Annotated in this window: 110 protein-coding genes, 3 tRNA genes, 1 other RNA gene and 3 pseudogenes (2 of these 117 running past the window's edge); 55 read left to right on the top strand and 62 right to left on the bottom strand. The window is 68.2% G+C overall.

Annotation, left to right across the window (positions count from 1 at the left end; all coding sequences use genetic code 11):
• Positions 1 to 242 carry the end of an ArsA family ATPase gene (locus P6281_RS01985; protein ID WP_008263342.1) on the top strand. 889 nt of this gene lie to the left of the window's left edge, so the window shows 242 of its 1,131 coding nt (coding positions 890-1,131); its start codon lies beyond the left edge, outside the window; the stop codon is at positions 240 to 242.
• 12 nt (positions 243 to 254) lie between these two features.
• Here the strand turns inward: P6281_RS01985 and P6281_RS01980 are convergent, their stop codons facing one another.
• Complete coding sequence (locus tag P6281_RS01980; RefSeq protein ID WP_008263340.1) at positions 255 to 605, bottom strand: WhiB family transcriptional regulator; 351 nt, start codon at positions 603 to 605, stop codon at positions 255 to 257.
• Between the two features lie 352 nt (positions 606 to 957).
• Here P6281_RS01980 and ponA2 point away from each other — a divergent pair, with 352 nt between their 5' ends.
• From ponA2 to P6281_RS01955, 5 genes are all read left to right on the top strand, one after another.
• Entirely contained in the window at positions 958 to 3,390 is a 2,433-nt protein-coding gene (gene ponA2 / locus P6281_RS01975) for a transglycosylase/D,D-transpeptidase PonA2 (RefSeq protein ID WP_008263338.1), read from the top strand.
• A 63-nt stretch (positions 3,391 to 3,453) separates the two neighbouring features.
• Positions 3,454 to 4,413: a metallophosphoesterase gene (locus P6281_RS01970; protein ID WP_008263336.1), complete on the top strand. Its 960-nt coding sequence runs from the start codon at positions 3,454 to 3,456 to the stop codon at positions 4,411 to 4,413.
• Positions 4,410 to 5,516: a PLP-dependent cysteine synthase family protein gene (locus P6281_RS01965; protein WP_014381696.1), complete on the top strand. Its 1,107-nt coding sequence runs from the start codon at positions 4,410 to 4,412 to the stop codon at positions 5,514 to 5,516. Before P6281_RS01970 ends, P6281_RS01965 begins: the two co-directional genes overlap by 4 nt.
• Positions 5,517 to 5,577: 61 nt before the next feature.
• Positions 5,578 to 5,654 (top strand) — tRNA-Pro (locus P6281_RS01960).
• A 201-nt stretch (positions 5,655 to 5,855) separates the two neighbouring features.
• Positions 5,856 to 6,545: a GAF and ANTAR domain-containing protein gene (locus P6281_RS01955; RefSeq protein ID WP_009954787.1), complete on the top strand. Its 690-nt coding sequence runs from the start codon at positions 5,856 to 5,858 to the stop codon at positions 6,543 to 6,545.
• A gap of 45 nt (positions 6,546 to 6,590) precedes the next feature.
• On the opposite strand, the gene P6281_RS01950 is transcribed toward P6281_RS01955, so the two are convergent.
• Positions 6,591 to 7,175, bottom strand: coding sequence for a restriction endonuclease (locus P6281_RS01950; RefSeq protein ID WP_095562413.1), 585 nt, complete (start codon positions 7,173 to 7,175; stop codon positions 6,591 to 6,593).
• A gap of 120 nt (positions 7,176 to 7,295) precedes the next feature.
• Positions 7,296 to 7,598: a DUF4193 domain-containing protein gene (locus P6281_RS01945; RefSeq protein WP_014378938.1), complete on the bottom strand. Its 303-nt coding sequence runs from the start codon at positions 7,596 to 7,598 to the stop codon at positions 7,296 to 7,298.
• Positions 7,599 to 7,919: 321 nt separating this feature from the next.
• Here P6281_RS01945 and P6281_RS01940 point away from each other — a divergent pair, with 321 nt between their 5' ends.
• Positions 7,920 to 8,612 (top strand): HAD family hydrolase, encoded by a 693-nt coding sequence (locus P6281_RS01940; RefSeq protein WP_201408587.1) that lies wholly within the window; start codon positions 7,920 to 7,922, stop codon positions 8,610 to 8,612.
• Here the strand turns inward: P6281_RS01940 and P6281_RS01935 are convergent, their stop codons facing one another.
• A complete protein-coding gene (locus tag P6281_RS01935; RefSeq protein ID WP_201408588.1) occupies positions 8,613 to 9,113 on the bottom strand; it encodes a DUF6328 family protein in 501 nt (166 codons plus the stop codon). It lies immediately after the preceding gene.
• Between the two features lie 20 nt (positions 9,114 to 9,133).
• On the bottom strand, positions 9,134 to 9,502 hold the full coding sequence (locus P6281_RS01930) for an STAS domain-containing protein (protein WP_008263316.1): 369 nt from the start codon (positions 9,500 to 9,502) through the stop codon (positions 9,134 to 9,136).
• A 179-nt stretch (positions 9,503 to 9,681) separates the two neighbouring features.
• Here P6281_RS01930 and P6281_RS01925 point away from each other — a divergent pair, with 179 nt between their 5' ends.
• The 6 genes from P6281_RS01925 (at position 9,682) to P6281_RS01900 (ending at position 15,308) form a co-directional block, all read left to right on the top strand.
• On the top strand, positions 9,682 to 10,584 hold the full coding sequence (locus P6281_RS01925; protein ID WP_009954780.1) for an STAS domain-containing protein: 903 nt from the start codon (positions 9,682 to 9,684) through the stop codon (positions 10,582 to 10,584).
• A gap of 22 nt (positions 10,585 to 10,606) precedes the next feature.
• On the top strand, positions 10,607 to 10,996 hold the full coding sequence (locus tag P6281_RS01920) for an STAS domain-containing protein (RefSeq protein WP_324738595.1): 390 nt from the start codon (positions 10,607 to 10,609) through the stop codon (positions 10,994 to 10,996).
• On the top strand, positions 10,986 to 11,396 hold the full coding sequence (locus P6281_RS01915; RefSeq protein ID WP_014378935.1) for an anti-sigma regulatory factor: 411 nt from the start codon (positions 10,986 to 10,988) through the stop codon (positions 11,394 to 11,396). The genes P6281_RS01920 and P6281_RS01915 overlap by 11 nt, the downstream gene beginning before the upstream one ends.
• Positions 11,389 to 12,015 carry a SpoIIE family protein phosphatase gene (locus tag P6281_RS01910; RefSeq protein WP_041784760.1) on the top strand — a complete coding sequence of 209 codons (627 nt, stop codon included), beginning with the start codon at positions 11,389 to 11,391 and terminating at the stop codon, positions 12,013 to 12,015. The genes P6281_RS01915 and P6281_RS01910 overlap by 8 nt, the downstream gene beginning before the upstream one ends.
• On the top strand, positions 12,012 to 14,228 hold the full coding sequence (locus tag P6281_RS01905; RefSeq protein ID WP_014383696.1) for a SpoIIE family protein phosphatase: 2,217 nt from the start codon (positions 12,012 to 12,014) through the stop codon (positions 14,226 to 14,228). Before P6281_RS01910 ends, P6281_RS01905 begins: the two co-directional genes overlap by 4 nt.
• Positions 14,229 to 14,306: 78 nt before the next feature.
• A complete protein-coding gene (locus tag P6281_RS01900) occupies positions 14,307 to 15,308 on the top strand; it encodes an iron-containing redox enzyme family protein (RefSeq protein ID WP_008263299.1) in 1,002 nt (333 codons plus the stop codon).
• Here P6281_RS01900 and P6281_RS01895 read toward each other — a convergent pair.
• From P6281_RS01895 to P6281_RS01870, 6 genes are all read right to left on the bottom strand, one after another.
• Positions 15,256 to 15,504, bottom strand: a complete 249-nt coding sequence (locus P6281_RS01895; RefSeq protein WP_080587974.1) for a CDGSH iron-sulfur domain-containing protein — start codon at positions 15,502 to 15,504, stop codon at positions 15,256 to 15,258. The two genes, P6281_RS01900 and P6281_RS01895, sit on opposite strands and share 53 nt — an antisense overlap.
• Positions 15,501 to 16,190: a HemK2/MTQ2 family protein methyltransferase gene (locus P6281_RS01890; protein ID WP_324738594.1), complete on the bottom strand. Its 690-nt coding sequence runs from the start codon at positions 16,188 to 16,190 to the stop codon at positions 15,501 to 15,503. The genes P6281_RS01895 and P6281_RS01890 overlap by 4 nt, the downstream gene beginning before the upstream one ends.
• A 105-nt stretch (positions 16,191 to 16,295) precedes the next feature.
• A complete protein-coding gene (locus P6281_RS01885) occupies positions 16,296 to 16,850 on the bottom strand; it encodes a type 1 glutamine amidotransferase domain-containing protein (RefSeq protein WP_008263296.1) in 555 nt (184 codons plus the stop codon).
• 38 nt (positions 16,851 to 16,888) lie between these two features.
• Positions 16,889 to 17,263: a hypothetical protein gene (locus P6281_RS01880; protein WP_014383693.1), complete on the bottom strand. Its 375-nt coding sequence runs from the start codon at positions 17,261 to 17,263 to the stop codon at positions 16,889 to 16,891.
• Positions 17,264 to 17,277: 14 nt separating this feature from the next.
• A complete protein-coding gene (locus P6281_RS01875) occupies positions 17,278 to 18,264 on the bottom strand; it encodes an LLM class F420-dependent oxidoreductase (RefSeq protein ID WP_008263293.1) in 987 nt (328 codons plus the stop codon).
• Positions 18,265 to 18,320: 56 nt separating this feature from the next.
• A complete protein-coding gene (locus tag P6281_RS01870) occupies positions 18,321 to 18,785 on the bottom strand; it encodes a GatB/YqeY domain-containing protein (RefSeq protein WP_324738593.1) in 465 nt (154 codons plus the stop codon).
• 153 nt (positions 18,786 to 18,938) lie between these two features.
• On the opposite strand from P6281_RS01870, the gene P6281_RS01865 reads away from it, so the two are divergent.
• The 5 genes from P6281_RS01865 to P6281_RS01845 are packed head-to-tail and all read left to right on the top strand — an operon-like array spanning position 18,939 to position 24,260.
• The gene (locus tag P6281_RS01865; RefSeq protein ID WP_014378928.1) at positions 18,939 to 20,129 is read left to right on the top strand and encodes a hypothetical protein; all 1,191 of its coding nucleotides are present in this window, start codon (positions 18,939 to 18,941) and stop codon (positions 20,127 to 20,129) included.
• Between the two features lie 24 nt (positions 20,130 to 20,153).
• On the top strand, positions 20,154 to 20,807 hold the full coding sequence (locus P6281_RS01860; RefSeq protein ID WP_009954769.1) for a DUF4129 domain-containing protein: 654 nt from the start codon (positions 20,154 to 20,156) through the stop codon (positions 20,805 to 20,807).
• A complete protein-coding gene (locus tag P6281_RS01855) occupies positions 20,807 to 21,946 on the top strand; it encodes a DUF4350 domain-containing protein (protein ID WP_014378927.1) in 1,140 nt (379 codons plus the stop codon). Before P6281_RS01860 ends, P6281_RS01855 begins: the two co-directional genes overlap by 1 nt.
• Positions 21,943 to 22,938 (top strand): AAA family ATPase, encoded by a 996-nt coding sequence (locus P6281_RS01850; RefSeq protein WP_008263288.1) that lies wholly within the window; start codon positions 21,943 to 21,945, stop codon positions 22,936 to 22,938. The genes P6281_RS01855 and P6281_RS01850 overlap by 4 nt, the downstream gene beginning before the upstream one ends.
• Positions 22,938 to 24,260: a DUF58 domain-containing protein gene (locus P6281_RS01845; protein ID WP_324738592.1), complete on the top strand. Its 1,323-nt coding sequence runs from the start codon at positions 22,938 to 22,940 to the stop codon at positions 24,258 to 24,260. Before P6281_RS01850 ends, P6281_RS01845 begins: the two co-directional genes overlap by 1 nt.
• Before the next feature lie 72 nt (positions 24,261 to 24,332).
• Here the strand turns inward: P6281_RS01845 and P6281_RS01840 are convergent, their stop codons facing one another.
• Positions 24,333 to 25,325, bottom strand: a complete 993-nt coding sequence (locus P6281_RS01840) for a stage II sporulation protein M (protein ID WP_014378925.1) — start codon at positions 25,323 to 25,325, stop codon at positions 24,333 to 24,335.
• Positions 25,326 to 25,416: 91 nt separating this feature from the next.
• Between P6281_RS01840 and P6281_RS01835 the strand changes: the two genes are divergently transcribed.
• Positions 25,417 to 26,289 carry an RDD family protein gene (locus P6281_RS01835; RefSeq protein WP_014383692.1) on the top strand — a complete coding sequence of 291 codons (873 nt, stop codon included), beginning with the start codon at positions 25,417 to 25,419 and terminating at the stop codon, positions 26,287 to 26,289.
• Between the two features lie 10 nt (positions 26,290 to 26,299).
• Here the strand turns inward: P6281_RS01835 and P6281_RS01830 are convergent, their stop codons facing one another.
• On the bottom strand, positions 26,300 to 26,689 hold the full coding sequence (locus P6281_RS01830; protein WP_008263284.1) for a hypothetical protein: 390 nt from the start codon (positions 26,687 to 26,689) through the stop codon (positions 26,300 to 26,302).
• Positions 26,690 to 26,887: 198 nt separating this feature from the next.
• On the opposite strand from P6281_RS01830, the gene P6281_RS01825 reads away from it, so the two are divergent.
• Positions 26,888 to 27,607 (top strand): PadR family transcriptional regulator, encoded by a 720-nt coding sequence (locus P6281_RS01825; RefSeq protein ID WP_008263283.1) that lies wholly within the window; start codon positions 26,888 to 26,890, stop codon positions 27,605 to 27,607.
• A 32-nt stretch (positions 27,608 to 27,639) separates the two neighbouring features.
• Here the strand turns inward: P6281_RS01825 and glpK are convergent, their stop codons facing one another.
• A complete protein-coding gene (gene glpK, locus P6281_RS01820) occupies positions 27,640 to 29,166 on the bottom strand; it encodes a glycerol kinase GlpK (protein WP_014378923.1) in 1,527 nt (508 codons plus the stop codon).
• A gap of 135 nt (positions 29,167 to 29,301) precedes the next feature.
• Between glpK and P6281_RS01815 the strand changes: the two genes are divergently transcribed.
• Together P6281_RS01815 and P6281_RS01810 are read left to right on the top strand one after the other, a co-directional pair.
• Positions 29,302 to 30,774, top strand: a complete 1,473-nt coding sequence (locus P6281_RS01815) for a glutamate--cysteine ligase (RefSeq protein WP_324738591.1) — start codon at positions 29,302 to 29,304, stop codon at positions 30,772 to 30,774.
• A 10-nt stretch (positions 30,775 to 30,784) separates the two neighbouring features.
• Positions 30,785 to 31,465 carry a class I SAM-dependent methyltransferase gene (locus P6281_RS01810; RefSeq protein ID WP_014383691.1) on the top strand — a complete coding sequence of 227 codons (681 nt, stop codon included), beginning with the start codon at positions 30,785 to 30,787 and terminating at the stop codon, positions 31,463 to 31,465.
• Here P6281_RS01810 and egtE read toward each other — a convergent pair.
• From egtE to P6281_RS01755, 11 genes are all read right to left on the bottom strand, one after another.
• Entirely contained in the window at positions 31,462 to 32,568 is a 1,107-nt protein-coding gene (egtE, locus tag P6281_RS01805) for an ergothioneine biosynthesis PLP-dependent enzyme EgtE (protein WP_232065644.1), read from the bottom strand. The two genes, P6281_RS01810 and egtE, sit on opposite strands and share 4 nt — an antisense overlap.
• A 47-nt stretch (positions 32,569 to 32,615) precedes the next feature.
• Entirely contained in the window at positions 32,616 to 33,581 is a 966-nt protein-coding gene (gene egtD, locus P6281_RS01800) for an L-histidine N(alpha)-methyltransferase (protein WP_008263276.1), read from the bottom strand.
• A complete protein-coding gene (egtC, locus tag P6281_RS01795; RefSeq protein WP_008263273.1) occupies positions 33,581 to 34,291 on the bottom strand; it encodes an ergothioneine biosynthesis protein EgtC in 711 nt (236 codons plus the stop codon). Before egtC ends, egtD begins: the two co-directional genes overlap by 1 nt.
• Positions 34,291 to 35,595, bottom strand: coding sequence for an ergothioneine biosynthesis protein EgtB (gene egtB / locus P6281_RS01790; RefSeq protein WP_071196532.1), 1,305 nt, complete (start codon positions 35,593 to 35,595; stop codon positions 34,291 to 34,293). Before egtB ends, egtC begins: the two co-directional genes overlap by 1 nt.
• Before the next feature lie 2 nt (positions 35,596 to 35,597).
• Entirely contained in the window at positions 35,598 to 36,899 is a 1,302-nt protein-coding gene (egtA, locus tag P6281_RS01785) for an ergothioneine biosynthesis glutamate--cysteine ligase EgtA (protein WP_008263269.1), read from the bottom strand.
• A gap of 179 nt (positions 36,900 to 37,078) precedes the next feature.
• A complete protein-coding gene (locus tag P6281_RS01780; protein WP_008263267.1) occupies positions 37,079 to 37,741 on the bottom strand; it encodes a sensor domain-containing protein in 663 nt (220 codons plus the stop codon).
• Positions 37,742 to 37,823: 82 nt separating this feature from the next.
• Complete coding sequence (locus P6281_RS01775) at positions 37,824 to 38,339, bottom strand: hypothetical protein (RefSeq protein WP_008263266.1); 516 nt, start codon at positions 38,337 to 38,339, stop codon at positions 37,824 to 37,826.
• A gap of 118 nt (positions 38,340 to 38,457) precedes the next feature.
• Entirely contained in the window at positions 38,458 to 38,883 is a 426-nt protein-coding gene (locus P6281_RS01770) for a hypothetical protein (protein ID WP_008263265.1), read from the bottom strand.
• A gap of 120 nt (positions 38,884 to 39,003) precedes the next feature.
• On the bottom strand, positions 39,004 to 40,134 hold the full coding sequence (locus P6281_RS01765) for a DUF4185 domain-containing protein (RefSeq protein ID WP_036429778.1): 1,131 nt from the start codon (positions 40,132 to 40,134) through the stop codon (positions 39,004 to 39,006).
• Between the two features lie 8 nt (positions 40,135 to 40,142).
• Positions 40,143 to 41,177, bottom strand: a complete 1,035-nt coding sequence (locus P6281_RS01760; RefSeq protein ID WP_014383687.1) for an aspartate-semialdehyde dehydrogenase — start codon at positions 41,175 to 41,177, stop codon at positions 40,143 to 40,145.
• Positions 41,178 to 42,443: an aspartate kinase gene (locus P6281_RS01755; RefSeq protein ID WP_008263260.1), complete on the bottom strand. Its 1,266-nt coding sequence runs from the start codon at positions 42,441 to 42,443 to the stop codon at positions 41,178 to 41,180. It abuts the gene before it with no gap.
• A gap of 247 nt (positions 42,444 to 42,690) precedes the next feature.
• Between P6281_RS01755 and leuA the strand changes: the two genes are divergently transcribed.
• Positions 42,691 to 44,649, top strand: coding sequence for a 2-isopropylmalate synthase (gene leuA, locus P6281_RS01750; RefSeq protein WP_263650247.1), 1,959 nt, complete (start codon positions 42,691 to 42,693; stop codon positions 44,647 to 44,649).
• 16 nt (positions 44,650 to 44,665) lie between these two features.
• Here the strand turns inward: leuA and P6281_RS01745 are convergent, their stop codons facing one another.
• Positions 44,666 to 45,658: a DEDDh family exonuclease gene (locus tag P6281_RS01745; RefSeq protein ID WP_008263256.1), complete on the bottom strand. Its 993-nt coding sequence runs from the start codon at positions 45,656 to 45,658 to the stop codon at positions 44,666 to 44,668.
• Positions 45,659 to 45,768: 110 nt separating this feature from the next.
• On the opposite strand from P6281_RS01745, the gene P6281_RS01740 reads away from it, so the two are divergent.
• From P6281_RS01740 to P6281_RS01730, 3 genes are read left to right on the top strand one after another with little or no spacing between them, the layout of a single operon-like run.
• Positions 45,769 to 46,998: a Mur ligase family protein gene (locus tag P6281_RS01740; protein ID WP_014383685.1), complete on the top strand. Its 1,230-nt coding sequence runs from the start codon at positions 45,769 to 45,771 to the stop codon at positions 46,996 to 46,998.
• Positions 46,991 to 47,698 (top strand): type 1 glutamine amidotransferase, encoded by a 708-nt coding sequence (locus tag P6281_RS01735; protein ID WP_008263251.1) that lies wholly within the window; start codon positions 46,991 to 46,993, stop codon positions 47,696 to 47,698. Before P6281_RS01740 ends, P6281_RS01735 begins: the two co-directional genes overlap by 8 nt.
• Before the next feature lie 12 nt (positions 47,699 to 47,710).
• A complete protein-coding gene (locus P6281_RS01730) occupies positions 47,711 to 48,133 on the top strand; it encodes a hypothetical protein (RefSeq protein WP_008263248.1) in 423 nt (140 codons plus the stop codon).
• A 6-nt stretch (positions 48,134 to 48,139) separates the two neighbouring features.
• Here the strand turns inward: P6281_RS01730 and recR are convergent, their stop codons facing one another.
• Together recR and P6281_RS01720 are read right to left on the bottom strand one after the other, a co-directional pair.
• The gene (recR, locus tag P6281_RS01725; protein ID WP_008263246.1) at positions 48,140 to 48,751 is read right to left on the bottom strand and encodes a recombination mediator RecR; all 612 of its coding nucleotides are present in this window, start codon (positions 48,749 to 48,751) and stop codon (positions 48,140 to 48,142) included.
• A 13-nt stretch (positions 48,752 to 48,764) separates the two neighbouring features.
• A complete protein-coding gene (locus P6281_RS01720; protein ID WP_026071056.1) occupies positions 48,765 to 49,109 on the bottom strand; it encodes a YbaB/EbfC family nucleoid-associated protein in 345 nt (114 codons plus the stop codon).
• 98 nt (positions 49,110 to 49,207) lie between these two features.
• On the opposite strand from P6281_RS01720, the gene P6281_RS01715 reads away from it, so the two are divergent.
• Positions 49,208 to 49,969, top strand: a complete 762-nt coding sequence (locus P6281_RS01715; RefSeq protein ID WP_009952026.1) for an Rv3717 family N-acetylmuramoyl-L-alanine amidase — start codon at positions 49,208 to 49,210, stop codon at positions 49,967 to 49,969.
• Between the two features lie 14 nt (positions 49,970 to 49,983).
• Here the strand turns inward: P6281_RS01715 and P6281_RS01710 are convergent, their stop codons facing one another.
• Positions 49,984 to 50,421, bottom strand: coding sequence for an SRPBCC family protein (locus P6281_RS01710; RefSeq protein WP_008263240.1), 438 nt, complete (start codon positions 50,419 to 50,421; stop codon positions 49,984 to 49,986).
• A gap of 81 nt (positions 50,422 to 50,502) precedes the next feature.
• Between P6281_RS01710 and P6281_RS01705 the strand changes: the two genes are divergently transcribed.
• Entirely contained in the window at positions 50,503 to 51,894 is a 1,392-nt protein-coding gene (locus tag P6281_RS01705) for an FAD-binding oxidoreductase (protein WP_008263238.1), read from the top strand.
• On the top strand, positions 51,891 to 53,201 hold the full coding sequence (locus P6281_RS01700) for a class I SAM-dependent methyltransferase (protein WP_020188345.1): 1,311 nt from the start codon (positions 51,891 to 51,893) through the stop codon (positions 53,199 to 53,201). Before P6281_RS01705 ends, P6281_RS01700 begins: the two co-directional genes overlap by 4 nt.
• An 11-nt stretch (positions 53,202 to 53,212) precedes the next feature.
• On the opposite strand, the gene P6281_RS01695 is transcribed toward P6281_RS01700, so the two are convergent.
• From P6281_RS01695 to ffs, 3 genes are all read right to left on the bottom strand, one after another.
• Positions 53,213 to 55,060 carry a DNA polymerase III subunits gamma/tau gene (locus P6281_RS01695; RefSeq protein WP_008263232.1) on the bottom strand — a complete coding sequence of 616 codons (1,848 nt, stop codon included), beginning with the start codon at positions 55,058 to 55,060 and terminating at the stop codon, positions 53,213 to 53,215.
• A gap of 57 nt (positions 55,061 to 55,117) precedes the next feature.
• Positions 55,118 to 56,401: an aminotransferase class I/II-fold pyridoxal phosphate-dependent enzyme gene (locus P6281_RS01690; protein WP_029383892.1), complete on the bottom strand. Its 1,284-nt coding sequence runs from the start codon at positions 56,399 to 56,401 to the stop codon at positions 55,118 to 55,120.
• A gap of 140 nt (positions 56,402 to 56,541) precedes the next feature.
• Positions 56,542 to 56,638: signal recognition particle sRNA small type (gene ffs, locus P6281_RS01685), an RNA gene on the bottom strand.
• Positions 56,639 to 56,702: 64 nt separating this feature from the next.
• Here ffs and P6281_RS01680 point away from each other — a divergent pair.
• The 3 genes from P6281_RS01680 (at position 56,703) to P6281_RS01670 (ending at position 58,868) form a co-directional block, all read left to right on the top strand.
• Positions 56,703 to 56,791, top strand: a tRNA-Ser gene (locus P6281_RS01680).
• Between the two features lie 89 nt (positions 56,792 to 56,880).
• A complete protein-coding gene (locus P6281_RS01675; protein WP_008263229.1) occupies positions 56,881 to 57,711 on the top strand; it encodes a hypothetical protein in 831 nt (276 codons plus the stop codon).
• Between the two features lie 95 nt (positions 57,712 to 57,806).
• Entirely contained in the window at positions 57,807 to 58,868 is a 1,062-nt protein-coding gene (locus P6281_RS01670; RefSeq protein ID WP_036429769.1) for an NAD(P)H-dependent amine dehydrogenase family protein, read from the top strand.
• Here P6281_RS01670 and P6281_RS01665 read toward each other — a convergent pair.
• On the bottom strand, positions 58,863 to 60,140 hold the full coding sequence (locus P6281_RS01665; protein ID WP_008263225.1) for a serine hydrolase domain-containing protein: 1,278 nt from the start codon (positions 60,138 to 60,140) through the stop codon (positions 58,863 to 58,865). The genes P6281_RS01670 and P6281_RS01665 overlap by 6 nt on opposite strands.
• A 39-nt stretch (positions 60,141 to 60,179) precedes the next feature.
• Positions 60,180 to 60,338, bottom strand: coding sequence for a hypothetical protein (locus P6281_RS01660; RefSeq protein WP_014710822.1), 159 nt, complete (start codon positions 60,336 to 60,338; stop codon positions 60,180 to 60,182).
• Positions 60,339 to 60,399: 61 nt separating this feature from the next.
• Here P6281_RS01660 and P6281_RS01655 point away from each other — a divergent pair, with 61 nt between their 5' ends.
• The 3 genes from P6281_RS01655 to P6281_RS01645 are packed head-to-tail and all read left to right on the top strand — an operon-like array spanning position 60,400 to position 62,282.
• Positions 60,400 to 60,573 carry a CsbD family protein gene (locus tag P6281_RS01655; protein ID WP_008263222.1) on the top strand — a complete coding sequence of 58 codons (174 nt, stop codon included), beginning with the start codon at positions 60,400 to 60,402 and terminating at the stop codon, positions 60,571 to 60,573.
• Entirely contained in the window at positions 60,573 to 61,289 is a 717-nt protein-coding gene (locus tag P6281_RS01650) for a cutinase family protein (RefSeq protein WP_008263220.1), read from the top strand. The genes P6281_RS01655 and P6281_RS01650 overlap by 1 nt, the downstream gene beginning before the upstream one ends.
• 6 nt (positions 61,290 to 61,295) lie before the next feature.
• A complete protein-coding gene (locus tag P6281_RS01645) occupies positions 61,296 to 62,282 on the top strand; it encodes an SDR family NAD(P)-dependent oxidoreductase (RefSeq protein ID WP_008263218.1) in 987 nt (328 codons plus the stop codon).
• 22 nt (positions 62,283 to 62,304) lie between these two features.
• Here the strand turns inward: P6281_RS01645 and P6281_RS01640 are convergent, their stop codons facing one another.
• On the bottom strand, positions 62,305 to 62,691 hold the full coding sequence (locus tag P6281_RS01640) for a PPOX class F420-dependent oxidoreductase (RefSeq protein WP_008263216.1): 387 nt from the start codon (positions 62,689 to 62,691) through the stop codon (positions 62,305 to 62,307).
• 114 nt (positions 62,692 to 62,805) lie between these two features.
• Between P6281_RS01640 and P6281_RS01635 the strand changes: the two genes are divergently transcribed.
• Positions 62,806 to 63,390 carry a TetR/AcrR family transcriptional regulator gene (locus P6281_RS01635; protein WP_008263214.1) on the top strand — a complete coding sequence of 195 codons (585 nt, stop codon included), beginning with the start codon at positions 62,806 to 62,808 and terminating at the stop codon, positions 63,388 to 63,390.
• A gap of 6 nt (positions 63,391 to 63,396) precedes the next feature.
• On the opposite strand, the gene P6281_RS01630 is transcribed toward P6281_RS01635, so the two are convergent.
• Positions 63,397 to 64,599, bottom strand: coding sequence for a cytochrome P450 (locus P6281_RS01630; protein WP_008263209.1), 1,203 nt, complete (start codon positions 64,597 to 64,599; stop codon positions 63,397 to 63,399).
• 123 nt (positions 64,600 to 64,722) lie between these two features.
• Here P6281_RS01630 and P6281_RS01625 point away from each other — a divergent pair, with 123 nt between their 5' ends.
• A complete protein-coding gene (locus P6281_RS01625; RefSeq protein ID WP_008263207.1) occupies positions 64,723 to 65,358 on the top strand; it encodes a cysteine hydrolase family protein in 636 nt (211 codons plus the stop codon).
• On the opposite strand, the gene P6281_RS01620 is transcribed toward P6281_RS01625, so the two are convergent.
• A complete protein-coding gene (locus P6281_RS01620) occupies positions 65,355 to 67,346 on the bottom strand; it encodes a glycoside hydrolase family 172 protein (protein ID WP_014383678.1) in 1,992 nt (663 codons plus the stop codon). The genes P6281_RS01625 and P6281_RS01620 overlap by 4 nt on opposite strands.
• Before the next feature lie 1,026 nt (positions 67,347 to 68,372).
• Positions 68,373 to 69,404: a non-homologous end-joining DNA ligase gene (gene ligD / locus P6281_RS01615; protein ID WP_324738590.1), complete on the bottom strand. Its 1,032-nt coding sequence runs from the start codon at positions 69,402 to 69,404 to the stop codon at positions 68,373 to 68,375.
• A gap of 26 nt (positions 69,405 to 69,430) precedes the next feature.
• Between ligD and P6281_RS01610 the strand changes: the two genes are divergently transcribed.
• Positions 69,431 to 70,501, top strand: coding sequence for an ATP-dependent DNA ligase (locus tag P6281_RS01610; protein WP_008263203.1), 1,071 nt, complete (start codon positions 69,431 to 69,433; stop codon positions 70,499 to 70,501).
• Positions 70,502 to 70,722: 221 nt separating this feature from the next.
• On the opposite strand, the gene P6281_RS01605 is transcribed toward P6281_RS01610, so the two are convergent.
• The 4 genes and pseudogenes from P6281_RS01605 to P6281_RS01590 form a co-directional block, all read right to left on the bottom strand.
• On the bottom strand, positions 70,723 to 71,184 hold the full coding sequence (locus tag P6281_RS01605) for a DUF2834 domain-containing protein (RefSeq protein WP_324738589.1): 462 nt from the start codon (positions 71,182 to 71,184) through the stop codon (positions 70,723 to 70,725).
• Positions 71,185 to 71,496: 312 nt separating this feature from the next.
• Positions 71,497 to 71,706 (bottom strand): annotated as a pseudogene (locus tag P6281_RS01600) (hypothetical protein); the annotation flags it as partial.
• A 58-nt stretch (positions 71,707 to 71,764) separates the two neighbouring features.
• Positions 71,765 to 72,962: pseudogene (locus tag P6281_RS01595) on the bottom strand (IS256 family transposase).
• A gap of 130 nt (positions 72,963 to 73,092) precedes the next feature.
• Positions 73,093 to 74,142 (bottom strand): annotated as a pseudogene (locus tag P6281_RS01590) (DUF222 domain-containing protein); the annotation flags it as partial.
• Positions 74,143 to 74,301: 159 nt separating this feature from the next.
• On the opposite strand from P6281_RS01590, the gene P6281_RS01585 reads away from it, so the two are divergent.
• A complete protein-coding gene (locus P6281_RS01585) occupies positions 74,302 to 74,667 on the top strand; it encodes a hypothetical protein (RefSeq protein ID WP_009956696.1) in 366 nt (121 codons plus the stop codon).
• Positions 74,668 to 74,683: 16 nt separating this feature from the next.
• Here the strand turns inward: P6281_RS01585 and P6281_RS01580 are convergent, their stop codons facing one another.
• The 5 genes from P6281_RS01580 to P6281_RS01560 form a co-directional block, all read right to left on the bottom strand.
• Entirely contained in the window at positions 74,684 to 75,919 is a 1,236-nt protein-coding gene (locus P6281_RS01580) for a cytochrome P450 (RefSeq protein WP_202349655.1), read from the bottom strand.
• A gap of 42 nt (positions 75,920 to 75,961) precedes the next feature.
• Positions 75,962 to 76,867, bottom strand: a complete 906-nt coding sequence (locus P6281_RS01575) for a haloalkane dehalogenase (protein WP_202349654.1) — start codon at positions 76,865 to 76,867, stop codon at positions 75,962 to 75,964.
• Between the two features lies 1 nt (position 76,868).
• Positions 76,869 to 77,354, bottom strand: coding sequence for an NUDIX domain-containing protein (locus P6281_RS01570; RefSeq protein ID WP_014381661.1), 486 nt, complete (start codon positions 77,352 to 77,354; stop codon positions 76,869 to 76,871).
• A gap of 6 nt (positions 77,355 to 77,360) precedes the next feature.
• Positions 77,361 to 78,716 carry a WS/DGAT/MGAT family O-acyltransferase gene (locus P6281_RS01565; protein ID WP_202349653.1) on the bottom strand — a complete coding sequence of 452 codons (1,356 nt, stop codon included), beginning with the start codon at positions 78,714 to 78,716 and terminating at the stop codon, positions 77,361 to 77,363.
• Between the two features lie 162 nt (positions 78,717 to 78,878).
• Positions 78,879 to 79,736: an SDR family NAD(P)-dependent oxidoreductase gene (locus P6281_RS01560; protein WP_043955575.1), complete on the bottom strand. Its 858-nt coding sequence runs from the start codon at positions 79,734 to 79,736 to the stop codon at positions 78,879 to 78,881.
• A gap of 114 nt (positions 79,737 to 79,850) precedes the next feature.
• Here P6281_RS01560 and P6281_RS01555 point away from each other — a divergent pair, with 114 nt between their 5' ends.
• The 4 genes from P6281_RS01555 to P6281_RS01540 are packed head-to-tail and all read left to right on the top strand — an operon-like array spanning position 79,851 to position 82,799.
• Positions 79,851 to 80,936 (top strand): NAD(P)H-dependent amine dehydrogenase family protein, encoded by a 1,086-nt coding sequence (locus P6281_RS01555; protein ID WP_036458098.1) that lies wholly within the window; start codon positions 79,851 to 79,853, stop codon positions 80,934 to 80,936.
• Positions 80,933 to 81,424: a VOC family protein gene (locus P6281_RS01550; protein ID WP_014381658.1), complete on the top strand. Its 492-nt coding sequence runs from the start codon at positions 80,933 to 80,935 to the stop codon at positions 81,422 to 81,424. Before P6281_RS01555 ends, P6281_RS01550 begins: the two co-directional genes overlap by 4 nt.
• On the top strand, positions 81,421 to 82,194 hold the full coding sequence (locus tag P6281_RS01545) for an SDR family NAD(P)-dependent oxidoreductase (RefSeq protein WP_014381657.1): 774 nt from the start codon (positions 81,421 to 81,423) through the stop codon (positions 82,192 to 82,194). Before P6281_RS01550 ends, P6281_RS01545 begins: the two co-directional genes overlap by 4 nt.
• Complete coding sequence (locus P6281_RS01540) at positions 82,191 to 82,799, top strand: TetR/AcrR family transcriptional regulator (protein ID WP_009956709.1); 609 nt, start codon at positions 82,191 to 82,193, stop codon at positions 82,797 to 82,799. The genes P6281_RS01545 and P6281_RS01540 overlap by 4 nt, the downstream gene beginning before the upstream one ends.
• A gap of 4 nt (positions 82,800 to 82,803) precedes the next feature.
• On the opposite strand, the gene P6281_RS01535 is transcribed toward P6281_RS01540, so the two are convergent.
• Positions 82,804 to 83,793 carry a D-2-hydroxyacid dehydrogenase family protein gene (locus tag P6281_RS01535; RefSeq protein ID WP_009956710.1) on the bottom strand — a complete coding sequence of 330 codons (990 nt, stop codon included), beginning with the start codon at positions 83,791 to 83,793 and terminating at the stop codon, positions 82,804 to 82,806.
• A gap of 54 nt (positions 83,794 to 83,847) precedes the next feature.
• Here P6281_RS01535 and P6281_RS01530 point away from each other — a divergent pair, with 54 nt between their 5' ends.
• On the top strand, positions 83,848 to 84,726 hold the full coding sequence (locus P6281_RS01530) for a PfkB family carbohydrate kinase (RefSeq protein ID WP_014383665.1): 879 nt from the start codon (positions 83,848 to 83,850) through the stop codon (positions 84,724 to 84,726).
• Here P6281_RS01530 and P6281_RS01525 read toward each other — a convergent pair.
• On the bottom strand, positions 84,716 to 86,149 hold the full coding sequence (locus tag P6281_RS01525) for a short-chain fatty acyl-CoA regulator family protein (protein WP_139826584.1): 1,434 nt from the start codon (positions 86,147 to 86,149) through the stop codon (positions 84,716 to 84,718). The genes P6281_RS01530 and P6281_RS01525 overlap by 11 nt on opposite strands.
• 110 nt (positions 86,150 to 86,259) lie before the next feature.
• On the opposite strand from P6281_RS01525, the gene prpD reads away from it, so the two are divergent.
• The 5 genes from prpD to P6281_RS01500 all read left to right on the top strand — a co-directional run bounded on the left by prpD (position 86,260) and on the right by P6281_RS01500 (position 94,377).
• The gene (gene prpD, locus P6281_RS01520) at positions 86,260 to 87,765 is read left to right on the top strand and encodes a 2-methylcitrate dehydratase PrpD (protein WP_014383663.1); all 1,506 of its coding nucleotides are present in this window, start codon (positions 86,260 to 86,262) and stop codon (positions 87,763 to 87,765) included.
• Entirely contained in the window at positions 87,765 to 88,682 is a 918-nt protein-coding gene (gene prpB, locus P6281_RS01515) for a methylisocitrate lyase (RefSeq protein WP_014383662.1), read from the top strand. The genes prpD and prpB overlap by 1 nt, the downstream gene beginning before the upstream one ends.
• Positions 88,679 to 89,806 carry a bifunctional 2-methylcitrate synthase/citrate synthase gene (locus P6281_RS01510; RefSeq protein WP_009956716.1) on the top strand — a complete coding sequence of 376 codons (1,128 nt, stop codon included), beginning with the start codon at positions 88,679 to 88,681 and terminating at the stop codon, positions 89,804 to 89,806. Before prpB ends, P6281_RS01510 begins: the two co-directional genes overlap by 4 nt.
• A gap of 5 nt (positions 89,807 to 89,811) precedes the next feature.
• A complete protein-coding gene (locus P6281_RS01505; RefSeq protein WP_014383661.1) occupies positions 89,812 to 93,195 on the top strand; it encodes a pyruvate carboxylase in 3,384 nt (1,127 codons plus the stop codon).
• Between the two features lie 99 nt (positions 93,196 to 93,294).
• Positions 93,295 to 94,377, top strand: a complete 1,083-nt coding sequence (locus P6281_RS01500) for an IS110 family transposase (RefSeq protein ID WP_438362663.1) — start codon at positions 93,295 to 93,297, stop codon at positions 94,375 to 94,377.
• Positions 94,378 to 94,863: 486 nt separating this feature from the next.
• Here the strand turns inward: P6281_RS01500 and P6281_RS01495 are convergent, their stop codons facing one another.
• Genes P6281_RS01495 through P6281_RS01485 form a run of 3 tightly spaced genes read right to left on the bottom strand, consistent with a single transcriptional unit; the run spans position 94,864 to position 98,338 of the window.
• Entirely contained in the window at positions 94,864 to 95,778 is a 915-nt protein-coding gene (locus P6281_RS01495; RefSeq protein WP_201358632.1) for an HpcH/HpaI aldolase/citrate lyase family protein, read from the bottom strand.
• A gap of 18 nt (positions 95,779 to 95,796) precedes the next feature.
• Positions 95,797 to 96,981 carry a CaiB/BaiF CoA transferase family protein gene (locus P6281_RS01490; protein WP_014378888.1) on the bottom strand — a complete coding sequence of 395 codons (1,185 nt, stop codon included), beginning with the start codon at positions 96,979 to 96,981 and terminating at the stop codon, positions 95,797 to 95,799.
• Positions 96,974 to 98,338 (bottom strand): LLM class flavin-dependent oxidoreductase, encoded by a 1,365-nt coding sequence (locus P6281_RS01485; RefSeq protein WP_042910480.1) that lies wholly within the window; start codon positions 98,336 to 98,338, stop codon positions 96,974 to 96,976. The genes P6281_RS01490 and P6281_RS01485 overlap by 8 nt, the downstream gene beginning before the upstream one ends.
• A gap of 67 nt (positions 98,339 to 98,405) precedes the next feature.
• On the opposite strand from P6281_RS01485, the gene P6281_RS01480 reads away from it, so the two are divergent.
• A complete protein-coding gene (locus P6281_RS01480) occupies positions 98,406 to 99,065 on the top strand; it encodes a GntR family transcriptional regulator (RefSeq protein WP_008263165.1) in 660 nt (219 codons plus the stop codon).
• Here the strand turns inward: P6281_RS01480 and P6281_RS01475 are convergent.
• From P6281_RS01475 to P6281_RS01460, 4 genes are all read right to left on the bottom strand, one after another.
• Entirely contained in the window at positions 99,062 to 100,012 is a 951-nt protein-coding gene (locus P6281_RS01475) for an LLM class flavin-dependent oxidoreductase (protein ID WP_008263164.1), read from the bottom strand. The genes P6281_RS01480 and P6281_RS01475 overlap by 4 nt on opposite strands.
• 1 nt (position 100,013) lies before the next feature.
• Positions 100,014 to 101,252, bottom strand: coding sequence for an MBL fold metallo-hydrolase (locus P6281_RS01470; RefSeq protein ID WP_038534818.1), 1,239 nt, complete (start codon positions 101,250 to 101,252; stop codon positions 100,014 to 100,016).
• 14 nt (positions 101,253 to 101,266) lie between these two features.
• A complete protein-coding gene (locus P6281_RS01465) occupies positions 101,267 to 102,538 on the bottom strand; it encodes a sulfotransferase family protein (RefSeq protein ID WP_324738588.1) in 1,272 nt (423 codons plus the stop codon).
• A 100-nt stretch (positions 102,539 to 102,638) separates the two neighbouring features.
• A complete protein-coding gene (locus P6281_RS01460) occupies positions 102,639 to 103,025 on the bottom strand; it encodes a DUF2237 family protein (protein WP_008263157.1) in 387 nt (128 codons plus the stop codon).
• Between the two features lie 127 nt (positions 103,026 to 103,152).
• Between P6281_RS01460 and P6281_RS01455 the strand changes: the two genes are divergently transcribed.
• The 4 genes from P6281_RS01455 (at position 103,153) to P6281_RS01440 (ending at position 107,901) form a co-directional block, all read left to right on the top strand.
• Complete coding sequence (locus P6281_RS01455) at positions 103,153 to 103,638, top strand: NINE protein (RefSeq protein ID WP_008263155.1); 486 nt, start codon at positions 103,153 to 103,155, stop codon at positions 103,636 to 103,638.
• Positions 103,639 to 103,894: 256 nt separating this feature from the next.
• Positions 103,895 to 105,028: a cellulase family glycosylhydrolase gene (locus tag P6281_RS01450; RefSeq protein ID WP_014381647.1), complete on the top strand. Its 1,134-nt coding sequence runs from the start codon at positions 103,895 to 103,897 to the stop codon at positions 105,026 to 105,028.
• A 137-nt stretch (positions 105,029 to 105,165) separates the two neighbouring features.
• On the top strand, positions 105,166 to 106,779 hold the full coding sequence (locus P6281_RS01445; RefSeq protein WP_201407360.1) for a putative alpha/beta hydrolase: 1,614 nt from the start codon (positions 105,166 to 105,168) through the stop codon (positions 106,777 to 106,779).
• Positions 106,780 to 107,370: 591 nt separating this feature from the next.
• A complete protein-coding gene (locus P6281_RS01440; protein WP_324738587.1) occupies positions 107,371 to 107,901 on the top strand; it encodes a hypothetical protein in 531 nt (176 codons plus the stop codon).
• Positions 107,902 to 107,960: 59 nt separating this feature from the next.
• Here the strand turns inward: P6281_RS01440 and P6281_RS01435 are convergent, their stop codons facing one another.
• The 5 genes from P6281_RS01435 to P6281_RS01415 form a co-directional block, all read right to left on the bottom strand.
• Positions 107,961 to 108,434 carry a CAP domain-containing protein gene (locus tag P6281_RS01435; protein ID WP_026071064.1) on the bottom strand — a complete coding sequence of 158 codons (474 nt, stop codon included), beginning with the start codon at positions 108,432 to 108,434 and terminating at the stop codon, positions 107,961 to 107,963.
• Positions 108,435 to 108,565: 131 nt separating this feature from the next.
• Positions 108,566 to 109,570 (bottom strand): glycoside hydrolase family 6 protein, encoded by a 1,005-nt coding sequence (locus P6281_RS01430; protein WP_014378884.1) that lies wholly within the window; start codon positions 109,568 to 109,570, stop codon positions 108,566 to 108,568.
• A gap of 119 nt (positions 109,571 to 109,689) precedes the next feature.
• Positions 109,690 to 109,779 (bottom strand) — tRNA-Ser (locus P6281_RS01425).
• Positions 109,780 to 109,808: 29 nt separating this feature from the next.
• On the bottom strand, positions 109,809 to 110,267 hold the full coding sequence (locus P6281_RS01420; RefSeq protein WP_008263147.1) for a nucleoside deaminase: 459 nt from the start codon (positions 110,265 to 110,267) through the stop codon (positions 109,809 to 109,811).
• Between the two features lie 85 nt (positions 110,268 to 110,352).
• Complete coding sequence (locus tag P6281_RS01415; RefSeq protein WP_026071065.1) at positions 110,353 to 110,877, bottom strand: tRNA adenosine deaminase-associated protein; 525 nt, start codon at positions 110,875 to 110,877, stop codon at positions 110,353 to 110,355.
• Positions 110,878 to 111,006: 129 nt separating this feature from the next.
• On the opposite strand from P6281_RS01415, the gene P6281_RS01410 reads away from it, so the two are divergent.
• Complete coding sequence (locus P6281_RS01410) at positions 111,007 to 111,951, top strand: prephenate dehydrogenase (RefSeq protein WP_162130203.1); 945 nt, start codon at positions 111,007 to 111,009, stop codon at positions 111,949 to 111,951.
• On the opposite strand, the gene P6281_RS01405 is transcribed toward P6281_RS01410, so the two are convergent.
• On the bottom strand, positions 111,914 to 112,424 hold the 3' portion of the coding sequence (locus tag P6281_RS01405) for a putative glycolipid-binding domain-containing protein (protein WP_008263137.1). It continues 89 nt past the right edge of the window; the window shows 511 of its 600 coding nt (coding positions 90-600); the start codon falls outside the window, past its right edge; its stop codon occupies positions 111,914 to 111,916. The two genes, P6281_RS01410 and P6281_RS01405, sit on opposite strands and share 38 nt — an antisense overlap.

Genomic DNA, 112,424 nt, shown 5'->3' with positions numbered 1-112,424 from the left:
CGATCGACGCCACCGAGATGCTGGAGCACGACACCGATTCCGAAGCCGCGTCGCTGGCCGCGGCCGTGCTGCGGATTCATGCCGACCGCGCGCAGACCGCCAAGCGGGAAGTCAGATTGCTCTCCCGATTCACCGGAGCCAATCCGCACGTGCCGGTCATCGGCGTTCCTTCGCTGCCGTTTGACGTGTCGGATCTGGAAGCGCTGCGGGCCCTCGCCGACCAGATCACGTCGGTCGCCTAGGGCCCCACTCGGTCAGCCCGCGGTGCGGCTTCTGCTCTTGTCGAAGAAGTCCGCCCAGGACACCACCTCGGGGTGCTGCTTGAGCAGCGCGCGGCGTTGCCGCTCGGTCATGCCGCCCCACACCCCGAACTCGACCTTGTTGTCCAGCGCGTCTGCCGCGCATTCCTGCATCACCGGGCAGTGCCGGCAGATCACTGCCGCCTTGCGCTGGGCCGCGCCACGGACAAACAGTTCGTCGGGATCGGTCGTGCGGCAGAGCGCCTTCGAGACCCAAGCGATCCGTTCTTCAGCATCGACGCTGCGGAGTACACCTTGTGCGGCTGCGATGTTTGTCCTACGCGCCGCCGGCCGTATTGGTGACACGAATCGTTCCCTTTCCCTACCGGCCGCCCGTCACGGCCGCCCTCCTTGGGTGCAGATCCAACCCTGCGATCTACGCCTCACCATGTACATCGGTGTTACCTGAATCTCACCGTGTGTCTAAGTTAGGTGGTCAGGTGCCAATTGCGCAACAGTCCGATAACGCTTTTTTTGGGACGAGCGTGCCGTCTCGTCCAAAAAATCCGGCGGGAAAGTGATCTTGCACACTGGGCTACCCGTCTGACCTGTGACGCAATCGCAAATTCTGGGTGCGCACCCGAGGGGCCCGGGCGCCGAAATTTTTGGGCGAAGTTGCAGCGTGGCGGCGTGACTGGGGGCCGCTACTGTAGTAGCCATGTCAGACCGCCCCCCGGCCGCGCTCACGATCTTGAAGCTCGCGGGGTTCTGTTTGTTGGCCAGCGTCGTCGCCACCGCACTCCTGTTTCCCGTCGCCGGCGGCATAGGGCTGGTGTCCAATCGGGCCTCCGAAGTGGTCGCCAACGGCTCCGCGCAGCTGCTCGAGGGCGAGGTGCCGGCGGTGACGACGATGGTCGACGCCAAGGGCAACACCATCGCGTGGCTGTATTCGCAGCGCCGGTTCGAGGTGCCCAGCGACAAGATCGCCAACACGATGAAGCTGGCGATCGTCTCCATCGAGGACAAGCGGTTCGCCGACCACAACGGGGTGGACTGGAAGGGCACCCTGACCGGGCTGGCGGGCTACGCGCGCGGTGACGTGGACACGCGCGGCGGGTCGACCATCGAGCAGCAGTACATCAAGAACTACCAGCTGCTGGTCACCGCGAAGACCGACGCGGAGAAGCGCGCGGCGGTGGAAACCACCCCGGCGCGCAAGCTGCGCGAGATCCGGATGGCGCTGACGCTGGACAAGACCTTCACCAAGCCCGAGATCCTGACGCGGTATTTGAACCTGGTCTCGTTCGGCAACAACTCGTTCGGCGTGCAGGACGCCGCCCAGACCTACTTCGGCATCAACGCCTCCGACCTGAACTGGCAGCAGGCGGCGCTGCTGGCGGGCATGGTGCAATCGACCAGCGCGCTCAACCCGTACACCAACCCCGAGGGCGCTCTCGCGCGGCGGAACCTGGTGCTGGACACCATGATCGAGAACATCCCGCAGGAGGCCGAGGCGCTGCAGGCCGCCAAGGCCGCGCCGCTGGGCATCCTGCCGCAGCCCAACGAGTTGCCCCGCGGCTGCATCGCGGCGGGCGATCGGGCGTTCTTCTGCGACTACGTGCAGGAGTACCTCTCCCGGGCCGGGATCAGCAAGGAACAGGTGGCCCGGGGCGGCTACCTGATCAAGACGACGTTGGACCCGGACGTGCAGCTGCCGGTCAAGGCGGCGATCGACAAGTTCGCCAGCCCGACGCTGCCGGGCATCTCGAGCGTGATGAGCGTGATCCAGCCCGGCAAGACGTCGCACAAGGTGATGGCGATGGCCAGCAACCGCACCTACGGGCTGGACGTCGACGCCGGTCAGACCATGCGCCCGCAACCCTTCTCCCTGGTCGGCGACGGCGCGGGATCCGTCTTCAAGATCTTCACCACGGCCGCGGCCCTGGACATGGGGATGGGCATCAACGCCACCCTCGAGGTGCCCGGCCGGTTCCAGGCCAAGGGCATGGGTAGCGGCGGGGCCAAGGGCTGCCCGAAGGACAACTGGTGCGTGGTCAACGCCGGTAACTACCGCGGGTCGATGAACGTGACCGACGCGTTGGCCACCTCACCCAACACCGCGTTCGCCAAGCTGATCCAGCAGGTCGGGGTGACGCGCACGGTGGACATGGCGATCAAACTCGGGCTGCGGTCCTACGCCGACCCCGGCACCGCCCGCGACTACAACCCCGACAGCAACGAGAGCCTCGCCGACTTCGTCAAACGGCAGAACATCGGATCGTTCACCCTGGGCCCGATCGAGGTGAACGCGCTGGAGCTGTCCAACGTCGCGGCCACGCTCGCCTCGGGGGGCACCTGGTGCCCGCCGAACCCGATCGACAAGGTGGTCGACCGCAAGGGCAACGAAGTCGCGGTGACGACCGAGACCTGCGATCAGGTGGTCCCCGAGGGGCTGGCCAACACACTGGCCAACGCGATGAGCAAGGACGCGTTGGGCGGCGGCACGGCGTCCGGTTCGGCCGGCGCGGCGGGCTGGGACCTGCCGATGTCCGGTAAGACGGGCACCACCGAAGCCCACCGCTCCTCGGGCTTCGTCGGATTCACCAACCACTACGCGGCGGCCAACTACATCTACGATGACTCCACCAACCCCACGGACTTGTGTTCGTCCCCGTTGCGGCACTGCGGCGAGGGCGACCTCTACGGCGGTAACGAGCCCGCGCGCACGTGGTTCACCGCGATGAAACCGATCGCCACCAACTTCGGCCCGGTGCAACTGCCGCCCACCGACCCGCGCTACGTCGACGGCTCCCCCGGGTCGCGGGTGCCGAGCGTGGCGGGCCTGGACATCGACGCGGCACGCGCGCGCATCAAGGAGGCCGGCTTCCAGGTCGCCGACCAGAACAACTTCGTCAACAGCAGCGCGAAGCAGGGCGAGGTGGTCGGCACGACACCGAGCGGCGCGACGATTCCGGGCTCGATCATCACCATTCAGGTCAGCAACGGCATCCCGCCCGCCCCGCCGCCGCCGCCCGAAGGGGCGCCGGTGCCGGTCGGCTCGCAGGTCGTCGAGATTCCGGGGCTGCCGCCGATCACCATCCCGTTGATGGCGCCGCCACCGCCGGCCCCGCCCGGTGCGCCGCCCCCGTAAATCTGATTGCGTCGTGACGCACGAGATACGCTGCCCGTCCGCGACCGGCAGTAGGCTGCCATCATGGCGAACGTTATGCCCGTCCTGATACGTGCCGGTGCCGCGGCGCTCGGTTCGAGCGTCGCCGGCCTCGGCTATGCCGCGATCATCGAGCGCAACGCCTTCGTCCTGCGCGAGATCACCATGCCCGTGTTGAGCCCGGGTTCCACACCGTTGCGCGTGCTCCACATCAGCGATCTCCACATGACGCCCGGCCAGCGGCGCAAGCAGGCGTGGCTGCGGGAGCTGGCCGGCTGGGAGCCGGACCTGGTGGTCAACACCGGCGACAACCTGGCCCACCCGAAGGCCGTCCCGGCGGTCGTCCAGGCCCTGGGCGACCTGCTGTCGCGGCCGGGTGTCTTCGTGTTCGGCAGCAACGACTACTTCGGGCCGCGCCTGAAGAACCCGCTGAACTACGTGACCAACCCGTCGCACCGGGTCCGCGGCGAGCCGCTGCCCTGGCAGGACCTGCGGGCGGCGTTCACCGAGCGCGGCTGGCTCGACCTCACCCACACCCGGCGCGAGTTCGAGGTGGCGGGTCTGCACGTCGCCGCCGCGGGCGTGGACGACCCGCACCTCGACCGGGACCGCTACGACACCATCGCGGGCCCGGCCAGCCCCGCGGCGAACCTGCGGCTGGGACTGACCCACTCCCCGGAGCCCAGGGTGCTGGACCGCTTCGCCGCCGACGGCTATCAACTGGTGATGGCCGGGCACACCCACGGCGGACAGGTCTGCCTGCCGTTCTACGGCGCCCTGGTGACCAACTGCGGCCTGGACCGCTCGCGCGCGAAGGGGCCGTCGCGGTGGGGCGCGCACATGCAGTTGCACGTCTCCGCGGGGATGGGCACCTCGCCGTTCGCGCCGGTGCGATTCTGCTGCCGGCCCGAGGCGACCATGCTGACGCTGATCTCCACCCCGATGGGCGACCGCGACGCGGCCAGCGACCTGAGCCGTTCGCAGCCAACAGCTTCGGTGCGTTGACCGACCGGACCCGGATCGCGGTCCGCAGCCGCTCACGGTGCTGGACCGACAACGCGATCCGGTTGATCCACGCCGACGCCCGCCGCAGCGCCGACACCCACCTGCTGCGCTATCCGCTGCCGTCGGCGTGGAGCACCGACGTCGACGTCGCGCTGTACCTCAAGGACGAGACCACCCACATCACCGGCAGCCTCAAGCACCGGCTGGCCCGCTCGTTGTTCCTCTACGCCCTGTGCAACGGCTGGATCGACGAGGGCACCACGGTGGTCGAGGCGTCGTCGGGTTCGACGGCGGTGTCGGAGGCCTATTTCGCGGCCCTGCTGGGGCTACCGTTCGTCGCGGTGATGCCGGCGGCGACGAGCGCATCGAAGGTCGCGCTGATCGAAGCCCACGGCGGCCGTTGCCATTTCGTGCAGAGTTCCAGCGAGGTGTATGCCGAAGCCGAGCGCGTCGCCCGCGAAACCGGCGGGCACTACCTGGACCAGTTCACCAACGCCGAACGCGCCACCGACTGGCGGGGCAACAACAACATCGCCGAGTCGATCTTCGAGCAGATGCGCGAGGAGCGCTTCCCCGTCCCGGAATGGATCGTGGTCGGCGCCGGCACCGGCGGGACCAGCGCCACGATCGGGCGCTACATCCGCTATCGCCGCCACGCCACCCGGTTGTGCGTCGTCGACCCGGAGAACTCCGCCTTCTTTCCCGCCTACGCCGAGGACCGCGACGACGTTCTGATGCCCACCTCGTCGCGCATCGAGGGCATCGGCCGCCCGCGGGTGGAGCCGTCGTTTCTCCCCGGCGTGGTCGACCGCATGGTGGCCGTCCCGGACGCGGCGTCGATCGCCGCCGCGCGCCACGTCAGCGCCGTGTTGGGGCGCCGGGTGGGACCGTCCACGGGCACCAACGTGTGGGGCGCGTTCGGCCTGCTCGCCGAGATGGTCGCCGAAGGCCGCAGCGGTTCGGTGGTGACGCTGCTCGCCGACAGCGGCGACCGCTACCGCGACACCTACTTCAGCGACGAGTGGGTCGCGGCGCAGGGACTGGACCCAACGGGCCCGGCCCGGGCGCTGGTCGAGTTCGAGCGTTCTTGCTCGTGGGAGTGACGTGGCGCACCGCGGTTTGGCGAGCCGCTGGCCCGGTGCGATAGGCTGTCGGAGCTTCAGGCGGGGTGTGGCGCAGCTTGGTAGCGCGCTTCGTTCGGGACGAAGAGGCCGTGGGTTCGAATCCCGCCACCCCGACCACTTAGGTTTTGCTCGTCCGGTGTCGGTCGCAATCACCCAAAACCCGGCCGATATAGTGGATCTCACCGTAATGCTGAGCAGACAGCATTGACATTCGTCGCCGTCATAACTGACAAATGATCGCCTCGCGAGACCGCAGGCTGGGAGAAAACGGCGCGGGTTTTGCCTGGAACCGGTCTCGACGCACGAAGGCGACATTCAGTGACCAATTTCGACGATCTCACCCTGCTCACCGACGTTCTGCGGGCCATCTATTCGGCGGACGCGGCCGACTTCCCTCGGGTGCTGGACGAGCTGACCAGGGCGGCGGCGCGCTGGGTGCCCGGGGCGCAGGAGGCGGGGATCACGGTCACCAGCCGGCAGAACGAGGTCAGCACCCCCTCGGTCACCGACGACTGCGCCAGGTTGCTCGACGAGTTCCAGCAACGCCACCTCGAGGGGCCGTGCGTGCACGCCGCGTGGACCCGGAAAGTCGTCGTCATCGACGACCTCGGGAGCGACTCGCGCTGGCCGAAGTATCAGGCCGACGCCCTCGCGTACACGCCGGTGCGCAGCGTCCTGTCACTGCCGATGTACGCCGACGAGCTCAGCATGGGGGCGCTGAACTTCTATGCCGAACGCCCGCACGCCTTTTCCGACGATTCCCGCCGGGTGGCCGCCGTCTTCGCCGCGCTGGGCGCCCTGGCGTGGAGCAACGTCGTCCGCACCCAACAGTTCAGGGAGGCCCTGAGCACCCGCGACACCATCGGGCAGGCCAAAGGCATTCTGATGGAGCGCTACGACCTCGATGACCACACGGCGTTCAACACGCTGATCAAACTGTCGCAGAGCACGAACACCCCGCTGCGCGAGATCGCGCGCCGGGTCATCGAGGACACCACCCGGCGCTGAGGCGCGCCGTCCGAACGCGCTGCGGCCCAGGGCATCTCGCGGCCGTTAGTTCCCCCGCACGGGAAGGGGCGCCACCCGCGTCCAGTTCTGCAGCTGGGTGCGCCCGACCAGCCGGCATTGATGGGTGCCGGCCAATTGGCGGGCCGCCTTCGTGAACGTCTGGTTGGTCACCACGACCGCCCGATTGCAGCCGTGGTGGCGCGACCCGGAAACGACCTGTTGCACCGCGGCGACGCCGACGGCCTTGGCCAGCCTTTTGCACTGCACCGCCATGCGGACGCCGCCCCTTTTGGCGATGAGGTCCACCCCGTAGTCGCCGGTGCTCGCGGTCGGCGTGACGGTGTAACCCGCGACGCGCAGCTGGGCGGCGACGAATTCCTCGAATTCGGTACCGGACATGCGGTCGATGGCCCGCAGCCGGGATTTCGCGTGTTTGAGGTCGCGGCGGCGGTGGGCGTCGGCCTGACGGCGGTCCCGCTGCACCGAAAGCCACCACAGCACGGCGACCGCGAGCGCGAGCCCGCCGAGGCCGGCCAAAAACCCCGCCGGCGGGCTGCCGGTGGCCTGCTGCGTGAAATACCAAGGGAGAGCTAACCCCAGCAGGAGGAGCGACCCGAGAACCTTCTCCATGACTCCTCAACGTGCCGTTCGCGCCGACGCAGACTTGTCCGATGAACCTAGTTCAAGCCTGTGACATTTCGGCGCAGGCGCGAGACGGCGCCACGCCGCGGCCGGGGCGCTATCGGCGCGTTACGCGCAGTCGGCGCAGACCGGCAGGCCGGAGCTGGAGCGACGCAACCGGCTGCGGTGCTGCACCAAAAAGCAACTCGAGCAGGTGAACTCGTCGGCCCGCTGGGGAATCACGGTCACCGTCAGCTCCTCCCCGGACAGGTCGGCGCCGGGCAGCTCGAAGAAGTGGACATCGTTGGGGTCCTCGTCGACCACGGTGGTGCCGGCCCCGTGCAGGGTCGGTGCCAGCTCGCGCAGCGAGGACTTGTCCTGGGTGTCGTTGTCGGATACACGGCGTGCGTCGTAGTCAGTGGTGGTCGCCATCGGAGTTCCTCCCTGCTCTCAGACGGGCTGACGCACTTTGCTGTACTCACCCGTGGCGCAGGCAGTACCCCGTTCACGCGCGCCCTACACCGATCTGGGGCAAGAAATTTCGGCCGCCGCACGCATCCGCTTACGCGCCAGCGGGTCCCCCCGGCGTCCCGGCGTCGCCGACCGGACGCCGCCGGGGCAACCCAACGCGGTCGCTCGCGAGATCCGTTGAATGCCAGCGTTATTCGCAACGGAGCGGCGGCGAGGGTCGCCGCCGCCACGCCGCAGCCGCCGGCCGGTGTCAGCCCGGCCCGGCGTGGGTATGCCCACCACATGACGTTGCGACCCGATGCGGGCGCCCCCGCCGTCCTGTTCGACGTCGACGGCACCCTGGTGGATTCCAACTACCTGCACGTCCACGCGTGGCGGCGCGCGTTCGACGCCGAAGGCATCGTGGTGGCGTCGTGGCAGATCCACCGCTGCATCGGCATGGACGGCTCAACGCTGGTGCGGACGCTGTCCGACGACGCGCCCGACGACGTGCAGGAGCGGCTCAGCGACAAGCACAGCCAGTACTACCGCGAGATCACCGCGTTGTCAGAACCGCTGCCCGGGGCCCGCGCCCTGCTGCGCCGCGTCGCGGACCTGGGACTGCAGGTCGTGCTCGCCAGCTCGGCGCCCGAGGACGAATTGGCGATCTTGCGCAAGGTGCTCGATTGCGATGACGTCATCTCCGAGACGACCTCGTCCCGTGACGTCGACACCGCCAAACCCGAACCGGGCATCGTGCACGTGGCGCTGGACCGGGCCCGGGTGGATGCCCGGCACGCCGTCTTCGTCGGGGACGCCGTCTGGGACGCGCACGCCGCGGCGGCCGCGGGAGTGCCCTGCATCGGGCTGCTCAGCGGCGGCATCTCCCGCGCGGAGTTGCAGGAGGCCGGGGCCGCCCCGATCTTCGCCGATCCGCAGGACCTGCTCGACCATCTGGAAACCACCCGGATCGCGGAGTTGTCGCCCGGCCGCTGACTACATTCCGTGCGTGCGCAGCGTCAGGGGTAACGCCCACCAGAAGATGGCAAACAGCGCCAGGGCGCAGGCTCCGGCGATGAACCCCACCGTCGCCCCGGCCACCGCGACAAAGACGATTGCCGTGACCCCGGTCAGCGCCGTGCCCAGCAACGCCAGCCCGGCGTAGGCACACCGGTGCGCGGCCGACACCAGCGCCTGGAGGCGGTGCCGCCGGAACAGCAGCCGGTGAATGGCGACCGGGGCGATCAGCAGCACGGTTGCGCCCACCGAACACCCCACCGTCACCAGGTACACGATCCGCATCGGTCCGCCGAGCACGTCGAAGCGCTGCTGGAACGGCAGCGTCAACAAGAACCCGGTGAGCAGCTGCACGCCGGTCTGCACCACGCGCAACTCCTGCAGCAGGCTGTTCCAATTGCGGTCCAGCCGTTCGATTTCGGTTTCACCGCGCTGGCTGCGGTCCCATTGCTGGTCGTCTTCCGGATGATCGACACCCATGGCTGCCGGCGCCCCGGTTGCTAGCCGTTGAGTTTGCCGTCCCGCACCGCGGTCAGCGCGTCGTCGAGCGTCGGATACAGCGGGAAGGTCTTGTCCAGACCGGTCAGATGAATCGGCCGCCGGGTGGCCGGGCCGCGCGCGACCACGCCGAACCCGGTGTCCTTGCCCAGCTTCTCGTACGTCGCGGCCAGGATCTTCAGCCCCACCGAGCCCAGGAACTCCACCGCCGAGAGATCGATGACCAGTGCGGTGGGACTCTCCGCGACGACCGCGCCGATGGCCTGTTCCAGGGCAGGAGCCGTGACCAAATCGATTTCGCCGCTGACACTGACCACGGAAACGCCGTCGTGGTCCTCAACCAACGTGGTAATCGAATCAGGAGCTGACAATGGCAATCCTTTGTCCTGGGCCTTGAATGCCTCGAGCGTGGTTCAACCCTAGCCTGCGTTATGAACTGCGAGAAGAATATGCCCTCTACACGTGGCCCGCGACAACCCAGGCTAGTCTCGCAAAAAGGAACTGCAGACCGCAGTGCGTGACGTGTACTCGGGAGGCCTGGGGAGGCCATATGTCAGATTCGACGTCGGATTTCACCAGTACCGGCACCGCAGCGCAAGTCGTCGGCATTTCCAGCGAGGGGCTGTTGCCTCAGCTCGTTCAGCACCTGCGGCAGAATCGGACCGTTTTGCGGGAGGAATGGGCCCGCCGCATCACCGAGGCCGAGCTGCTCACCGCGATGACGCCCGAAGAGCTCTTCTCCGAGGCCACGGCCGTCTACGACAACTATGTCGAGGTGCTCGAGACCGGTAGCGTCGAGGCGCTGCAGGCCTACGCCCGCGACCTGTCCGAACGCATCATTCCACGGGGCGTGGAAACCGACGAGGTCGTCGGCATCGTCCTGCTGCTCCGCGACGTGCTGGCCCGCTCGCTGTTCGAGAAGTACCAGACCGAGTTCGAGATGCTCAACCGGGTGCTGGACGCCTACGAGCCGGCGGCCAACCGGATCGCCAACACCGTGGCGGTCAGCTTCGTCCAGGAACGTGAGCGCATCATCCGCCAGCAGCAGGAGGCGATCCGGGAGCTCTCGACGCCGGTGCTGCAGGTGCGTGAGCAGTTGCTGATCCTGCCGATCATCGGTGTGCTGGACAGCCAGCGCGCCCGCCAGGTCACCGAGCAGCTGTTGCGCGCCATCCGCGCCAACCGCGCGAAAGTGGTGGTCATCGACATCACCGGTGTGCCGACCATCGACTCGACCGTGGCCAACCACCTGGTGCAGACCGTCGACGCGTCGGGGCTGATGGGTGCCAGCGTGATCATCACCGGTCTGTCCTCGGAGATCGCGCTGACGCTGGTGACGATCGGCCTGGACCTGTCGAAGATGAACGCGGTCGGCGACCTGCAGGGCGGCATCGAGGAAGCCGAGCGGCTGCTGGGTTACGAGGTGACTCGCACCGGCGAGCAGACCGGGTGACGGTTAGGAACGCGAGCGCCGCATGCCAGTACCGATCCTGAAACAGGGTTCGATCCTCATCGCCTCGGTGCAGGCCGCGCTCTCAGACTCCGACGCCGAACGGCTGCGCTACGACCTCATGGAGCGCGTCAGCCGGTTCCGCGCGCAGGGCATCATCGTCGACGTCACCGCCATCGACGTCATGGATTCCTTCGCGGCCCGCTCGCTGCGCACGATCGCGCACATGACCCGGCTGCGTGGCGCGGACGCGGTGATCGTCGGCCTGCAGCCCGAGGTGGCGTTCGCGATGGTCCAGCTTGGCCTGGCGTTCGACGACATGAACACCGCGCTGGACCTGGAAGAGGGCCTGTCCCTTCTGAATCGTCAACTGGCGCAGCGCAAACCGACGATCGGGCGCGATGGTGGCGGCTGATATCGTCGTCGCCATCGACCATCCCGACGACATCGTCGACGCCCGCAAGGCGGGACACCAGCTCGCCCTCGATCTGGGATTCTCGCTGACGGACGTCACCATGATCGCGACGGCGATCTCCGAAATCGCGCGCAACATCACCAGCTACGCCGGCCGCGGCTCCGTCCGGGTCGGGGTGGCCGACCGGGAGGGGCGCAAGGCCCTGGTGGTGCGCGCGGAGGATCAGGGGCCCGGGATCGCCGACATCGAACGCGCGATGGAAGACGGATATTCGACCGGCCGCGGGCTGGGGATGGGATTGCCGGGCGCGCGCCGCCTGATGGACCGGTTGGTCGTCGAGTCCACGGTCGGTCAGGGGACCGTCATCGAGATGTGGAAATGGGTCCCGCCCCGTGCATGAAAGCGGCCGGTTCGGACCCATCGAATGGGCCAGGGCGGGCCGGCCCTTGCCCAGCGAGTACACCTCCGGCGACCGGGGCATCTCGGTCGCCATCGGCGGCGAGGCCGCGCTGTTCGGTCTGGTGGATGGCCTCGGTCACGGGCCGGCCGCCGCGGAGGCTGCGCTGCGCGCGATCGATGCGGTCAAGAACAACAGTTCCGAGCGGCTCGAAGTCCTGATCCAGCTTTGCCACCGGCTGCTCACCGGAACCAGAGGGGTGGCAATGACGTTGGCGCGGGTGGATTTCGCCGCGAACACGCTGACGTGGACGGGGGTCGGCAACGTCACCGCCGATCTGGTGGCCAAGGCGCCCAGCGGTGTCCATGTCCGGTCCAGTGCCCGTCTCACCGGGGGCATCGTCGGCTACCGGATACCGGAAATCCTTCCGGCACAGGCTATTTCGATCCGCCCCGGTGATCTTCTCGTGATGAGCACCGACGGGATCGGGGAAGATTACCTGGGTCACGTCGACTTCTCGGCGCACGCTGTCGCCATCGCGGAAGAGATTCTCGGTAAGGGCGCCAAGGAAACCGATGACGCGATGGTGCTGACGGCGCGGCACAGGGGGACCTCGACATGAGCGGCAACGAAGACTTCCACGATCGCTACGCCGCCGCGTTGCGCAACTATCTGGACTCACCCGATGACGCCAACTTGTCGATCGGAAATGAGCTCGGTCGCACGGCCCTGCAGAATCAGATCAGCCTGCTCGAAATCGTCGAGAACCACGTCCGCCTGGTTTTCGAGATCGCGAAGGACGTGCGCATCGACGGGCCGATCGCGCTGGAGTTCCTGCTGCAACTGCTGGCTCCCCTCGACGTGGCCATGCGCGGATTCATCGACGGCAACAGGCGCTACGCGGAACAGCGGGATCGCGCGGATTGGCTGGCAGATCGCGACAAATTCCGCAACGCGCTGGTGAATTCGCTGCAGGAGGGGTTCTTCGTCGCCGACCACGAGGGCTCCGTGATCGAGATGAACAGCGCCTTCATCGACATCATCGGCTTTCCCAGCGAGGGTTTGCCCTATCGGTGGCCGCACCCGTGGCTGGTCGACACCAAGACGGCGGCCGAGCAGATCGGCCTGGTGCTGAACCACGGCAGGGCCGACTACGAAACGCCGATCCGCCACGGCGACGGGCATCTCGCCTGGGTGAAGGTGAGCATCAACGCGGTCAAGGAATCCGGCAGCGATCGCGACGCCTACGTCGGGACCGTTCGTGATATCACCGCGGAACGCGCATTCGCGGCGCGGGAGAGCGCGGTGTTGCGCCTGGCCACGGCGGTGGCGGTGGCCAGGAGCGTGGATGAGTTGCTGTCGATCACGCTCGACGAGTGCCGCGCGGCGATCGACGTGCAGCGGGTGGTCGCGGTCATGTGGCCCAGCGGCGAGGGCGACCCGACCGTCCACACCGCGGGCGAGCCCGCGGCGACGTCGTGGCGCAAGCTGGATCCGTGGTTGCGTCACACCTTCTCCGACGCGCGCCAGCAACTACCGCTGACCGCGAAAACCGTTGAGTCACCTGATCATCCCGGTAAGGCCCAGGGGTTGGTCGCGGTGCTCTCCGGCACCGGGGACCTGGCGTTGTGGCTGGAGCTGCGCACACCCCGCTGGGTCAGTGGCGAAGACCGCCTGCTGGTCACCGTGCTGATCAGCCACCTCAGTCTGGCGATGCAGCACGTTCGTCAGTTCGAGAGCGCCCGCGAGACGTCGCTGACGCTGCAGCGTGCCATGCTCCCGCCCATCCAGCCCCCGCCGGGTTTCACGGTGCGCTACGAACCCGCGGTGCTGCCCTTGGAGATCGGCGGTGACTGGTACGACGTGCTGCCGATCGGCGAGCACCGCATCGGCATCGTCGTCGGCGACTGCGTGGGACGCGGCCTGCCCGCCGCCGCCATCATGGGCCAGCTGCGCAGTTCCGCGCGAGCGTTGTTGATCAACGGCGCCGAGCCGGCGGTGCTGCTCGATCAGCTGGACTCGGCGGCGTCGCTCATCCCGAACGCCTACTGCACCACCGTGTTTCTCGCGATCCTGGACACCGAAACCGGGCTGTTGCAATACAGCAACGCCGGGCACATGCCAGCCGTGCTCACCGGCCCCGAGCCGGGCACGACGACCCTGTTGACCGACGCCGCTTCGGTGCCGCTCGCGGTCCGCCGCGATGAACCGCGCCCGCAGGCCACCCGGGTGCTGCCGCCCGGCTCGACCCTGATGTTGTTCACCGACGGGCTGGTGGAACGCAAACACGAGTCGATCGACGACGGAATCGCCCGCGCGGCAGACGTTCTGGCGCAGACGATGACATTACCGCTGGACACCGTCGCCGACGAGATGCTTCGTGAACTGGCGCCGGCGGGTGGCTATGACGACGACGTCGCGATGGTGATCTACCGCCACCACCAGACGCCGCTACGCATCGAAAGTGACGCCACCGCAGACCAATTGGTTCGCATCCGGCACCGCCTCGCGGACTGGCTGCGCGCCGCCCACATCACGGGGGACCTGGCCGCCGACATCGTGCTGGTGGTCAACGAGGCCTGCACCAATTGCGTCGAACACGCCTACCGCGGATTCGTCGCGGGGACGATGGTGGTCGAGGCCAGCCTCGGCGACGGCGAAGTGCGCACCCGTATCACCGATTACGGTTCGTGGAAGGCGCCGGCCGCCGACCCGGTCAACAGTGGGCGCGGCTTGCCCCTGATCAGGGCGCTCAGCGATGCGACGCAGCTCGACACCGCGGCCACCGGCACCACCCTCGACATCACCTTCAGACTGCCGGCTGAATCCGGCTAGTGGGCGTCGAAAAGTGTTGCGGCGCCGTTTGCCGGGCCCCGGTTACGGGTAGTCACCGGCGTGACCCGCTCATCGACCATGACTGAACCCGTCCTGCCCGAGGCACACGGGCCCCTGTCGACAGCCGTTCGTTGCGCGCTGGCGGGCCCGCCGTCGGTTGACCATTTCGCGCGCATCGGCGCATCCGTGCGCGATTCCGACCCGTACGGTCTGGATCTGCAGCTGGCGCTGTCCGTCTGCTACGAGCTGCACTACCGCGGTTTCGCCGGTGTCGACCCCGCGTGGGAGTGGAACCCGGCGCTGCTGGCGCTGCGCGCCGAGCTGGAGCGCGTGTTCTTGGCCGGTGTGCGCCGCGACGTCGGGCCGATCGAACCCGAGCAGACGGCCGCGGCTGAGATGGAAGCGATTTCGATCGAACCCGTCGACGGCACCGGCCCGTCGTACTACCTGCGTGACACCGGGACGTGGCAGCAGATGTGCGAATACTTCGTGCACCGCTCGCTGTATCACCTCAAAGAGGGCGATCCGCACGCCTGGGCCATCCCGCGCCTGATGGGCACCGCCAAAGCGGCCTTCGTGGCGGTGGAGTTCGACGAGTACGGCGCCGGGCAGGGCCCCCGACTGCACCAGCAACTGTTCGCCGATCTGCTGACCGCGGCCGGGCTGGACGCGACGTATTGGGGTTACGTCGACGCGGTTCCCCCCGAATCGCTGGCGGTGGTCAATCTGATGTCGCTGTTCGGGTTGCACCGCTCGTTGCGCGGCGCCGCGATCGGGCACTTCGCGTCGACCGAGATCACCTCGCCGCCCGGATCCCAGCGCATGGTGCGGGCGTTGGAGCGCTTGCAGGCGCCCGCGGCCTGCATCAATTTCTACAGCGAGCACGTCGAGGCCGACGCGGTACACGAACACGTCGTGCGCGCGGATGTGGTCGGCGATCTCGTCGCCCGGGAGCCGCAGCTCGAGCAGGACGTCATCTTCGGGATCCGCGCGCACGCCGCGGTCGAAAACCGCTTGGCGGAAACGATTATGGCGTCGTGGAAGCAGGATCGGACGTCGTTGCGGCGGCCGCTGACGTAGCGGTCGTCTTGCTCAGGCGCTTGCATCTGCGGTGGCTGGTGTCGCACAAGGGGTACCTGCCGCTGCGACGGCAGGTGCAGATCGCCACCATGAACCGGTCGGACTGAACGACCTCGCCGCCGGGCATCTCGATGCGCACCGGACCCGAAACCAGCACCGGGCCGTTGGGCACCACCTGAACCCTGGTGGGACTCATCGCTTTTCGGCCCGAATCACGATCAGTTCCTCTTCCCGGCGTCCGCGCGGTATCAGGCCGACGTCTTCCAACCACTGCGCCCGGGATGTCATCACCGGGCCGAACGGAATCCATTTCGAGGCAACCACTGCCGCGTCCATACCGGCCCACTTGAGGGAATCCAGCGACTGCTGGACACCGGCGAGTGCCGAGTGCACCATCAGCAGGGATCCACCGTCGCGCAACAACTTCGGAGCCGACTCGCACAGCGGGTCGAGGATCAGGCGTCCGTCTCGGCCGGCATTCCAGGCCCACGACGGTCCGGCTTCCGGGCAGATCTCTTCCAGCTCGGCACCGGGCGGGGTCGGCACGTAGGGCGGATTCGACACCACCACGTCGAACGGCGCGCACTCCACCGCGGTTATCCACGACCCCTCGCGAACGTCGATGTCGATTCCGGCAGCCGCGGCGTTCTCCCGGGCGCAGCGAACGGCCTGCGGGCAGATGTCGAAGGCGGTCGCGTCGGCGCAACCCATCTCCGCCGCCGCTATCGCGACGAAACCGCTGCCGGTGCACAGGTCCAGAACGCGCCGTCCCGGGATCAGACCGGTCTCGTGCATCACATCGACCAGCAGTCTGGAGTCCTCCTGCGGCCGATACACGTTCTGGGTGGGCAAGACGGCGGGCTCGGGATATGTGGTCGTCACGGTTGGCCTTTCGAGAACCCTATACGGATAGCCGCTGATCACGGCTTGGCGGGATGATGCCCGCAAACCGGGGCATTCAAACCGACCGGCCCGGCATCGCCGCGGCTAACCGGCCGTCGCCTGGGCAAACTGTTTGAGGATCGCCGCGCAGAACGCGGGGAGGTCCGACGGTGACCGGCTGGAGATCAAATTGCCGTCGATGACGACCTCGTCGTCTTCCACCTGGGCGCCCGCGTTGCGAAGATCCGTGCGAATGCTCGGGTAGGACGTCAGCGTCCGGCCCACCGCCACACCGGCTTCCACCAGGGTCCAGGGTCCGTGACAGATGGCGGCCACCGGTTTGCCCGAGCTGACGAAATCGCGGACGAACGAGACGGCGTCGTCGTCCATGCGCAGCTTGTCCGGGTTCACCGTGCCGCCCGGCAGCACCAGGCCGTCGAATTCGCCCACCGACGCCTCGGACACTTTCCGATCGACGGCGAAGGTCCCGGCGGGCTCGAGATCGTGGTTGCGGGCCTGGATTTCGCCGTCCTTGAGCGAGAGCACCTCGACCTTGGCCCCGGCCTCTTGCAGCGCCGCGCGCGGCTGTTCGAGCTCAACCTTTTCCACGCCGTCGGCCGCGAGAAAAGCTATTCTCTTTCCTTGCAATTCGTTTGACATCGCCGTTTTCCTTCCTGCGATCGACGATTCGCGTCGGATCAAAGAGTTCGCATCGCCGTGTAGAGGTCCAGGCCGGCGATCCCGGACAGGGCGGCGGCACAGACGATGCCCTGGCGCCGCCGGCCGGGACCGCGGGCGGCCACACCCGCGATCAACAGGGCCATATCCAGGACATCCCCGGCCACACGGGTCCACACCAGCTTGTCGGGGCCCCCGAACAGCGCCGCGCCGTGGCCGCATTCGCGCACGCCGAGCGCGCGGATCACCCGGCGCGACCGGGCGGTGTCGTCGACGCCCGCGATCGCGGCGACCCGACTCGGCGCCACCAGTTCGCTGATGCCCAGGGCGAAGCTGGCACCGCCGAGCGCGGAGACCAATGTGGCTGTGGTGTTGTCCGATTGGTCGCTCGTCATCGCCCGTCCGCCGATCAGTTCGCTGCCTCGCGCAGCGCGGCGAGCAGCGGCTCGGCGGCCTCTTTGAGGAACCTCTCCTGGGTGTCCCCGCCGACCTGGATGAGCGCGATGTCGGTGAATCCGGCTTCCCAGTAGGGCCGGACGCTCTCGACGATCGCGTCGAGGTCGGGCCCGCAGGGAATGGTGCCGGCGACGTCTTCGGGGCGGACGAATTGGGTCGCGCCGGCGAAACCGGCCGGGGTCGGCAGGTCGGCGTTCACCTTCCAGCCGCCGGCAAACCAGCGGAACTGGTCGTGCGCGCGCTTGACGGCCGTGTCGCGGTCGGGGTCCCAGCACACCGGTATCTGGCCGATCACCCGGCCGCCACCGGCGAGGTTCGCGGCCTGCCGGGCGCCGTGCCAGCCGTGGACGAGTTCGGCCTTGGGCTCCGTCGCGATCAGGTGGTCGGCCAGCTTGGCGAACTTGTCGATCGCCTTGGTGCCCCCGATGGCCACCCCGATGCCGACCGGGACGTCGGGGACGTCCCACAGCCGCGCGGAGTCGACCTGGAAATAGTCGCCGGTGAAGTCCACCAGCTGCCCGCCGAACAGTTCCCGGATGATCTTGATGGCCTCACGCAGCATGTCCTGGCGGCGGGTGACGGCCGGCCAGCCCCTGCCCACGACGTGCTCGTTGAGGTTTTCGCCGCTGCCCAGGCCCAGCGTGAACCGGCCGTCGGATAGGATCTGCACGGTGGCGGCCTGCTGGGCGACGATGGCCGGGTGATACCGCATCGTCGGGCACGTCACGTAGGTGTAGAGGTCTACCCGTTCGGTGGCCTGTGCCACCGCACCCAGGACCGCCCAGGCGTTGGGCGCGTGCCCCTGCGAGCTGAGCCACGGTGAAAAGTGGTCACTGCAGACGTGGAAGTCGAAACCGCGCTGTTCGGCCGAAATGGCGTACTGGACAAGCTCTTTGGGTCCACTCTGCTCGGTCATCAAAGTGTAGCCAAAATTGGTCATGCGCAGTTGGGTACCCGGCTGCCCCGAGGGCAAACGAGTCCACCGAACCGGTCGGGCTACAGGCGCTCTTTGACGGCGGCCGACAATCGGGCGCCGTCGGCCTTGCCGGCCGCGATCGGGGTGGCGGCCTTCATCACCAGGCCCATCTGTTTCATGCCGGGGCGCTCGCCGATTTCCTCGGCCACCTGCGCGATCGCCGTGTCGGCAACGTCGGCCACCTCGGCCTCGGTGAGCGGGGTGGGCAGGTATTCGTCGATGATCCTGGCCTCGGCGTGCTCGTTGGCGGCCAGGTCTCCGCGCCCGTTCTGGGTGTAGATCTCGGCGGATTCGCCGCGTTTGCGCGATTCCTTGGCCAGCACCTTGATGACCTCCTCGTCGGTGAGGTCTTTGGCCTGCTTGCCGGACACTTCCTCGGTTTGGATCGCGGCCAGCAGCATCCGCAGCGTGGCCGTTCGCAGCTTGTCCTGGGCCTTCATCGCCGCGGTCAGGTCCGCCCGGAGCCGGGATTTGAGTTCCGCCATGTGTGAGACGCTACGCGCGGGCGCGGGGGACAACGCGGTCAATGCCGGTCAATGCCGGTCAACATTGTGAAATGCCACGACCGCCGACAGGATGGAGCCCATGACGAACGACGCGCCCGGCCGCGGAGCTAGTTTGCAAGGCCTCGGCGTTCGGTGACCGCGCCGCCGCCTGGTCATCCGGTTGGCCCGCCGCCCGCATACGGCCCGCCGCCTCAATACGGCCCGCCACCTCAATACGGCCCGCCCCCGGTCTACCCGACCTATGGTCCCCCGCCGGGCTATCCGCCCCCACCCGGCCACGGCGTCCCACCCGGCTACGGGCGGCCGCCGGGCTACGGCACCCCACCCGCCTTCGGCGCGCCGCCGGGCTACGGAACGGTCAAGCCCGGCATCATCCCGCTGCGCCCGCTGACCCTCGGCGACATCTTCAACGGCGCGGTCGGCTACGTGCGCGCCAATCCGAAAGCGACGCTGGGTCTGACCGCCATCGTCGTCGTGGTCATGCAGATCATCACCAAGGTCGCCTTCTTCGGCCCGCTGGCCGCCCACGACCGGTTCACCACCACCGGCGAGCCCGACACCCTGACCGCGGGGGTCCTGGGCGCCTGGACGGCGTCGGTGGGGGCCGGCCTCCTCGTCGGCTGGTTGGGCGGCATGCTGCTGTCCGGAATGCTCACCGTCATCGTCGGGCGGGCGGTGTTCGGGTCGCCGATCACCATCGGTGAAACCTGGACCAGGATCCGCGGGCGGCTGCCGGCCTTGCTCGGCCTGGCCCTGGTCGAGGCCGTCGTGGTGGCGGCCCTGGCCGGGCTGGTCGCGGTGATCATCGGGGTGCTGGCGGCGATCGGCAGCGCCGCGGCGGCCGTGGTGCTCGGCATCCCGCTGGTGCTGGTCGTCCTCGCGGCGCTGGTGTACCTGTACACCGTGGTGCTGTTCGCCCCGGTGCTGATCGTGCTGGAACGGCTGCCCGTGCTCGACGCGATCACCCGATCGTTCAAGCTGATCCGCAACGGCTTCTGGCGAGTGCTGGGCATCCGCACGCTCACCTTCCTGGTGGCCTCGATCGTCGCCAACGCCGTCGCGGTGCCGTTCAGCATCGTCGGTCAGTTTTTCCAGATCACCTCGTCCGGCACCGCCTTTTTGATCAGCACCGCGATCCTCTCCGTCGGGGCGGCGATCGGCGAGATCATCACCGCACCGTTCAACGCCGGAGTGATCGTCCTGCTCTACACCGACCGCCGGATGCGCGCCGAGGCGTTCGACCTCGTCTTGCAGACCGGAGCCGCCCAGGGGCCCTACGCGGCCGCGTCCACCGACCACCTCTGGCTCACGCGGCCGCTGTAACGGCCGAGCGAGGACTAGCTGAGCATGCCTTCCATCGACATCGACCGCGATGCCGCGCACCGCGCCGCGCAGGACGAACTCAACAAGCCGATCTATTCCAAGGGGTCGTCGGCCGACCAGTTCCTCGACTGGCTCAACGACCTGATCTACCGGATGCTGCAGAAGACCGCCACGGTGCCAGGCGGATGGTTCACGGCGACAGTGCTTTTGATCCTGCTGGCGATCGCGGTGTTTGTTGCCTTCCACGTCGCGCGGCGCACCATGCGCGCCCGCCGCGGCGGTGACCAGCTGCTGTTCGAAGCCGCGCAATTGACGGCCGCCCAGCATCGAGCGACGGCCGAAAGCTATGCGGCCGAAGGTGATTGGGCGGCGGCCATACGCCACCGGCTGCGCGCTGTCGCCCGCCAGCTCGAGGAGACCGGTGTGCTGGCGGCGGCCCCCGGCCGCACGGCCAACGAGCTGGCTCGCGACGCCGGCACCGCGCTGCCCCATCTGGCCGACGAACTGTCCGAAGCGGCAACGGCTTTCAACGACGTCACCTATGGCGAGCAGCCCGGAACCCGGGCCGCCTACCAGATGATCGCCGACCTCGACGATCACCTGCGGTCCCGCTGGCAGGGCGCCCCGGCCGAGGCCGGGCGACCCGCCGTCCCCGAGTCGTGGGCGCAGGTGCGGTGATGGCCACGATCAGCGATGCCCGCACCCAGACCGCGCCCCGGCGCCGGCGCTCGTGGCGCTGGGTGGTCGTCATCCTGCTGGTGCTGGCCGTCATCGCCGGCGTCGATGCCTACCTGACCGCGCCGCGCCCCGGCGCGCGGATGGACCCCGCGTCGACCGGCCCGGACGGCGCCCACGCGCTGGTGGAGTTGCTCCGCGACGCCGGTGTGGACGTCGTCGTGGCCGACACCATCGCCGACGTCGAACGGGCGGCGCGCCCGGACGCGCTGATCCTGGTGGCACAGAGCCAGTACCTGACCGACGCGGTGACCGACCGGCTGGCGAGGATCCGTTCGGACCTGCTGCTGGTGGAACCGACGACGCGGGCCCGCGAGGCGCTGCTGCCGGGCGTGGAGGTGTCCGGCGCCAGCGGCTTCGACAGCGACCCGAATTGCACGCTGCGCGAAGCCGTTCGGTCCGGCTCGGTGCGGTTCGGCCCGACCAACACCTTCAAGGCCAAGGACGGCCGGACGATGACCCGCTGCTACGACGGCGCGCTGATCCGCTTCCGGGACGGCGGACGGGTCGTCACCGCCGTCGGCAGCACCGACTTCATGACCAACGGCGGCCTGTTGCACGCTGGCAACGCGGCGCTCGCGATGAACCTGGCCGGCGACCGCCCCCGGCTCGTGTGGTACGCGCCCCATCACGTCGAGGGTGAAACCTCCACCAAGGCATCACTTTTCGACCTGATTCCACCCAACGTGAGCTGGATCGTGTGGCAGCTGGCGCTGGTGGTGCTGCTGGTCGCCGCGTGGAAGGGCCGCCGCCCCGGCCCGCTGGTGGCCGAGGAGTTGCCCGTCGTGGTGCGCGCGTCGGAGACCGTCGAGGGTCGCGGCCGGCTGTATCGGTCCCGGCGGGCACGCGATCGCGCGGCCGCGGCGCTGCGCACGGCGACACTGCAGCGGCTGCTGCCGCGGCTCGGCCTGGGCGCCGGCGCCGACCCGGCGACCGTGGTGTCCACCGCGGCCCAGCGCACCGGTTCGGATCCGGGGTTCGTCTCCTACCATCTGTTCGGTCCGCCCCCGACGACCGACCACGACCTGTTACAACTTGCCCGTGCGCTCGACGACATCGAAAGGCAGGTCGCACGCCCGTGACACAGTCCCCTTCCGGTCCACAAGCCGATACCGCCTCGTCCCCCACCGCCGAATCCGCTCGCGAGGCGCTGCTGGCGTTGCGCGCCGAGCTCGCCAAGGCCGTCGTCGGGCAGGAGGGCGTGGTCAGCGGCCTGGTGATCGCGCTGCTGTGCCGCGGGCATGTGCTGCTGGAAGGCGTTCCGGGAGTGGCGAAGACGCTGCTGGTCCGGGCGCTGTCCGCGGCGCTGCAGCTGGAGTTCAAGCGGGTGCAGTTCACGCCGGACCTGATGCCCGGCGACGTGACGGGTTCCCTGGTGTACGACGCGCGCACCGCCGCGTTCGTGTTCCGGCCCGGTCCGGTGTTCACCAACCTGCTGCTCGCCGACGAGATCAACCGCACCCCACCCAAGACCCAGGCCGCGCTGCTCGAGGCGATGGAGGAGCGCCAGGTCAGCGTCGAGGGCGAACCCCAGCCGCTGCCGGACCCGTTCATCGTCGCCGCGACCCAGAACCCGGTCGAATACGAGGGCACCTACCAGCTGCCCGAGGCCCAGCTGGATCGCTTTCTCCTCAAACTGAATGTGACGCTGCCCCCGCGGGACGCCGAGATCGCCATCCTGCACCGGCACGCGCACGGTTTCGATCCCCGCGATCTGTCGGCGATCAAGCCGGTGGCGGGGCCGGCCGACCTGGCCGCCGGCCGCGACGCCGTGCGACACGTGCTGGTCGCCGACGAGGTGCTCGGCTACATCGTCGACATCGTCGGGGCCACCCGATCCTCCCCCGCGCTGCAGCTGGGCGTGTCCCCCCGCGGGGCGACCGCCCTGTTGGCCACCGCGCGCTCCTGGTCCTGGCTGTCGGGCCGCAACTACGTCACCCCCGACGACGTGAAGGCCATGGCCCGCCCGACGCTGCGGCACCGGGTGATGCTGCGGCCCGAAGCCGAACTCGAGGGGGCCACGTCCGATGGCGTGCTCGACGGGATTCTGGCGTCGGTTCCGGTGCCCCGCTAGTGATCCTGACCGGACGCACGGGACTGGTCGCGCTGATCTGCGTCCTGCCCATCGCTGTCTCGCCTTGGCCGGCAACGGCTTTCGTGGCCCTGCTGGTGGCGCTGGCCATCGCCGTTGCCGTCGACGTCGGGTTGGCGGCCCGCACCACCGCCCTGCGCTACGTGCGCTCCCCGGATCGCTCCGCCCGGCTCGGTCAACAGGTGGATTGTGAGCTGTCCATCCACAACGACGGCCGGCGGCGGTTCCGCGGCCAGGTCCGCGACGCCTGGCCGCCCAGCGCCCGCGCGCGGCCGCGCACCCATGCGGTGGACATCCCGGCCGGGGGCGATCAGCACGTCGCGACCCGGCTGGAGCCAAAGCGCCGCGGCGATCAGCGCGCGACGGTGATCACCGCGCGATCGATCGGGCCCCTGGGCTTGGCGGGACGGCAGGGTTCGCAATCGGTGCCCGGCCAGCTCCGGGTGCTGCCGCCGTTCCTGTCGCGCAAGCACCTGCCGTCGCGCCTGGCCAGGCTGCGCGAGATCGACGGCCTACTGCCCACCCTGGTGCGCGGGCAGGGCACCGAATTCGATTCGCTGCGAGAGTATGTCGTCGGTGACGACGTGCGCTCGATCGATTGGCGCGCGACCGCGCGGCGCGCCGACGTGGTGGTGCGCACCTGGCGCCCCGAACGCGACCGGCGCGTGGTGATCGTGCTCGACACGGGCCGCACCGCGGCGGGCCGGGTGGGCGTCGACCCCACCACCTCCGATCCCGCGGGCTGGCCGCGGCTGGACTGGTCGATGGATGCCGCGCTGCTGCTGGCCGCGCTCGCGTCGCGGGCGGGCGACAACGTCGACTTCCTCGCCCACGACCGGGCGAGCCGGGCCGGCGTCTTCGGCGCGTCGCGCACCGAGCTGCTCGCCCAGCTCGTCGACGCGATGGCCCCCCTGCAGCCCACGCTCGTCGAATCCGATTGGCGGGCAATGGCTTCGGCCATCGCGCTGCGGGCCCGCCGGCGCTCGCTGGTGGTGCTGCTGACCGACCTCAATCCGACCGCCCTCGACGAGGGCCTGCTGCCCGTGCTGCCGCAGCTGTCGGCCAAGCATCACCTGCTGCTGGCCGCGGTTTCCGACCCGCGGGTCGACCAGATGGCCGCCGGCCGATCGGATGCCGCGGCGGTGTACGACGCCGCCGCGGCCGAGCGATCCCGCAACGACCGCGGCGCCATGGCCACACGATTGCGCCGCACCGGCGTGGAGGTCGTCGACGCCCCGCCCGCCGAACTGGCGCCCGCGCTCGCCGACCACTACCTGGCGATGAAAGCGACCGGGCGCCTGTGATCGGCACCGCGAAACTGTAACCACCGACGCATTTCCCGAGTAGGGCCGTCCGCAGTTGCAGTCTCGCGAAGCTCAGCCGGTGGGGACCACATCCGGCGCGTCTTCGATGTCGCCGCTTTCCCCGGCTCTGACCCCGCGGCGACCGAAGTAGACGATGTAGGACAAGAACGCCGCCTCGGCGATGACGCCGATGCCGACCCGTACGACCGTCGGTAACGGCGACGGCGTCACCAGCGCCTCGATCAACCCGGAGACGGCGAGCACGGCCACCAGGCCCACGGCCACCGAGACGATGGCACGGCCCTGTTCGGCGAGCACCTGTCCGCGGGGCCGGTCGCCGGGCGACATCACCGACCATCCCAGCCGCATTCCCGCCGCCCCCGAGAGGAAGACCGCGGTGAGCTCCAACAGCCCATGGGGGGCAAGCAATCCCAGCAGCAGGCCGCCCTTGCCGGCGGGGAACATCAGGCCGGCGATCACGCCCACATTGGCGGCATTCTCGAACAGCACAAAGGGAATGGGCAGCCCCAGCACGACGGACAGCGCGATGCATTGAGCGGAAACCCAGGAATTGTTCACCCAGATCTGCAGCGCGAAGGCGGCGGCGGGATGTTCGCTGTAGTACGACTCGACGTCGTGATTGACCAATTGCTCGATGTCACTAGGGGTTCCGAGCGCTGACTGCACCTCGGGACTGCCGGCGACCCACAGCGCAATGACCACGACCACCGCGAAAAACGCCGCCGCCGTGGCCAGCCACCACCGCCACGTGCGGTACGCGACGACCGGGAAGGACACCGTCCAGAACCGGGTGAACGTACTGCTTAGCGGCGCGTGGGCGCCGGTCACCGCGGAACGGGCCCGCGCGACCAGGCTCGAGAGCCGGCCGACCAGCATCGAATCCGACGACGCCGAGCGCAGCATCGACAAATGGGTGGACACCCGCTGATAGAGCTCGACGAGTTCGTCGATCTCGGCGCCGCTGAGCGACCGGCGGCGCCCGATCAGTCGATCGAGGCGGTCCCACGTGCCTCGATGGGCCAGCACGAATGCGTCGACGTCCACCCTGGGCAGCCTAATCACCCCGCGGGCGCGGCGCCGCGGGCATGACCAAGTGCGGTCGCCCGCACCCGCCCGGCCTGTACCGTTCGAAGTTATGTCGGTGGTGACCGGGGACGCCGTGGTGCTGGACGTGCAGATCGCCCAGCTGCCGGTGCGGACGTTGAGCGCGCTGATCGATATCGCCGTCATGGTGATCGGCTACCTGCTCGGGCTGATGCTGTGGGCCGCCACCCTGACCGAGTTCGACACCGCGCTGAGCAACGCCATCCTGCTTATATTTACGGTTCTGGTAATTGTGGGCTACCCGTTGATCCTCGAGACCGCGACGCGGGGACGCTCGGTGGGCAAGATCGCCCTGGGTCTGCGCGTCGTGTCCGACGACGGCGGCCCAGAACGCTTCCGCCAGGCGCTGTTTCGCGCCCTGGCCTCGCTGGTGGAAATCTGGATGCTCTTCGGCAGCCCCGCCATCATCTGCAGCATCCTGTCACCCAAAGCCAAACGGATCGGCGATATCTTCGCCGGCACGGTGGTGGTCAACGAACGCGGACCCCGGCTGGGGCCCCCGCCGACGATGCCTCCGGCGCTGGCCTGGTGGGCGGCGTCGCTGCAGCTGTCGGGACTGTCCGTCGGTCAAGCCGAAGTGGCGCGCCAATTCCTTTCCCGCGCACCGCAACTCGACCGCCAGCTGCGCACTCAGATGGCGTACCGCATCGCCGGTGATGTCGTGGCGCGCATTGCGCCGCCCCCGCCCCCCGGGGCCCCGCCGGAACTGGTGCTGGCCGCGGTCCTCGCCGAGCGGCACCGTCGCGAACTGGCCCGGCTGCGCCCGACCGCCCAGGCGCCGGGCTGGCCGCCCATGCCACCGGGCGCGCCGCCGCGGTACCCGGAGCCGTGGCCGGAGCCGGGCCGACCCGCCCCGGGACCGGGCTACGGCGCGCCTCCGGACGGTTTCGCACCGCCGCACTGACGCAGCGCGGCTAGCGGGCGACGCTCGCCGCCATGAGGACGACGTCGGCGATCAGCAGCGCCCACCCCAGCAGCGGGACCGCGATGCCGCCGCGGTGTTTGGCGGTGAAAACCGAGATGACGATGACGACGACGGCCACCGCGGGCGCGCCGTAGAAGGCGACGCCGAAGTCGATGCCGCCGTGGCCCAGGTTGGGGCAGCTGGTGTCGCTGCAACCGGCGGTGCTCAGCACGCCACCGAGCGCGAACAGCATGACGATCGCCGCGGCGGGCACCGTCGCCAGCGCCAACCCCCAGTTGACCCAGGGCCAGACGTTCCGGCGCGGGGCACCACCGGGGTCCCCGGATGGGGCCGCACCGGCGGCCGTGCGATCGACCGTCACGTCGTTGTCAGCGTCCATCCCACAGTTCCTACCCGCCGTCTGGCCTCTGCAAACCGGCCCGCGGGTTTGGGCGGCGCGGATGGGCGTGGATTTCCGCAGGTCAGCTTCGCTAGTCGATATCTTTCAACATATCCAGTTGCATCGCGTTAGTTCCCGATATATCGTGATATTCCGAAGCGCACGTCGGGTGCGCGATCCACCAACGTAAGGACACAAATGAGCAACCCATTCACTCCCCCCGAGGGACCATTCGGCGGCCGGCCCGGTTTCGGATTCGGGTTCGGCTCCGGCCCGGTCGACCGGCGCGCCCTGCACGAGGCGCGGCGCCAGGCCAGGCGGGACTTCCGCGAACATCTCCGCGACCACGCCGGCGGCGGCCACCCGGGTGGCTACGAAGGCCCGTTCGGGTTCGGTCCCGGATTCGGGCCGGGCTTCGGCCCCGGTTTCGGTTTCGGTCCCGGCGGACGGCGCGGCGCCTGGCGCCGTGGCGGCCCGGGCCGCGGCAAGCGCGGTGACGTGCGGGCGGCCATCCTGACGCTGCTCGCCGAGCGGCCGATGCACGGCTACGAGATGATCCAGCAGATCGCCGAACGCAGCAACGGGCTGTGGAAGCCGAGCCCTGGCTCGGTGTATCCGACCCTGCAGCTGCTCGACGACGAAGGCCTGATCACCGCGAGCGAATCCGCGGGCAGCAAGAAGCTTTTCGAGCTGACCGAGCAGGGCCGCGGGGCGGCCGAGAAGATCGAGACCCCGCCGTGGGACGAGATCACCGAAGGTGCGGACCCCGGTCACATGAGCCTGAGGGCGGCCGTCGGCCAGTTGTTCGGCGCGGTCGGGCAGTCCGCCCACACCGCTTCCGCCGAGCAGCAGCAGCGCATCGTCGACATTCTCAACAACGCGCGGCGCGAGATCTACGGCATCCTCGGCGAAGACTGATTCCGAGCCAGCGGACCCTGGATCAGGTCACCTCAGGTGATGGAGACCCAATCCAGGGTCCGCTGCACGGCCTTGCGCCAGCCCGCGTACCCCTCGGCGCGCTGCTCGTCGTTCCAGGTCGGCGACCAACGCCGGCCCTCCTGCCAGTTGGCGCGCAGGTCCGCCGGGTCGGCCCAGAACCCCACGGCCAGGCCGGCCGCGTACGCGGCGCCCAGCGCCGTCGTCTCGGCGACCACCGGACGCACCACGTCCACGCCCAGCACGTCGGCCTGGATCTGCATGCACAGGTCATTGCCGGTGATACCACCGTCGACCTTCAAAACCTCAAGGCGCACACCGGAATCCGCGGCCATCGCGTCTACCACGTCGCGGCTCTGGTAGCAGATCGCCTCCAGGGTGGCCCGGGCCAGATGCGCGTTGGTGTTGAATCGGGACAGCCCCACGATCGCGCCCCGGGCATCGGATCGCCAGTAGGGGGCGAACAACCCGGAAAACGCCGGGACGAAATAGACGCCGCCGTTGTCGTCGACCTGGCGGGCCAGCGCCTCGCTTTGCGCGGCCCCGCTTATGATGCCCAGCTGATCGCGCAGCCATTGCACGGCCGCGCCCGTCACCGCGATCGAACCCTCAAGTGCGTAAACGGGTTTGGCGTCCCCGAACTGGTAGCAGACGGTGGTCAGCAGCCCGTTGTCGGACCGCACGATCGTCTCGCCGGTGTTCAGTAGCAGGAAATTGCCGGTGCCATAGGTGTTTTTCGCCTCCCCCTCGGCCAGACACACCTGCCCCACCATCGCCGCGTGCTGGTCACCCAGCACGCCCGTGATCGCAATCTCTCCGCCCGCCGGGCCGGTCTCGGCCGTCACCCCGTAGGGCTGCGGCGACGACGACGGCCCGATCCGCGGCAGCATCGCGCGCGGGATCGCAAAGAATGACAGCAACTCGTCGTCCCAGTCCAGGGTCTCGAGGTTCATCAGCATGGTCCGGCTGGCGTTGGTCACGTCGGTGACGTGCACGCCGCCCCGCGGACCCCCGGTCAGGTTCCACAACACCCAGGTGTCCGGGGTGCCGAACAACGCGTCGCCACGCTCGGCGGCGTCGCGCACCCCGTCGACATTCTCCAAGATCCATCGCAGCTTTGCGCCGGAGAAGTACGTCGCCGGGGGAAGTCCCGCCTTGCGGCGGATCACCTCGCCCCGGCCGTCGGCTCCCAGCGCCGACGCGATCCGGTCGGTGCGGGTGTCCTGCCAGACGATCGCGTTGTAATAGGGCCGTCCGGTCTTGCGGTTCCAGACCAGCGTCGTCTCGCGCTGGTTCGTGATACCCAGCGCGGCAATGTTTTTCGGCGCCAGGTTGGCACGGTTGAGCACGGAGGTCAGCACCGAGGAGGTACGTTCCCAGATCTCCACCGGGTCGTGCTCGACCCAGCCCGCCTGGGGCAGGATCTGTTCGTGCTCGAGCTGGTGGCGGGCCACCTCGGCACCCTCGTGATCGAAGATCATGCAGCGCGTGCTGGTCGTCCCCTGGTCGATAGCGGCCACGAATTCGGCGAACTCGGCCAACTGCTCTCCTCCACCCGTGAGCTCTGACACTTTTGCGGCAAAAGTCCATCATGGTCTACCCGCCCGGCGGGCGAGGCCACAACCGCGCCGCCGGAGAGCTTGCGTTACGGGCGGTAACCCTGTTGCATCTGCGGTGTGGGCGAAGAGGTCAAGCGCACCACGTACGACAGCGCACACCGCCGCGAATACCGGCGCAAGGTTCAGGCGTGTCTGAACGTGTTCGAGACGATGCTCGCCCAGTCATGCTTCGATTCCGACCAGCCGCTCACCGGCATGGAGATCGAGTGCAACCTGGTCGACGCCGACTACCAGCCGGCCATGTCCAATCGCCACGTCCTGGACGCCATCGGCGATCCCGCGTACCAGACCGAATTGGGCGCCTACAACATCGAATTCAACGTCCCGCCGCACGCGCTGCCCGGACACACGGGGCTGGATCTCGAGGCCGAGGTGCGGGCCAGCCTGAACGAGGCCGAGATCAAGGCCGGCGCCGCCGACGGTGCGCACATCGTCATGATCGGCATCCTGCCCACGCTGATGCCCGAACACCTCGATCACGCCTGGATGAGCGAGTCGACGCGGTATGCCGCCCTCAACGACTCGATCTTCACCGCCCGCGGCGAGGACCTGCCCATCGACATCGACGGCCCCGAACCGCTGAACTGGCACGCCGCGACGATAGCGCCCGAATCCGCTTGCACCAGCATGCAATTGCACCTGCAATTGGCCCCGGAGACGTTCGCCGCCAACTGGAACGCCGCGCAGATTGTCGCCGGTCCGCAGCTGGCGCTGGGCGCCAACTCGCCGTTCTTCTTCTCCCACCAACTCTGGGCGGAAACCCGCATCGAGCTGTTCACCCAATCCACCGACACCCGACCCGAAGAGCTGAAAACCCAAGGCGTGCGCCCGCGAGTGTGGTTCGGTGAACAGTGGATCACCTCGGTCCTCGACCTGTACCGCGAGAACATCCGGTACTTCCCGTCCCTGTTGCCCGAGGTGTCCGAGGAGGATCTGGTCGCCGAGCTGGCCGCCGGGCGCACCCCGCAGCTGTCCGAGTTGCGGCTGCACAACGGCACCGTGTACCGGTGGAATCGCCCGGTGTACGACGTGGTCGACGGGCGCCCGCATCTGCGACTGGAGAATCGGGTGTTGCCGGCCGGACCGACAGTCGTTGACATGCTGGCGAATTCGTCCTTCTTCTACGGGATGCTGCGCAGCTTGTCCGAGGCGGACAGCCCGTTGTGGGACCGCATGGATTTCGCGGTGGCGGAGGCCAACTTTTTGGCGGCGGCGCGCCACGGCATCGACGCCCGGCTGCACTGGCCCGGGCTCGGGGAGGTGAGCGCACGCGAGCTGGTGCTCGACACGTTGCTGCCGATGGCCGACGACGGGTTGCGGCGCTGGGGCGTCGACCCCGAGGTCCGCGACCGGTTCCTGGGGGTCATCGAGGGCCGCGCCCGCGCTGGCCGCAACGGCGCCACCTGGCAGGTTTCCACCGTACGGGCCCTGCAGGACGCGGGCATGGGCCGGGCCGCCGCGCTGGCCGAGATGCTGCGCCGCTACTGCGAGTACATGCACGCCAACGAGCCGGTGCACACCTGGGAGTAGGTTGACAACCATGTCGTCTGATCAAGTGATGGACTGGGACAGCGCCTACCGCGAGCAGGCCCATTTCGAGGGTCCGCCCCCGTGGAATATCGGTGAGCCGCAACCCGAACTGGCGGCGCTGGCCGCGGCCGGCAAGTTCCACAGCGACGTCCTGGACGCCGGCTGCGGAGTCGCCGAGCTCTCACTGAGCCTGGCCGCCCAGGGTTACACTGTGGTCGGCGTCGACCTCACGCCGACCGCCGTCGCGGCGGCCACCAAGTCCGCCCAGGAGCGCGGCTTGACCACGGCCAGCTTCGTGCAGGCCGACATCACGTCGCTGAGCGGGTATGACGGACGGTTCGCCACCGTCGTCGACAGCACGCTGTTTCACTCGCTGCCCGTGGAGGGCCGCGACGGCTACCTGCGCTCGGTCCACCGCGCCGCGGCACCGGGCGCCAGCTACTTCGTGCTGGTGTTCGCCAAGGGCGCCTTCCCGGCCGAGATGGAACCCAAGCCCAACGAGGTCGACGAAGACGAACTACGCGCCGCGGTCAGCACGTACTGGGAAATCGACGAGATTCGCCCCTCCTTCATCCTGTCGAACGCGATCAACATCGCCGACGCGCCTTTCGAATTCCCGCCGCACGATCGCGACGAGCAAGGCCGGATCAAGATGCCGGCCTACTTGCTGACGGCGCACAAGGCCGGCTAGCCGGTTGCGGTCGCCGCCGTCGCGGCGATGAGCGCCTCGGCGAAGGTCTCCAGGTCCTCGGCAGTGGTGTCCAGGTGCGGCGAGATCCGCAGCAGCGGCCCCGGGAGCTCCAGCGGTGCCCGCTGCACGCCGACGAAGGTGGTCAGGATCCGTCGCTCGGCGAGCAACCAGTCCCGCACCGTCTGCGGGTCGGCGCCGTCGGTCGGCGCCAAAGTCGTGATGGCGCTGGGTTCTTCGACCTCCTCGACGACGGCCCACCCGGCGACGTCGGCCAGCACCGTGCGGCTCAGGCCGCCCAGCTCGGCCAGGCGTGCACAGACGGCCGCCGGCCCGTAGGCCAGGTGCTCCCCCAGCGCCAGCGAAAACCCCACCCGCGCAGCGATATTGGCTTCGCCGAATTCGAGCTGCTGGGCCACCGTCGGCGACCCCGATGCGCGCGCCCACTGCGGTGCCGCCAGCCTGGGGCGCAGGCTCTCCATCAGCTCCCGGCGCACCGCCAGTATCCCGACACCGCGCGGGCCGGCGACCCACTTGCGCGACGAGGAATACGTCGCGTCGGCCCCGGCCGCGCAATCCACCTGCCCCAGCGCCTGCGCCGCGTCGATCACCAGTGGCAGCCCGAGCTCCCGGCAGAGCTGGGCGACCATCGAAACCGGTTGCACCACACCGCTATGGCTGGCCACCGCGGTCAGGTGCACCAGGTCCGGCCGGTCGGTGTCGAGGGCCCGCGCCGCGTCGTCGAGCGCGACGCGGCCGTCATCCATGGTCGGCAGCAGCCGGCGGTCGAACCCGTGGGCGGCCATCACGGCCAGGTTGGGCCCGTATTCGCCGGGCAGGCACGCTACCGTTCGGTGCTTGGTCGGCCAGGCGCCCAACAGCAGATCCAAGGCGTGAAGCGAGCCGGTGGTGAACACCACCTCGGCGTCGGTCATCCCGGTCAGCGCGGCGAACGCGACACGTCCGGCGTCGAGCACCGGGGCGGCCGCCTCGGCCGCGACATACCCGCCGACTTCGGACTCGTTGCGGGCGTGCTGCGCGGCGGCGTCGATCACCGCGACGCTCTGCCGCGAGCAGGCGGCGTTGTCCAGATGCAGGCCGGCCATGGGCAAGCGTGCCGCCCGCCATCGGTCGGCCAGCGAGTCGCCGGCGGTCACTTCACGGCCAACGACAACCCGAAGTCACCCGCGCCGTCGGTCCACCATTGCGTGCGACGCAGTCCCACGGCGGCCAGTTCGGCACTCACCTTTTCCGGGCGGAACTTGCACGACACCTCGGTCAGCATCTCCTCGCCGGCCTCGAAGTCCACGATCAGCTCGAGCGCACCGACACGCACCCGCTGGCCGCGATCGGCCCGCAACCACATCTCGATACGTTCCTCGGCCGGGTTCCACCGCGCGACGTGCGCGAAAGTATCGACGTCGAAATCGGCGTCCAGTTCCCGGTTTACCACCGCAAGAACATTGCGGTTGAACGCCGCCGTCACCCCGGCGGAATCGTCGTAGGCGCGCACCAGCCGCTCGAGGTCCTTGACCAGGTCGGTGCCCAGCAGCAGGCTGTCGCCGGGCCGCATCTGGGCGGACAGCGCGGCGAGGAAGTCCGCGCGCGGCCCGGGCGTGAGGTTGCCGATCGTCGACCCCAAGAACACGAACAGCCGCCGCCCGTCCGCCGGGATCTCGGTCAGGTGTTCTTCGAAATCGCCGCAGACGGCCTTGATTTCGACTCCCGAGTATTCCTGCGCAATGGCCGCGGCGGCCGTCGACAGGATGCTGGCGTCGACGTCGAAGGGGACGAACCGGCGCAGCGAACCGCGCGCGCGCAGGGCGTCGAGCAGCAGCCGCGTCTTCTCCGAGGTGCCGCTGCCCAGTTCCACCAGGGTGTCGGCCTCGCTGGCCGACGCGATTTCGGCCGCCCGCGCACGCAGGATCTCGGCCTCGGCGCGGGTCGGGTAGTACTCGGGCAGCCGGGTGATCTGGTCGAACAGGTCACTGCCCACGGCGTCATAGAACCACTTGGGCGGCAACGACTTCGGCGTCTTCTGCAGGCCTTCGAACACGTCACGGCGCAACGCGTGGTAGGCCGAGTCGGCGGCGAGGTGGTTCGACAGCGACAGCGTCATCAAGACCCTTTCGGATGATCCAGCGGGGTCATCGTGACTCCGCCGGCGGTGACTTCGACGAGGTGGCGGTCCGGCACGTCCTCCCAGTCGGAGTCGTTGTCATAGGGTTCGCTGGCCAGGACCACACCATCCGGGCGGCGCAGGATGGACAGCGTGTCCCCCCACACCGTCGCCAGCATGCGAGAACCGTTGGCGGCCAATATGTTCAGCCGGGCGCGCGGGTCGGCCGCCGCGATCTCGGCGATGGTGTCGCCCAGCGCATCGAGGCCGCGCTCGAAGATGACGGCCGCCAGCATCGCGCTGTCGCAGACCGATTCGGCCTGCGACGTCGCCGGCAGCGCCGCCCGGTCGACGATTCCGTTGTGCGACAACAACCATTGCCCGTCGGTGAACGGCGCGGTCGCGCTGACTTCGATCGGCATGCCGACGGTCGCCGAGCGCACCGCGGCCACCACGCAGTGGCTGCGCAGCGCCGGCGCGACGGACTCGAAGGACACGTCGCCCCACAGCGGCAGCTGGCTGCGCCAGCGCCGGGGCGCGGCGCCATCCGACGCAGCATCGAAAAACCCGACGCCCCAGCCGTCCGCGTTCAACAGACAATGCTTCTGGCGGCGCGGCGCGTAGGCCTGCACCCGCAGCCCGAACGGTGGGTCGAGCACCAGCGAGGAGACCGTGACGTCGGCCCCGAGCCACCCCAGATGCCGGCACATCAGGCGATCTCCTTCGGCACGTCCCAGGCCAACCGGACGCCGGAGAAGATCTGGCGCCGGTACGGGTGATCCCAGTTGCGAAAACTCGGGCGCAGGATGCTCGGCTCCACGGCCCACGATCCGCCGCGCAGCACCCGGTAATCGCCGTCGAAGAACGGCTGTGAATAGCGCTCGTAGAGCATCGGGACGAACCCGGGCCAGGGCCGCAGCGGGCTGCTCGTCCACTCCCACACATCGCCGAGCATCTGCTCGGCCCCGTACGCGGAAGCGCCGGCGGGGTAGGCCCCGACGGGTGCGGGCCGTAGCGCGGTGCCGCCGAGGTTGGCCAGCGCGTCGCACGGCTCCTGGGCGCCCCATGGGTAGCGGCGCCGGGCGCCGGCGGAGGGGTCCCATGCGCAGGCCTTCTCCCATTCCATCTCGGTGGGCAGCCGCGCGCCGGCCCAGGCCGCGTACGCCTCGGCCTCGAAATAGCTGACGTGCTGGACGGGTTCGTCGGCGGGGATGTCTTCGACGTGGCCGAACCGGGTGCGGGTGGCGGCGTCAGGATTCCAGAACTGCGGTGCGGTCAGGCCGGCGGCCTGGCGATGCCGCCAGCCCCGCTCCGACCACCACCGCGGCTGGTCGTAGCCGCCGTCGTCGATGAAGTGCCGCCATTCGCCGTTGGTGACCGGAACCCGGCCGATCCGGAACGCGGGCAGGTCGACGACGTGGCCGGGACGCTCGTTGTCCAGCGAAAATGGCTCGGCGGCGGGGTCAACGCCGAGCACAAACTCGCCGCCGGGCACCAGCACCGAGGTGCCGGCCAGGCCCGGGCGGGCGGGCGGCAGCATCGACGTGCCGCGCAGGAGCGGCGGGCCGCTGCGCAGATTCAATGCCTGCAGCATGGTTTCGTCGTGCTGGTTTTCGTGGCTGACCACCATCGCGTACGCGAACGCCGCCTCGTCGCCCGCCGGGTCGTCGGGCAGCGCGTCCAGGGCGTCGAACACGGCGGACCGCACCGTCCGGCAGTACGCGCGCGCCTCGTCCGGCGACAACAGCGGCAGGTCGACCCGACTGGCGCGCGAGTGCACGAAGGCGTCGTAGAGACCCTCGACGGCCGGCGACAGCATCGACGGCCGGGCAAGATCCCCGCCCCGCAGCAGCCACAGCTCTTCCTGCTGGCCGATGTGCGCCAGATCCCACACCAGCGGGCTCATCAGCGGGTCGTACTGCCGGCACAGTTCGGCATCGTCGAAGTCGACCAGCCGCAGCGTCCGCGTCCGCGTCCGCGTCAACTGGTCGGCAAGCGCCTGGCGTGACGTCACCGTCACAGTCCCCCTCGCGCCGCCCGCGACACCTCGGCGGCGACGCCGTGTTCGATCACCCGGTCGGCGAAATCGTCGCCGGGACACCGGCCCTGTTCGACGAGGTCGACCAGCCGCTGCATCGCGTCGCCGACTTCGGCCGGCGCCCTTTCGGCCGCGATGGCCACGCACGCGTTGGCGGCCGCGTAGAGCCGCCGGTCACGCAGCCCGAGCCGGGCCGCGATGTCCCAGGCGGTGGCCACCGGTGCGACGGCCTCGGCCGCGGCGTCGGCCGCGGTCGGGTCGTCGAGCAGCGCCACCAGGGTGAACACCACCGCGGGCCACAACGCGTCCGGGACGCTGTCCAGGTAGCGGATTTCCAGCCACTGCCGGGGGCGGACCGGCGGGAACAAGGTCGTCAGGTGGTATTCGAGATCGGCGACGCTGGGGCGGCGATTACCGAGCAATACCCGGCCGTCGACCCAGTCGGCAAAGGGCACCCACTGCGTGACCGCCTCGGCGCCCGGCGTGTGCACCAGCATCACCGGGGCCTTGAGCGCGTAGCGCCCCCAGTCGGTGCCCGGGTCATCGCCGCTGGCGCCCAGGATGGGTCCGCAGCGCGCGGAATCCATCTGCCCCCACACCCGCTGCCGGCTGGAGACCCAGCCGGTGAAGTCGCCGCCCAGCATCGGCGAGTTGGCCGTGATCGCAATCATGGTGGGCCCCAAGGCATGCGCCAGCCGAACCCGAGCCGCCCAGCCCTCGCGCGGCCCGGCGTCGACGTTGACCTGGATCGATGCGGTGGACGTCATCATCGCCGCGCCCGCTTCCCCGGAGCGGCTGGTGGCGAAGAACCTTTCCATGGCGCGGTAGCGGGCGCCGGGGTTGATGCGCTGGGGGGGTCGCAGCGGGTCGGCGCCGAGGAAGACCAGGCCCAGGCCGGCCTCGGCAAACGCCGGCTGGAGCACGGCCTGGTCCCGTCGCATGGCCTCGATCGCGGGCAGGACGCCGTCGGCCGGCGGCCCGGAGAGTTCGACCGCGCCACCGGGTTCCACGGTGATCCTGCTGCCGCCCGGCAGGGCGGGGAGCCCGTCGAGCACCGCGGCGATTTCGTCCCAGCCGGGCCTGCGGTGCGGGGCGGCCGGGTCGTGGCAGTGGGCCTCGAGTTCCAGACCCACCCGTCCCAGCGGGGCGTCCACCAGGCAGCCGTCGGCGATGTATTGCGCGACGGCCGTGGAGTCGGTGAGCTCGGCGATTTTCAGCTCCGGGGCGGGGTCGGCGCCGGTCGACCGCGGAGCCGCCGCAGTGATCGGGGCGAACGTCATATCACGATCCCTTCGGGCCCGGCGAAGGCTGAACACGCACCTGCGGACCGCTTCCCTGCGCAGCTAATCGAACGATATCCGGCACTACTTCGTCTAGTGCTTCATCTATCAGACGCCCCCGACATATTCCCCTCCCGCGCTGATGGCCAGACGGCAAGGACGGATACCCGATCGCTGCGCTACTGACCCAGCGCGTTCTGCATCGCCCCAGCTAGCACGTTCACGGCGGGCCCGGCGTTGCCGGACTGACACACTTTCGCCTGCAGCAACACGTTTTCGCGCAGCCTGGTTTGATCGAAGCAGCGCCGATCGGTGCCCGCCTCCTGCTTGGTCCAGTTCTCGTCGGCGGGCCCGGCCGGCCCGCCGTCGAAGGACCACACCTGCGTGCTGCCGTTGTCCAGGTGTATCGCGGTCGTCTGACCCGAACAGCCGACCGTTCGATCCACCACCCGATGAAATGCCCGGGCCGCGGCGTCCGGGGTGGCGAACACCCCGACCGCCTGCTTGACCAGGTGCGTTTGATCATTCGCCGACGTCTGCGTGACGGCCCCGTTGAACGACGCCAGATCGGGATCGTCGTAGACCTCGGACAGCCCGATGTCCGCCCAGTTGTTGCACTCCGGGAGGTCCACCCAGGGGCCCTGTCCGGGCTGGGTGAACACCGACTCCCAGCCCATGGGTCCGCCGACGATGTTGCCGACCGACCCCTTGCCCAGGACGGCGTAGTTCACCACGCCCGGCTCCGACGGGTGCGCGGCGGCGACTGCGGGCGCGACGGTGCCCGCCACCGCGAACCCGACGGTGAGTACGGCGCGGTGCACCTGCGTGGCCCGCATGGTCATGAGGCGATCATGCCAAACGCCACGACGTTCGGTCAGCCCCCGTCAAGCGCCGACCTTGTGCGCCAAGCGTTTCGCGACCGCGTCAGGGGCGCGGCGCCGGCGAGCCGGGAGCCGGGCTGACGGCCGTCGGCTGACCGGGTCCGCTGATGCCGGGGCCGGAGACGGGACCGCCGGGCCCGCCCGGGCCGCCCGGGGGCATCGGAACGATCAAACCGGGGCCGCCGGGACCGGGCCCCCAGGGCCCATTGTCGGGCCCGGGACCACCGGGGCCGCCGTACCACGATCCGGGACCACCGGGACCGGGTCCCCAGGGGCCATTGCCCGGCCCGGGGCCGGGTCCCCACGGCCCGTTGCCCGGGCCGGGGCCGCCCGGGTGAAACATGCCGTGGTGATGGTGGCAGTGGTAGTGGTGCTTCCAAATGAAGGCGCCGACGAAGAACACCGAGGAGAGGATGAACACGATGCCCGCGACGATCACCACCCAGGCTGCCGCCGTGTAGAGCCGCGGCGGCTTGACCCGCGGCGGCGGTGGCGGCGCGGGCGGAGTGGTCGCGGCGGCGGGGGTCGGCTCGGCTTGCGGTTCGGGTGTCTCGCTCATGCCATGCCATATTGCCCCGCACGCGATGTCCGGAACAGGCCCCGGCGGCAAATTGCCTGGAATCGAGACGTGGCCCGACGCTCGATGAGAGCGCCGGGCCACGAGTGGGTTGGGGGTTTTAGTTGGTCAGCACAATGACGCTGGGGGCCTGCCCCGGCGCTGCGTGCGAGGCCGCCGCGGAGTGGAAGATCGACGCCGGGAGCTGTCCCGGGGCCATGCCGCTGGGCCGCACGGGCGACGGACTGGCGGGCGCGGTGGTCGCGCCCGGGCCCGTGGGTGCGCCCGGGCCGCCCTGGGTGCCGCCGCCCGGTCCACCGGGCCCGCCGGGGCCGCGGTGATGCAGCATCGCGTGGTGGTGGTGCTTGTGGTGGTGATGGCCGTGATGGCCGCCGCGGTGGCCGAGGATGAAGCCGGTGAAGAAGATGACCGCGACGATGAACACGATCCCGGCGACGATGGCGACCCACGCGGCGAGTTGGAAGACCCGCGGGGCCCGATAGGCCGCTGCAGCGGCGGCCGGTGCAGTTGCGGTGGAGGTCCGCACGGTGGGGGTTTCAGGTGTTTCACTCATGAGACAAATGATGAAGCCGTTAACAGTAGTGGCGGCTATGCGCTACTTATGTAGGAGCTGTGAACCATCGCCGCCGCTCAGCGGGCGAAGCGCCTACTCGGGCTTGAACGGATTGACCGCGAACTGGATGACCCGGTACGGCGCGGCCACTCGCGCGCGGGTGTCCCACTGGCTCACGAAGATTCGCAGCTCGTCCAGCGTGGAACCGGGCGAGATGTAGCCGCCGTACGGTTGCGCGAGCCGGTTGTCGTACGGCGGCGGCAGGCTTTCCGCGGGCTCCGGCCACTCGTCGTGCTGCACCACCGTGGTGACCGGCGCGTCACCCAGCGCCGTCGGGTCGTCGGCCACCCGGACCTCCATGTTGCCCGTGACGGCATTGAAGTAGGACAACACGGCCTTGCCGTCGATCTGCCTGATGCACATCTCGCCCACCGCGTCCGGCCACAGCGGTGTCGGCGGCTTGCCCCACCCCCCGCTCGCGCCGGCCGCCCAGCCCTGCCAGCGGGACCGGTCGGTGAACGTTTGCGGTGTGGCGCGATACAGGACCACGGGGTCCCGACGGGTGAAGCTGTCGGCCACGATGTACACCCACCCGCTCGGCGATTCCGGGGTCGGGATCGGGTCGTAATACCCGCTGATCTGCGTCTGCGAGCCGCCTTGATACGAGGCGGGCCGCTTCGAACCCGGGATCGTCTGCCAGCCCGCGCGCGCCGGTTCGGCGGTCACCAGCCGGGAGCTCTGCGGCTCCAGGTCCTTCGTCGTCGTCACCATCAGGTAGTTGCGCCGGTTGATCTGCACCACCCCGGCGGGCAGTTGCGAGGAATCCGGCGGAGCGGGGTCGGCCAGCAGCGGGTGGGCGATCCCGGTGACGCCGGTGTAGCGCACCCCGGCCGGGTCGTCGACCGACGCGGTGTCGACGCGCAGCGCGACGGGCGCATACCAGCCGCCGAACCCGACGCCCTGGCCGGCGAAGCTGTCGCCGCAGACCTGCAGCAGTTCGGTGGGGAATTCGACGAATTCACACAGGTCGGTCGCGCCGATGCCGTAATCGCCTGTGGGAGTTCCGGTTCCGGCGGTCGGACCGATCCGCAGCACCTGACCGGGCGCCAGCGGCTGCAGGATCGGTTCCGGGGCGGGCGCCGGCGGATCGGCATGCGCGGCCCAAAACCATTGCGGCGCAAGCAAAGATGCCACAAGTAGCGAGAACCGCGTCGCGGAACTCACTCGCGGATTCACAACTCGGCGGCGAGTAACTCGGCGATCTGGATGGTGTTCAGCGCCGCCCCCTTGCGCAGGTTGTCTCCCGAGACGAACAGGGCCAGGCCGCGGCCGTCGGGCACCCCCGGATCCCGCCGGATCCTGCCGACGAGGGATTCGTCGGCGCCGGCGGCCGCCAACGGGGTCGGCACGTCGACCACCTTGACGCCGGGCGCGCCGTCGAGCAGCTCGCGGGCACGCTGCGGCGACAGCGGCCGCGCGAACTCGGCGTTGATCGACAGCGAGTGCCCGGTGAACACCGGCACCCGCACGCAGGTGCCGCTGACCGCCAGGTCGGGGATGCCGAGGATCTTGCGGCTCTCGTGGCGCAGCTTCTGGTCCTCGTCGGTCTCGCCGGACCCGTCGTCCACCAACGATCCGGCCAGCGGCACGACGTTGAAGGCGATGGGCGCCACGTAGGTCTTGGGCGCCGGGAACTGCACGGCGCCGCCGTCCTGCACCAGCTGCTCGGCGTCGTCGACGACCGCGCGGGCCTGCGTGGACAGCTCCTGGACTCCGGCGATCCCGCTGCCGGAGACCGCCTGATAGCTCGACACCACCAGCCGTTGCAGGCCGGCCTCGTCGTGCAGCACCTTCAGCACCGGCATCGCGGCCATGGTCGTGCAGTTCGGGTTGGCGATGATGCCCTTCGGACGGTTGGCGGCATCGCGGGCGAAGTTCACCTCGGAGACCACCAGCGGCACGTCGGGGTCCTTGCGCCAGGCCGACGAGTTGTCGATCACCGTCACCCCGGCCGCGGCGAACCGCGGCGCCTGCACCAGCGACATCGTCTTGCCGGCGGAGAACAACGCGATGTCCAGCCCGCTGGGGTCGGCCGTCGCGGCGTCTTCGACCTCGATCTCCTGGCCGCGGAACTCCAACTTGCGGCCCTGCGAGCGCGCCGACGCGAAGAACCGCACCGACGTCGCGGGGAAGTCCCGCTCGTCGAGCAACCTGCGCATCACCTGGCCGACCTGGCCGGTGGCGCCCACCACACCGATGGCAACCATCTATCTGCCCGTCCCCGCATACACCGTCGCCGACTCCTCGCCGCCGAGCCCGAACGCCTCGTGCAACGCCACGACGGCCTTGTCCAGTTCCGTGTCGCGGCACAGCACCGAGATGCGGATCTCGGAGGTGGAGATCAGCTCGATGTTGACGCCCACCTCGGCCAGGGACTCGCAGAAGGTGGCGGTGACCCCGGGGTGGCTGCGCATGCCCGCCCCGATCAGCGACACCTTGCCGACGTGGTCGTCGTAGAGCAGCTGGCTGAACCCGATCTCGTCCTTGAGCGCGTCGAGCTTGGCCACCGCGGTGGGCCCGCTGTCGCGCGAGCAGGTGAAGGTGATGTCGGTCTTGCCGTCCTCGACCTTGGAGACGTTCTGCAACACCATGTCGATGTTCACGTCGGCGTCGGCGAGCGCCCGGAAGACGCGGGCGGCATATCCGGGGATGTCGGGGATGCCGACGACGGTCACCTTGGCCTCGCTGCGGTCGTGCGCGACTCCGGTCAGGATGGGGTCTTCCATGGCTATGTCCTTGATCGATCCGACGACGACGGTGCCTGGGTTTTCCGAATACGAGGATCGGACGTGCACCGGAATGTTGTAGCGGCGCGCGTATTCCACGCAGCGCAGCATCAAAACCTTGGCGCCGCAAGCCGCCATCTCGAGCATTTCTTCGAAGGTGACCGTGTCCAGCTTGCGGGCGTTGTGCACGATCCTGGGGTCGGCGCTGAAGATGCCGTCGACGTCGGTGTAGATCTCGCAGACGTCGGCGCGCAGCGCCGCGGCCAGCGCCACCGCGGTGGTGTCCGAGCCGCCGCGGCCCAGCGTGGTGACGTCCCGGGTGTCCTGGCTGACGCCCTGGAACCCGGCCACCAGCACGACGCGTCCCTCGTCGAGCGCGGCCTGCAGCCGCCCCGGCGTGACGTCGATGATCTTGGCGTTGCCGTGGGTACCGGTGGTGATCACGCCGGCCTGCGAACCCGTGAACGAGCGGGCCTGCGCACCGAGCGATTCGATGGCCATCGCGACCAGGGCATTGGAGATGCGCTCACCGGCGGTCAGCAGCATGTCGAGTTCGCGCGGCGGCGGGGCCGGGCACACCTGCTGGGCCAGGTCCATCAGGTCGTCGGTGGTATCACCCATGGCGGAGACGACGACGACGACGTCGTTGCCCTGCTTCTTGGTAGCGACGATGCGCTCGGCCACGCGCCGGATCCGATCGGCGTTCGCCACTGAGGATCCGCCGTACTTCTGCACGACGAGCGCCACGTTTTTCCCTGCCTCTCCGGCCCTGGGCACTGCAATTTCGGGGATAAGTCCACAACAGAATACGTGCCGCCGCATGGTGATTTACGTCGCGATACCCGGTCGCCCGGAGCGCGGATTCGCTGCGGTCTCGGCGCCATTTTTACCAACGCGCTAAAAGCGGTAAAGTGCAGGACGTGCAGCGGGTGCTCCTCCTCGGACGCCGCGACGGGGTCTGATCCAGACCGGCTTCCCGTCGCGGGTGTTCGCGATGCGCCGGTCTGAGGTTCCTTCTGATATCCCCGGAGCAATTACCGTGACTTCCAATTCCGACGCATTCAGCTCGACACGCAGCATCGTCAAACCCGCGGGCCCGCCGGGGCCCGGGCAGCCCGCATGGAACCCCCAGCGCGGCTCGTCGATGCCGGTCAGCCGGTACCGGCCCTTCGCCGAAGAGGTCGAGCCGATCCGGCTCGCCGATCGCACCTGGCCCGACCGGGTCATCACCAGCGCGCCGCTGTGGTGCGCGGTGGACCTGCGCGACGGCAACCAGGCGCTGATCGACCCGATGAGCCCGGCCCGCAAGCGCCGCATGTTCGATCTGCTGGTCCGCATGGGCTACAAGGAGATCGAGGTCGGGTTCCCGTCGGCCAGCCAAACCGACTTCGACTTCGTCCGCGAGATCATCACCGACGGCGCCATCCCCGACGACGTCACCATCCAGGTGCTGACCCAGTGCCGGCCGGAACTGATCGAGCGCACGTTCGAGGCGTGCCAGGGCGCGCCGCAGGCCATCGTGCACTTCTACAACTCGACGTCAATCCTGCAGCGCCGCGTCGTATTTCGCGCCGAGAAGGCCGCGGTGCAAGACATCGCGACCGCGGGCGCCCGCAAGTGCGTCGAGGAGGCCGCCAAGTACCCGGGCACGCGGTGGCGGTTCGAGTATTCGCCGGAGTCCTACACCGGAACCGAGCTGGAGTACGCCAAGCAGGTGTGCGACGCCGTCGGCGAAATCATCGGGCCCACACCGGAAAACCCGATCATCTTCAACCTGCCCGCCACCGTGGAGATGGCCACCCCGAACGTCTACGCCGATTCGATCGAGTGGATGAGCCGCAACCTGGCCAACCGGGAATCGGTCATCCTGAGCCTGCATCCTCACAACGACCGCGGAACCGCCGTTGCCGCAGCGGAATTGGGCTACCAGGCGGGTGCCGACCGGATCGAGGGCTGCCTGTTCGGCAACGGTGAGCGCACCGGCAACGTCTGCCTGGTGACGCTGGGGCTGAACCTGTTCTCGCGCGGCGTGGACCCGCAGATCGACTTCTCCAACATCGACGAGATCCGCCGCACGGTGGAGTACTGCAACCAGCTGCCGGTCCACGAGCGCCACCCCTACGGCGGTGACCTGGTCTACACCGCGTTCTCCGGTAGCCACCAGGACGCCATCAACAAGGGCCTGGACCAGATGAAGGTCGACGCGGATGCCGCGGACACCGACGTCGAGGACATGCTCTGGCAGGTGCCGTATCTGCCGATCGACCCCAAGGATGTCGGGCGCACCTACGAGGCGGTGATCCGGGTCAACTCGCAGTCCGGCAAGGGCGGGGTGGCCTACATCATGAAGGCCGATCACGGCCTGGCCCTGCCGCGGCGGCTGCAGATCGAGTTCTCCCAGGTGGTGCAGAAGATCACCGACGGCGAGGGCGGCGAGGTCTCGCCGAAGGAGATGTGGGACGCGTTCTCCGAGGAGTATCTGGCCCCGGTGTGGCCGCTGGAGCGGGTGAAGCAGCGGGTCGACGCTTCGGAGGAGGACAGCGGCGTCACCAGCATCGCCGCGACCGTCAAGATCAACGGGGTGGAGACCGAGATCAGTGGGTCCGGCAACGGCCCGCTGGCCGCGTTCGTCCACGCGCTGGGCGATGTCGGATTCGACGTGGCCGTGCTGGATTACTCCGAGCACGCGATGAGTTCCGGTGACGACGCGCAGGCCGCGGCCTACGTCGAGGCTTCGGTGTCGATCGCGAGCGCGGCGGAGCCGGGCGAAGCGGGTCGGCACCCATCGGATCCGGTGTCGATCGCGAGCGCGGCGGAGCCGGGCGAAGCGGGTCGGCACCCATCGGGTCCGGTGGGCGCTCGCACGGTGTGGGGTGTCGGCATCGCGCCGTCGATCACCACAGCGTCGCTGCGTGCGGTCGTGTCGGCGGTCAACCGCGCGGCTCGCGCCTGATCAGACTCGCGCCTGATCAGAAGAGCGCGAGCTGCGGGTCGGAGTTGGTGGTGTCGGCGAATTCATCCATGCTGGTGCCGCCGATGACGGCTCGGACGCAGTCCATGAAGGTCGCGTCGGAGATCACCGGCACCCCCAACTTCCGGGCCAGATAGCCCTTGCCCTGCTCGGGCGCGGGGTCGTTGCAGACCACCAGCGAGGTCTCCCGGTCGACGGCCTCGCTGTAGGCCAGACCGGCGTGCAGGATCCGCTCGACGAGTTCCTCGTGGGTGCGGCCGACCTCGGCGGCCAGCGCCACCCGCATGCCCTGGACGAGGGGCCGCCCGCCCACGTAGGGGCCGGGGTTGAGATACGGGCAGGGCATCCGGGAGGCCAGCACCTTCAGCGGCCGCAGCTCGTCGTGGGTCACCCGGCCGTTCGGCCAGCGGCGCCGGGTCACCGGATGCACCGGCAGCCAGACGTCGCCGTCGCGGGCCAGCTTGAGCGCCGAGGCCAGCACTCCGGTCAGCACCATGGCGTCGTCGAAGGCGTCGTGGGGGCGCTCCTGGGTCACGCTCCAATGCGCCGCCAGCGTCTCCAGCCGCAGGTTGTCGACGCCGAGGTCCAGCCGCCGGGCCAGCTCGACCGTGCACATCACCGAGTCGACGGGAAGTTCGATGTCGGCGAGTTCGGCCTCGGCCGCAAGAAAGGCGTAGTCGAACGCCACGTTGTGGGCCACCAGCGTGCGGCCGCGCAGCACGTCGATCACGTCTGGAGCGATGTCGGCGAACTGCGGTTGGTCTTCCAGCATGGCGGCGGTCAGACCGTGCACGTGAGTGGGCCCCGGATCGACGCCGGGGTTGAGCAGGCTCACCACCGACTGTTCGACCTCGCCGTCGGCGTCCAGACCGAGCACCGCGAGGCTGATGATCCGCGCCTGACCTGGCCGGAAACCCGAGGTTTCGACGTCGATCACGGCCCAGCCCGCGTCCGGCTCGCTGGCAGGCCGCCCCCAGCACACCGCGCTCATGCACTGAGGATGGCACGGCCGACCGACATCATCGGTGTCACGCGGCGCCGTGTCGGGTGGGAAATCGGTGCGGGAATCCAACGCGGGCCGCACACATTTAAACTTCCCGGGTGGTCACCACCCGCGCCCGCCTGGCCCTCGCCGCGGGAGCGAGCGCGCGCTGGGCGTCGCGGGTGACCGGCCGCGGGGCCGGCGCGATGATCGGCGGGCTGATCGCGATGACGCTGGACCGCTCGGTTCTCCGGCAGCTCGCCGCCGGGCGGCGCACGGTCGTCGTTACCGGCACCAACGGCAAATCGACCACCACCCGGATGACGTCGGCCGCGCTGGCGACGCTGGGCCCGGTCGCCACCAACGCCGAGGGCGCCAACATGGACGCCGGCCTGGTGGCGGCGCTGGCCGCCAACCGGCAGGCGTCCCTGGCCGCGCTGGAAGTCGACGAAATGCACGTCCCCCACGTTTCCGACGCCGTCGAGCCCAGCGTCGTCGTGCTGCTCAACCTGTCGCGCGACCAGCTGGACCGGGTCGGCGAGATCAACGTCATCGAACGAACCCTGCGCGCGGGCCTGGCCCGACACCCGAACGCGGTGGTGGTGGCCAACTGCGACGACGTGCTGATGACGTCGGCCGCCTACGACAGCCCCAACGTGGTGTGGGTGGCCGCCGGGGGTTCGTGGTCGAACGACTCGGTGAGCTGCCCGCGCAGCGGCGAGGTCATCGTCCGCGAGCGCGGCCACTGGTTCTCCACCGGCGCCGACTTCAAGCGGCCCAGCCCGCAGTGGTGGTTCGACGATCACACGCTGCACGGCCCGGACGGGTTGTCCCTGCCGATGCGGTTGACGCTGCCGGGCGCGGTGAACCGGGGCAACGCCGCCCAGGCCGTGGCCGCCGCGGTCGCCCTGGGCGCGGATCCGGCGGCGGCGGTCGCGGCCGTCTCGTCCGTCGACGAGGTCGCGGGGCGCTACCGGACCGTCCGCGTCGGCGAGCACGAGGTGCGGATGCTGCTGGCCAAGAATCCGGCAGGCTGGCAGGAGGCGCTGTCGATGGTGGACAAGCGCGCCGCCGGGGTCGTCATCTCCATCAACGGCCAGGTGCCTGACGGGGAGGACCTGTCGTGGTTGTGGGACGTGCGTTTCGAACACTTCGAGCAGACGGAAGTCGTGGCCGCCGGCGAGCGCGGCACCGACCTCGCGGTGCGCCTCGGCTACGCGGGGGTCGAGCACACCTTGGTGCACGACACCGTCGCCGCGATCGCGTCGTGCCCACCCGGGCGGGTGGAGGTCGTCGCCAATTACACCGCGTTCCTCCAGCTGCAACGAGCGTTGGCGCGCCGTGGCTGACTCGACGGTGCGGATCGGGCTGGTCCTGCCCGACGTGATGGGCACCTACGGCGACGGCGGCAACGCCCTGGTGTTGCGCCAGCGGCTACTGCTGCGCGGCATCCCCGCCGAGATCGTCGAGATCACGCTGGCCGACCCGGTGCCGGAGTCGTTGGACCTCTACACGCTGGGCGGGGCCGAGGATTATGCGCAACGGCTGGCCACCAGGCACCTGATCAAGCACCCGGGCCTGCTGCGCGCCGCGGAACGCGGCGCGCCGGTGCTGGCGATCTGCGCGGCCGTCCAGGTGCTCGGGCACTGGTACGAGACCTCGGCCGGGGAACGCGTGGACGGCGTGGGCATGCTGGACGCGACGACGTCGCCGCAAGCGGCGCGCACCATCGGCGAGCTGGCGACCAGGCCGCTGTTGGCGGGCCTGACCGAGCGCCTCACCGGGTTCGAGAACCACCGCGGGGGCACCGTGCTGGGCCCGTCGGCGTCGCCGCTGGGCGCGGTGGTCAAGGGCGCCGGCAACCGGTCCGGCGACGGATTCGACGGCGCGGTGCAGGGCAGCGTGATCGCGACGTACATGCACGGGCCGTGCCTGGCCCGCAACCCGCAGCTGGCCGACCTGCTGCTGGGTTCGGTGGTCGGTGAGCTGCCGCCGCTGCCGATGCCGGAAGTGGACCTGCTGCGCCGCGAGCGGTTAGCGGCGCGCTAGGGGGTTGCCGAGATGACGAAGATCCGCCCGAGACTGGCCGCCGGTGCCGCACTGGTCGCCGCGTTCGTCGCGTCGTCGGCGCCGTCGCACGCCAGCCCGGAAGTGCTCAACGGCCGGTACAACGTGCTCTACGCGGACAACGACAAGCCGACCGCCTGGCTGTTCGTCCCGTGCGGATCGGACTGCACCCTGGCGACCTCCCAGGATGGCGGGACGTTCGTTATCAGCTGGGAGTTCCACCTCGCCGACGGGCGGTGGACGCACAGCGGCACGTCCCAGGCGCCGTGCCCGAACGGCGCCTCCGCTCCGGTGACCGTCAACTACAGTTTCGACGCCGTGTCGCTCGCCGGCGAGGGCCAGCAGACGACGACGGACGCGTGCGGCCCGGAGGCGGGCAGGACCTTTACCCGGTCGTTCCAATTGAGCAAGGCCTGACGAACGTCAGACCATGGCCCGGCGGCCGGCCAGCGCGCGGCCGAGCGTCAGCTCGTCGGCGAACTCCAGGTCACCGCCCATCGGCAGCCCGGAGGCGATCCGCGTCACGGTCAGGCCGGGGATGTCACGCAGCATCCGCACCAGGTAGGTGGCCGTCGCCTCGCCCTCGGTGTTCGGGTCGGTGGCGATGATCACCTCGGTGATGTCGACGTCGTCGACCCGCTCCCCGATCCGGCTCAGCAGCTCGCGGATCCGCAGTTGGTCGGGCCCCACCCCGGACAGCGGATCGAGCGCCCCGCCCAGCACGTGATAGCGGCCGCGGAATTCGCGGGTGCGCTCGACGGCCTGCACGTCCTTCGGTTCCTCGACGACGCAAACCTGCGACCCGTCCCGCCGCGGATCGGCGCAGATCCGGCACCGTTCGTTGTCGGAGACGTTGCCGCACACCGCACAGAACCGCACGCCGTCGCGCACCTTGGCCAGCACCGCGGTCAGCCGGTCGATGTCCGGCGGCTCAACCGACAGCAGGTGGAAGGCGATGCGCTGGGCGCTCTTGGGCCCGATGCCGGGCAGCTTGCCCAGCTCGTCGATCAAATCCTGGACGGGTCCTTCGAACATGTCAGGGCGGGATCTAAATCCCCGGCGCGGGCGCGGGCGGTTGCCCCGGCGGCGGCCCGAACCCACCGGCCAGCGACCCGAGCCGCTCCTGCGCCATCCGGGTGACCTGCTTGGACGCGTCGGCCATGGCGCCGACGATCAAGTCCTGCAGGGTCTCGACGTCCGACGGGTCGACGACGGAGGGATCGATCTTCACGGCGACCACCTCGCCGCTGCCCTTGACGACGACGCTGACCAAACCCCCACCGGCTTGACCATGCACCTCAGCGTTCGCGAGCTGCTGCTGGGCCTCCATGAGCTTTTGCTGCATCTGCTGCGCCTGGGCCAGCAGCGCCGACATATCGCCTCCGGGTTGCATGACAGTCCCCTCGCATCTTGGTCTCGACTTGATTTCGCTCGTGAGTCTCCGGCGATTCGGAACACCCAGCGTAAACCGCGCGCCGTTACCTTTGCGCCGTGGACCTACGACTGAGCAGACGTGTCGGGATCAAATTGGCGGTCGGCGCGCTCGTTGCCGCCTCGACGGCGATCACCCCGGCCGCGTGGGGGGTTCCCTCCAACATCGCCGGCATGGTGGTTTTCATCGATCCGGGTCACAACGGCTCCAATGACGCATCGATCAGCCGGCAGGTGCCCACCGGCCGCGGCGGCACCAAGGACTGCCAGGCCAGCGGGACGGCGTCCGCCGCCGGCTATCAGGAGCACACCTTCACCTGGGACACCGCGCTGCGGGTCCGCGCCGAGTTGACCGCGCTGGGAGTGCGGACCGCCCTGGCACGCGCCAACGACACCGGGCTGGGGCCCTGCGTCGACGAGCGCGCCAGCATGGCCAACGCGCTGCACCCCAACGCGATCCTGTCCATCCACGCCGACGGCGGCCCGCCGTCCGGGCGCGGGTTCCACGTCAACTATTCGGCGCCGCCGCTCAACCAGGCGCAGGCCGGGCCGTCGGTGCAGTACGCCCGCATCATGCGCGACCAGATGCAGGCGTCGGGCATCCCGCCGGCCAACTACATCGGGCAGAACGGGCTGTACGGACGCTCGGACCTCGCCGGCCTGAACCTCGCGCAGTACCCGTCGGTTCTGGTCGAGTGCGGCAACATGAAGAACCCCGCGGACTCGGCGCTGATGCAGTCCGCGGAAGGCCGGCAGAAATACGCCGACGCGATGGTCCGCGGCGTCGCGGGTTTCCTGGCCTCGCAGGGCCAGGCGCGCTGATCGCCCGCCCGGCGCTAGCCTTCGAGTTCCTTCTTCAGGTTGGCCAGCACCTCTCCCTGAATCCTCTTCAGCCCCAAGGGCGCAAAGGTCTTTTCGAAGAAGCCCTTGACGCCGCCCGCGCCGGTCCAGGTGGTCTTCACGGTGACGCTGGAGCCCGGCCCGGCGGGCGCCACCGTCCAGTTGATCACCATGGTCGAGTTGGCGTCCTTCTCGATGACGGTGTGCCCGGCCACGTCCACGTTGACCTGCACGTCGCGGACGCGTGATCTGGTGGCCTGCAGCCTCCACTTGGCGACCGTGCCCGCCCCCTGCCCGCCCTGCAGCACCTGGTAGTCGCTGTACTGCGGCGAGAGAATTTTCGGACGCACCGTCTGATAATCCGCGACGGCGGCCAGGGTCGCCGCAGGCTCGGCATTGATCAAGATGGTGCTGTCGGCGCTCACCTGTCCCAAGGCGACCCCTCCTCGTGATGAATTCCCCGGCGCCGCCGCTCGCGGCGGATGCACGGGCTGTTGTCGAAGACTAGGGTATATGTGGTGCCTGTCCTTGGATCTGCACTCTCGGCCCACAAGTCGGGCGTTGACCGGCTGCTGGCAAGCTATCGATCCAATCCCACAACGTCCGCGGTCCGGCTGGCCAAACCGACGTCAAACCTGTTCCGCGCCCGCACCAAACGTGACGCGCCCGGCTTGGACACCTCGGGGCTGACCGGCGTCCTGAGCGTGGATCCCGAAACCCGCACCGCGGACGTCGCCGGCATGTGCACCTACGCGGACCTGGTTGCCGCAACGCTGCCCTACGGCCTGTCGCCCCTGGTCGTCCCGCAGCTGAAGACCATCACCCTCGGCGGGGCGGTCAGCGGCCTGGGGATCGAGTCGGCGTCGTTCCGCAACGGGCTGCCGCACGAATCGGTGCTGGAGATGGATATCCTCACCGGCGCTGGCGATTTGCTCACCGCATCACGTACCCAGCACCCGGACCTGTTCCGCGCCTTCCCGAATTCCTATGGGACACTGGGGTATTCGACCCGGCTTCGGATCGAGCTGGAACCCGTCGCACCGTTCGTCGCGCTGCGCCACATCCGCTTCCGCTCGCTGCCCGCGCTGATCGCCGCGGCCGAACGCATCGTCGACACCGGCGGGCAGGGCGGAACCCCGGTCGACTACCTCGACGGGGTGGTCTTCAGCGCCGACGAAAGCTACCTGTGCGTGGGCCGGCGGACCACCACCCCCGGCCCGGTCAGCGACTACACCGGCAAGGACATCTACTACCAGTCCATCCGGCACGACGCCCCGGGCATGGATGCGACCAAGGATGACCGGCTGACCATCCACGACTACTTCTGGCGCTGGGACACCGATTGGTTCTGGTGCTCGCGCGCGTTCGGCGTGCAGGACCCGCGGGTGCGACGCTTCTGGCCGCGCCGTTATCGGCGCAGCAGCTTCTACTGGAAGCTGATTTCCCTGGACCGGCGCTTCGGGATCTCCGACCGCATCGAGGCGCGCAACGGGCGGCCCCCACGCGAACGGGTGGTGCAAGACATCGAGATTCCAATCGAACGGACCTGCGACTTCCTGGAGTGGTTCCTGGACAACGTGCCAATCACGCCAATCTGGTTGTGCCCGTTGCGCCTTCGCGACCGCGACGGCTGGCCGTTGTACCCGATGCGGCCGGATCACACGTACGTCAACGTCGGCTTCTGGTCGTCGGTGCCGGGGGGCGCGACCGAGGGCGCCGCCAACCGGATGATCGAAGAAAAGGTGAGCGAACTCGACGGGCACAAGTCCCTGTACTCCGATTCCTTCTACTCCCGCGAGGACTTCGACGAGCTGTACGGCGGCGAGGCCTACAACACCGTCAAGAAAACCTACGACCCCGATTCTCGTTTACTCGACCTCTACGCAAAGGCGGTGCAACGGCGATGACGACTACCAAGGAACCCCACCGCACGTCGCACGGGAAACTGAGCATGGCAGAGATCCTGGAGGTCTTCGCCGCCACCGGCCGACATCCGCTGAAGTTCACCGCCTACGACGGCAGCATCGCCGGCAACGAGGACGCCGAACTGGGCCTGGACCTTCGCAGCCCCCGCGGCGCCACCTATCTGGCGACCGCCCCCGGCGAACTCGGCCTCGCCCGCGCCTACGTGTCGGGCGACCTGCAGGCGTACGGCGTTCATCCGGGCGACCCGTACCAACTGCTCAAGACGCTCACCGATCGGGTGGAATTCAAGCGGCCCCCGGTGCGGGTGCTGGCCAACGTCGTGCGGTCGCTGGGGTTCGAGCGGTTGCTGCCGGTTGCGCCGCCCCCGCAGGAGGCGCTGCCAAGGTGGCGGCGCATCGCCGACGGGCTGATGCACACGAGGACCCGCGACGCCGAGGCCATCCACCACCACTACGACGTGTCCAACACCTTCTACGAATTGGTGTTGGGGCCGTCGATGACCTACACCTGCGCGGTGTATCCCGATGCCGACGCGACACTCGAACAGGCGCAGGAGAACAAGTACCGGCTGATCTTCGAGAAGCTGCGGCTGAAGGCCGGCGACCGGCTGCTCGACGTCGGCTGCGGCTGGGGCGGCATGGTGCGCTACGCGGCCCGGCGCGGCGTCCGGGCCACCGGCGCCACCCTGTCGGCCGAACAGGCGAAGTGGGCGCAGAAGGCGATCGCCGAGGAAGGCCTTGCGGACCTGGCCGAGGTGCGCCACACCGACTATCGGGACGTGGGCGAGGCGGCGTTCGACGCCGTGTCCTCGATCGGGCTGACCGAGCACATCGGCGTCAAGAATTACCCCGCCTACTTCGGCTTCTTGAAGTCGAAGCTGCGCACCGGCGGCCTGCTGCTCAATCACTGCATCACCCGCCACGACAACACGTCGACGTCGTTCGCGGGCGGATTCACCGATCGCTATGTCTTCCCGGACGGGGAGCTGACCGGCTCGGGCCGCATCACCTGCGACGTCCAGGACTGCGGCTTCGAGGTGCTGCACGCGGAGAACTTCCGCCACCACTACGCGATGACGCTGCGCGACTGGTGCCGGAATCTGGTCGAGAACTGGGACGCCGCGGTCAGCGAGGTCGGCCTGCCGACCGCGAAGGTCTGGGGCCTGTACATGGCGGCGTCACGGGTTGCGTTCGAGCAGAACAACCTTCAGCTGCATCACGTGCTGGCGGCCAAGACCGACGCGCGGGGCGACGACGACCTGCCGCTGCGGCCGTGGTGGACGGCCTGACGGTCTGACGCTCAGCCGTTGTCGATGCGGCGCGCGCCGAGCTCGTTCTGGAGCAGTTCGAGCGCGACCTCTTCCGGGTCGCGGCGCGGGCCCGACGGCTGGTCGCGGACGGCCTCGGCGAGCAGGTGTTCTTCCTCGGCCCGCCGGGCCGAATCCGGTTCGGGGGCAGGCTCTTCGGGCTGCGGTGTCAGCGGGTTGGCCGCGGCCTGCGCCGGCGTGCCGGCCTCGCACCGCACTCGCCAGTTGACTCCCAGCGCGTCCTTGAGCGCCTCGGCGATGACGTCGGCGTTGCGCTGTTCGCACAGCCGCTTGGCCAGCGGCGCCGATTCGTGGCTCAGCACCAACGTGTTGTCCTCGATCGCCCGGACGGTGGCGCCGGCCAGCATCACCTCGGTGGTGCGGCTGCGCTGACGGACCTTGTCGCGCACGGTCGACCACATGCTGCGCACCGCTGCGGCGTTGAGTTCGCCGGGCGCAGAGGATGTTTCGGCCGCCGGCGAGGGGGCGGGGGCGGGCGCCGGAGGAGGCTCGGGTGCCGGCGCGGGCTCGGCCTTCGGCTCGGGCTTTGGCTCGGGCTTCGGCTCGGGCTTTGGTTCGGGCTTCGGCTCGGGCTTGGGGGCAGCCGCGGACGGTCGGGTGAAGCGGACCGGCCGGTCGGCGGGCTCGGCCGGCCGGCCCGCGGTGGCCTCCGAGCCGGGAATGGACATGTCCAGCCGGGTCTCGATCCGCTCGACGCGTTGCAGCAGCGCGGCTTCGGTGTCGCTGGCCGAGGGCAACAGCAGCCGCGCGCACACGACCTCGAGCAACAGGCGCGGCGCCGTCGCGCCCCGCATCTCCCCCAGCCCCGCCTGCACCACCTCGGCGTAGCGGGTCAGGGTCGCCGTCCCGAGCCGGGTCGACTGGTCGCGCATCCGCTCCAGCACGTCCTCCGGTCCGTCCACCACGCCGCGGGCCGCCGCGTCCGGGACGGCCTGCAGCAGGATCAGGTCGCGGAACCGCTCCAGCAGATCGGTGGCGAAACGCCGGGGGTCGTGGCCCGCGTCGATCACCGACTCCACCGCCCCGAACAGCGCCGCGGCATCGGCGGCGGCCAGAGCGTCCACGGCGTCGTCGATCAACGCCATGTCGGTGGCCCCCAGCAGGCCCAGGGCCCGCTGGTAGGTCACGTGGGCGCCCTCGGCGCCGGCCACCAGCTGGTCGAGCACCGACAGGGTGTCGCGGGGCGAGCCGCCGCCGGCGCGGATCACCAGCGGGTAGACCGCGTCGTCGACGACGACGCCCTCCTGCTCGCAGATCCGGCCGATCAACGCCCGCATGGTCTTCGGCGGCAACAGCCGGAACGGGTAGTGATGGGTGCGCGACCGGATCGTCGGCAGCACCTTCTCCGGCTCGGTGGTGGCGAAGATGAAGATGAGGTGCTCGGGGGGTTCCTCCACGATCTTGAGCAGCGCGTTGAACCCCGCGGTGGTCACCATGTGCGCCTCGTCGACGATGAACACCCGGTAACGCGACTGCGCCGGCGCGTAGAACGCGCGGTCGCGTAGCTCGCGGGTGTCGTCGACACCGCCGTGGCTGGCGGCGTCGAGCTCGACGACGTCGATGCTGCCGGGCGCGTTGGGCGCCAGGGCCTGGCACGAGTCGCAGACCCCGCAGGGGGTCGCCGTCGGCCCCTGGGCGCAGTTCAGCGACCGGGCGAGGATCCGCGCCGAGGAGGTCTTGCCGCAGCCGCGCGGACCCGAGAACAGGTACGCGTGGTTGATCCGGCCGGCCTCCAGCGCGATCGACAGCGGCTCGGTGACGTGCTCCTGCCCCACCACTTCGGCGAAGGTTGCCGGACGGTACTTGCGGTAGAGGGCCACGGTCAGCAGGCTACCGGCGTCGTCCGACGACGATGCGGGCGCGGCAGGGTCGTCGGTTCACACTCGATCGCGGGCCAGCAACGACTCCGAGGCGGCCAGCAGCGCGCAGGTGGCCAGGCCGTCGACCGCGTCGCGCAGATCCGGAAGCGACGGGAAGGTCGGCGCGATCCGGATGTTCGTGTCGTTCGGATCCTTGCGGTACGGGAACGACGCGCCCGCCTCGGTCACCGCGATCCCCGCGTCCTTGGCCAGCGCGACGGTCCGCTTCGCCGTGCCGGGCAAGACGTCGAGGCTGATGAAGTAGCCGCCCTTGGGGTCGGTCCACGAGGCGATCTTGGAATCGCTGAGCCGCTGATCCAGGATCTCGGCCGCCAGCGCGAACTTCGGCGCCAGGATCTGCTGGTGCCGCAGCATGTGCAGGCGCACCCCGTCGGCGTCGCGGAAGAAGCGCAGGTGCCGCAGCTGGTTGATCTTGTCCGGTCCGATCGACTTCTTCCCCGCGTACTGCAGATACCAGGCGATGTTGCCCAGCGATCCGCCCAAAAAGCTGACGCCGGCGCCGGCGAAGGTGATCTTGGACGTCGACGCGAGAACGTACGGGCGGTTGGGATTGCCGGCCGCCGCCGCCAGGCCGAGGACGTCGACCTGCCGGACGAAGTCGTGGGTCAGGGTGTGCACGGCGTACGCGTTGTCCCAGAACAACCGGAAATCGGGTGCGGCGGTCCGCATCTGGACGAGCCGCAGCACCGTGTCCCAGGAGTAGGTGACCCCGGTGGGGTTGCCGAACACCGGCACGGTCCACATGCCCTTGATGGCGGGATCCGCGGCGACCAGTTCCTCGATCAGGTCGACGTCGGGCCCGTCGGACAGCATTGGGACACCGATCATCTCGATGCCCATCGTCTCGGTGATGGCGAAGTGCCGGTCATAGCCGGGGACGGGGCATAGGAACTTGACGCTGGCCTCGTCCTTCCAGGGCCGCTGCGAATCCACGCCGCCGTAGAGCATCGAGAACGCGACGAGGTCGTGCATCAGTTCCAGGCTGGAGTTGTTTCCCGCGATCAGGTTCTGCACCGGGATGCCGAGCAGCTCACCGAAGATGGCTCGCAGCTCCGGCAGGCCGTGCAGGCCGCCGTAGTTGCGGGTGTCGGTGCCCTCGCCGTCGCGGTAGTCGTCGCCGGGCAGGCTCAGCAGCTGGTTGGACAGGTCGAGCTGGGCGGGCGCCGGCTTGCCGCGGGTCAGGTCCAGGGCCAGCTTTTTGGCCTGCAAATCCGCGTAATCCTGCTGGTGGCGAGCGTGTGCGGCGGCAAGCTCGGCAGGGCCGAGGGACTCCAGCGACACCATGGACCCTTTCGCTATCAAGGCGTGGGAGGTGGCGATCGCAAGCGCGGCCAGCCGGGCGCAGCGGGTCGCCACTCAATCGAATCCTGTGGCGATCGCAAGCGCGGCGGAGCCGGGCGCAGCGGGTCGGCACCCGTTTAACCTAGGGGACCCCGCGCACCCGACAGAGCCCATTGACCCTTGCTGCCTTCCGGCCCTGGGGGAGTTCACAGGATAGACGCCGCGCGGGGTCCACCGAGAGTCTAGTACCTTCCCCGGAGCAACCGGCGAACGCGGTCTGGCCCTCGGTTACCATGGCCACGGAGGATTCGCCTAGTGGCCTATGGCGCTCGCCTGGAACGCGGGTTGGGTTAACAGCCCTCGCGGGTTCAAATCCCGCATCCTCCGCCATCGGTCCGCCCCGCGGACACGCACAAAGCGGTTTGGTGTCGAGTCGGTCCCCTCAGGCCGGCTCGAACCAACCCAGCATGAGGAGGCTTATGGGGCGCAAGGTCGCCATCCTGTGGCACGCGTCATTCACGATCGCCGCCGGCTTCCTCTACTTCTTCTTCGTCTTGCCCCGCTGGCCTGAGTTGATGGGTGACACCGCGCATTCGTTGGGGACGGCGCTGCGCATCGTGACGGGCGCGCTTGTCGCGCTCGCGGCGCTGCCGGTGGTGTTCACCCTGCTGCGCACCCGCAAGCCGGAATTGGGCACCCCGCAGATGGCGCTGTCCATCCGGGTCGCCTCGATCGTGGCCCACGTGCTGGCCGGTGTGCTCATCGTCGGGACGGCGATCAGCGAGATCTGGCTGAGCCTGGACGTCGCCGGACGGTGGTTGTTCGGGATTTACGGGGCGGCCGCCGCGATCGCGTTGCTCGGTTTCTTTGCCTTCTATCTCTCCTTTGTCGCCGAGTTGCCGCCGCCGCCGCCGAAACCGATCAAGGCGAAAAAGCCCAAGAAGGCCAAGAAGGGGGGCCTCCGCCGCAAGAAGGGCGAGGAGGCCGACGAAGCAGGCGAAGCCGACGAGGCCGACAGCGCCGACGAAGCAGGCGAAGCCGAAGAGGCCGACGCGGTCACAGAGGCCGAAGCGAGCGAGCCGGACGAGACGGACGCGGCCACCGACGCAGCAGCCGAAGCAGCCCCCGACGAGCCCGCCGAGACCGAGGTAGCGCCGGTAGCCGACGCGACCGAGGAGAGCGAAGAGCCGCGGACCAAGTTGCAGAACCGCCGCCCGACGGGCAAGGGGTCGCACCGGATGCGGCGCAGGCGCACTCGGGCCGGCACCGCGGTCGACGACACCGTCGACCAAACCGCCGACGAGGACTAGCGGCCTCGGTCGACCGACCCTCCCGCGGCAACGTCGGCTGCCGAATCTTCCTATTAGGCCTACTAAGAACCCCCGCGATTCCCTATGCTGAGCGAGTGCCAAACAACTATCGAGTGGTTCAGTGGAACACCGGCAATGTCGGCAAGAGCTCGCTGAAGTCGATCGTCACCAACCCCACGCTGGAATTGGTCGGGTGCTTCGCCTGGTCGAAGGACAAGGTCGGGCGCGATGCCGGTGAGCTCGTCGGGATCGCGCCGGTGGGCGTCGCGGCCACCAACGACGTCGACGAGCTCCTGGCCCTCAAGCCGGATTGCGTGGTCTACAACCCGATGTGGTTCGACGTCGACGAGCTGGTCCGCATCCTGTCCGCGGGCGTCAACGTGGTGACCACCGCGTCGTTCATCACCGGCGGGAACCTCGGCAACGACCGCGAGCGCATCGCGCAGGCCTGCCAGAAGGGCGGCTCCACGATCTTCGGGTCCGGCGTCAGCCCGGGTTTCGCCGAGCTGCTGGCCATCGTGTCGGCGATGGTGTGCAACCGGATCGACAAGGTCACGGTCAACGAGGCGGCCGACACCACGTTCTATGACTCGCCCGAGACAGAGAAGCCGGTGGGCTTCGGCCAGCCGATCGACCATCCGGACCTGCCGGCGATGGCGGCGAAGGGGACGGCCATCTTCGGCGAGGCCGTCCGGCTGGTGGGCGACGCCCTCGGCGTCGAGCTCGACGAGGTGCGCTGCGTCGCCGAGTTCGCCCAGACCACCGAGGACCTCGTGATGGCGTCCTGGACCATCCCCGCGGGACACGTCGCGGGCACGTACATCAGCTGGCAGGGAATCGTCAACGGACAGACCCTGATCGACCTGAACGTGCGGTGGCGCAAGGGGCAGACGCTCGACCCGGACTGGAAGATCGAGCAGGACGGCTGGGTCATCCAGATCGACGGGCAGCCCACGGTGACCACCAAGGTGGGGTTCCTGCCGCCGCCCTACTTCGAAGCCACCACCATCGAAGAGTTCATGGACCTCGGCCACATCATGACCGCGATGCCGGCCATCAACGCGATCCCCGCCGTCGTCGCCGCGGCACCCGGCATCGCCACCTACGCAGACCTCCCGCTGACGCTGCCCCGCGGCAACGCGCACATCGGGTCATAGCGCCGCGCTGCGCCGCCGGGCGGGTTTGGCGTAGCGCGCGCCCAGCGGCGGCACCGCGAGCGGCTCCTGATCGCGGACCGCCTCGATGGCGTTGCGCAGCGGACGCGCAAGGCGCGCAAAGGATCCCATGTCGAACAGCAGCGGCGTCAGCAGCCGGTTGTGCACGAAGCCGAAGGAGCTGCCGGTCTCGGGGTCGGCCCAGCCGAGCGTTCCGCCCAGCCCGACGTGGCCGAAGCCGCGGAGCAGGCCGGGAACCGGCGACTCGTGGTACCCGAGGTGAAAAGGCATGGGCACCACCATGTTTGCGTCGGGCCACTTCCGCCGCGCCTGCCCGGCGAGCCCCCGTGCCAGCTCGTCGGACAGGAACTTCTTGCCGTCGATGCGGCCGTCGTTGGCCAGCGCGGCGAACATCTTGGCCAGTCCCCGCCCGGTCACCACGCCGTTGGCGGCCGGGACCTCGCCGTCCAGGAACGGGGTGTCTCCCTTGATCAGCGAGATGACGCCCGGGAAGTACATCGCGCCGAGCGCCCCGGAGAAGGGCAGGCCGGCCAGTCGCGGCGCGATGAAGTTGAACACCGGGGCACGCAGCCGCCCCTGCGGTATCAGGATTTCGGCGGCCGTCGTCGGTGAACCTTGCGGGGGGCGGCCCAGGTGCAGCCCGTCGGTGTCCAGCGGACGGGCGACCTCCTGGCGGATCAGCTCGCGCATCCCCTTACCGGTCACCGCCCGGGCCAGACCCGACAACAGCCACCCGTAGGTGAGCGCGTGGTAGGCCTGCACACCGCGCAGATGATCGACGGGCGCGGCCGCCAGCCGCTTCTCCATCAGCAGGTGGTCCATCAACTCGGTTTTGGTGACGCCCCGCAGGTGCGACAACCCGGATCGGTGCCGCAAGACGTCGCGGACCGTGATCTCGGCCTTCCCGTTGGCGCCGAACTCGGGCCAGTATTGCGCGACGGGCGCGTCGTAGGACAGCAGGCCGCGGTCGGCGAGCCGGTGTATCACGGTCGACGCGATGCCCTTGGTAGCCGAGAACACCATCGCGCCGGTGTCGGCGGTCCAGCGCTGGGTGCCGGCCCGGTCCGACCACCCGGTCCAGACGTCCACGACGGACACGCCGTCGACATAGACGCTCAGGGCTCCCCCGCCGAACCGGCGGCCGGGGAACAGCTGGGAGAACAGCTTGACGACGTTGGCGAAGCGCGGGTCGGCTGCGCCGGACACACCGCGTGGCAAACCATCGCCGGTGATCAGCAGGGTCGACGGTGTCACTGCGCCGCGACGTCTGGAGCGGTCATCCGAATGAAGCTATCAGTCGGGTTGTCGCGGGGGCTCGGGATTCTCACCGGGGATTTGATCGGGCGGCGCGTCCCTCAGATAGCGGCGCAGCCGCAGCAGCTGATTGACCACCATGCCGATGCCCAGCAACATCAGGCCCGCCACTACTGCCACCACGATCGCGGTGCTCACAGCGTCCATGATGACAGGGCCGGTGTTTCGATATCTGCTGCTCCCGGGTAGCCAGCACGCCATGAGCGCCGAAGACAAGTTGAAGAATAAGATCGAGGACCTCGGCGGCCGCGCCAAGGAAGCCCTCGGCAAAGCCACGGGCGATGCCCAAACCCGGGACGAAGGGCGGGCCGATCAAGCGAAGTCCGCGTTGAAAGACGCCGGCGAAAAGGTGAAGGACGCGTTCAAAAAGTAATGACAATCCGGAATGTGTTGGCCGTCCGGTCGATGCGCCGCCTGCCGCTGCCCTTGTTGGCAGCGGCAGCCGTATTCGGCTCACCGGTCGCGAGCGCGCCCTCGGCGACGGCCGAACCGTGTCCCGACGTCGAGGTGGTGTTCGCCCGGGGATCCGGCGAGCCGCCCGGCATCGGCGGCATCGGCCGGCCGTTCGTGGACGCGCTGCGCTCGGAGATCGGTGCCAAGTCGCTGACGGTGTATGCGGTGAACTACCCCGCCAGCACCGACTTCGACAATCCCGCGTTCCCGGGGACCGTCATCGACGGAATCCGCGACGCCAGTTCGCACATCGAGTCCATGGTGGCGAGTTGCCCCAACACCCGCGAGGTGCTCGGCGGCTACTCGCAGGGCGCCGCGGTGGCGGGCTACACCACCTCGGCCACCGTGCCGCCGGGCGTTCCCGCTGACAAGGTGCCGCCTCCGATGCCGCCGGCCATCGCGCAACACGTCGCCGCCGTCACGCTGTTTGGCACGCCGACGGGGCAGTTCCTGCAGAAGTACAACGCGCCGCCGCTCACCATCGGGCCGCTGTATGCGCCCAAGACGATCCAACTGTGCGCGCCGGGCGATCCGGTCTGTGCCAGCGGCGGCGACGGGGGCCTGGCCGCCCACACCTCCTACCCGGGAAACGGCATGACCAGCCAGGCCGCCGATTTCGTCGCCGGCCGCCTGTAGGCCGGCATGCGGGTCCTCATCACGGGCGGTACGGGCTTTGTCGGCGGGTGGACCGCCAAGGCCGTTTTCGACGCGGGACACTCGGTGCGGTTCCTGGTCCGCAACCCGGCGAAGCTGCAGACCACCGTCGCGAAGCTGGGTGTGGACACCTCGGACTTCGCCGTCGCCGACATCACCGACCGCGTCGCGGTGCGAGACGCGTTGCAGGGATGCGACGCCGTCGTGCACAGCGCCGCCCTGGTGGCCACGGATCCGCGCCAGACGCCGCAGATGCTCGCCACCAACATGCAGGGCGCCCAGAACGTGCTTGGCCAGTCCGTCGAGCTCGGTCTGGATCCGATCGTGCACGTGTCGAGTTTCACCGCGCTGTTCCGTCCGGACCTGGAGACGCTGACGGCAGACCTGCCAGTGGTGGGCGGGGCCGACGGCTACGGAACGTCCAAGGCGCAGGTCGAGATCTATGCCCGCGGCCTGCAGGATGCGGGCGCGCCGGTCAGCATCACCTATCCGGGGATGGTGCTCGGGCCGCCGGTCGGCGACCAGTTCGGTGAGGCCGGCGAGGGCGTGCGAGCGGCCGTGCAGATGCATGCGATCCCGGGGCGCAGCGCGGCATGGCTGATCGTCGACGTCCGCGACCTGGCCGCCCTGCACGCGGCGTTGCTCGAACCCGGGCGCGGGCCGCGGCGCTACACCGCGGGCGGCCACCGGGTGCCCGCCGCGGACCTCGCGAACCTGCTCGGCCAGGTGGCCGGGACGCCGATGGTGGCGGTCCCGATCCCCGACACCGCGCTGCGGGTGGCCGGGGCGGTGCTTGATCGGGCGAATCGCTTCCTGCCCTTCGAGACCCCGTTCACCTCGGCGGGAATGCAGTACTACACCCAGATGCCGGCGTCCGACGATTCCCCGAGCGAACGAGAACTGGGCATCAACTATCGCGATCCACAGCAGACGGTGGCGGACACGTTCGCGGCGATGCGCGCGGAAAGCGAATAGCCGCAACGCCGTTCAGGGCCGTTCAGGCGGGTGTGATCTCCAGGCCGACGTGCACCTTGTCGATGCCGCCGCGGACGATCGTGTGCGCGTAGAACCACCACGCGTGGTACCAGTACCGCTTGAGGACGGCGTTGTACACGCGCCGCGTCTCGGACTTCGGCAGTACCCGGGCGACGGCCTCGACCTCGTCGCTCTTGGGCTTGCCCAGCGCCGCGCTCTTGGCGATCGTCACCCTGGGCGTGTTGTTGATCCGCTTGGTTTTCCACGAACCGTCGTCGGTGATCACCAACAGCTTGCCGTCGCCGTCGGGCGCCCCCCAGACCGGGGTCGGCTTGGGCCGGCCGTCCTTGGTGAACGTGGTCAACAGCAGGTACTTGGATCGGATGACGTCGCTGAAACTGGGGGCCATGACACCTCCATTGCCCCGTCGCGCCAGTTCCTAATCATGGTCGGCACGACCCTGGGCTAAGCTTTTGGGCGATTGCCCAAAAGGCTACGCATCCCTGCGGGAAAGACGTACACCATGACCGCCCCCCGACGGCCGAAGGCGCGCGACTCCACCACTCGCGACATGCTGATCGACGCGACGATCCAGATCATGGTCGAGGACGGCTACGCCGCGGCCACCTCGCGGCGGGTGGCGAACGAGGCCGGCGTCAAACCCGCGCTGGTCCACTATTACTTCCCCACCATGGACGAGCTATACCTCGACGTCTTCCGGCGCGGGGCCGCCGCCTATCTGGAGCGCCAAAAGCAGGCGCTGGCCTCCGACCGCCCACTGCACGCCTTCTGGCAAACCCTCATCGAGCCGAAGGACACCCGGCTGCTGTTGGAGTTCATGGGGCTGGCCAACCATCGCAAGGACATCGGGGCAGAGATCGCGGCGTGGTCGGAGCGATGGCGCGAAACGCAAACCACCGCACTGAATTTCATCGTCCGCGAACACGGATTGGACCGGGGCGAATTTCCGCCCGCGGGGATCGCGGTCATCATCGCGGCGATCGGCCGCATGCTGATCCTGGAACAGGCGCTCGGCACCACGGCGGGCCATGACGAAGCCGTCGCCCTCGTCAACCGGCTCATCGACCGTTTCGAGTTGCCCTCTTAGCGCCCGTTAAGGCAGCACGACCCGCAGCCGCTCCCAGCCGCGCACCGTGGACGTCGACGCCAATTGTGCGGTGTCGTAGTCGATGTCCCATTCCGGCCAACGGTTGAGGATCTCGTCGAGCGCGACGCGGCCTTCCAGGCGGGCCAGGTTGGCGCCCAGGCAGTAGTGCACGCCCTTGCCGAACGTGATGTGCGAGATGTTGTCGCGGCGGATGTTGTAGGTGTCCGGATCGGTGTAGCGGCGGGGGTCGCGGTTGGCGGCGCCGAACAGCAGCAGCATGGCGCTGCCGGCCGGCACCGTCGTGCCGTAGCACTCGAAATCCCGTGCCATCCAACGGGCGACGTGGGGGCCGGTGGGTTCGAAGCGCAGCGTCTCGTCGACGGTGCGGGTCAACAGGGACCGGTCCCGGTACACCTCGCGGCGCTGATCCGGGTGCTCCGCGAGCACCTTGGCCAGCCAGCCGATCAGCCGGCCGGTCGTCTCGTTACCCGCCCCGGCGACAACCTGGGTGTAATGCAGCACCTCTTTACGGGTCAGCTTGCGGTGCACGCCCTGGTCGTCGTCGAACTCGACGTTGAGCAGCGTCGTCATCAGGTCGTCGGACGGATTCTTCGAACGCCATTCGACGTAGTCGGCGTAGATCCGGCCGTCGGCGATGGAGTCGGCGTTGGCGACCTTCAGGGGGGCGCCGGGCTTGGTGCGCAGGTTGGCGTCGTTGGCGTCGCGCACCGAGACCTGCTCGGATTCCGGGATTCCCAACAGCATCCCGATCACCCGCATCGGCATCATCGATGCCAGCTCGGCGATGATGTCGAATCCCCCGGACCCGACGAGTGGGTCCAGGCACCGAACGCAGTACTGCCGAATCTGGTCCTCGAGGGCGGCCATCCGGCGCGGCGTGAAGACGCGGGACATCAGGCCGCGCAGCCTCGTGTGTTCGGGGGGGTCCTGGAACATCATCACGCCGCCGGGCATCTCGAACTTCGACTGGACCAGCTCGAGGATGTCGCTTCGCTTGTTGGAGAAGGTTTCCCAGTTGGCCAATCCGCGCTCGACGTCGGAATGCCGTGACAGCGCCCAGAAGTCGTACTTTTCGTTGTAGTAGATCGGGGCTTCATCGCGCAGCCGCGCATAGGTCGGATACGGGTCGGCGTTGATGCCCACGTCGTAGGGGTCGTAGTAGACGTCGGTGTCATTGGTGACGGTCATCGATTTCCTCACTTCGGGCAGCCGCGGGCATCCCTGCGCCCGTCGATTTTGGGCGATCGCCCAAAATCGTGGCGCAGGCCATGTCTAGCAGCATCTCCGCGAATCCGTCAAGGTCGCCAAGCCGTGCGCGATGATGATCCGGTGGCATACGACAAGGCGGCGACCGGGCTCCTGGTGATCGACCCCTACAACGACTTCATTTCCCCGGGCGGGAAGGTGTGGGACCGGCTGAAAGGCGTCATCGAAGGCAATGGCTGCGTCACCCACATGCAGCAGGTGCTCGACGCGGCGCGCGGCGCGAACCTCCGCGTCTTTTATGCCCTGCATCGCCGTTACCGGCCGGGCGACTACGAAACGTGGAAGCACATCGCGCCGGTGCAGCGGGCGGCCTGGTCGCGCAAGACGTTCGAATACGGCACCTGGGGCGGCGAGATCCGTCCCGGGTTCGAACCGCAACCCGGTGACGTCGTCGCTCACGAGCACTGGTGTTCCAGCGGTTTCGCCAACACCGATTTGGATCTGCAACTCAAGCGCCACGGCATCGAGCAGGTCATCGTCATGGGCTTGATCGCGCATACCTGCGTGGAGGCGACGGTCCGGTTCGCCGCCGAGCTCGGCTACGACGTCACCGTGGTCCGCGACGCCACGGCCGACTATTCGGACACCGAGATGCGCGCCGCCCTCGAGGTCAATCTGCCCAACTACGCCTCGGCCATCGTGACCGCCGACGAGGCCGTCGCCGCGATCGCCGCTCTCTAGGCCGGGCCCGTGAGGGCGTCGACGTGGTAGCGGCTGGCGGTCCAGGGCGGCGAATCCGCCGCGGGCGTGAGGGTGATGGTCAGCTGCGCTTTGCCCGCGGTGACCGACTGCGGCAACAGGTAGGTGTCGTCCAGCCAGCGGTGAAAGGTGTTGCTGCGCGGCTGAAGCCACGTGCCCGCGGGCACGCCGTCCACCGCGACGTCCGCCGATTGGAAGCCGGTCGCCTGGTCCGACGTGCGGCGCAGCAGGACACCGTGGTTGCCCGGATCAACCTGGACATGGAACGTGATCGCGCCCTGGGTGCTGCGGACCGAGCCGACGAGGGGCAGGGTGTCCTCGGTGCCCTCGTATTCGCTGACCAGCAGCTGATCGGTGGCGTCGGCATCGGTGTAGCCGTGCAGGACGCGATCGACGGGGTCGGCGGGGCGGACGTCGTCGCTGCCGGTGAGGACCGCGTCCGGCTGTGTGTAGAGGAATGCCGTTGAGCTGTAGTCGGGTTGGACCATGTTGCGCTTGCCGTGCTCGATGCCGAAGCGGAGCGCGGAGTGATACCCGATGGCGTCGGCTAGCATGATCCGGTAGACGGCGACGCAGTAGTCCGCGCACCCGCCGGTCGCCGTGCGCTGGTCGGGCTGGCCGTTGAGCGGGTCGCTGAAGTGGGTGCCGTCTTTGAAGTACCAGCCACCCTCGTAGAGGTCCTCGGTGCCGGTGCCGTACCACTGCGGGGATGCGGCGCCGTCGGTGTAGACCCGCTCGGCGCCTTCGAGAAAGTAGGGGGCGCCGTCGCTGAACGCCGTTTTGGTCCGCTGGCCCCGTATGGTGTGGCTGACGCCGACGAATTTGCCGTGGCCCTGTTCGTCGGCGAACACCCAGTCCTGGCCCTGGATGGTCGGGCCGGCATGGGCGCGGGCGGTGAAGTAGCCGGCGCGGCCGCTGGCCAGCGCCGCCGCCCATTGCGCGTCGGGCGTCGTCGTGACGTCGCCGGCGATCCCCGGCACCGTGGCGGCGGTGGTGTTGACGAGGGTGACGCGGGTCGAGTTCGCGAAAGGCATTGGCCACCAATCCCACAAGACCAGCGACCCGTCGGGCTGTGGATCGGCGGCGAACATCAGCGATCGCACGGGGTTGGCGCCGAGTCCCGCGCCGAAGAACTCCCCCAGGGGCGCGTCGACCAAGGTCCGGCCGTCGAATTCGATCCGCAGGCGCAATCCGGCCAGGAGTTGATCCGCCGCGGCGGGCAGCCGCAGCCGCAGCGCCGAGATGCTGCCCGGACCGCTCGTCTCGGCGACGGTTTGTTCGGTCCCGGCGGGGAGATCGATGACCCGATTGCTCTGCGTTGCAGTGCCTGTCGCCGGTTTGGGGTCGGCGGTGCCCGCGGCGCGCAGGGTGTCCAGCACATCGAGCGCGGGATCGGCGGGCGAAAAGGTAGTTATCCCATCGGCATTCGGGAACTGTCGATAGTCGACGTGGTAGTACTCCAGATGGGACGCGACGCTGATCCGCATCGACCGCCGATAGGGCATCGGCACCTTGATATAGACCCCGCCCGGCGACCGGGCGGCGTTGGCCACCAGCGGCCACGCGAACGGGGCGCCCAGTTCGCCGTCGACCAGCGCTTGCAGCGGTGTGTCCACGACGGTCTGCCCATCCAGCTCGATGCGGATGTGCCCGATGGCACGCACATTGCCCCCGTCACGGGTAAACCAGATCGAATCAACTTCCCCGGCACCGTGATCCTCCGCGATGACGCAGCCCGCGCCGCCCGGTGCCAAACACCCGCCGGTGCCGTTGCGGTTACCGGTCGAAATGTCGAAATCGCCGCCGCTGCGATCGAAACTCGACACCTGCAGGGTCTGCGATTCGGCGTCCAGATAGGGCAGCCGATCCAACCGGCGGTAGGTGTCCCAGCCGACCATCTTCTCGCCGAGACCGGCGGCCGGCGGCTCGGCCGCTGCGGGCGCGGTGACGCAGGCGGCGGCCCACAGCATCAGCGCGCAGGCCGCAGTCCACGCCCGAGAAGCCACCGGCATAACAACGGAGCTTACTTTTCTTCGGGCTCTGGCCCCGCCCCTGCCGCGCGAAATACCTTCGAGGTGTTGCCAGTTCGCACCATGCGACCGGCATCAGTGCGGCGGAAACGCGCCATTCCAGTCTAAAAATTGGCCCGTCGCGATGGACTTCAATCAGTTGACGTAAATCGACGCTATTTCGCTGGATCCCATGGCATTCCGCATTGTACTCACGTACTATAACGCTTCTCGGGCGTAAGAATTCTCCTACGAAGGGAGTGGTTATGTCTGGATTGAAATACAAGGTTGTTCTCGGCCTTCTCCTCACCTTCACCGCACTGACGGCCTCGGGTTGCACCCTGCCCCTCACTGTCGACTGCTCACCGGTCGCCACCTGCACGTTGTAGGGCCGAACTTCGGCCATCAGGTGCTTCCGCCGTTGGCACCCATTACCAGGTAGGGCCCATTTGTACTTACCAATGCGGCGTTAATGGCATTGGGTGCCAGTTACTCGCACAGCCGAAGCCGATACATCCCCTCGTATTTCGGACGACGCCGTGACAATGCTAACGCGGTCGTGCGACGTGAAGTCGTTGGGCACCAACGGTTTACATCGATCGCTGGGGCCCGCTCCGGTCACTTTGAGCATGACCGACACCTCAGCGACGCGATGGCGTGCGCATCCTTCGGGCCGTGCGCACGCTCTTCGCGAATTTCTTGCTGAGCTTGTGCGGGTTCGGGGTAAACTGATCGCCTGAGCGAAAGAGCGCTGAAAGCGGTCAGCCCCGAAACCCTGGCAGTTCGGGTAGAGAAATTCGTGTGACTGGGTCCTGTATCGCCTAAACCACTGGGGCGCAAAAGCTCCTGTCCAACCATTGCCGGCGAGTGATACCGTTTGAGATGCTCGCATGGTCCGGTGGTTCGTCTATACGAGAGGGGTAAGCGCGGGCCCAGCGTGACCCGGGTAGCCCATCACCTCCGACTGACCCCGTGACGGATTTCGGGCTACTTCTTCCCGTTCCTGCGATCCGTATCCCGGCTGGGCTGAACGCGTTTGGGTTCCCCGGGCATCTTCGGATAGTTCGGCGGATACGGCATGTCACCCAAGCCACGCTCTTCGTCGGCCTCGGCCATTTCCAGCAGCGACGCGATCGACTGGGCAACATCATCCATTGCGGCCCAAGGGTCTTCCCGGCGCGCGACCAGCTCGGGCACGGTCGCCATGGTGTAGTCGTCCGGCTCGGCACCTGCCAATTCGTCCCAAGTCAGCGGCATCGACACCGTCGCGATCGGCGTGCGTCGCACCGAATAGGCCGACGCCATGGTCCGATCCCGGGCGTTCTGGTTGAAGTCGACGAAGATGCGCTCGCCCCGTTCTTCCTTCCACCATGCGGTGGTGACGGCGTCGGGCGCACGGCGCTCCACTTCACGGGCCAGCGCGATGCCCGCGCGGCGCACCTCGACGAAATCCCAGTCGGTGGCGATCCGCAGGAAGACGTGGATCCCGCGACCCCCGGATGTCTTCGGGTAGCCCACCAGACCGAGCTCGTCGAGCAGCGGCCGCAACACGTCGACCGCGACGGTGCGCGCCTGTTCGAATGCGACGCCGGGCTGCGGATCCAGATCGATGCGCAGCTCGTCGGGGTGGTCGGTGTCGGGGCAGCGCACCTGCCACGGGTGCAGGGTGATCGTGCCCATCTGCGCCGCCCACACGATCGCGGCGGGATGGGTGACCTTCAGCGCGTCGGCGGTCCGCCCCGACGGGAACGTCACCTGGCACGTCTCCAAGTAGTCCGGCTGGTGCTGGGGAATCCGCTTCTGATAAATCTCCTCGCCGTCGATGCCGTCCGGGAACCGCTGCAGGTGGCTGGGCCGGTCGCGCAGCGTGTCGAGCATCGGGCCGCCGGCGACGGCGCGGTAGTACTCGACCAGGTGCCGCTTGGTGCCCCGCGATCCCAGCTTGGGGAAATACACCTTGTCGGGATTGGTCAGGCGGACCGCGACACCGTCGACGTCGACCTCTTCTGCAGCAGCCATACCACCGATTCCAGCACAATCAGGCTATGGACCTCCCTGTCATGCCGCCGGTGTCGCCGATGCTGGCCAAGTCGGTTCGCGCTATCCCGCCCCACGCGTCGTACGAGCCCAAGTGGGACGGATTCAGGTCGATCTGTTTCCGCGACGGCGACGACGTCGAGCTGGGCAGCCGCAACGAGCGGCCGATGACCCGCTACTTTCCGGAGTTGGTCGCCGCGGTCAGGGCCGAGCTGCCGGAGCGCTGCGTGATCGACGGGGAGATCGTCATCGCCACCGACCACGGCCTGGACTTCGAGGCGCTGCAGCAACGCATTCATCCGGCCGACTCGCGGGTGCGGATGCTCGCCGAGGCGACGCCCGCGTCCTTCATCGCGTTCGACCTGCTGGCGCTCGGCGGCGACGACTACACCCGGCGGCCGTTCAGCGAGCGGCGGGCGGCCCTGGTCGATGCGGTGGGCGGATCGGGTCGCTCGATCCATGTCACGCCGGCGACGACCGATCTGGGCACCGCGCAGCGATGGTTCGACGAGTTCGAGGGCGCCGGCCTCGATGGCGTGATCGCCAAGCCCCTGGACGTCACCTACCAGCCGGACAAGCGGGTGATGTTCAAGATCAAGCACGAACGGACCGCGGACTGTGTGGTCGCCGGCTATCGGGTCCACAAGTCCGGCGCCGACGCGATCGGGTCGCTGCTGCTGGGGCTCTACCAGGACGACGGGCAGCTGGCCTCGGTCGGCGTCATCGGCGCCTTCCCGATGGCCGAGCGGCGCCGCCTGTTCGCCGAACTGCAGCCGCTCGTCACCGACTTCGCGGACCATCCGTGGAACTGGGCCGCCCACGAGGCCGGCGAGCGAACGCCCCGCAAAAACGAATACTCGCGGTGGAACGCCGGCAAGGACCTCTCGTTCGTGCCGCTGCGGCCCGAGCGCGTGGTCGAGGTCCGCTACGACCACATGGAGGGTCGGCGCTTTCGTCATACCGCGCAGTTCAATCGGTGGCGTCCGGACCGCGACCCGCGCTCGTGCACCTACGAACAGCTGGAACAGCCGGTGACGTTCAGCCTCGGCGAGATCGTGCCGGGCCTCGGCCCGGGCTGAAAGGGAGGGTTTCTTCCGCGACGCTGCGGCCATCACGACCCGCGATTTCCCGCGGATCTGAAACGCCTTGCGGCACTGGTTAGTTTGCCTCCCCCGGGCATACCTTCGGACACAAGAGCCAAGTGCCCGGGCGGCTGTTCAACGTCAGTTTGGGGTCAGATCCACACCGTGGTGCCGTCAGACCACTGTCAGTCGTACAAGTGAAAGGTCGCGTTAAGTGGTCACCCCATGTCGATCCTGATAGTCAGGGCCAGGGTCAAGACGGCGACAACCGCGAGCAGAATTGTGTCCGTCCTGCCAAGGCGTGGCACGTCGGCTGTGCGCAGGCGCAATTCGCGCGCGATCAGGAAGAGCGGGAACATCACGCTGACGGCGATGAAGAACGATCCCACAATGTACAGCCAGACGAATCGCAGGTTGTATTTCCTGGCTTCGATCACCGTCAGAATGACGGCACTCAGGGCCAGCATCAGGGCGTCGGCTGTGATATTGCGCGAGGCCGCAGTCGTTTTGGTGTCGCGCCAGAAATTAACGAAAAAGTCGGTCGGGCTGTGAACGTACGTGATTGTCTGGCTCCACGTCGCGATGAGCGCGGCGACCGCGATAGCGCCGTAGACGATGCAAAGAATTTTGCGGGACGTAGGGACCGATGATGCTTGGTCCGCTCGGTCGGTTGTAGTCATGCCTCAAGGTAGAACGAACCAAACGGGCGATGGCACAAAATGGCCCATTCACTCGTAGCCCGGAGCCTGCGTTGCCAATGGTGTATGCGGCGCAAGGCAATCGACTCGGCAAAGAAGACTTCGCTCTAGCACGGCGGACATTGCCGATATGCCGATGGTGGCCTTGTCCAAGGGCGTGGTTAACGCTCCATGCCAATTCGGTGATCCTGTCCAAAACACCGGGCTTGATTCGCATTGGTGCGCGCGTCGGCGTGGTCGCGAACGAACGAATCCGTTGATGCCCCAATCCCGTAGGAGGATTGATTCCGCCAGCTAGTTGGTTGTCGGTGGTGGTTGGGGTTGGAAGGGGTCATACCACCACCAGTCGGCCCGCTCACCGGTAGGTCCCGGACACGGTGGCACCGCGGGCGGGGGTCGGGTGGGTGGGTGCGCGAGTGAGCCCGGGCTCAGGATTTGGCCGGCCTCGTCGGTGACGGTCAGGGCGTCGGCGGGTCCGGTGAGGGTGATGGCGCCCCGGTGATGCAACGAGCCTGTCACGAATTTTGTGTAAGTCAGAGGTGATTTGACTACGAATTGTAGTCTAACACAACGGAATTCGTCCCGGGAACAGTCTGGCGAGTGTGTTCAATGCCACAGTCCAGTTGTACGTTCCGGTGCCCGAGAATCCTCCTCTGTCGCTGGAGATGTTGCGCAATCCGAGATACAGCAACTTCATCGCGGCGTCCTTGTCGGGGAAATGGCCGCGGTTTTTGGTGATCTTGCGCAGCTGGAAGTTGATCGACTCGATGGCGTTGGTGGTGTAAACGATCTTGCGCAGCTCCACCGGATAATCCAGGAACGGCACGAACTCTGGCCAGGCGTTGCGCCAAACGTCGATTGCCCCAGGATATTGGGGCGGCCTCGGTGGTCGACGCGCCATAGATCGCGCGCATCGAGGTCGCGACCTTCTTGCGGTCCTTGTAGGACACGAAGCGCATGGCGTTGCGGATGACGTGCACCACGCAGGTCTGCACCACGGTGTCGGGAAAGGTCGAGCGGATCGCATCAGGCAGCCCGGTCAGCCCGTCGCAGCAGGCGATCAGGATGTCGCGCACCCCGCGGTTGCGCAGGTCGATGACGACTTTCTGCCAGAATTTGGCGCCCTCGGAGTCTTGGATCCAGACCCCCAGGGCGTGTTTGCGGCCCTCCAGATCCACCCCGATGGCCAGATAGGCCACCTTGGTCGTGACCACCCCGTTGTCCTTGATGCGCAACCGCAGCCCGTCGATGTAGAGGATGGGATAGACCTCATCGAGCGGGCGGGACTGCCAGGCCTTGATCTCATCGACCACGACGTCGGTGACATTAGAGATCAGCTCGCGCGACACGGCAGCCCCGTACACCTCCTGCAGATGGGCTTCAATGTCGCGGGTGGTCATCCCGCGCGAATACAGCGACAACACAACGGAATTGATGTTATTGAGTCGGCGGGTCTTCTTGGGCACGATCGCCGGCTCGAACGATCCGTTGCGGTCGCGCGGCACGGAGATATCCACTGGACCGTTGACCGTGGACACCGTCTTCGAGCTGAACCCGTTGCGCGAATTGCCCGACCCGCGCCCGGCCAGATCCCCGGACTCATAGCCCAGATGATGAGTCATCTCGGTCTGCAGCGAGCGCTCCAGCACCGCCTTAGTCAACTCATTGAGCAAACCGTCCGCGCCGTCGATCGGAGTGCCCGACTTCACCGCATCCTTGATCAGCGAATCCAGCGTCTCCGCCGAAAACGTCTCGGCCAGCCGCCGCGCCGCCGACTTCTCCTCAGCCGACGACTGCGTGGTCTTCGTCACAAAACACTCCTTCTGTCCGCCCCAACGGCGGTCCGATCTTGGACCACCCCGGACTTACACAGATGGAATGACACGCCCGATGCAACCGGTGGTGATAGGGGCAGACCAGCACCAGGTTGGCCAACTCGGTGGGCCCACCGTCTTCCCAATGCCACAGGTGATGGGCATGCAAACCCCGGGTGGCCCCACAACCGGGCACCACACAGGTGCGGTCGCGGTACTCCAGCGCGCGGCGCAGCCGCCGATTGATCACCCGCGTGGTCCGGCCCGCCCCAATGACCTCACCCTCGCGTTCAAACCACACCTCACAGGTGGCATCACAAGTCAGCAAGCGGCGCTCGGCATCCGAGAGCAGCGGACCCAGATGCAGCCCCGCCACGCGGCGCCCCACATCGAGGTGGGCCACCACCGTGGTGTGCTGCCCATGCGGGCGCCGAGTCGCCTCGACGTCCCATCCCGCCTCCACCAGACGCATCAACGCATCGACCGTACTCGGCAACGGCGGCCGCTGATCGGATGCACCCGCGCCGTTTGCGTGATCGTGTTTCCACTGCGCGGTCAACGCCTCACGATGCGCGGCCAGCGCCGCATCGAACTTCGCCGCATCATGATGGCCCAGCGCGATCCGATAACAACTGCCCCACTCATCGCAGGACTTGGTGAACGAGGGCTCGGGCTCGGGCTCGGGCCGCGGACCGGGGTCGGGTCGCGGTTCCAGCTTGACCGCGGTACGCAACTGACTGACCGTCGCCACCGCGGCCAGCTCCGCATAATGCCCATCGGATCCCTCACCCGCGCGGGCGGCGATCACCCCGACCTGATCGGCCGACAGCCGACCCTCCCGCATGCCGGCGGTGCAGCGCGGGAACTCCTCGAGCCTGCCCGCAATCGCGGCCAGCGTGTGCGCGTTGGCCGACGAACAGCCCAACTTCCAGGCCACCAACGCCGGCACCGAGCGCGCCCCGGTCACACCACACAACCCCTCACGATCAATCTCGGCCACGATCTCCACGATGCGCCCATCAATCGCATTGCGCTGACCCGCCAACTCCGCCAACTCCCCGAACAGCACCTCAAGGCGGTCACTCGCAGTGACCACCACAGCGTCAGCGGACGCGGTCGACGACATGACCACATCATCACAACCACCACCGACAAAACCCGGCCACCCAAACAACGCCCGCCCACCCGAAGCTCAACCCAAAAGCCAACCTGTGGAAGAACTTCCAACTGTGGATAACTTCGAATGCACACGTTTAACGCCCGCCGAAGCGGGCACGCGGCCCGTATGTCAGTCACAGCGTTTCAAGACCTGCCGTTGGCCGACCGCGACCGGAAATGGGACGGTGGCGCCGCGGAGAAACGGGTCCGCAAGTGGGCCGGCGCCGAGGAGGCCCCGAACCAGAAGTACCGCGACGCCCACGTCTGGTACGACGGCGACAAAAAGGACAATTTCACCGGCTACAAGCTGCTGATCGCCGACGTCATCGGAGGAACCCTCAAGGCGGTGCCGCGCGGGGTGATGGCCGCCGGCGCGATCATGGACGGCGCGCGCGGCGGCATCGACGTGCCGCACTCCGATGTCGATCGGGTCAAAAGCCACCTGGCGAAGTACTACAGGAAGATGGACGAAAGCCCTCCCTGGGAGCGCTGAACCCTGGGAGCGCCGATCAGATCGCGAGCGTCAGGCGCGACAGTCCGCGCAGCGTGACGTTGGTCTTGTACTGCGGTTCGCCGTCCAACCGGGCGTTCGGGAAACGCGCGGCGACCGCCGCCAGCGCCACGCTGGCCTCCAGCCGGGCCAACGGCGCACCCAGGCAGTAATGCGCCCCGCGGCCGAATCCCAAGTGCCGCAGGTTCTTCCGATCCGGATCGAACACATCGGGCCGGTCGTATTCGGCGGGGTCACGGTTGGCGCCGGCGAGCAGCAGCATCATGACATCACCCGCGGGCACCTCGACTCCCCCAATCACCATGTCGGCGAGCGCAATTCGACCAGCCAGCTGCACGGGCGGGTCGTAGCGCAGGGTCTCCTCCACGATCGCGGGCGCTCGGTCGGCGTCGGCGCCCAGGGCTGCCCACTGACCTGGGTTGCGCAGCATGGCCAACACGGCGTTCCCGATGAGGTTCACCGTGGTCTCGTGACCCGCGATGAGCAGCAGGTTGCAGGTCGAGACGATCTCTTCCTCGGTCAGTTGATCCCCCGACTCCTCCACGGCGATCAACCCCGACAGCAGGTCCTCACCGGGTCGTGACCGGCGCTTGTCGATCAGGCCGTGGAAGTAATCACGCAGCCACGTACCGGCCTGTTGTCGCTCATTGGCGACTTCCGCCGGCACGCCGGTGATCGTCGAAAACGGGTCCAGCGCCTGGGCGAGCAACGCCGACGCGCGGCTGAACTGCGGCTCGTCCTCGAGGGGCACACCGAGCAACCGGCAGATGACCGCGACCGGCAGGGGATAGGCGAAATCCTCGACGACTTCGAACTGGCCCTTCTCGGCGACCCGGTCGAGCAATCCGTCGACCAGCGAGCGGATGTCGGGTTGCAGCGCGCTCACCACCCTCGGCGCGAACGCCTTGCTGACCAGCTTGCGCAGCCGGGTGTGATCGGGCGGGTCGAGGAACAAAAATCCCGGCGGGCCCTGCCTGGGCGGCGCGGTGCCGGCCTCGGCCTGCCGCTTCGCGACCGTCGAGTTGGCGTTCTCGCTGCTCGACGACGGGTGCCGCAACACCTCGTCGCAGTCGCGGTAGCTCAAGAAGACCGCCAGGTTGGCGTCGGGCAGCTGCAACGGCCCGCGGTCGCGGAACTGCGCGCACAGCCGATACGGGTCGGCCCGGTTGGCGGGGTCCAGCAGCTGCAGCAATAGCCCCTGGGATTCGGTGGCTTCGGTGGGCGCGGTCGTCATCCTGACATTGTGCCCGCCCCCGATCCGCCGGGCCGCGCCCGTTCAGCGGCGCAGGAACGCCACAATATGGCGGGCCAGTTCTTCGCCGGCATCCTCCTGCAGGAAATGTCCGGCGCCGCGGATCACCGGGTGGTCGATCCCCTGCGCGCCGCGCATCTCGCGCTGAAAGATCGCGGCCATCGGCCCGGTGATGGGGTCGCTGTCACTGAAGGCAACCAGCATCGGCGTCGGACCCACCGACAGCTTTGCCCACGCGGCCTTGTTGGCCGCCGCGGCGGGATCGTCCGGAGAGGTGGGCACCAGCCCGGGCATGGCCCGGGGGCCGATGCAGTACTCGTCAGCGGGAAACGGCGCGTCGTAGCCCGCGCGTTCGGCATCGCTCATCGGCCGGCGACAGCCGCCCTGCACAAACGCGCCGATGTCGAGCGCCGGCGCCGACGTGATGGCCTCCCGGAAGCGCCACCAGATGTCGGCCATCGGCTGGTCCCCGTTCGGAAGCCCGGTGTTGGCGACGACGATCCGGGCAAACCGCTCGGGATGCTCTGCGGCGAGCCGCAATCCGATCAGCCCGCCCCAGTCCTGACCGACCAGGGTGACGTTGCGGAGGTCGAGGACATCGAACGCCAGCGCGCGCATCCATTCGACGTGGCGCGCATAGCTGTGGTCGTCGAGCCGGGTCGGCTTGTCCGAACGGCCGAAACCCACCAGGTCCGGGCAGACGACGCGGTGACCGTCGGCGACCAGTATCGGAATCATCTTGCGGTACAGGTACGACCACGACGGCTCGCCGTGCAGCATGAGAACCGGATCCGCATCTCCTGGTCCGTCTTCGATCCAGGCCACGCGCAGCGCACCGCCATCATCGTCGGGCAGTTCGCAATACCTTGGCGCATAAGGGAAACCAGGAATCTCGTCGAACCGCTCGTCGGGTGTGCGCAGTGTCTGCATGTCAGGTCCCTTCGGATAGTCCGGCCACAGCAGGATCCGCCATCAAGCGGTCGAGAAAACCGTGCTGGCCCTTCAGCAGCTTGGTGCGCGCCGCCCCCACCGCGAACCAGCCCACCCGATCGACCTCGGGAAACTGCCGCAGCGTGCCCGACCCCTTTGGCCACTCCAGTTCGAACGTGTTGCTGCGCGCGTCGGTGATGTCGAGGTCGCTGTGCACGGCGAAGGCGGTCACCACCTTGGCGCCGGATTGTTTCAGCTGACCGAGGTCGACACGCGGCCCGGCCGGCACCGGCAACCCCAGCTCCTCGGCGAACTCGCGCTGCGCGGCCGCCCAGGGATCCTCCCCGTCGGCGTACTCGCCTTTCGGGATCGACCACGCGCCGTCGTCCTTGCGGGCCCAGAACGGCCCACCCGGGTGTGCGAGCAAGACCTCGACGACGCCGTCGCAGGTCCGGTACAGCATCACACCCGCGCTCAGCTTTGCCATCGACTTCTATTCTCCCACAGCGCGTTCCAGATCCTTGAGCGAGGATTCCAGATGCGCGAGCAGGCGCTGCAGGTGCGGCACGCTGCGCCGGCACCCCACCAGACCGAAGTCCAGATTGCCGGCGTTGCTGGCCAGGGTGATGTTCAGCGCCTGGCCGTCCAGCGCGATGGACAGCGGATAGTTGCCGTCGAGCCGCGCTCCCCCGTAGTAGATCGGCTGCGTGGGCCCCGGCACGTTCGAAATGATGATGTTGAAAGGCGGCGACGTCGACGCCACCCAGCCGGGCACCGCCGCCAACGCCAGCGCCGAGGTGTTGACGGCGGACAGCGCCAGCGCCTGAAGCCGCGGCAACTGCGAGAAGACCTTCTTGTTGCTGCACATCGAATCGCTGATGGTCAGCAGACGCTGCGCGGGATCGTCGGTGTCGGTCGCGAGGTTGCACAGGATGGCTCCGACCATGTTGCCACCGGCGTCGGCCTCTTCCTCGGTGCGCAGGCTCACCGGGACCATCGCGATCAGCGGCGTGTCCGGCAGCGCGTTCTGCTCGAGGAGGTAATAGCGCAGGGCCCCCGAACACATCGCCAAGACGACGTCGTTCACCGTGACGCCGGCGGCCCGCTTCACGCTTTTGATGCGGTCCAGCGACCAGGACTGCGCGGCGCAGCGGCGAGCGCCGCCGATCTTGACGTTCAGCATGGTCTTTGGCGCGCCGAACGGCAACGTCAGCTGCTGCTCGAGTAGCGCGGCGCGCGCCAGTCCTACCGTCGAGGGAGCAAGTGCCGCAAGGGATCCCGCCGCACGGGCCAATGAACCCAAGCGAGACGACGGGCTGGATCTGCGCTTGGGTTTGCTCAGGCTCCACGGGGCGCGGATCTCGGGGTCGTCGGGGTCGGTGGACAGCGCGCGCTGCATCAGCTTCTGCGCCGAGACGCCGTCGATCAGTGCATGGTGCACCTTGGTGTAGATGGCGAACCGGCCGTCCTTGAGGCCTTCGACGATGTGCGTCTCCCACAACGGGCGATGACGGTCCAGCAGGGTGCTGTGCCACCGCGACGTCAGCTCGAGCAGTTCGCGGACCCGTTTGGGTGACGGCAGCGCCGAACGCCGGACGTGATAGTCGACATCGATGTCGTCGTCATACGACCACCCCAGGTTCGCGATGCCGCCGACGAACTTCGCGGGATGCTTGCGAAACGTGGGTTGGAACTCCCGCTGAGCGGTCAGTTGCTTGTGCAGCTCACGGGCGAAGCCTCGCCCGGCGCCCGGCGGGGGCTCGAACAACTGCAAGCCTCCGACGTGCATGGGATGTTCGCGAGACTCTCCCAGGAGAAAGATCGCGTCGGTGGGCATCATCAGTTCCATCCACCCATTAGACCGCGACTGACGCCGCTGTGTGCATGTCTGCCCAGATCGGCGACGAGCCGACTCGCCGCCGGTCGGTCGCGGTGACCGCGACCGCGGCAGTGGGGCGGACGGTGATCGCGCGAGTCCCGTTGTCCCAGAAGGGTTCCAGCTACCAGCCGGTCACAACAGGTCGGTGATCGTCTTCAGCCCCGCGTCATAGAGCACACCGGGCAGCATCCCGCCGTCACATTCGATGGTGGTGCCGTTGACGAAGTCGGCCTGCCCGCCCGCGAGAAACACGCACAGCCGCCCCACCTCCGCGGGCTCGCCGGCGCGGCGCAGCGGAACGGCGGCGAAGTACCTCTCGCCGGTCGGATCGTCCTTGGGCAGCACAAACGACCGGAAGTTTTCCGTCATCGTCGGGCCCAACGCCACGCAGTTGACGCGGACCTTCGGCCCCCACTCCTCGGCCAGGGATCGGGTGAGGTGGTTGAGGCCGCTTTTGGCCGCGCCGTAGGAGACCAGCGTCGGCGATCCCGCCGGATGTCCCGCGCCGCTGGAGATGTTGATGATGCAACCGACGCCGTCCTGGGTCTGCATCTGCCGATAGGCGCGGATCGCGAACCACAGCGGGCTGATCAGGTTCATCTGCACCGCGAACGCATGGAACAGGGCGGTGCGCGCGTATTCGTCGTCGCTGGCGGGCGCGCCCTGAATGCGTTGCACCAGTTCGGGAATGCTCTCGACGTGCGGCGCCGGAACGGTGCCGCCGGCGTTGTTCACCAGGATGTCGACACGGCCGTGGGCGGCCACGACGTCCGCGACGAACGAGTCGATCGACCGATAGTCACCCTGATCGCAGACCCTCTGGAAAGCGCGCGGCGCCCAGTCTTTTTCGATGCCGGGGAGGCCATCGAGCGGCGAACGCGAGCAGCCGATGACGGTCGCGCCCGCCCGCAGCAGCTCGTGGGCGATGCCGACGCCCACGCCGCGGCTGGTGCCGGTCACGATCGCGATCTTCCCGTCGAGGACGCTCATCAACAGACCCTTCCCGAAGTAGGCGACCATTGACAGTCACTGTCAGCAAGTCATAGCCTGCCATTTTGTTCGCCGATGTGTAAAGGTCGCGCACCGCAGTCCGGGAGGTCAATGATGAGTAGCCCGTCCAAACTTCGTGTCATCCAGTGGGCGACCGGCGGTGTGGGTAAGGCGGCGATCCAGTGCGTCCTCAATCACCCACAGCTGGAACTCGTCGGGTGCTGGGTGCACAGCGCGGACAAGAACGGTGTCGACGTCGGGCGGATCATCGGCACCCAGGATCTCGGCGTCACGGCCACCACCAGCGCCGACGAGGTGCTGGCGCTGGACGCCGACTGCGTCATGTACAGCCCGCTGATCCCCAACGACGACGAGGTCATCGCGATCCTGCGGTCCGGCAAGAACGTCGTCACACCGGTCGGCTGGGTCTACCCCGACCCGGCCAACCCGCGCCACCAGGCCGTCGCCGACGCTGCGGCGGAAAGCGGTGTCACGCTGCATGGTTCGGGGATTCACCCCGGGGGCATCACGGAGCGATTCCCGCTCATGGTGTCCTCGTTGTCGTCGGCGATCACGCACGTGCGCGCCGAGGAGTTCTCCGACATCCGCACCTACAACGCACCCGACGTGGTCCGCCACATCATGGGATTCGGCGGCACGCCCGAGGAGGCCACCCAGGGGCCGATGGCCGGACTGCTCGACGGGGGCTTCAAGCAGTCGGTGCGGATGATCGCCGATCACATGGGTTTTCGCATCGACCCCAACATCAGGACCATCCAAGATGTCGCCGTGGCGACCGCGGAGATCGACTACGGCCCCTTCCCGATCGCCGTCGGCACCGTGGCGGCGCGCCGCTTCCGCTGGCAAGCGCTGGTCGATGGCGAGCCGGTCATCACCGCGGCGGTCAACTGGCTGATGGGCGAGGAAAACCTCGATCCCGCCTGGGATTTCGGTGGGCGCGGCGAACGCTTCGAGGTCGACATCACCGGCGACCCCGACGTGAGCCTCACCTTCAAGGGGCTGCAGCCGGAGACGATCGCCGAAGGGCTGATCAAGAATCCCGGCGTCGTGGTCACCGCCAACCACTGCATCAACGCCGTTCCCGACGTCTGCGCCGCCGAACCGGGCATCAAGACCTACCTCGATCTGCCGTTGTTCGCCGGCCGCCCGGCCCCGAATCTCGCGGCGGGCAGGCCATGACCCTCGACGACGTGTCGTTCTGTCACCTCGTCGTCGGCGTCACCGACATGGACCGCGCACTGGCGTTCTACCGCGACGTCCTGGGCATGGACGTGGTCTTCGAAACGCTCATCTCCGGAGAGCCTTTCGATGCGGTGTTGCACGCGACCCGCAAGCAGGAGGGGCGGGTCGTCGGCGGGCTGCTGGGCGGGTTGATGATCGAGCTGCTGTCGATCGGCAGCAAGCCGACCGAACACAAACCGCGACGGGGCATCACCGGGATCCACAACGTCTCGCTGTCGGTGCCCGACCTCGACGACACCCATCGCCGCATCGTCTCCGCCGGTTACACCCCCGACCAGGATCCCTTCGAGATCGGCGGTGTCCGAATGTTTTTCGTCAAGGATCCGGACGGGACGCCGGTGGAGTTCATCGAACTGCCCAACGGCGCGCGGAGCACCTACGAACTGCACCGGGGCGTGGCGCTACAGATGGGACCCGCCGAATGAGCTACAGCCACCCCGATTCGATGCGCGGGCACGTCGCGATCGTCACCGGCGCCGCCCAGGGCGTCGGCAAGGGCGTGGCCACCGCGTTGCTCGAACGCGGCGCGGCGGTGCTGCTGGTCGACATCCAGGAGGAGGCCCTCGAGGCGACCACCACCGAACTCAGGGCGATCGGACGGGTCGAACGGCTCGTCGCCGACCTGCGCGACCCCGACAGTGCGCCGCGGATCGCGACCGCCGCGATCGACGCCTTCGGTACCGTGCACGGCCTGGTGAACAACGCGATCGCCACCAACGAGCCCAAGGCGTTCGTCGACATCACCACCGAAGACCTCGCGCTCGGCTACGACGTCGGCCCTCGGGCGACCTTCCTGCTCATGCAGGCCGTGCACCCGCTGATGGTCAGGGAGGGCGGCGGGTCGATCGTCAACCTCGGCTCCGGGACGGGTACCGGCGGCGAGCCCAAGTGGGGCGGGTACGCGGCCGCCAAGGAAGGCATCCGCGGGCTGTCCAAGGTCGCGGCGCTCGAATGGGGACGCGATAACATCCGCGTCAACGTCATCTGCCCATTCGCCGAGTCGGACGGCGTCAAGTACTGGAAGTCGTTCGCGCCCAAGGAATACGAGAAGGCCGTGGGCCGCGTCCCGATGAAGCGCATCGGCGACGTCCGCACCGACGTGGGCGCGCTGGTGGCGTTCCTGCTCGGCAGTGACGCGACGTTCATCACCGGGCAGACCATCCACGTCGACGGCGGGATCGGCTGCTTCCGGTGACCTCGCCCACCCGACCAGAGTCGCTCCGCGATCGGCAGCGCGCGCAGATCCGCGCCGACATCCGGCGCGCGGCGTTCCGGCTGTTCGTGGAGCGCGGGTATGACGCGGTGACGACGGAGGAAATCGCCACGGCCGCAGGCGTTTCCCCGCGCACCTTCTTCCGCCACGTGCCGGCGAAGGAGGAGCTGCTGCTTGCGCCGGTGCGCTATGGCGGCGCCGCGATAGTCAACCTCCTCGAAGGCCGCCCGGCCGCCGAACCACCCGACATCGCGCTGATCAACGCCATCGTCACCCGCACCCGCTCGTTCGAGCAGGCCGACACCGAGGAATGGCGCGAAGCCCTGCTGGTGGCCCCCGACCTGCTCGACAAGGTCACGGTGCACCGGCCCGCCGACAAGGACCGGGCGACCAAACTCATCGCCGAACGAATGGGCGTCAACGCCGACGCCGATCTGCGTCCCGGCTTGCTGGTCCAACTGGCCTTCGCGGCGGCGGATTTCGCCTTCCAGCAATGGGTACGACAATCGGGAAAGCCGCGGCCACTCGACCGCTACGTCACCGAGGCTCTCGACGCGGTCAAAAGCCCGCACTGGAAACGGAAGTGAGCGGTCAGCGTCGGTGCAACACCTCGGGATTGGCGATCCGAACGGGCGTCCCGTCCAGCCATGCCACCACTGACTCCACGGTGTCGGAGTAGAAGGCGCCGAGCATCTCGCGGGTGACGTACCCCAGGTGAGGAGACAGCGTCACATTCGGCAGCCGCCGCAACCGGTGATCGCCGGGCAGCGGTTCGACGTCGTACACGTCCAGCCCGGCACCGGCGATGCGCCCCGACTCCAACGCCGCGAGCAGCGCAGCCTCGTCGACGATCGGACCCCGCGACGTGTTGATCAGGTAGGCGTGCGGCTGCATCAAGGCCAGCTCGGACGCGCCGACCAGCCCCCGGGTGCGCTCCGAGAGCACCACATGGATGGAGACCACGTCGGAGGCAGCGAACAGCTCCGACTTCTGCACGCGCCGGGCCCCCACGCTCGCGGCGGTGTCCGCGGTGAGATTTTGGCTCCACGCGATCACGTCCATGCCGAACGCCTTGGCATACTCGGCCATTCGTCTGCCGACCCTGCCCAGACCGAGCAGGCCGAGCGTCTTGCCCGCCAGCGTCATACCTGCGGCGCTCTGCCAACCGCCGTCGCGCATGTTGCGATGCTCTTCGGCGAGATTGCGCACCGTCGCGATCATCAGGCCCCACGCGAGTTCCGGCGTCGCATCGCGCATTGCCCTGAATCGGGGATGCGCGAAATCGGAGTGAGCGACCAGGATCCCGTGCTCGGTGGCGGCGGCCAGGTCCAGGTTCGGCAGGCTCCTGCCGACGATGGTGATCAGTTTCAGGTTCGGCAGCCGCGCGATGAGGGTCGACGGAAACGCCATCCGCTCGCGCAGGGTGCACACCACGTCGAACGGCCGCAGCGCTTCGGCGGCCGCGTCCTCGGAGAGGTGGCGATCGAAAACGGTTACCTCCGAGCGTGTCTGCACGGGCGACCAGTCGGCGACCCGCAACGCCACTCCCGCGTAGTCGTCGAGTACCGCGACCTTGGGCATGGCTCACTCGATCATCGCGTTGCCGTGCCCGTCAAGACCGGGCACTGTGGACCCATGGGCGTTGTCGTGATCGGCCAGATCGCACGCGATCTGGTGCTGCGTACCGATGGGCCGCCGACGACCGACGATTCCACCACGGTCCTGCAGCGCAAGGAGCTGCTGGGCGGCAAGGGCGCCAATCAGGCGGTCGGCCTGGCGCAGCTGGGTGTACCGGTCGCCCTCATCGCGGTGGCCGGTGACGACGACGCGGGGACGTCGATCCTGGCGCAGGCCCAACGGGACGGCATCGACGTCGGCGGCGTCGCGCGTCGCGGCACCACGGCGCTGTTGATCGATGTGGTCCCAAAACCGCCGGAACGCATGCTCCTCGAAGACGTGCCCGAAAGCTCGCTGATCCAAGTCGCCGACCTCGATCGGTCCGTGTTCGACACCGCCGACACCGTTTCCATTCAGCTGCAGCAGCCGCCGGCCACCGCGTTGGAAGCCGCGCAACGCGCTCGGCGGCGGGGTCTGCGCGTCGTGGCCGACGGCGCGCCCGCCGAGCACATTCGGGCCGACCTGCTCGCGGCGGTCGACGTGATCCGCGCCGACGCCACGGAAGCCTCGCTCATCGCGGGCCGGGAGATCGGCACGGCGGCGCAGGCGCGCGAGCTGGCCGACCGCCTGTTGGCCTGCGGTCCGGGACTGGTCGCCCTCGCGGTTCCGAAGGTCGGTGACCTGGTGGCGTGGGACGGTGGCAGCCGGCTCTTCGAATTCGCCGACGTCGACGTGGTGGATCCGACCGGCGCGGGCGACGCGTTCGTGGCCGGGCTGATCGCCGCGCTGCGTGATGGCGCCGCACCACCGGAGGCCGGCGAGCTTGCGGCCGCGGCCGCCAGCGCCACCGTTCAGCGCCTCGGCGGCCGGCCCGACCTGACCGCGCTCAAGGCGTGATCGCCGGCGGATACGGCAGATCGGTGCTGCTGTGGGGGTCGACGTACACCGGATGGCCGAGGTATGGGAACGCGCGTTGCGGGCACGCGGGCCGGTCGCAGATCTTGCAGCCGGCGCCGATCGGCACGATCGACTCGGCGTCGCCCAAATCGATGCCGACGGAGTAGATCAGCTTCTCCGCGTGCGCGACGTCACACCCCAGTCCGATGGCGAAACTCTTGTCCGGGCCGAGGTATCGGCTCGGCTCCGTCGTGGTGGTTCGCGCGACCCAGAAGTAGGTGCGCTCGTCGGGCATCTGCGCGACTTGGGTCAGAAACTGGCCGGGCCGCGAGAACGCGTGGTGGACCACCCACAGCGGACAGTTGCCGCCGACGCGTGAGAAGTGAAAAGCGGTGGCGGACTGGCGTTTAGAGATGTTGCCGGCGCTGTCGGTGCGGACGAAGATGAACGGCACGCCCCGCGCGTTCGGGCGCTGCAGGGTGGACAGCCGGTGGCAGATGGTTTCGAATCCCACCTCGAATCGCCTTGCCAGCTGGTCGATGTCGTAGCGGACGTCCTCGGCGGCCTCGAGGAATCTCAGGTAGGGAAGCAGCAGGGCGCCGGCGAAATAGTTGGCCAGCCCGATGCGCGCCACGCTGCGGGCGTCGTCGCTGAGCTGGTCGTCGCCGGCGATGATCCCGGTGATCAACTTGGCCTGGGTGAGCAGGGCGATCTGGGTGGCGAGTTGAAAGGCACGCTGGCCCGGATGCAGCCACCGAGCCAGGTACAGGGTTTTCGATTCGGGCGCAAACCGGCGTTTGGAGTTGGGATCCAACACCTGACCGTCGTCGATCACCACCGAGACGCCGAGCTGTTCGGCGAGCAGCTCCGCGAGCTGGCCGTCGAGTCCGCCGATTCGCAAGTGGTTCTTGGTGAACAGCTCTTCGGCCGCGAGATCCAGTTCGCCGATGTAGTTCTTGCGGTCGTAGAAGAAATCGCGAACCTCTTCGAACGGCATCGGCTGCTGGGACAGCGACGACGCGTCCGAGACTTCCGAATTCGCGCGACTGTGCAGGGCCTCCAGGTCGGCCGTCGTGTCGTGCAGCCGCCTGTGCAGGTTGACCAGGGTCTGACCGATCGCGGGCATGCGGGCGACGAGCTCCTCGACCTGCCCGGCCGTCGCGGGCGCCTCGGCGAGCACCTCCCGCAGGTCGGAGATCAAGCGGGCGTCGGACTCCGGCGCGAAGTACTGGCTCGGCAGGTCGAATCGTTCGGTGAGCGTGAGCAGTACCGGCACGGTGATCGGGCGCTGGTCGTTTTCCAGCTGGTTGACGTAGCTGGTCGACAGCCCCAGGACGCGGGCCAGCGCCACCTGGGTCAGCCCCAGTTCCTCGCGCAATCGCCGTAGCCGCGCGCCGGCGAACGTCTTCGCCACGGAACCCACCGTACGCCCAACTCCTTTCACAAGATTCGCAAACTGCCGCGGACAAGGACACAAGATTACGCTTTTACAGGGGATTTACGCCGACTTCAGCCCTGCGTACTGTGCGAGTTATGCGCATTCATGATGTTCGAACCCGTCGTAGCGCCGACGACTTCCCCCGCAGTGAACACCTCGCGTGGAAGATCGCCGAGGTCGCGGCCGACCTGGTCGCCGTGCCCGCCGACGTCGAGGCGATGGTGATCAACCGCATCATCGACAACGCCGCCGTCTCGGCCGCCTCGCTGCTCCGCCGGCCGGTGGCGGTCGCGCGGGCTCAGGCGCGGGCGCACCCCGCCGCGGCCAAGGGCGCCAAGGTTTTCGGGATCGAGGGCGACTACTCCCCGGAGTGGGCGGCCTGGGCCAACGGCGTCGCGGTGCGCGAATTGGATTTCCACGACACGTTTCTGGCCGCCGAGTACTCGCATCCCGGTGACAACATTCCCGCCCTGGTGGCGGTGGCGCAGCACCTGGGGATCGGCGGCGCCGACCTGATCCGGGGCATCGCGACCGGCTACGAGATCCAGATCGACCTGGTCAAGGGAATCTGCCTGCACGAGCACAAGATTGACCACGTCGCGCACCTGGGCCCGTCGGTGGCAGCCGGCCTGGGCACGATGTTGGGCCTGGACAAAGAGACCATCTATCAGGCGATCGGCCAGGCGCTGCACCTGACGACGTCGACCCGGCAGTCGCGCAAGGGCCTGATCTCGAGCTGGAAGGCGTACGCGCCCGCCTGGGCGGGCAAGGTCGCCATCGAGGCCGTCGACCGCGCCATGCGCGGTGAGGGCGCGCCGGCCCCGATCTGGGAGGGCGAGGACGGCGTGATCGGCTGGCTGCTTTCGGGGCCCGAGCACACCTATCACGTCCCGCTGCCCGAGCCCGGCGAGCCCAAGCGCGCCATCCTCGACAGCTACACCAAGGAACACTCGGCGGAGTATCAGAGTCAGGCGCTGATCGACCTCGCGCGCCGGATGCGCGAACGGATCGGCGATTTGAACCAGGTCGCGACCATCGTGCTGCACACCAGCCATCACACCCACTACGTGATCGGCACCGGGTCGGGCGATCCGCAGAAGTTCGATCCCGACGCTTCGCGCGAGACGCTGGATCACTCGGTGATGTACATCTTCGCGGTCGCGCTGCAGGACGGCACCTGGCATCACGAGCGCTCGTATGCGCCGCAGCGGGCGCGTCGCCCCGACACCGTCGAGCTGTGGCACAAGATCTCGACGGTCGAGGATCCCGAATGGACCCGGCGCTACCACTCGACCGATCCGGCGGAGAAGGCGTTCGGCGCGCGCGCGGAGGTCACCCTCAAGAACGGCGAGGTCATCGTCGACGAGCTCGCCGTCGCCGACGCTCATCCGCTGGGGGCGCGGCCATTCGAGCGCAAGCAGTACGTCGGGAAGTTCACCGAGCTGGCCGAGGGCGTGGTCGGCGAGGGCGAGCAGCAGCGGTTCCTGTCGGCGGCCGAAGCCCTGGCGGACCTGCAGGCGGGCGCTTTGGGCGCGCTCAACATCACGGTCGCTCCGCTGATTCTCGACAAGGCGCCCGCGATCGGGCCGGGGATTTTCTGATGGGCGGGCTGATCGGCGGGGCCGTTCCGGCGACCGACAAGCGGGCGCGGTTCCGCGACGCGCTGGAGAGCGGTCGGCTGCAACGGTTCCCGGGCGCCTTCTCACCACTGGTGGCCAAGCTCGTCGCCGAGCTCGGGTTCGACGGCGTGTACGTGTCGGGCGCGGCGCTTTCGGCCGACCTCGGCCTGCCCGACATCGGCCTGACCACCCTGACCGAGGTCAGCGGGCGAGGCGCCCAGATCGCGGGGGTGAGCGACCTGCCCACCCTGATCGACGCCGACACCGGCTTCGGTGAGCCGATGAGCGCGGCGCGTACCGTGACGGTGCTCGAGGACGCCGGCCTGGCGGGCTGCCACCTGGAGGACCAGGAAAACCCCAAGCGCTGCGGGCATCTCGACGGCAAGGCCGTGGTGCCGGCCGGCGAGATGATCAAACGGCTGCGGGCCGCCGTCTCCGCGCGCCGCGACCCGAATTTCATCGTCTGCGCCCGCACCGATGCCGCCGGCATCGAGGGGGTGGGGGCGGCGATCGAGCGCGCCAAGGCCTACGCCGACGCGGGTGCGGACCTGATCTTCACCGAAGCCTTGGGCAGCCCAACGGAATTCGAGCGGTTCCGCACCGCGGTGGACACACCCTTGCTGGCCAACATGACCGAGTTCGGCAAGTCGCCGCTGCTGACCACCCAACAGCTGTCCGACATCGGCTACAACGTGGTGATCTACCCCGTCACCACGCTGCGGCTGGCCATGCACGCCGTCGAGGCGGGCCTTCGCGAAATCGCCGAGACCGGAACACAATCCGGCCTGACCGAGCGGATGCAGCACCGCAGCCGCCTCTACGAACTGCTGCGCTACGCCGATTACACCCAATTCGATTCCGACCTCTACAACTTTTCCGTCCAAGGAGTCGCGCCATGAGCACCGTCGAAGACAACAAGCCCCGCATTTACAAAGGCCTGGCCGGCGTCGTCGTCGACACCACCGCCATCTCCAAGGTCGTCCCGGAGACCAACTCGCTGACCTACCGCGGGTACGCCGTGCAGGACCTCGCGGCCACGTGCAGCTTCGAGCAGGTCGCCTACCTGCTGTGGCACGGCGAGTTGCCCGACGAGCAGCAGCTGGCGCTGTTCACCCAGCGGGAACGAGCGGCGCGTCGGCTGAACCGGTCCCAGTTGTCGCTGCTGACCAAGTTGCCCGACACCTGCCACCCCATGGACGTCGTGCGCACCTTCGTCAGCTCGATGGGCGCCGAAGATCCCGATGAGGACGACAACAGCCCGGGGGCCAACTACGCCAAGGCCTTGCGGATGTTCGCGGTGCTGCCCACCGTCGTCGCGGCCGACATGCGCCGCCGGCGCGGACTGGAACCCATCGCGCCCCACAGCCACATGAGCTACGCCCAGAATTTCTTGCACATGTGCTTCGGCGACGTCCCCGAGCAGGTGATCGTCGACGCGTTCGAACAGTCGATGGTGCTCTACGCCGAGCACAGCTTCAACGCCTCCACCTTCGCCGCGCGCGTGGTCACCTCGACCCAGTCCGACATCTACAGCGCGGTCACGGCCGCCATCGGTGCGCTCAAGGGCTCGCTGCACGGCGGGGCCAACGAAGCGGTCATGCACGACATGATCGAAATCGGAAGCGCCGAACGGGCTTCGGAGTGGTTGTCTGGCAAGCTGGATCGCAAAGACAAGATCATGGGCTTCGGTCACCGCGTCTACAAGAACGGCGACTCCCGGGTGCCGACCATGAAGGCGGCGCTCACGCGCGTCGCCGCGGCGCGCGACGGTCAGAGGTGGCTTGACATCTACGAGGTCCTGGAAAAGGGGATGGCCCAAGCCAATGGCATCAAGCCGAACCTGGACTTTCCCACCGGCCCGGCCTATTACCTGATGGGCTTCGACATCGGGGCTTTCACCCCGATTTTCGTGATGAGCCGGATCACCGGATGGACGGCGCACATCATCGAGCAGACCGCGTCGAACGCGTTGATCCGTCCGCTGAGCGAGTATGTCGGACCGCCGCAACGCGCTCTATCGTAAGTACCGTGTTGACGAAAGTCCTGGTCGCCAATCGCGGTGAGATCGCGATCCGCGCCTTCCGCGCCGCCTACGAACTGGAAATGGCCACCGTGGCGGTCTACCCCTACGAGGACCGCAATTCGGTGCACCGGCTCAAGGCCGACGAGTCGTACCAGATCGGTGAGGAGGGCCACCCGGTCCGCGCCTACCTGTCGGTCGACGACATCGTCGCCACGGCGCAGGCGTGCGGGGCGGACGCCATCTACCCGGGCTACGGGTTCCTGTCCGAGAACCCGGACCTGGCGGCGGCGTGCGCGGCCGCGGGCATCACGTTCGTCGGCCCGAGCGCCGAGGTGCTCGAGCTCACCGGCAACAAGGCGCGCGCGATCGCGGCGGCGCGGGCGGCGGGCCTGCCGGTGCTGGCGTCCTCGGCGCCCTCGACATCGGTGGACGAGCTGGTGACAGCCGCCGAGTCGATGACATTTCCGCTGTTCGTCAAGGCGGTCGCCGGTGGTGGCGGCCGCGGGATGCGCCGGGTCACCGACCCCGCGGCGCTGCCGGAGGCGATCGAGGCGGCCAGCCGGGAGGCCGAATCCGCCTTCGGGGATGCCTCGGTGTTTCTCGAACAGGCGGTGATCAACCCGCGCCACATCGAGGTCCAGATCCTGGCGGACAACCACGGCAACGTGATCCACCTCTACGAACGGGACTGCAGCGTGCAGCGGCGGCACCAGAAGGTGATCGAGATCGCCCCGGCGCCGAACCTGGATCCACAACTGCGCGAACGTATTTGCGCCGACGCGGTGGCGTTCGCGCAAAGCATCGGCTACACCTGCGCGGGCACGGTCGAGTTCTTGCTCGACGAACGCGGCAATCACGTGTTCATCGAGATGAATCCCCGCATCCAGGTGGAGCACACGGTGACCGAGGAGATCACCGACGTCGACCTGGTGTCCGCCCAGCTGCGCATCGCGTCCGGTCAAACGCTGGAAGAGATTGGCCTGCACCAGGGTTCGATCGTCCCGCACGGCGCGGCGCTGCAATGCCGCATCACCACCGAAGACCCGGCGAACGGTTTCCGCCCGGACACCGGCCGCATCACCGCCTACCGCACCCCGGGCGGCGCGGGAATACGACTGGACGGCGGCACCACCCTGGGCGCGGAGATCAGCGCGCATTTCGACTCGATGCTGATCAAGCTCAGTTGCCGGGGCCGCGACTTCCCCACCGCGGTGCGCCGCGCCCGGCGGGCGGTCGCGGAGTTCCGCATCCGCGGTGTGTCGACGAATATCCCCTTCCTGCAAGCGGTCCTGGACGACCCCGACTTCCAGGCCGGGCGCATCACCACGTCGTTCATCGAGGAACGCCCGCAGCTGCTCACCGCGCGCAGCTCGGCCGACCGCGGCACCAAGATCCTCAACTACCTGGCCGACGTCACCGTCAACAAGCCCCACGGTGAGCGCCCGTCAACGGTGTACCCGCACGACAAGCTGCCCGACATCGACCTGTCGACCGACCCACCCGCGGGCTCCAAGCAGCGTCTGACCGAACTCGGACCCCAGCGATTCGCGGCCTGGCTCCGCGAGTCGCGCGGCGTCGCCGTCACGGACACCACGTTCCGCGACGCGCACCAGTCGCTGCTGGCGACCCGCGTCCGCACCAGCGGCCTGATCAAGGTCGCGCCCTACCTCGCGCGGACCATGCCGCAACTGTTGTCGGTGGAGTGCTGGGGCGGCGCAACTTACGATGTGGCGCTGCGGTTCTTGAAGGAGGACCCCTGGGAGCGGCTGGCGGCGCTGCGGGAGGCGATGCCCAACATCTGCCTGCAGATGCTGCTGCGCGGACGCAACACCGTCGGCTACACGCCCTATCCGGAGACGGTGACGACGGCGTTCGTCGAGGAGGCGACGGCCACCGGCATCGACATCTTCCGGATCTTCGACGCGTTGAACAACGTCGACTCGATGCGCCCGGCCATCGACGCGGTGCGCGACACCGGGGCGGCGGTGGCCGAGGTGGCGATGTCCTACACCGGGGATCTCAGCGATCCGGCCGAAAAGCTTTACACGCTCGACTATTACCTCAAGTTGGCCGAACAGATCGTCGAAGCGGGCGCGCACGTCCTGGCGATCAAGGACATGGCCGGGTTGTTACGCGCGCCGGCCGCCGCGACGCTGGTCTCGGCGCTCAAATCCCGGTTCGACCTGCCGGTGCACGTGCATACCCACGACACCCCGGGCGGACAACTCGCGAGCTACGTGGCGGCCTGGCACGCGGGGGCCGACGCCGTCGACGGTGCCGCTGCCCCGCTCGCGGGGACCACCAGCCAGCCCGCGCTGTCATCGATCGTGGCCGCCGCCGCCAACACCGACTACGACACCGGGTTGTCGCTGCCGGCGGTGTGCGACCTGGAACCGTACTGGGAGGCGCTGCGAAAGGTGTACGCGCCGTTCGAATCCGGGCTGCCGTCCCCGACGGGCCGCGTCTACCACCACGAGATCCCCGGTGGCCAACTGTCGAACCTGCGCCAGCAGGCCATCGCGCTGGGGCTCGGCGACCGGTTCGAGGACATCGAAAACGCCTACGCCGGCGCCGACGCCATCCTCGGGCACCTCGTCAAGGTCACGCCGTCGAGCAAGGTGGTCGGCGACCTGGCGCTGGCGCTGGTCGGGGCCGGCGTCAGCGCGCAAGACTTCGCCGAAGATCCCGCGCGCTATGACATCCCGGATTCGGTGATCGGGTTCCTGCGCGGCGAACTCGGCGATCCGCCCGGCGGCTGGCCGGAGCCGTTGCGTACCAAGGCGTTAGACGGCCGCGGCCCGGCCAAGCCCGAGCAGCCGCTGACGGCCGACGATGAAAAGGCGTTGGCCACACCGGGCGCCGAACGGCAGGCGGCGCTGAACCGGCTGCTGTTCCCCGGGCCGGCCAGAGAGCTCGAGGACCACCGCGAGGCCTACGGCGACACCTCCGGATTGAGCGCCAACCAGTTCTTCTACGGGCTGCGCCAGGGGGACGAGCATCGCGTGGAGCTGGAGCGCGGTGTGGAGCTGCTGATCGGGTTGGAGGCCATCTCCGACCCCGACGAACGCGGCATGCGCACCGTGATGTGCATCCTCAACGGTCAGCTGCGGCCCGTCGTGGTGCGCGACCGCAGCATCGCCACCGACGTCCCGGCCGCCGAGAAGGCCGACCGCGCCAATCCCGATCACGTCGCCGCCCCCTTTGCCGGCGTCGTCACGGTCACCGCCGAGGTCGGCGAGGAGGTCGAGGCCGGCCAGACGATCGCGACGATCGAGGCCATGAAGATGGAGGCCGCCGTCACCACCCCCAAGGCCGGCAAGGTCGCGCGAATCGCGGTGTCGCGCACCGCACAAGTCGAGGGCGGCGACCTCCTGGTGGTGATCGACTAGACGGTATGAGGAGGCTGGGGCCTCGCCACATGTGAACGTGGGTTGCTGTCAGGAAGTTGGTCCTGGCCAGTAGAGCCACAGATGTGGATGGAGGCCCCAGTGAAGATTCAGCGTACGAGTGTTGGGTTGGATGTGCACGCCCGATCGGTGGTCGGGTGTGGGTTGGATGGGGATACCGGGGAGGTATTCGAGCGGCGGTTGACCCCCGACCGTGGTGAGATCGCAGCATGGCTAAGGGATCTTCCGGGCCCGGTGGCGGTGACCTATGAGGCGGGTCCGACCGGGTTCGGGTTAGCCCGGGCGTTGGATGCCGCGGGCATCGCCTGTGTGGTGGCTGCGCCATCGAAGTTGATTCGCCCGACGGGTGACCGAGTCAAAACCGATGCCCGCGACGCCGCGCATCTGGCGCGGTTGTTGCATCTGGGCCAGATCACCGAAGTGACGGTTCCCAGCATCGAGCAGGAAGCGGCGCGGGATTTGGTGCGGGCCCGCGAGGATGTCCGTGGGGATTTGATGTCTGCTCGGCATCGACTGTCGAAACTGTTGTTGCGCCAGGGGATCGTCTATTGCGGTGGACGAGCCTGGATCCGTGAGCATCAGCGGTGGTTGCGTCGGCAGCGGTTCGACAGTGCCGCGCTGCAGCTGGCCTACGACACCGCTTTCGACGCGATGCTGGCCACCCTCGAGCGCCGGGAGCGCCTCGATACCGCGATCGCCGAGATGGCCGCTGATTCGCGGTTCACCCCGGTGGTGACCCGGCTGGGGTGTCTGCGCGGGGTGTCCACGCTGACCGCGTTCGGGCTGGCCGTCGAGATCGGGGACTGGTCTCGGCTGACCGGGCGCAGTATCGGCGCCTATCTGGGGCTGGTGCCAAGCGAGTACTCCTCAGGAGCGACGCGAACCCAGGGCGCGGTGACCAAGACCGGCAATGGTCATGCCCGCCGCCTGCTCATCGAAGCCGCCTGGCATCACCGAGCCCCCTACCGGCCCGGCGCGGTGATGCGCCGCCGCTGGGATGCCGCATCCCCAGCCGCCCGCGCCCGCGGCCAGGCCGGCAACCGGCGCCTGCATGAACGCTGGATGCGATTCGATGAGCGCAAGAAACGCTCCGTGGTGGCCAACGCCGCGATCGCGCGTGAGCTGGCCGGATGGTGCTGGTCGCTGGCCGTCCTCGAGGACTAAGCGGCCCACAAACGTCCAGATGAGCAAGCAGATGTCGGCAAGCGTCTTGGAGTGACCCGCGTCGCCGCTATGAGCAATCACGTTGCACCACAACCGATCACGCTCGACATCTAGACAAGCGGACCGCTCCGACTCGAAAGTCCCGTCCTGCGGTAACCAACCCGCGTATATCAGACTGACACGCGTCGACACGACACGCTCGACACCTCAACGCTCATCTGGTCAACGAAGCGGCGGCCTCGACGACGGTTGCGGCCGCCGCTTCACCCTGCCCCTTGACAAAATGACTCACATATCAGCGGCGATCGCAAGCGCGGCCGCGGCGATCGCAAGCGCGGCCGCGGCGATCGCAAGCGCGGCGTAGCCGGGCGCAGCGGGTCGCCGCTATAGGCCGTAGCCGGGCGCAGCGGGTCGCCGCTATAGGCCGTAGCCGGGCGCAGCGGGTCGCCGCTATAGGCCGTAGCGGGGCGCAGCGGGTCGCCGCCATCAAACGTGCCTGGCCTTGATCAGGGCCGCGCGCGCCAGCGTCTGCTCCGCCTGCTTGACGTGGGCGGCGTCGACCAGGACGCCGTTCACCCCGACGGCTCCCCGGCCCTTGGCCTCGGCCTCCCGGTAGGCGGCGACGTTGGCTTCGGCGCGGGCGATCTCGTCGGCGGTCGGGGCGTAGACCTCGTTGGCGACCGGAACCTGGTCGGGGTGGATGGCCCACTTCCCGGTGTAGCCGAGCAGCGACGCGCGCCGGGCGTCGCGCTCATACCCGGCGAGGTCGCGGTAGTCGGGGTACGGCGCGTCGATCGCGTCGATGCCCGCGATGCGCGCGGCGACGATCACCTTGTTGCGCGCGTAGGCCCAGAACTCGCCCGGATACTCGCCCAGCGGGACGAAGTTGGTGTCCACCCGCGCGCCCTGTGACAGCGAGAAGTCGCCCACCCCGAAGATCAGGGCGTCCAGGCGATCGCTCGCCGCCGCGATCTCTTCGGCGTTGGCCAAACCTTCGACCTCTTCGATCAGCACCTCGAGCCGGATCCGCCTGTCCAGGTTCAATTTTGATTCCAGCTGGGTGAGCAGGACGTCCACCCACCACACGTCGCGGGCGGTGCGGGCCTTGGGGATGATGATGGTGTCGAGGTTGCGGCCGGCCCTGGTCACCACCTCGATGACGTCGTCGTGGCACCACCGGGTGTCCAGGCCGTTGATCCGCACCGCCCGCACGGTGCGGCCCCAGTCCAGGTCGTTGAGCGCGCTGATCGCCTTGCCGCGCGATTCCTCCTTGAACGCGGCGGGCGTGGCGTCCTCGAGGTCGAGGAACACCAGGTCGGCACCGCACCCGGCCGCCTTGTCGAACATGTTGTCGCTGCAGGCGGGCACCGCGAGCTCGGAGCGGCGGAGAAGATTCGTCATCGTTTCAATTTCCTTCTGTCACAACACGCCACGGGCGCGCAGGTCGTCGATTTCGTCGTGGCTCATGCCGAGCAGATCCCCGTATACCTCGGTGTTGTGCTCGCCGAGGCGCGGCCCTAGATGCCCGACCGTGCCGGGGGCTGACGAGAACCGCGGCACGGGGGCCTGCACCGTCATGGGTCCGAGTTGTGGGTCGTCGACGGAAATGAACACCCCACGATGCGCCAGCTGTTCGTCGGCGACCAGGTCGCTGATGTCATAGACCGGCGCGGCGGCCACCTCGTGCGCTTCGAAGGCGTCCATCGCCTCCGAAAGTGTTTTGGTGGCAACCCAATCGGCGACCACGGCGTCGACCTCGCGGGCCCGCGCCAACCGTCGCTGCGGGTCGGAGAAGTCGGCGTCGTCCAGCAGATCGTGGCGGCCGATCGCCCGGAACACCCGCAGCGCCAACGCCGGCGAACTGCCGGACATGGCCAGCCACTTGCCGTCCGCGGTGCGATAGGTGTTGCGCGGCGCCGAAATGTCCCACCGGTTGCCGGCCCGCTCGGGCACCAGGCCCAACTGGTCATAGCCCAGCAGCGTCTGTTCCAGCAGCCGGGCCAGCGGGTCGATCAGGTTGACGTCGATCAGTTGTCCGGGCCCGCCGTGCACGTCGCGGTGATACAGCGCCATCATCACCGCGTACGCGGCGTTCAGCGACGCGACGCCGTCGGCCAACATGAACGGCGGCAGCGTCGGCGGCGCGCCGGCCTGACCCGTGATGTGCGCGAACCCGCTCATCGCCTCGCCCAGCGTGCCGAACCCGGGGCGCTCGCTCTTCGGCCCGCTCAGCCCGTACCCGGTGATGTGCAGCATCACGATCCGCTCGTTGACCGCGCGCAGGCTCTCGTAGTCGAGGCCCCACTTGCGCAAGGTCTGGGGGCGGGTGTTGAAGATGGCGACATCGGCGTGCTCCACCAGGCGGCGCACCAGCTCCTGCCCTTCGGCGCACCGCAAGTCGAGCGTGATCGACCGCTTGTTGCGCGCGATCGACTTCCACATCAGGCCGACACCGTCGCGCTGGTTGCCCCAGCCGCGGATCGGGTCGCCGTGGCGCGGTTCTTCGACCTTGATCACGTCGGCGCCGAACTCCCCGAGATAGGTGGCCACCAGCGGCGCGGCGGCCAACGTGGCGAGGTCGAGCACCCGCAGCCCGTCAAGCATGGGCACCGGCGGCCACCCGGCTGTTCGACGGACGCTGCAGCCCGAGATGGCCGCGCAGCGTGGAGGATTCGTATTCCGTGCGGAACAGGCCGCGGCGCTGCAGCTCCGGCACCACCATGCGCACGACGTCCTCGAATGCACCGGGCAGATGCGTTGCGGCCAAGACGAATCCGTCACACGCGCCGCTTTCGAACCAGTCGGCCATCTGATCGGCGACCTGTTCGCCGGTGCCGACGAAGCGCGGCCCCTGCAGCAGTGTGGCGCGATGGTTGGCGAGGTCGCGCAAGGTGACCGTGTCCCCGCCGATATGGGTGCGCAGGTTCTGCACCAGGCCGCGGATGCCGGAGACCGAGGCGAGCAGTTCGTCGGTCACCGGGTCGTCGAGATCGTGTTGCGCGAAGTCGTAGTTCATCAGCTCGGACAGCAGCGTCAGCGACGCCATCGGATGCACGAGGTCGTTGAGGAACATGGCCTCGCGATCCTTGGCGTGGGCCTCGGATTCGCCCACCACCGCGTAGGCCATGGGGCAGATGCGCACGGCGGCCGGATCGCGGCCCGCGTCGGCGATGCGGTCCTTTTGATCGGCGTAGTGGTTGCGTGCGACCTCGATGCCCGGGTCGCCGGTGAAGATCAATTCGGCCCACCGAGAAGCGAATTCGCGGCCGCGGCCCGACGATCCGGCCTGGATGATGACCGGGCGGCCCTGCGGGGTCCGCGGCACCGTCAACGGTCCACGGGCGGAGAAGAACTGGCCGACGTGTCCCAGCTCGTGCACCTTGCTGGGGTCGGCGAACTGCCCGGAAGCCCGGTCGTGCAGGACGGCTTCGTCCTCCCAGGTGTCCCACAGGCCGGTCACCACGTCCATGAATTCGTCGGCGCGGTCGTACCGTTCGTCGTGACCGAGGTGGGCGTCGACCCCGAAGTTCTGCGCCTCGCTGTCGTTGACGGAGGTGACCACGTTCCACGCCGCGCGGCCGCCCGACAGGTGGTCGAGCGAGGCGAACGTGCGCGCCACGTGGAACGGCTGGTAGTAGGTGGTCGAGTAGGTGGCGCCCAGCCCGATCTTCGACGTGGCCTGCGCCAGCACCCCGAGAATCACACTGAGGTCCAGCTTGACCGGGCGGGCGCCGTAATGCACGGCCTCGCCTACCGATCCGCCGTAGACGCCGGGCATGGCCAAGCGGTCGTCGAAGAACATCAGGTCGAAGCAACCCTCTTCGAGCTGGCGGCCGATCTTCGCGTAGTAGGACGCGTCCAGGTACCGGTGTTCGGTCGCGGGGTGCCGCCACGAGCCCGCGTAGACCGAGGTGCTGCCGGCCTGCATGAAGGCCACGAGGGCCATTTTGTCGGTGCGCATGCTTGAAACGTAACATCTGATATTTCAGATATCAAATGCTAGATCTGTCGTTTGGTATTATGCCCAGGTGGCTTCGACCTCAGGGATCGACATCTCCGGGACGGTCCGAGAGCGCGCCGCCCGGGAGCTTCGCGACCGCATTCTGACCGGCGTGCTGCCGGCCGGCTCCCGGGTCGATCTCGACGCCATCACCGAGGAATTCGCGACCAGCCGCACGCCGGTGCGCGAGGCGTTGCTGGAGCTGTCGTTCGAGGGCCTGGTTCAGGTCGCCCCGCGCAGCGGGGTGACGGTGGTCGGCATCAGCCCGGGCGACGTCCTGGACAGCTTCACGATTCTCGGCGTGCTGACCGGGCAGGCCGCGGCGTGGGCCGCCGAGCGGATCGAGCCCGCCGAACTCGCCACGCTCAGGGAACTCGCCGCCGACGTGGTCGCGCGATCCGGTGACGACTCCATCGGAGAGGCCAACTGGCATTTCCATCAGATGATCCATCGCGCGGCGCACTCCCCTCGCCTGCTGAACCAGATCAAGCAGGTCGCGCGCGTGGTGCCGAGCAACTTCCTCACGCTTTTCCCCGAGCACGAAAAGCATTCGCTCGACGAACATCAACAGCTCCTCGATGCGCTGGGCGACAAGGACGCCGAACGCGCCCGTGCGATCGCCGAGCGGCACGTCTTGGATGCCGGCCGCTCGCTGGCCGACTGGCTCGAGCAGCGCCGCGACGTCTAGCCCGCCAGCGCGGGCAGCACCTTGTCGGTGAGCAATTGCACCGATTTCCACGCTTCGTCGACCGGCATGCCACCGACCAGGGGGTGCATGACGAGCGGCCCGTAGTTCTGCGCCTCGCGCACCTCCGAGATCAGCTGATCTGGAGTCAGGAAGCGGTATCGCCCCGATGCCCTGACCTGATCCAGGGTCTGCACACCCGGAAGGTGCATGAGCGAGCGTTGATCGGTGGACCATCCGCCGTAAGTGACTGCCTCCCACAGGATGTGGTCGCCCAGTTCCGCCCACGCCCGCTCGGGGTCCTCGTGCAGGTAGATCATTCCGCGGTTGATCGGTCCCGGCATGAGAATGAACGGCGCCATGCCGGCCTCGGCGCACAGCTCGCGGTAGTAGGCGGCGATCTCGGGCAGGTGATCGGCCAGGCTGAGCGGCAGCCGGAACCGGGCGGCGCGGCGCGCGGTGGCACGCGCGCCACCGCCGACGTACAGCGGTGGATGCGGCCGGGTCCACGTGCCAATGTCGGACCACACCGCCAGCATCCGCTCGAGCAGGCCGTCCATCAGCGCGCCACGTCGCGTGAAATCGGCTCCCAGCGCATCGTATTCGACCGTGCGGTATCCCAGGCCCACCGTGGTGTGCAGCCGGCCGCGGCTCATGTTGTCGACGAGCGCGATGTCTTCGGCAAGGCGGACGGGGTTCCACAGCGGGCCCAACGCGCAATCGACGCTGGCGATCAGTGTCGAGGTGCGGGCCAAGAACATCGCCGCGGCCATGATCGGGTTGCAGCTCCACCCGTGCCCGGTCGCGTGATGCTCGTCGACACTGATCGACGTGATGCCGTGCGACTCACCCCACTGCGCCAGTTCGAGCGCTGCGGACAGCAGTTCGCCCTGCACGCGCGGATCCCCCTGCGGCGAGGCGAAATTGAAGCGCAGGACCGTCAGCAACATGCTATGAGTTCCTCGCAATCTGGTTGCGCAGCCACGCGCTTTCCCAGAAGTTCGTGCTGCTTGCGAGAAGCTTTTCATGCGCCTGCCGGAGCACATCGCGAGCCCCCGAATGCTCGGCGGGCACGAGCTGGGCGAGGTGGATGGCGTGCAGTGCCCGATCGGCGGCCAGGTGCGCCCGGGCGCGATCCAGGAGCGCATCGGCGCCGGCCAACTCGACCACGTCGGCCGCGACGGCGTCGAATCCGACCGGGTACAGCTCGGTGGTCGACTCGTGGTGGAACCAGCCCGAGTAGTTCTCCCAGACGGCCCGCACGTCCCAGGCGACCTTCCCATAGCCCTGGCCCACTTCGTATTCCGCGGGCAACGTGATCTCGCGCATCAGGGTGCGGACATCCTTTCCGGCATTCATTCCGGCGACCGTCTGATCGTGGATGTACTGGATGGCGTTGCGCAGCCGGGTCAGCTCGGCGTTGATGCGCTCGGCCCCCGCGACGGGCGCGAAGTGACCCGTCACGAGCAGCTCGGGGTGCAGGTCGCGGACCCGTTCCACCGAGGCAATGGCCGTCAACGCGTCCCGGTAGCGGTCGCCCCGCATGGTGACGAGGTTGGGGATGTGCCCGAACAGGGGGCCGAAGGTGTTTCCGCACAGGCAGACTCGCTCCTCGGGGAGCCAGACCACCAGCGAGTCGGTGGTCTCCCCACCGGGCACCGAGATCAGTTCCATCCGCCGGCCGCCGAGCTCCAGCGTCAGCGTGTCCTCGAAGTCGAGGTCGACGACGGGCACGCTCTGGCCCGCCAGCTGCGCGGTCCCCAGGCGCCGTTGGATGGCTTGGATGCCGTCGGCCAGCGTGTCTTTGAACGCGAACGCGCTGCGGCTGGCGCGGTAGGGGATCAGTCGTTCGTTGTCGTCTCGCCACGTCGTCCAGTTCGCTTGCGCGACAACGGTCGTGTCGGGGTCGCGCACGCTGTCCAGGCCGCCGACATGGTCGACGTGGCCCTGGGTGAAGATGATGTAACGCACCGGCGATGAGTCCACGGCGTCGAAGTTGGCGCGATGCACCGGCCCCTCGAAACCCATGCCGGTGTTGACGATCACCCGGCCCTGCGCGGTGGTGAGCAGGTACGAGTTGGACAGCCCGGGCGAGCACCACAATCCCGGGGCGATCTCATCCGCCTTCTCCGCGGACGCCGGGCGCATCGCGTCGGCTCCGGGCCTGCCGCGATAGACGGGTTCGGTCATCGCTGCTGACTCCTTTATTCGGGTCGGACGTCGAACTTGTCGAAATAGAAGCCGAAACGGCCGCGGAGTTCGTCGGCGGAGACGCCGAAGTGCCGTTGCAGTTCGTAATGGATGCGGCCGTGCTTGCCGCGTGGATTGCCGTCCAGGTAGCGCTGGAAGCCGTCGCGCACCTGCTGCGGCAATTCGACACCGCCGCAGTGATACAGCCGCTCGAGCACCGGCATCTCGTTGCCACCCAGCTGATGAAAGTTGACGTCGATGCTGCGTTCGGTGTCCACCAGGTCGCGGTCACGCACGCATGCGCTCAGCAGACGATGCACGCGATCGCTCCAATATTCCAGCAGCCACTGCGGATCAATGCTGTTGCGGCGCAGCCGATCCGAGTAGGCCATCATTGTGATCGCCGATTGGATCACCGCGACCGGGTCGCGGTGCGTGAAAGCCACCGTCGCGTCGGGGAACGTCGCCATCAACGGGCCGAGCTGCTCGCAGTGCTGCGGACTCTTGAGGACCCACGTGCGCGGACCCCGCAGAAAGGTCAGCGCCTGCAGCACCTTGCGCATGTAGGAGTAGTGGCGGGTTTGGTCGAGGCTCAGGTAGTAGTCGCGCCAATCCGGCACCCGCGCATGCCATTCCAGGACATAGGAGGCCAGATCGAGGTCGAGGAGTTCCACCTCCTCCTCGATCGCCTCGGGGAAGCGGTCATGCATGGCGGCCACCACGGGCGCGCTGGCCATCAGCGCTTCGTGTTCTGCTTTGGCTCGCGCGTAACGGGGGTCCACGCCGAACACGTCGGGCCCCTGCCCAAGAGCGGGGATGGGATCCTGGCTCTCCCAGTACGGCAGCGCGCGCCTGCGCGGGTCGGCGGCAATGAGATTCACCAGGTGCGTGGTGCCCGACCGCGGCATCCCGACCACGATGAAAGGCCTCTCGATCGGGATGGATTCGATCTCGGGGTACCGCGTGATCAGCTCGGTGAGCGACAGCCGGTTACGCAGCAGGCGGACGATCCGCTGCCGCAGCGAACCGCGGGTGAGCTGGCGCAGGCCATCGTCGGCTTCGATCGCCGCGACGTGCGCGCGCAGCCGGTCAGCGAAGCCGTCGGCGTCGTCAAGATCGGCGGCTGCGGTCTTTAGGCCGGTCTGTTCGACGGCCTCCGCGAGCATCCGGTCGACGTCGAGGTCGACGCGCTTGGCCTCGGTGAACTCCAGGATCTGGCGCTGGACGTCGGTCAGCCGGGGCGCGGTCAGGTCGTCGAAGTCGATGTCGTCAACCGCAGAACCCACCGCAACCCCTCTTCGACGCGTCAGGTGAGAAAGATGACACCGAGGCTAGACGCGGCGCTATTCCGTGGTTCACCCACCATCCCGGCCAGCGGTCACCCGGCTACAGGTTGGCCAGATCGTCGGGCACGTCGATCTTGTGCGCCTGCAGCGCCTCCAGGGGGACCACCTCGAGGGTGCTCTCGTGCGTGGATGCCAGCACCACCGGCGCCGCACACCCGTCGTGGTGAGCCCGCAGCCAATTCAGCGCGGTCACGCACCAGCGGTCGCCGGGCAGCAGGCCCGGGAACCGATACTCGGGAACCGGCGTCAACAGGTCGTTGCCAATGGAGCGCTGGTGCTCCAGGAACTCGGCGGTCATCACCGCGCAAATGGTGTGCCGTCCAAGGTCCTGAGGCCCGGTTGAGCAACAGCCGTCGCGGTAGAAACCGGTCAGCGGGTCTGTGCCGCACGGTTCCAGCGGACCGCCCAGCACATTTCGATCAGGCACCCGTCCAGTATTGCTCTCGCGGTGGTGAAGTTTGAAGCAATTTGCCGACTGCGCCCAAGGATTTTCCGCGCCGGCGCCTTGGAGCCCGATGTGGACGGCCGGACGGCGGGCGTGTTAACTCGAATCGATGTCGACGCCGCCCAACCCGCCCGGAAATCCCGCCGATGAACCACCGTGGGGATGGCAGCCGCCCGGTTACGGTCCGCAGCCGAATCCGCAGGGCCCGCCTCCGCCACCGCCGGGGTATCCGTCGCCGCAGGGTTACCCCGGGTACCCGGGCTATCCGGGCTATGGCGGGTACCCGGGCTACGTCGACCCGCAGGCGCCGTTCGGCCGTGATCCCGTTACCGGGCTGCCCCTGTCGGATAAGTCCGCCACCACCGCCGGCTTGCTTCAGCTCTTCCTCGGCCTGTTCGGTGTCGGCCGCTTTTACATCGACTCGACTCAGATCGCCGTGGCCCAGCTGTGCGTGGGGCTGTTCGGAATTGTGTTCAGCCTGTTCTGTTTTCTGGGATTCCCGGTCCTGCTCGGCGGGATCATCTGGGCGATCGTCGACGCGATCCTGATCTTCACCGGCAGCGTCAAAGACAACCACGGCCGCAAGCTGCGCTAGGCCCTCCATATAAGAGGGCTATCGGGTTCGGTTGGCCTGCAACGGTTTTGGCGTACAGTCGGGGACATTTTAACCCGGCCGGCATGCACGACGGCCCGGGGCGCGCCGGAGTCGATGGTTACGGATTGGTCACGATGGCGGGTGGGTGCCGACTTCGGCGACCCCGATTACGGTGCGGGAACAATTGTTATCTCAAGCTCTCGCGACGCGCTGAGCAAATCCCAGGGAAATCGCCCCGGAAACTTATCGTCACATCGTGGAACGACGAACGGCCCTGAAACTCCCTCTGCTGTTGGCGGCGGGCGCCGCAGTTACCCGGGTACCCAGGGCCTCCGCGGAGGAGGCGGGCCGGTGGTCCCCCGATCGCGCCAACCGGTGGTATCAGGCGCAGGGCTGGCTCGTCGGAGCAAACTACATTCCCGCGAGCGCCATCAACCAGTTCGAGATGTTTCAGGCCGATACCTTCGACCCGCGGCGCATCGACACCGAGCTCGGCTGGGCTCAGTTCTATGGCCACAACACCGCGCGGGTCTTCCTCCATGATCAGCTGTGGGCCGCCGACCAGCGCGGGTTCCAAACGCGCCTAGGGCAATTCGTCGACATCGCGGCCCGTCATCACATCAAACCGCTGTTTGTCTTCTTCGACTCCTGCTGGGATCCGCAACCCCGCGCGGGTCGACAGCGCGCGCCGCGCCCCGGTGTGCACAACTCGGGCTGGGCGCAGAGCCCGGGTGCCGAGCGCCTCGGCGACCCCCGCTACGTCCCGGTGATGCGCGACTACGTCACCGCGGTGATGACCCAATTCCGTAACGACAACCGGGTTTTGGGCTGGGACCTCTGGAATGAACCCGACAACCCGGCACGCCAATACCGCAACACCGAAAGAAGCGATAAGGAGCAACTCGTCGCCGACCTGCTCCCCCAGGTGTTTCGGTGGGCGCGCGCGGTGGATCCGAGCCAGCCGCTCACGAGTGGAGTGTGGCGGGGCGACTGGGGACAACCCCAGGGCCGCAGCGCAATCAGCGACATCCAGCTCGCCAACTCCGACGTGGTCACCTTCCATTCCTACGCTGAGCCCGCCGGGTTCGAGTCGCGCATCAACGAGCTGACGCCGATGGGCCGGCCGATCCTGTGCACGGAATACATGGCTCGGCCCCGGGGCAGCACCGTACAGAGCATCCTGCCCGTCGCCAAACGCCACAACGTCGGCGCGATCAACTGGGGCCTGGTTGCCGGCAAGACCCAGACCTACTTCCCCTGGGAAACGTGGGATCACCCGGCCACGACGGTTCCGAAGGTGTGGTTCCACGACTTGATCCGGCCCGAGGGACGTCCGTTCCAAGACATCGAGGTTTTGACCGTCCGGAAGCTGGCCGGAAGCCAGGCCTGACAAGCAGAAGCGGGCCAACCAGCCCGCCTGGGCTTTGACCATTCAACGATCGCCGTCGCGCTGCCAGTAGTAGCGTTTATGCCAGCTCAGAAGGGGGCGGCGATGATCGTCGGTGTTGGCCATCTGCCCGCGACGCCATGACGCTGTCAAACCTGAGCGAAGCGGAACTGATCGCGTCGGCCGGCGGCGATCCGTGGGCGATCAACCAGAGCTTGCAGGCCGGTAGCCCGTTACAGATTTCGCAGTTGGCGGAGGCCTTTCATGGCGCGGGTCGACACACCGCCGAAGCCGACCATGCATTCGAGCAAGCGCGAAAACGGTTCGCCGCCGCCTGGAACCATCAGGATGGTGGCCACCCCATCAACGATTCTGACGAAGTGCAGCGGGTGACCAAAATGCTCGGTGCGCAGTCCGAGCAGCTGCCGAAGATCGGTGCTGAATTGGAAACGATCGCCGCCGCGTTGGCCGACGCGCAGAAACAAGGAGCTCGAGAGATCGCCCTGCTGGACAGTGAGCTCCGAGGCCTCGACAGCCTCATGACCGCGATCAAGAAGGAATTGGCCTCCCATCTGCCCGAGTCGGAACGCCAGAAGCTGTTGAGACTGTACGACGACGCGCACGCCGATGCCGTGGACGACGTCCGCGATGCCGTCAAACAAATGACGTCAATTCGCAACGGGTACTCCGACACTCTCCGTAGAGCCATGGGTGCCCTGCATACCGACGGTTACGACCCACCGAAAGCTGTAGACGAGTGGATCGAAAGCCCGCTGAAACCGGGTGAGGTGAGAGACCTCGGGCCGATCGCCGGTACCGGCGGCATTCCCGGCATCCCGGGTATCGGGGCGGCGGACTTAGGAGAAGTGGTCGAGATCCCCGGACAGCCGGGAAAATATCTCGCGATTTTTGGGGATTCGTTCTCCGGCAACAAAGTCGGTGAGGGCGAACACTATCGATCTGTGGCCGTACCGGTGACCTTCGACGCCGACGGGCGTCCGCATTTTGGTGCGCCACTAACGGGCCCTGAGAATAGTGGCCGCGAGCTCTTCACAATGCCGTCGGAGGCGGTCAAGGCCGGAATCAGCGACACGTTGCCAGCCGGAACGATCACCCTGGGCGACAAAACGTACATGATGGTGACCGGCACGACGGGGAACCTTAAGCCGGCGGCTTCGTGGCTGGTCGAAGTCAACGGTGACCCGGGCAAAGGGTGGACAATGGTGCCAGGCTCGTATCGCGCCGCGGGAGAGGCGCCCACCCAGATCAGCGGCTATAAGGGCTCGGACGGCAAAGTCTACATCGCCGCTGATTCCTTCGACCGCAGCCGAGGCATCACCATGTACCGCGCGGATCCTGACAAAGTGTTCAATCGCGGCAGTTGGCAGCCCTGGAACGGAACCGGCTGGGGCCAAGCCGGCGGAGTCGCCACCGCTCCGATAAGCCGCACACCCTTCGGCGAACTCAGTTTCAGGGAGGTCGACGGCAAGGCGGTGCTGTCGGGTTTCAATCAGGGCACTGGAAATGTCGAAGTTCGGGTGGTGGATGAACCCACTAAAGTGTTGAGCGTCGGGCCGACAGTTGTTGCACAGCAGAGCAATCCGCAGGGGCCAAACTTTGTACCCCAGAACTACGGTGGGTATATCCTGCCTGGATCCACGCTGGATAAGCTGAATCTGTTCGTAAGTCAATGGAACACAACGACCAACACCCCGTACAACACTCGGCAATTCCAGGTAAACGCAAACCGCTAATCTACCCGCCGATAGGACCAGAAATGATCAGTAGGACGCTCGCTGTCGCTGCCGGGGTTCTCACCGCGTTTATGACTAGTTGCAACGCTCGCGCCGACGCGCCTGCATTTCCGGACATCAGCGGGTATTCACCCGTGACGGTTGCGGACTACACGATTGGGCTTCCCAACACGGGGCGTGCACCGCTCAACATGGTCTATTTCCTTACCCCGGATGGAATCACGTGCGATTTCTTCTCCGGGGAAGCACAATGCACAGGCAATAATTTTCCCGCGGTCCCGCCAGCCAGCGGGGCCGGCACGGTGAACGCGATTGGGACCGCCTCTGGACTGGCTCAATCCGGCGACCCGATCGCGCCTAACGGCCAGGTCTATGGCCATCCACTCAAGACGTTGCCCCCACTGCATTCCATCACCGTCGACGGCATCATTTGCGGGGTCGATAACTCAGGCACGACCGCATGCAAAGACCCCCAAGGCCGTGGCTTCGTCCTGTCGCCACATGGTTCTGGTTGGCTGCCTCACGTGTGACTGTCAATCAGGCGGTAGGCGACCGCTTCAGCGTCCGACCATGATTCGGAGGAGGTTTCGAATGCCTACCGTCGCACGCCTGACTACTCGATCGTTTGCCTTAATCTTCGTCTTGGTGTCCGTGTCCTGTACGTCGCCGTCGCAACACGCCGTCGCACAGCCGCCCGGCTTCCCTAAGCTCGACGAGTTCACCCCGGTATCAATCGATAACTACATCGAAATTCCGCCGAAAGGATTGCGGTACGCCTACTTTTCGACCCCTTACAACATCCAATGTTGGTTTGAGGCCGGCGAGCCCGTACCGGTGTGGCAATCGCAAGACATCAATTGCCTAGGGGACATGCCGGACGCGAATCCCTGCATGGTCGGCAAAGCAACGGGCGTACGATCAGCACGCACATATGCGATCAGCATGACAGGTAACAAATGTGGTGTGCCGTATACCCACGGGACATTGTTAAACATCGGACAGAAGGTGAACTTCCGCGACGCGACGTGCGTAGTGGGTCCTGACCGCCTCGTCGCCTGCCTGGACACCAGCAGCGGCGAGCACGGATTTGTGCTCAAACCCTCTGGCAGCGTGGCTTTTTAGGGCACAACTAAACCGGTTTGCCCACGGCGGCGATCCGAAACCGCTTGACCCAAAAGGGTTTACGAAGCCGCGAAGTCGCCGACGACGGTCATTTTGTTGCCGTCCCGTGCGGTGGCGAAGCCGCCTGCGTTGAATGCGCAATTCAGGATGATCGCCCGGTGCGGGGGACTTTGCATCCACATGTCCAGGGCCTCACGGGGATTCGCGGCGGATCCGGTGCCCCAGAAGACGATTTCACCCGTGGAGCGGCTCCGATAGCCCGCCTGCGCGATCCGTGCCTGCGGCGACGAGCCGTCCGAGCCGATGTGTCCGCTGACCCCGCTGCGCAGCATGTCGTCGGCATGCCGCTGGGCGGCTTCCGTCAGACGCGGGTCGTCGGTGATCGGTCCGCATCCCTGGCGAAGCTGGTTGACGCCGCTGTACACCGCGCTCCCCGCATCGTCGGCGTGCGCAACGAACCCGTCTGCACCGGAAACAGTAATGAAGGCAGTGCAGATCGAGAAGATTGCGTAGAACGCAACTTTCCTCGTCATGTTTGCCTCGTACCGCATACTGGCTTTATCTGTTTCAGATAACAAAATGTTACCCACTTGCAACCATCGGCGGTCGCGAATAACAGATCCGTTCGGCAGCCGCCGACGGCGAGGCTAAGCCAAAGGTCCTGCTAGTGGCCGGTGTTGTGGGCCAGATCGATGGCGTACTGATTCACGAAGTGGCCCGCCGGCGGATCACCCTTGCCGCACGTCCCGTCGGATTCGCCGGGACGTTTGATCCACAGGTAGGCGTCGGCGTGCGCACCCGCGGTCGAGGCGGTGGGCGGGGTGCCCAACGCTCGGCCGCTGGGATTGCACCAGTTGAGCTCGGAATCAGGCGCCGGTCCGGCACCGTTGCGCGACGTGTCGATCACGTAGTGCGAACCGTTGGTGAGTCCCGAAATCGCTTCGCCGTAACCGATTTCGTCCTCGGTGGTGAAGAAGTTCGCGGTGTTGACGCTGAAGCCCCGCGCGTGACCGACGCCGGCCTGATTCAGCCTGGCGGCCATGTCCTCGGCACTGTGCCAACGCAGGTGACCCGCATCGATGTACACGGCCGCGTTCGGATCCTTCGTCAGCGTGTCGACGGCGTAATGAACCAGATCGAACCGTTCTTGGCGCTGATCACCCGAGAGGCAGTCGGCCATGGCGAGCGCATCGGGCTCGACGATGATCGCCACCCGCGAGGTGCCCACGCCGCCGGCGATCCCATCGATCCAGCTCCGGTAGTCGGCGCCCGACCCCATGCCGCCCGCGGCGAAGCTGCCGCAGTCGCGATGGGGGATTCCGTAGATCGCCAGCACCGGGATGGCGCCGGCGGCGGCCGCGTCGCCGACGTACTTCCCGACCGTTGCTGCGGAACCGCCCGGGACGATCCAGTACGCCTGCGGCGTATTGGCGATCGCGGTCAACTCGGCACTCGGCGGATCGGCGCTCTGGGCGGCGCGCATGGCCGCCGACGTGGGGTTGACGTAGAACGGCGCCCCGTCCAGTGGGTTGCCATCGGAGGCCAAACGCACCGTCGGGGCGGGACGGACCGGCACCGGGTCGCAGACAAGGCCGATGCCGGCGACGGCGGTGATCGTCAGGAACGGGGTGATCCATCGTGCGACTGCACGAGCAGCTGAGAACGTCACCTCAGGAAAATTAGTGGGTCGAACCATCGAGCGCCAACGAGGGTGGCGACCGGTCGGCGCGCGCACGATCGGTGCATCGTGAGAGCACGATCTACCTGCGACGGGGCGCCGGTAGTTTGTGGCGGTGGCGGAGGGATTTGAACCCTCGGACGGTTTTAGCCGTCACACGCTTTCGAGGCGTGCTCCTTAGGCCGCTCGGACACGCCACCGCCGAGCAGCTTACCGAACGGCATGCCTCTCACCCCAATCGCTGGCGGGCGAAGAACGCCTCCAGCGGCGCCGCGCACTCCTGTGCCAGGACACCGCCGCGCACTTCCGGCCGGTGATTGAGCCGCCGGTCGCGGACCACGTCCCACAGCGATCCGACCGCGCCCGTCTTGGGTTCCCAGGCGCCGAACACCAGCCGCCCGATGCGCGACAGCACCAGCGCACCCGCGCACATGGTGCACGGTTCGACAGTCACGGCCAACGTGGCGCCCTCGAGCCGCCACCCGTCGCCGAGCACCTCGGCGGCCGCGCGCAGCGCGAGGATCTCGGCGTGGGCGGTCGGGTCGCCCAGGGCCTCGCGGGCATTCACGGCGCGGGCCAACTCGGTGCCGTCGGCGCTGATCACGACCGCGCCGATGGGCACATCGCGGGGACCCGCCGTCGCGGCGACCGACAGCGCGGAACGGATCAGCTGTTCGTCAGGAATCACCGACCGATCCTGATGGCGGCGACCCGCTGCGCCCGGCTCCATCAGTGGTGGCGACCCGCTGCGCCCGGCTCCGCCGCGCTTGCGATCACCGACCGAGGCGGTCGATCACCGCCGACAGCTGATCGGCGAAGCCCATCTCGCGGGCGATGCGGCCCAGCTGCTCGTCGGCATACAGGTCGGTCTCGTCGAGGATGACCCCCAAGACCGCCTCGGGCAGCCCGATGTCGGACAGCAGCCCCAGGTCGCCCTCTTCGAAGGGATCGGAATCCTCGAGGTCGTCGGGATCGATGTCGGCGTCGAGCTTGTCGAGCACTTCCGCGGCGATGTCGTAGTCCAACGCTGCGGTGGCGTCCGAGAGCAGCAGCCGCGTCCCCGACGGCGCGGGCCGCACGATGACGAAGAATTCGTCATCGACGTCGAGCAGGCCGAAGACAGCCCCGGCGCTGCGCAGTTCACGCAGCTCCGTCTCGGCGGCCGCCAGGCTCGTAAGCGACTTGCGGGCCATTGGAGCACAGCGCCACTGTCCCTCTTCACGCACGACCGCGACGCCGAAGCCGTCCGGCACATCTGCGGACAGGCCCTGGGCGGAGGCCCGTTGTTGTGCTCCCATGGCCGCTTACGGTAGTCCCTGACCAGGCCCCTGACCAGATGGAGCCTGGTAGCGGCGACATCTGACAGCGACCTATCCGAACGGATGTGCCAACCTTGGAATGTGGCAAGCCCTCCTTCTAAGACACCGGTGTGTGTGCTCGGGCTGGGGCTGATCGGTGGCTCGATCATGCGGGCCGCCACGGCGGCGGGCCGTGAAGTCTTCGGCTACAACCGCTCCGTGGAGGGCGCGCAGGCCGCGGCCGCCGACGGCTTTGACGCCTCCACGGAGCTCACCGAGACCCTGACCCGCGCCGCCGGCTCCGGCGCGTTGATCGTGCTCGCCGTACCGATGCCGGCGATGGCGGGCATGCTCGCGCACATCAAGGACACGGCCCCGGCGTGCCCGTTGACCGACGTCACCAGCGTCAAAAAGGCGGTGCTCGACGAGGTCGTCGCGGCGGGTCTGCAGGAACGCTTCGTCGGGGGCCACCCCATGGCGGGCACCGCGCATTCGGGTTGGACCGCCGGCTACGCCGGGTTGTTCGCCGGGGCGCCGTGGGTGGTCAGCGTCGACGACCATGTCGACCCGACGGTCTGGTCGATGGTGATGACGTTGGCGCTGGACTGCGGCGCGGTGGTGGTGCCCGCCAGATCCGACGAACACGACGCCGCCGCGGCCGCCATCTCGCATCTGCCCCACCTGCTCGCCGAGGCGCTGGCGGTCGTCGCCGGGGACGTCCCGTTGGCGTTCGCGCTGGCCGCCGGGTCATTCCGCGACGGGACCCGGGTGGCGGCCAGCGCCCCGGATCTGGTGCGGGCGATGTGCGAGGGCAACTGCGACCAACTGGTGCCCGCGGTCGACCGCGTCATCGAACTGCTGAGTCGCGCCCGCGATTCGCTGGCCCACCACAACTCGGTCGCCGACCTCATCGAAGCCGGCCACGCCGCGCGAACGCGTTACGACAGCTTCCCGCGCAGCGACATCTTCCACGTCGTCGTGGGCGCGGAGAACTGGCGCCAGGAACTGGCCGCCGCGGGCCGCGCGGGCGCGGTGATCAGATCCGCTCTGCCAAGCCTGGATAGTCGACGATGAATCCTTCGTCGTCGACGCTCACCGTGGTGTCGGCGATCGGCGTGTGCACCTTGATCTCGCCGCGACTGCCCGCGCTGCTGTAGCTCACCGTGTCCGCGATGATGGACATCTCGGGCACGTTGACGTAGACGACGGGCAGCGTGACCGACGCCGCCTGCTCGTGCAGGCCGAGCCGCCGGATCGGCAACGCGTTGAAGAAGGGGCTGAACTCCACGTCGACGTCCAGGGCGCCGTTGTAGGCCGCGCGGTGCTCGCCCTGATGGTCGGTGACCAACCACATGTTCTCTTCGTCGCGTGCGAAGGAGAAGACGCGTTCGCGCTCGGCCAGGGTGACGGTCATCCCGAGCCGCTTGGTGGCGCCGGTTTCATCGGTCAACAGGTCGTAGTAGGCGCCGAACGCCGGGTTGGCCTCGGTGGCGGCCGCGACGATGCGGCCGTTGGCCTTGATTCTCTTGCCGGACACCTGGAGTCGT

The sequence above is a fragment of the Mycobacterium sp. 5-140-3-2 genome (genome assembly GCF_035666375.1).
GTDB classification, from domain to species: domain Bacteria; phylum Actinomycetota; class Actinomycetes; order Mycobacteriales; family Mycobacteriaceae; genus Mycobacterium; species Mycobacterium intracellulare.
This window is presented reverse-complemented; position numbering and strand designations above follow the sequence as displayed.

What these genes read in the sequence shown, in the direction of transcription:
- P6281_RS01550 (WP_014381658.1), top strand. Translation starts at nt 80,933, where the DNA reads ATGACCCTCGACGACGTGTCGTTCTGTCACCTCGTCGTCGGCGTCACC.
- P6281_RS01855 (WP_014378927.1), top strand. Translation starts at nt 20,807, where the DNA reads ATGGCCACGATCAGCGATGCCCGCACCCAGACCGCGCCCCGGCGCCGG.
- P6281_RS01875 (WP_008263293.1), bottom strand. Translation starts at nt 18,264, where the DNA reads ATGACCAATTTTGGCTACACTTTGATGACCGAGCAGAGTGGACCCAAA.
- P6281_RS01605 (WP_324738589.1), bottom strand. Translation starts at nt 71,184, where the DNA reads ATGACTACAACCGACCGAGCGGACCAAGCATCATCGGTCCCTACGTCC.
- egtC (WP_008263273.1), bottom strand. Translation starts at nt 34,291, where the DNA reads ATGTGCCGGCATCTGGGGTGGCTCGGGGCCGACGTCACGGTCTCCTCG.
- P6281_RS01655 (WP_008263222.1), top strand. Translation starts at nt 60,400, where the DNA reads ATGAGCGCCGAAGACAAGTTGAAGAATAAGATCGAGGACCTCGGCGGC.
- P6281_RS01900 (WP_008263299.1), top strand. Translation starts at nt 14,307, where the DNA reads ATGACTGAACCCGTCCTGCCCGAGGCACACGGGCCCCTGTCGACAGCC.
- P6281_RS01610 (WP_008263203.1), top strand. Translation starts at nt 69,431, where the DNA reads ATGGACCTCCCTGTCATGCCGCCGGTGTCGCCGATGCTGGCCAAGTCG.
- P6281_RS01835 (WP_014383692.1), top strand. Translation starts at nt 25,417, where the DNA reads ATGTCGGTGGTGACCGGGGACGCCGTGGTGCTGGACGTGCAGATCGCC.
- P6281_RS01825 (WP_008263283.1), top strand. Translation starts at nt 26,888, where the DNA reads ATGAGCAACCCATTCACTCCCCCCGAGGGACCATTCGGCGGCCGGCCC.
- P6281_RS01650 (WP_008263220.1), top strand. Translation starts at nt 60,573, where the DNA reads ATGACAATCCGGAATGTGTTGGCCGTCCGGTCGATGCGCCGCCTGCCG.
- P6281_RS01490 (WP_014378888.1), bottom strand. Translation starts at nt 96,981, where the DNA reads ATGCTTGACGGGCTGCGGGTGCTCGACCTCGCCACGTTGGCCGCCGCG.
- P6281_RS01675 (WP_008263229.1), top strand. Translation starts at nt 56,881, where the DNA reads ATGGGGCGCAAGGTCGCCATCCTGTGGCACGCGTCATTCACGATCGCC.
- P6281_RS01760 (WP_014383687.1), bottom strand. Translation starts at nt 41,177, where the DNA reads ATGGTTGCCATCGGTGTGGTGGGCGCCACCGGCCAGGTCGGCCAGGTG.
- P6281_RS01545 (WP_014381657.1), top strand. Translation starts at nt 81,421, where the DNA reads ATGAGCTACAGCCACCCCGATTCGATGCGCGGGCACGTCGCGATCGTC.
- leuA (WP_263650247.1), top strand. Translation starts at nt 42,691, where the DNA reads ATGCGCCGGTCTGAGGTTCCTTCTGATATCCCCGGAGCAATTACCGTG.
- P6281_RS01745 (WP_008263256.1), bottom strand. Translation starts at nt 45,658, where the DNA reads ATGAGCGCGGTGTGCTGGGGGCGGCCTGCCAGCGAGCCGGACGCGGGC.
- P6281_RS01720 (WP_026071056.1), bottom strand. Translation starts at nt 49,109, where the DNA reads ATGCAACCCGGAGGCGATATGTCGGCGCTGCTGGCCCAGGCGCAGCAG.
- P6281_RS01970 (WP_008263336.1), top strand. Translation starts at nt 3,454, where the DNA reads ATGGCGAACGTTATGCCCGTCCTGATACGTGCCGGTGCCGCGGCGCTC.
- prpD (WP_014383663.1), top strand. Translation starts at nt 86,260, where the DNA reads ATGCGCATTCATGATGTTCGAACCCGTCGTAGCGCCGACGACTTCCCC.
- P6281_RS01485 (WP_042910480.1), bottom strand. Translation starts at nt 98,338, where the DNA reads ATGCGCACCGACAAAATGGCCCTCGTGGCCTTCATGCAGGCCGGCAGC.
- P6281_RS01775 (WP_008263266.1), bottom strand. Translation starts at nt 38,339, where the DNA reads ATGAGCGAGACACCCGAACCGCAAGCCGAGCCGACCCCCGCCGCCGCG.
- P6281_RS01535 (WP_009956710.1), bottom strand. Translation starts at nt 83,793, where the DNA reads ATGCCCAAGGTCGCGGTACTCGACGACTACGCGGGAGTGGCGTTGCGG.
- P6281_RS01895 (WP_080587974.1), bottom strand. Translation starts at nt 15,504, where the DNA reads ATGAGTCCCACCAGGGTTCAGGTGGTGCCCAACGGCCCGGTGCTGGTT.
- P6281_RS01630 (WP_008263209.1), bottom strand. Translation starts at nt 64,599, where the DNA reads ATGACCGTCACCAATGACACCGACGTCTACTACGACCCCTACGACGTG.
- P6281_RS01730 (WP_008263248.1), top strand. Translation starts at nt 47,711, where the DNA reads ATGACGAAGATCCGCCCGAGACTGGCCGCCGGTGCCGCACTGGTCGCC.
- recR (WP_008263246.1), bottom strand. Translation starts at nt 48,751, where the DNA reads ATGTTCGAAGGACCCGTCCAGGATTTGATCGACGAGCTGGGCAAGCTG.
- P6281_RS01575 (WP_202349654.1), bottom strand. Translation starts at nt 76,867, where the DNA reads ATGCAGACACTGCGCACACCCGACGAGCGGTTCGACGAGATTCCTGGT.
- P6281_RS01925 (WP_009954780.1), top strand. Translation starts at nt 9,682, where the DNA reads ATGTCAGATTCGACGTCGGATTTCACCAGTACCGGCACCGCAGCGCAA.
- P6281_RS01445 (WP_201407360.1), top strand. Translation starts at nt 105,166, where the DNA reads ATGACGCTGTCAAACCTGAGCGAAGCGGAACTGATCGCGTCGGCCGGC.
- P6281_RS01585 (WP_009956696.1), top strand. Translation starts at nt 74,302, where the DNA reads ATGTCAGTCACAGCGTTTCAAGACCTGCCGTTGGCCGACCGCGACCGG.
- ligD (WP_324738590.1), bottom strand. Translation starts at nt 69,404, where the DNA reads ATGGCTGCTGCAGAAGAGGTCGACGTCGACGGTGTCGCGGTCCGCCTG.
- P6281_RS01555 (WP_036458098.1), top strand. Translation starts at nt 79,851, where the DNA reads ATGAGTAGCCCGTCCAAACTTCGTGTCATCCAGTGGGCGACCGGCGGT.
- egtE (WP_232065644.1), bottom strand. Translation starts at nt 32,568, where the DNA reads ATGGCCGGCCTGCATCTGGACAACGCCGCCTGCTCGCGGCAGAGCGTC.
- P6281_RS01780 (WP_008263267.1), bottom strand. Translation starts at nt 37,741, where the DNA reads ATGACCATGCGGGCCACGCAGGTGCACCGCGCCGTACTCACCGTCGGG.
- P6281_RS01415 (WP_026071065.1), bottom strand. Translation starts at nt 110,877, where the DNA reads ATGGGAGCACAACAACGGGCCTCCGCCCAGGGCCTGTCCGCAGATGTG.
- P6281_RS01940 (WP_201408587.1), top strand. Translation starts at nt 7,920, where the DNA reads ATGACGTTGCGACCCGATGCGGGCGCCCCCGCCGTCCTGTTCGACGTC.
- P6281_RS01620 (WP_014383678.1), bottom strand. Translation starts at nt 67,346, where the DNA reads ATGCTGTGGGCCGCCGCCTGCGTCACCGCGCCCGCAGCGGCCGAGCCG.
- P6281_RS01560 (WP_043955575.1), bottom strand. Translation starts at nt 79,736, where the DNA reads ATGAGCGTCCTCGACGGGAAGATCGCGATCGTGACCGGCACCAGCCGC.
- egtD (WP_008263276.1), bottom strand. Translation starts at nt 33,581, where the DNA reads ATGACGCTGTCGCTGTCGAACCACCTCGCCGCCGACTCGGCCTACCAC.
- P6281_RS01700 (WP_020188345.1), top strand. Translation starts at nt 51,891, where the DNA reads ATGACGACTACCAAGGAACCCCACCGCACGTCGCACGGGAAACTGAGC.
- P6281_RS01530 (WP_014383665.1), top strand. Translation starts at nt 83,848, where the DNA reads ATGGGCGTTGTCGTGATCGGCCAGATCGCACGCGATCTGGTGCTGCGT.
- P6281_RS01830 (WP_008263284.1), bottom strand. Translation starts at nt 26,689, where the DNA reads ATGGACGCTGACAACGACGTGACGGTCGATCGCACGGCCGCCGGTGCG.
- P6281_RS01635 (WP_008263214.1), top strand. Translation starts at nt 62,806, where the DNA reads ATGACCGCCCCCCGACGGCCGAAGGCGCGCGACTCCACCACTCGCGAC.
- P6281_RS01455 (WP_008263155.1), top strand. Translation starts at nt 103,153, where the DNA reads ATGTCGACGCCGCCCAACCCGCCCGGAAATCCCGCCGATGAACCACCG.
- P6281_RS01880 (WP_014383693.1), bottom strand. Translation starts at nt 17,263, where the DNA reads ATGACGAGCGACCAATCGGACAACACCACAGCCACATTGGTCTCCGCG.
- P6281_RS01645 (WP_008263218.1), top strand. Translation starts at nt 61,296, where the DNA reads ATGCGGGTCCTCATCACGGGCGGTACGGGCTTTGTCGGCGGGTGGACC.
- egtA (WP_008263269.1), bottom strand. Translation starts at nt 36,899, where the DNA reads ATGACGTTCGCCCCGATCACTGCGGCGGCTCCGCGGTCGACCGGCGCC.
- P6281_RS01870 (WP_324738593.1), bottom strand. Translation starts at nt 18,785, where the DNA reads ATGGCGGAACTCAAATCCCGGCTCCGGGCGGACCTGACCGCGGCGATG.
- P6281_RS01920 (WP_324738595.1), top strand. Translation starts at nt 10,607, where the DNA reads ATGCCAGTACCGATCCTGAAACAGGGTTCGATCCTCATCGCCTCGGTG.
- P6281_RS01945 (WP_014378938.1), bottom strand. Translation starts at nt 7,598, where the DNA reads ATGGCGACCACCACTGACTACGACGCACGCCGTGTATCCGACAACGAC.
- P6281_RS01470 (WP_038534818.1), bottom strand. Translation starts at nt 101,252, where the DNA reads ATGACCGAACCCGTCTATCGCGGCAGGCCCGGAGCCGACGCGATGCGC.
- prpB (WP_014383662.1), top strand. Translation starts at nt 87,765, where the DNA reads ATGGGCGGGCTGATCGGCGGGGCCGTTCCGGCGACCGACAAGCGGGCG.
- P6281_RS01570 (WP_014381661.1), bottom strand. Translation starts at nt 77,354, where the DNA reads ATGGCAAAGCTGAGCGCGGGTGTGATGCTGTACCGGACCTGCGACGGC.
- P6281_RS01440 (WP_324738587.1), top strand. Translation starts at nt 107,371, where the DNA reads ATGCCTACCGTCGCACGCCTGACTACTCGATCGTTTGCCTTAATCTTC.
- P6281_RS01580 (WP_202349655.1), bottom strand. Translation starts at nt 75,919, where the DNA reads ATGACGACCGCGCCCACCGAAGCCACCGAATCCCAGGGGCTATTGCTG.
- P6281_RS01510 (WP_009956716.1), top strand. Translation starts at nt 88,679, where the DNA reads ATGAGCACCGTCGAAGACAACAAGCCCCGCATTTACAAAGGCCTGGCC.
- ponA2 (WP_008263338.1), top strand. Translation starts at nt 958, where the DNA reads ATGTCAGACCGCCCCCCGGCCGCGCTCACGATCTTGAAGCTCGCGGGG.
- P6281_RS01565 (WP_202349653.1), bottom strand. Translation starts at nt 78,716, where the DNA reads ATGGAACTGATGATGCCCACCGACGCGATCTTTCTCCTGGGAGAGTCT.
- P6281_RS01905 (WP_014383696.1), top strand. Translation starts at nt 12,012, where the DNA reads ATGAGCGGCAACGAAGACTTCCACGATCGCTACGCCGCCGCGTTGCGC.
- P6281_RS01860 (WP_009954769.1), top strand. Translation starts at nt 20,154, where the DNA reads ATGCCTTCCATCGACATCGACCGCGATGCCGCGCACCGCGCCGCGCAG.
- P6281_RS01495 (WP_201358632.1), bottom strand. Translation starts at nt 95,778, where the DNA reads ATGACGAATCTTCTCCGCCGCTCCGAGCTCGCGGTGCCCGCCTGCAGC.
- P6281_RS01435 (WP_026071064.1), bottom strand. Translation starts at nt 108,434, where the DNA reads ATGACGAGGAAAGTTGCGTTCTACGCAATCTTCTCGATCTGCACTGCC.
- P6281_RS01810 (WP_014383691.1), top strand. Translation starts at nt 30,785, where the DNA reads ATGTCGTCTGATCAAGTGATGGACTGGGACAGCGCCTACCGCGAGCAG.
- P6281_RS01640 (WP_008263216.1), bottom strand. Translation starts at nt 62,691, where the DNA reads ATGGCCCCCAGTTTCAGCGACGTCATCCGATCCAAGTACCTGCTGTTG.
- P6281_RS01935 (WP_201408588.1), bottom strand. Translation starts at nt 9,113, where the DNA reads ATGGGTGTCGATCATCCGGAAGACGACCAGCAATGGGACCGCAGCCAG.
- P6281_RS01475 (WP_008263164.1), bottom strand. Translation starts at nt 100,012, where the DNA reads ATGTTGCTGACGGTCCTGCGCTTCAATTTCGCCTCGCCGCAGGGGGAT.
- P6281_RS01885 (WP_008263296.1), bottom strand. Translation starts at nt 16,850, where the DNA reads ATGTCAAACGAATTGCAAGGAAAGAGAATAGCTTTTCTCGCGGCCGAC.
- P6281_RS01950 (WP_095562413.1), bottom strand. Translation starts at nt 7,175, where the DNA reads ATGGAGAAGGTTCTCGGGTCGCTCCTCCTGCTGGGGTTAGCTCTCCCT.